Raw genomic sequence first — 115,343 nt, 5'->3', positions numbered from 1 at the left:
GCCCGGTGAGCTCAGCGCGCAACTCGGGGGCGTGTCCGGTGCGGCTGAGCAGCACGAGGTGGCGCACCCCGTGACGGGTGACGAGCCGCCGGGCGACGCGGGAGCCGAGGAGGCCGGTGCCGCCCGTGATCAGCACGGTGCCGTCGAGGGCGACGGGCCGGCTCTCGGACCTGACGCGCTCCAGGCGGGGGGCGAGGAGACGGGCACCGCGCACGGCGAGTTGGCCCTCGCCTTCGACGAGCGGCACCCGGCCGCCGTCGGTGTCGGTGTCGGTGTCGGTGTCGACGAGCACGAAGCGGCCGGGGTGCTCCGACTGGGCGGATCTGACCAGGCCCCAGACGGCGGCGCCGGCCAGGTCGGTGACGTCCTCCGACGGGGCGGCCGACACCGCCCCCGTGGTGACGAACGCCAGCTGTCCCGGCTGGTCGTCGGCGAGCCAGCGCCGCACCTCGCTGAGGGCGTGGTGCACCGCGCCCCGGACGTCGCCGCCGGGCTCGATGCGTACGGTCTCGGCGGGCGCCTCGGCGCCTGGTGTGGCGGGCACCGGCGTCCAGGCCAACCGGAGGACGGCGTCGGCGCCCGGGGCCCGTACCGCGTCGTCGGCTGGCGGGCGCAGCACGAGGGACTCCACCGAGGCGACGGGCCGCCCCTCGGGGTCGGCGACCCGCACGGAGACGGCGTCCTGCCCGGCGGGGGCGATGTGGACGCGGAGCGCGGTGGCGCCCTGGGCGTGCAGGGACACGCCGTTCCAGGAGAACGGCAGCCGGGCCTCGGCCGCGTCGGCGAGTCCGGTGAGGTGCAGCGCCGCGTCGAGCAGCGCGGGGTGCAGGCCGAAGAGCCGGGCCTGGCCGAGCTGTTCGTCGGAGAGGGCGACCTCGCCGAGGAGTTCGTCGCCCCGGCGCCACGCCGCGCGCAGGCCCTGGAACGCCGGGCCGTAGCCGAAGCCGGCGGCGGCGTAGCGGTCGTACATGCCGGCGGTGTCGAGGGGGACGGCGTCGCGCGGTGGCCAGGCGGTGAGGTCGGCGGTGGGGGTGACGGGCGCGGCGGAGAGGGTGCCGCTGGCGTGGCGGGTCCACTCGTCCGTGCCGTCGGGGGCGGCGTGCAGGGTGACCTGGCGGCGGCCGTCGTGGTCGGGGGCGCCGACGGCGAGTTGGATGGCGACGGCGCCGTTCTCCGGCAGGACGAGCGGGGTCTCCAGGAGCAGTTCGTCGACCCGCTCGCAGCCCACCTGGTCGCCGGCGCGGGCGGCGAGTTCCAGGAAGGCCGTACCGGGCAGCAGGATCGCGCCGCGCACGGTGTGGTCGGCGAGCCAGGGGTGGGTGCGGACGGAGAGGCGCCCGGTCAGCAGGGCGCCCTCGGTATCCGCGAGCGCGACGACCGCGCCCAACAGCGGGTGGTCGGCGGAGCCGAGGCCGGCCGCCGTCATGTCGCCCTGTTGGGCTGTGGGGTCCTCCAGCCAGTACGGGGCCCGTTGGAAGGGGTAGGTGGGGAGGTCGACGCGGGAGCCGCCGGGGAGCAGCGCGGTGAGGTCGACGGGGACGCCGGTGACATGGAGCTCGGCGAGGGAGAGCAGGAAACGATCCCAACCACCCGAATCACGCCGGAGCGTGCCCACCACCGTCCCCGACACCGTCTCCTCGATCGCCGAGGTCAACACCGGATGCGGACTGACCTCGACAAACACCCCACAACCCGCCTCACCCAACGCACGAACCGCCCGCTCCAACTCCACCGTCCCCCGCACATTCCGATACCAGTACCCCGCGTCCAACACCCCCCCGTCCAACACCCCACCCGTCACCGTCGAACAGAACGGAACACCCCCCGAACGCGGCACCACCCCCGCCAACACCCCCAACAACTCCGCCCGAATCCCCTCCACATGCACCGAATGAGACGCATAGTCCACCGGGACACGGCGGACACGCACCCCTTCCCAGGAGTCCAACTCGTCAAGGGCGTCCGAATCCCCGGCCACCACCACCGATGAGGGGCCGTTGACGGCGGCGATGGAAAGACCTGGCCCCAGCCGGCGCCGGACCTCCTCCACCGGAAGCGCCACCGACGCCATCCCCCCACGCCCCGCCAGCGCACGCAACGCCCGCGACCGCAACGCCACCACCCGCGCACCATCCGCCAACGAAAGCGCACCCGCCACCACAGCCGCCGCGATCTCCCCCTGCGAATGCCCCACCACCGCATCAGGAACCACCCCCACCGACTCCCACAACGCCGCAAGAGACACCATCACCGCCCACAACACCGGCTGCACCACATCCACCCGCTCAAACCCACCCGACCGCACCACCCCCTCCAACGACCACTCGACATGCGGAGCCAACGCCCCCTCACACTCCGCGAACCGCGCCGCGAACACCGGCGAGACATCGAGGAGTTCCACCGCCATCCCCACCCACTGCGAACCCTGCCCCGGGAACACGAAGACCAGGTCGCGGGAGGGGCGGACGGTGCCGCGCACCAGGGCGGGGTGTTCCCCGTCGTTCGCCAGGGCGGCGAGCGCGGCGTCGAAGTCGCCGCCGACCACCACGGCGCGGTGTTCCAGGGCGGCGCGGGTGGTGGCCAGGGAGTGGCCGACGTCGAGCGGGTCGAGGCCGGCCAGGGGGCGCAGCTGTGCCGCCCGGGCCGCCAGCGCCCGCGGGCCACGGGCGGAGATCGCCCAGGGCACGAAGGCCGGGGCGGTCACCGTGGCGGGTCCGGCGTGGGGGGCTGGCTCGGTCTCCGCCGGCTGCTCCGGCGGTGCCTGTTCCAGTACGACATGGGCGTTGGTGCCGCTGACGCCGAAGGAGGAGACGGCGGCGCGGCGGACCCGGTCCACCTCGGGCCAGGGCCGCAGCGCGGTGGCCAGGCGGACCGTGCCCGACGCCCAGTCGACCTGGGGTGTGGGCCGGTCGGCGTGGAGGGTGGGCGGCACCTGGCCGTGCCGCATGGCCTGCACCATCTTGATGACGCCGCCGACCCCGGCGGCGGCCTGGGTGTGGCCGATGTTCGACTTCAACGAGCCGAGCAGCAGCGGCTGTTCCCGGCTGTGGGCGCGGCCGTAGGTGGCCAGCAGCGCCTGCGCCTCGATCGGGTCGCCGAGGGGGGTGCCGGTGCCGTGGGCCTCGACGACGTCGATGTCGGCCGGTGTCAGCCGGGCGTTGGCCAGCGCCCGGCGGATGACCCGCTGCTGGGCGGGGCCGTTGGGCGCGGTGAGCCGGCTGCTGGCGCCGTCCTGGTTGACGGCGGTGCCACGGACCAGCGCGAGCACGGTGTGGCCGTTGCGCCTGGCGTCGGAGAGCCGCTCCAGCAGGAGCATGCCGACGCCCTCGCCCCAGCCGGTGCCGTCGGCGTCGGCGGCGAAGGACTTGCAGCGGCCGTCGGCGGCGAGGCCCCGCTGCCTGCTCATCTCGGTGAACGGGACGGGGGTCGCCATCACCATGGCGCCGCCCGCGAGGGCCAGCGCGCACTCCTCGGCGCGCAGTGCCTGTGCGGCCAAGTGCAGGGCGACCAGCGAGGACGAGCAGGCGGTGTCCACGCTGACCGCTGGGCCCTCGAAGCCGAACGCGTAGGAGACGCGGCCGGAGGCGACGCTGTCGGAGTTGCCCCCGGCCAGGAACCCCTGGACCTCCTCGGGCACCTGGCGCAGCCGGGTGCCGTAGTCCTGGTACTGCACGCCGGCGAAGACGCCGACCTGGGCGCCGCGTTGGGCCTGTGGGTCGATACCGGCCCGTTCGAACGCCTCCCAGGTGGTCTCCAGCAGCAGCCGCTGCTGCGGGTCCATGGCCAGCGCCTCGTTCGGCGAGATGCCGAAGAACTCCGGCTCGAAGCCGGCGATGTCGTCGAGGAAGCCGCCCTCGTTGGCGTAGCTGCTGCCCGGGCGGGTGCCCTCCGGGTCGTACAGCCGCTCCAGGTCCCAGCCCCGGTCCGCCGGGAACGGGGTGACGGCGTCCGTGCCGGCGGCGACCATGCGCCAGAGGTCGTCGGGGCTTTGCACGCCGCCCGGGTAGCGGCAGGCCAGCCCGATGATGGCGATGGGTTCGGAGTCCCTGGCCTCAAGCTCGGTCAGCCGTTGACGTGTGTGGTGCAGATCGGTGGTGACCCGCTTGAGGTAGGTACGGAGCTTGTCGTCGTTCACTGCGGTCCCTCTACCTTGTCGGGCGGTCACGACATGCCCAGTTCGTTGTCGATGAAGTCGAAGATCTCGTCGTCGTCGGCCGCGTCGATGCGTTCCCCGACCAGGTCGTCGCCGGCGGTCACGCGCGCCCCGGCGAGCAGGTCCCGCAACCGGTCGGTCAGCTCCTCGCGGTGGTGCTCGTCCTCCAGGAGGGCCGCGAGCCGTTCCAGTTCGGCGAGCCCGGGCGGCTGCCAGGACGCCGGTTCGGGGACGAGTTCGACGGCGAGGTGCCCGGCGATGGCGCGGCACGACGGGTAGTCGAAGAGCAGGGTGGCGGGCAGCCGCAGTCCGGTGGCCGAACCGAGCCGGTTGCGCAGTTCGACGGCGGTCAGCGAGTCGAAGCCCATCTCCAACAGGCCCCGGTCGAGGTCCATCGAGGTGGCGTCGGCGAAGCCGAGCACGGTGGCCGCGTGGTCGCGGACCAGGTGGACCAGGGCGCGGTCGCGCTGGCTGTCCGTCATGCCGTCGAGCCGCTGGGCCAGGCCCGCCGCCCCGGCGGCGCCGGTCGCCTGGTCGGCGGCGGCGCGCCGGGCGACCGGGCGCACCAGGCCCCGCAACAGCGCGGGCACCTCGCCCTGCGCCTGGACCGCCTTGGTGTCGAGGCGCAGCGGCAGCAGGACCGGGGGCCCCTCGGCCAGCGCCGTGTCGAACAGCTCCAGGCCCTCAGCGGGCGGGAAGGCGACGATGCCGCCGCGCGCGATGCGCCTGAAGTCGTTCTCGTCGAGGTGGCCGCTCATTCCGGCGTCGTTGGCCCACAGGCCCCAGGCCAGCGAGGTGGCCGCCAGGCCCCTGGCCCTGCGGTGGTGGGCCAGGCCGTCGAGGAAGGCGTTGGCCGCCGCGTAGTTGGCCTGTCCCATGCCGCCGAAGACGCCGGCGATGGAGGAGAAGACCACGAAGGCCGACAGGTCCAGGCCCTCGGTCAGCTCCTGGAGGTTGAGGACGGCGTCGACCTTGGGGCGCAGCACGAGGTCCAGTTGCTCGTCGGTGATGGAGGCGACGGTGCCGTCCCGCACCACCCCCGCGGTGTGGACGACGGCGGTGACGGGGTGTCCGGACGGAACCGAGGCGAGCAGGGCGGCGAGCGCGTCGCGGTCGGCGACGTCGCAGGACGCCACCTCGACCTCGGCGCCCAACGCGGTCAGCTCCTCGTGCAGGCGTGCCGCGCCCGCGCCGGCGGGGCCGCCGCGGCTGGTCAACAGCAGCCGTTTGACGCCGTGTTCGGCGACCAGGTGCCGGGAGACATGGGCGCCGATCGCACCGGTGCCGCCGGTCACCAGGACGGTGCCGCCGCGTTCCCACTGCGGCGCGGTGTCGGCGGCGCCCACCGGGACGCGCGCGATGCGGTAGGCGTGGGCCCGGCCGCGCCGGAGGGCGAGCTGCGGCTCGCCGGCGGCGACGGCGCGTGCCAGCGACGCCTCCCCCTGGACCGGGTCGTCGTGGTCGTGGTCGACCAGCACGAACCGGTCCGGGTGCTCGGTCTGGGCGGAGCGGACCAGGCCCCAGACGGCGGCGCCGGCGAGGTCGGGCACGTCGTCCTCGGCGGTCAGGGGCACCGCGCCCCGGGTGCTGAAGACGAGCTTCGCGCCGTCCCGGTCCCTGGCGAGCCAGTCGCGGATGTCGGCCAGTGCCCGCCGGGTGGCGTCGCGCACCGCCTCGGCGTCCCGCCCCGGCTGGTAGCCGCGCACCTCGAACGGGGGAGCTTCGCCCAGCGCGGGGAGCGGCACCTCGGTGAACTCCGGGCGGAACAGCGTCCGGTGGGTCCGCCCGCGGCCGGTGGCCGACCTGGCGGGGGCCGCCGGCCGCAGGACGAGGGACTCGAACGTGGCGACCGGCGCCCCGGTGCCGTCGGCGAGGGCCACCGACACCGAGCTGTCGCCGGTGGGCGCCATCCGCAGCCGGACGGCGCCAGCGCCGCCGGCGTGCAGGGTGACACCGTTCCAGGCGAACGGCAGCCACGCCTGGTCGCTGCCGTTCAGCACGCCGAAGGCGAGGGAGTGCAGCACGCTGTCCAGGAGGGCCGGGTGGAGTCCGAAGCGGCCGGCCGATGACCGCTCGGACGCGGGCAGCGCGGCCTCGGCGAAGACCTCGTCGCCTCGGCGCCACACCGCCGTCAGCCCCTGGAAGGCCGGCCCGTAGGCGAAGCCGCTCTCGGCGAACCGGTCGTACAGGCCGGTCACGTCGACGGGCTCGGCACCGGGCGGCGGCCACTCGGCGAGCGATCCGGCGGCCGGCGCGACGGGGGTGGCGTCCGGCGAGAGACCGCCGGTGGCGTGCCGGGTCCATGGCTCGTCGGCCGCCGCCTCCGGTGGCCGGGAGAACACCTCCACCGGGCGGACGCCGTCCGCGCCCCGGGGGCCGACCCGCATCTGGAGGACGACGGCGCCGTCCGCCGGCAGGACCAGCGGGGCCACCAGGGACAGTTCGTCGACCCGGGCGTCGCCGACCTCGTCGGCCGCCCTGACCGCCAGTTCGAGGAAGGCCGTCGCCGGGAAGATCGCCTCGCCGAAGACACCGTGGTCGGCCAGCCAGGGGGTGCTGTGGGGCGACAGCCTGCTGGTGAAGACGTGGGTGTCGGCGTCGGCCAGTTCGACGGCGGCGCCGATCAGCGGGTGCCCTGGGGCGACCAGGCCGGCCGATGTCACGTCGCCGGCGCCGGAGGTGTCGTCGAGCCAGTAGCGCTCGCGCTGGAACGGATAGGTGGGCAGCGGGACGCGGCGCACGTCGCGGCCGGCGAAGGCCGGCTCCCAGTCGGGGGTGGCCACCAGGGCGTGGACCCGGCCCAGGGCGGCGGTGAGGGAGTGGATCTCGTCGCGGTCCCGGTGCAGCAGCGGGATCAGCTCGGCGTGGCCCGCCAGGCAGTCCTGGGCGAGCGCGGTGAGCGAGCCGTCGGGCCCGATCTCGACGAACGCGGTCACTCCGGCCCGCTCCAGGGTCCGCACGCCGTCGAGGAACCTGACGCTGGCACGGACATGGCGCACCCAGTAGTCCGGGGTGGACAGCTCGTCGGCGCCGGCGAGGGCGCCGGTGACGTTGGAGACGACGGGGACGCGCGGCGGGTGGAACTCCACCCGGGCCGCGACCCGGCGGAACTCCTCCAGCATCCCGTCCATGTGCGGGGAGTGGAAGGCGTGGCCGACCCGCAGCCGCTTGCTCTCGCGGCCGTCGGCGGCGAGTCGGGCGGCGACGTCCAGCACGGCGTCCTCGTCGCCGGCGAGCACGGTGGCCACCGTGCTGTTGACGGCGGCCACCGTGACCAGGTCGCCGTGCTCACCGAGGTAGGGCAGCACCACCTCCTCCGGCGCCCGGACCGACACCATGGCGCCGGCGGGCATGGCCTGCATCAGCCGGGCGCGCTCGGCGACCAGCAGGGCGGCGTCGGGGAGCGACAGCACTCCCGCGACATGGGCTGCCGCCAACTCGCCGACGGAGTGGCCGATGAGGTAGTCGGGCCGCAGCCCCAGGTGGTCGGCGAGCCGGAACAGGGCGACCTCGACGGCGAACAGCGCCGGCTGGGTGAAGGCCGTACGGTCGAGCAGGTCGGCGTCCCCGGAGCCGGCGGCGGCCCCGATCACCTCGCGCAGCGGCCGTTCGAGCAGCGGGTCGAGAGCGGCGCTGACGGCGTCGAACGCCTCGGCGAAGACCGGGAGTTCCTGGTGGAGCCGCAGTCCCATGCCCAGCCGCTGACTGCCCTGGCCGGAGAAGAGGAACGCGAGGCGCGGCTCGGCCGGGGGCACGGTGCCGGTCACCGACCGCAGGGCGGCCCGGACCGCGTCGCGGTCGCCGAGGGGCACGACGGCCCGGTGCTCCAGGTGGGCGCGGGCGGTGGCCAGGGTGTAGGCGACGTCGGCCGGCCGCACGTCCGGGTGGTCGGCCAGGTGTTGGTCGAGCAGCGCGGCCTGCGCCCGCAGCGCCTCGGCGCTGCGGGCGGAGAGCACCAGCGGCAGCGGCAGCGGCTCCCGGGTGCCGTCGGCGGTGGCCGGCTCGTCGTCGGGCGCCTGCTCCAGGATGGTGTGGGCGTTGGTGCCGCTGACGCCGAAGGAGGAGACGGCGGCCCGGCGCGGACGGCCGGTGTCCGGCCACGGGGTGTTCTCGGTGACCAGGTCGACGCTGCCCGCGCTCCAGTCGATGAACGGGGACGGTTCGTCCACGTGGAGGGTGCCCGGCACCGTGCCGTGCCGCATGGCCAGCACGGTCTTGATGACGCCCGCCATGCCGGCGGCGGCCTGGGTGTGGCCGATGTTGGACTTGACCGAGCCCAGCAGCAACGGCCGCGCGCGGTCCTGGCCGTAGGTGGCGAGCAGCGCCTGGGCCTCGATGGGGTCGCCGAGCCTGGTGCCGGTGCCGTGCGCCTCGACCACGTCGAGATCGGCGGGCGACAGTCCCGCACTGGCCAGGGCCGCGCGGATGACGCGCTGCTGGGAGGGGCCGTTGGGGGCGGTCAGGCCGTTGGACGCGCCGTCCTGGTTGACGGCCGAGCCGCGCACCAGGGCCAGCACCTGGTGGCCGTTGCGCCGGGCGTCGGAGAGCCGCTCCAGCAGGACGACTCCGACGCCCTCGGCCCAGGCGGTGCCGTCGGCGGCTGCGGCGAACGGCTTGCAGCGGCCGTTCGCGGCGAGCCCGCGCTGCCGGCTGAACTCGACGAACGACGTCGGGGTGGCCATCGCGGCGGCACCGCCGGCCAGCGCCATCGTGCACTCGCCGGCGCGCAGCGACTGCGCCGCGAGGTGGATGGCGACCAGCGAGGAGGAGCACGCGGTGTCCACGGTGACGGCCGGGCCCTCAAGGCCGAAGGTGTAGGAGACGCGGCCGGAGGCGACGCTGCCCGCGCTGCCGATGCCGAGGTAGCCCTCCATCTCCTCGGGCGCGTTCCGCGCCCGCAGGCCGTAGTCGTGGTAGCTGGAGCCGACGAACACGCCGGCGCGGCTGCCCTTGACCGACCGCGGGTCGATGCCGGCCCGTTCGAACGCCTCCCAGCTGGTCTCCAGCAGCAGCCGCTGCTGCGGGTCGATGGTGGTCGCCTCGCGCGGGGAGATACCGAAGAAGGCGGGGTCGAAGTCGGCCAGGTCGTGCAGGAAGCCGCCCTCGCGGACATAGGTGGTGCCGTGGTGGTCGGGGTCGGGGTCGTAGAGGGCGGCCAGGTCCCAGCCACGGTCGGCGGGGAACGGTGTGATGGCGTCGCCGCCCTCGCTGATGAGCCGCCAGAAGTCCTCCGGGGTGCGCACCCCGCCGGGGAAGCGGCAGGCGAGAGCCACGATGGCGACGGGGTCTTCGCCGGCCCCGGCGCCGGCCGCCGGCGGCGCCTCGGTCCTGTCGGGAGCCGCCGGCTCGCCCAGCTCCGCCATCAGGTGGTCGACGACGGCGTCCGGGGTCGGGTGGTCGAAGACGAGGGTGACCGGGAGCCGCAGCCCGGTGGCCGCGGACAGCCGGTTGCGCAGCTCCACCGCCGTCAGTGAGTCGCAGCCGAGGTCCTTGAAGACCCGGTCGCGGCCGATCGCCTCGGCGCCGGCGTAGCCGAGGGCCTCGGCGGCCACCGTGCGCACCAGATCGAGGAGCGCTGCCTGGTCGAGGGCGGTCGGCGGCGCCGGCGTGGCCGTCCGCTCGGCGCGCGCGACCACCTCCGGCAGGTCGGCGATGAGCGGGCTGGGCCGCAGGGCGGTGAAGGCCGGGACGAAGCGGTCCCAGGCGAAGTCGGAGACGATCACGTGGGGTTCGCCCGAGTCGACCGCGCGCCGCAGCGCTTCGACGGCGCGTTCGGGGTCCATGGCGGGCACGCCGTCGCGCACCAGCCGGGCGGCCACCGCCTCGTCGGTGAGGCTTCGGCCGCCCCACAGCCCCCAGGACACGGAGGTGGCGGGCAGGCCGAGGTCGCGGCGGTGCAGGGCGAGTGCGTCGAGGTAGGCGTTGGCCGCCGCGTAGCCGCCCTGGCCGGTGCCGGCGAGGGTGGAGGCCAGCGAGGAGAACAGCACGAACGCCGACAGGTCGAGATCGCGGGTCAGCTCGTGCAGCACCAGCGCGGCGTCGGCCTTGGGCCGGGCCACGCCGGCCGCGCGTTCGGCCGTGAGGGAGTCGACCACGCCGTCGTCGAGCACGCCCGCCGTGTGTACCACGGCGGTCAGCGGCGCCGGGTCCCGGAGGCCGGCCAGCAGCTCGGCGACGGCGTCCCGGTCGGCCATGTCACAGGCGGCGACGGTGACCCGGGCACCCAACGCCTCCAGTTCGGCGACGAGTTCGGCCGCCCCTGGGGTGCCGGCGCCGCGCCGTCCGGTCAGCAGCAGGTGTTCGGCGCCGGCGGTGGCCAGCCAGCGGGCCACATGCCCGCCGAGGGCGCCGAGCCCGCCCGTGATCAGGATGGTTCCAGCGGGCCGCCACGGCCGTCGGGGGGCGGGGCCCGGCAGGTCCGCGTGGGCGACGCGCCGGCCGTGGACACCGGAGGGGCGGATCGCCACCTGGTCCTCGCCCGACTCCCCGGCGAGGACCGTCAGCAGGCGCCGCGCCGCCCGGTCGTCGAGGACCGCCGGCAGGTCGACCAGACCGGCCCAGCGTCCCGGGTACTCGACCCCGGCCACGCCTCCCAGGCCCCAGAGGGCGGCCTGCGCGGGGGCGGTCAGGGGGTCGGCGGGGCTGACGGAGACGGCGCCACGGGTGGCCGCCCACAGCGGCGCCTCGACGCCGGCGTCGCCCAGGGCGTGGAGCAGGGAGACGGTCAGCGGTACGGCGGCGGGCAGCGCCGTGTCACGGGACCAGGGGCGGTCGGCGAGCCCGAGCAGGGAGAGCACGCCGGCGAGTTGGTGCCCCTCCACCGCCGCGCGCAGTCGTTCGGCCCCGGCGGCCCGATCCCCGGGCTCCTCCCACGGCACCACGAGGGGCGTGAGGCCCTGCCGGCGCAGGGCGTCGAGTTGCTCGGAGCCGTCCGGGCCGTCGGCGCCGGCCGGGGTGAGCACCAGCCACTGCCCCCTCGCGCGGCGGGTCGGCGGCTCGTGCAGGACGTGCCAGACGACCCGGTAACGCCAGGCGTCGGTGCCCTCCATCGCGACGGGCAGGGCGCGCGGTTCGGCGGGGCGGGGCACGAGCCAGTAGTGCTGCCGTTGGAACGCGTAGGTCGGCAGGTCGACGCGCCGGCCGCCCCGGTGCGCGGCGGCCCAGTCGACCGAGGCGCCGCGCGCGTGGAGTTCGCCCAGCGAGGTCAGGAAGCGGTCCAGGCCGCCGGCGTCGCGGTGCAGCGTGCCGACGACGACCCCGCCGCTCTCGGCGGCCTCCAGGGCCTGCTGTACCCAGATCGCCAGCACCGGGTGCGGGCTGACCTCCACGAAGGTGTCGTATCCGGCGGCGATCAGCTCGTTGACCGCCCGGTCGAACTCCACGGCCGTGCGCAGGTTGCGGTACCAGTACGCGGTGTCAAGCGCTGATCCGTCCAGCCAGGCGCTGTCCGCCGTGGACCAGAACCGGACGGTGCCCGAACGGGGGGTCACCCCGCCCAGCAGGCGCATGAGGTCGTCGTGGATGCGTTCCACCTGGCGGGAGTGGGCGGCGAAGTCGGCGCCGGGGACGGGCCAGCGCAGGACGGACTCCTCCGCCAGCGCGGCGCTCAGCTCCTCCAGTGCCTCGGGGTCGCCGGAGAGCGTGACGGCGGTGGGTCCGTTGACGGCGGCCACCGCGATCCGGCCGTCCCAGGCGGCGACGCGCGCACGCAGCGGGTCGGCCGCCATGGCCACGAACAGCATGGCGCCCTGGCCGGCGAGCGGGAGGAGGGCCTTGCTGCGCAGTGCGACGACCATCGCCGCGTCCTCCAGGGAGAGCGCGCCGGCCACGCAGGCGGCGGCGATCTCGCCCTGGCTGTGGCCGACCACCGCGTCGGGCTCGACGCCGTAGGACCGCCACAGCGCGGCCAGCGAGACCATCACGGAGAACAGCACCGGCTGGACGCGGTCCACCTGCTCGTAGGCGCCGCCGCGCAGTGCCTCGGTCGGCGACCAGTCGAGGTGCGGGGCCAGGGCGCGCTCGCACTCGGCGAAGCGCTCGGCGAACACCGGGGCGCACGCCAGCAGTTCTAGGGCCATACCGGCCCACTGCGTGCCCTGCCCCGGGAAGACGAACACGGTGCGACGGCCCGCGTCGGCGGTGCCCACGGCGGCCTCGCCGTCCCGCACGGCCCGCAGGCCGGCGGCCAGCGCCTCCCGGTCCGCGCCCACGACGACGGCGCGGCGCTCGAAGGCGGTCCTGGTGGCCGCCAGCGAATGGCCGACATCGAGCGGATCGACCCGTGGATCGGCCTCGATCCGCTCCAGCAGGGCGCGCGCCTGCTCGCGCACGGCCTCCTCGGACCGGCCGGACAGCGTCCAGGCCACGGCGGTCGGCGCGGGAGGGGAGTCGTCCGGCGCGGGCGGTGCCTCGGCGGGGTCGGGCTGCTCGACGATGACGTGCGCGTTGGTGCCGCTCATACCGAACGAGGACACGCCGGCCCGTCGCGGCCCTTCCCAGGGCCGCGCCTCGGTCAGCAGCTCGATGCTGCCCGAGGACCAGTCGATGAACGGCGAGGGCACATCCGCGTGCAGCGTCCGGGGCAGCACGCCGTGTTCCATGGCCTGGAGCATCTTGATGATCCCGGCGACGCCCGAGGCCGCCTGGGTGTGGCCGATGTTGGACTTGACCGAGCCCAGCCACAGGGGCGCGGCGCGGCCCTGGCCGTAGGTGGCGAGCAGTGCCTGCGCCTCGATCGGGTCGCCGAGACTGGTGCCGGTGCCGTGCGCCTCGACCACTCCGACGTCGGTGGCTTCGAGCCCGGCGTTGGCCAGGGCCTGTTGGATGACCCGCTGCTGGGCGAGCCCGTTCGGCGCGGTCAGTCCGTTGGAGGCGCCGTCCTGGTTGACGGCCGAGCCGCGCACGGTGGCCAGCACCGGGTGCCCGTTGCGCCGGGCGTCGGACAACCGCTCCAGGAGGAGCGTGCCGACGCCCTCGGCGATGCCGAACCCGTCGGCCTCGGCGCCGAACGGCTTGCACCGGCCGTCGGCCGCCAGGCCGCGCTGGCGGCTGAAGCCGGTGAACGACAGAGTGGAGCCGAGGATGGTGGCCCCCGAGGCCAGCGCCAGCGAGCACTCGCCGGAACGCAGCGCCTGCGCCGCGAGGTGCACGGCGACGAGGGAGGACGAGCAGGCGGTGTCGATGGTCAGCGCCGGCCCCTCCAGGCCGAGCGCGTAGGAGACGCGGCCGGAGAGCACGCTGCTGGAGATGCCGGCGATGAGATGGCCCTCGGCCTCCTCCGGCACCCGCTCGCCGTCGCCGCCGTACCCCTGGTAGCCGGCGCCGACGAAGACGCCGGTGGGGGTTCCGCGCAGCGTGGTGGGGTCGATGCCGGCGCGCTCCAGCGCCTCCCACGAGGTCTCCAGGAGCAGCCGCTGCTGCGGGTCCATGGCGAGGGCCTCGCGCGGGGAGATCCCGAAGAACGCCGGGTCGAACAGGCCGGCGTCGTAGACGAATCCGCCCGCCCGGGAGTAGGTGGTGCCGGGCCGGTCGGGGTCGGTGTCATAGACGTCGCCGAGGTCCCAGCCCCGGTCGGCCGGCAGCTCGGATATCGCGTCGCGCTCGTCGGTGAGCAGCTGCCACAGGTCCTCCGGGGTGCGGACGTCGCCCGGGTAGCGGCAGCTCGCCGCGACGATGACGATCGGATCGTCCCCGGCGGGCACGGCGGCCGGCACCGGGGCGGCCGATGTCGTCGCCGTGCCGAGCAGTTCGTCGCGCAGGTGGTCCGCGAGCGCGGTGGCCGACGGGTAGTCGAAGACGACGGTGGCCGGCAGGCGCAGGCCCGTCACGGCGTTCAGCCGGCCGCGCAGGTCGACGGCGGTCAGCGAGTCGAAGCCCAGCTCGCGGAAGGCACGCCCCGACTCGATGTCGGCGGCGGACTCGTGGCCGAGGACGGCCGCCGCCTGGGTACGCACCAGATCGGCCAGCAGCTCGCGCCGTTCGGTGGCGGGCAGGGCGCGCAGCCGCTCCAGCAGGGGCGAGGTGGCCTCGTCCTCCGTGGCGCCGGCCGTGTTCTGGTCGGTCAGCGCGGCGCGGACTTCGGGGAGTTCGGAGATCAGCGCGCTGGGCCTGGCCGAGGTGAACACCGGGGCGAAGCGGTCCCAGTCGACGGCGGCCACCACGACGACCGTCTCGTCCCGGTCCAGCACCTGTTGGAAGCCCTCGATGGCGAGGGCGGGACGCATGAAGGGGATGCCCCGTCCGCGCAGTTGCTCCTCGGCGAGGTTGGCCGCCATGCCCTTGCCGTCCTGCGGGGCCCAGATGCCCCAGACCACGGAGGTGGCGCGGAGCCCGCGAGCGCGCCGGTGCTCGGCGAGGCCGTCGAGGTAGGCGTTGGCGGCGGCGTAGGCGCCGTGGTCGGCGCTGCCCCAGATCGCGGAGATGGAGGAGAAGAGGACGAACGCGTCGACCTCGCCGATCAGTTCGTCGAGGTGGGCGGCGCCGAGCACCTTGGCGTGCAGGGTGTCGCCGAACTCGGCGAGGTCGGTGTCCGGCAGCGGCACGAGGCTGCCGCCAGCGGCGGCGTGCATGACGGCCCTGATGTGCTCGCCGCTGGCCTCCAGTTCGGCGACGAGGGCGGCCAGCTGGGCCCGGTCGGTCACGTCGCACGCGGCGGTGGTGACCCGGGCGCCCAGGGATTCGAGTTCGGCGGCCAGTTCGGCGGCGCCCGGCGCTTCGCCGCCCCGCCGGCTGAGCAGCACCAGATGCTCGGCTCCATTGCGGGCCAGCCAGGCGGCGATCTGCCCGCCGACGGCGCCCGTGCCGCCGGTGATGAGGACCGTGCCTCGGGGCCGCCAGGGCTCGGGCGCGGGCCCGTCGGGCAGCGGGGCGCGGACGAGCCGGCGCCCGAACGCGCCGCCCGGGCGCAGCGCCAGCTGGTCCTCGTCGCCTTCGCCGGCGAGGGCGGTCACCAGGGCGGCGGGGTCGAACCCGGGGGCCAGGTCGCACAGCCCGCCCCAGCGTCTCGGGTACTCAAGTGCGGCGACGCGTCCCAGGCCCCACAGCAGGTTCTGTGCGCCGCCGGTCAACGGGGAGTCGTCAGCACCGACGCGGACCGCACCGCTGGTCAGGCACCACAGGGGGGCGTCGATGCCCGCGTCGTCGAGCGCCTGGACGAGGGCGAGGGTGAGGGCCGTGCCGACGGGCACGACGGGATGGTCCGGATGTGGCCGTTCGTCCAGGCCGACCAGTGACACGACCCGGTCCAGGGGGCGGGCCATGTCGGCCAGCCGCAGCGCGAGTGTCTCCCGGTCGCTGTCGGCAGCGGTCAACTCCGCGCGAGTCACGGTGGCGCCGGCGGCCTCCAGTGCCTGGCAGACCTCGTCCACCAGGGGGTGTCCGGTCTCCGGCACGAGGATCAGGCAACGCCCTGGCCGCTCGCCCGGCGCGCCGCCGGGCAGCGGATGCCAGGTGACGCGGTAGCGCCAGGAGTCGACCGTGGCGCGACCGCTGTGGCGGTTGCGCCAGTCGGACAGGGCGGGCAGTACCTCGCTGAGCGGGGTCGCCGGGTCCAGGCCGAGCAACTCCCCCAGGCCACCGTCCTCGACGGTCTCCCAGAAGCGGTTCTGCTCGGACTCGGCGATGCCGACGCTGTCCTCCAGCCAGTACCACTTGCGCTGGAAGGGATACGTCGGCAGATCCCGACAGGGCGCGGCACCGCCGAAGAACGGAGTGAAGTCCACCCCCACACCCCGAACGAACAACTCCCCCGCCGACAGGAGGAACCGACGCACACCCCCCTCATTCCGCCGCAACGTGCCCGCCACCACCGCCTCATCACCGACGGCCTCACCCACACCCACCGTGAGAACCGGATGCGCGCTCACCTCGACAAACACTCCGAACCCCGCACCCGCCAAACCCCGCACCGCACCCTCGAACTCCACCGTCTCCCGCAAATTCCGATACCAATACCCGGCATCGAGAAACTCCGTGTCCAACCAACCACCCGTCACCGTCGAAAAGAACGGAACATTCCCCGCACGCGGCACCACGCCCGCCAACGCATCCAACAACTCCGCCCGAATCCCCGCCACCTGAACCGAATGCGACGCATAGTCCACCGGCACCCGCTTCGCACCCTCCACCAACCCCAACACCACATCCAAACCCGCCGGATCACCCGACACCACAACCGACGACGGACCATTCACCGCAGCGACAGACACCCCCTCAGGCACCAACCCACGCACCACATCCACCGACAACGGCACCGACACCATCCCCCCACCACCCGCCAACCGCTCACCAATCACCCGCGACCGCAACACCACCACCCGCGCACCATCCACCAACGACAAACCACCCGCCACCACAGCCGCCGCAATCTCCCCCTGCGAATGCCCCACCACCGCATCAGGAACCACCCCCACCGACTCCCACAACGCCGCAAGAGACACCATCACCGCCCACAACACCGGCTGCACCACATCCACCCGCTCAAACCCACCCGACCGCACCACCCCCACCAACGACCAATCGACATGCGGAGCCAACGCCCCCTCACACTCCGCGAACCGCGCCGCGAACACCGGCGAAGAATCCAACAACTCCACCGCCATCCCCACCCACTGCGAACCCTGACCCGGAAAGACAAACACCGTCCTCCCCACCACCGACGCCACACCCGACACCACACCCGACGCCGGCTCACCCCCCACCAACGCACCCAACCCCGACCGCAACTCATCCGCCGAACCACCCACCACCACCGCACGATGCTCAAACACCGACCTCCCGGCCAGAGCCGCGCCCACCGACCCCCGCTCCTCCCCCACCAACGACACCAACCCACCCGCCACCCCACGCACCCCACCCACCGAACGCCCCGACACCACCCACGGCACCACCCCGGAACCCAACTCCCCGGACACCACAACCGACTCCACCACCGGAGCCTGTTCCAAGACGGTGTGGACGTTGGTGCCGCTGACGCCGAAGGCGGAGACGCCGGCCCGGCGCGGGCCGCCCTCGTCGTCCCACGCGCGCGCCTCCGTCAACAGGCGCACGTTCCCCGCCGACCAGTCGACGGCGCGGCTCGGGGTGTCGACATGCAGCGTCTTCGGCATCGTGCCGTCGCGCATGGCCATCACCATCTTGATGACGCCGCCGACGCCGGCGGCAGCCGACGCGTGGCCGATGTTGGACTTGAGCGAGCCCAGCCACAGCGGCCGGTCGCGGTGGCGGCCATAGGTGGCCAGCAGCGCCTGCGCCTCGATCGGGTCCCCCAGCCTGGTGCCGGTGCCATGGGCCTCGACCACGTCGATGTCGCCCGCGGAGAGCTGGGCGTTGGCGAGCGCCGCCCTGATGACGCTCTGCTGCGAGGGGCCGTTGGGGGCGGACAGACCGTTGGAGGCACCGTCCTGGTTGATCGCGCTGCCCCGGATCACCGCGAGCACCTGGCGCCCGTCGCGCCGCGCGTCGGAGAGGCGTTCCAGGACCAGGACGCCGGCGCCCTCGGACCAGCCGGTGCCGTCGGCGGTGTCGGCGAACGCCTTGCAGCGCCCGTCGGCGGCGAGGCCGCGCTGCCGGCTGAAGGCGACGAAGGCGTCCTGGGTGGCCATCACGGTGACACCGCCGGCCAGCGCCATGGTGGCCTCGCCGGTGCGCAGCGCCTGGACGGCCAGATGGATGGCGACCAACGACGAGGAGCAGGCCGTGTCGACGCTGACCGCGGGACCTTCGAGGCCGAGGGTGTAGGAGACGCGCCCCGACGCGACGCTGTCGGCGGTGCCGGTGTCCAACAGACCCTGGAGTTCGGGGACTTCCCTGGAACGGTCGCCGTAGCCGTTGCCGATGACGCCGACGTACACGCCTGTTCTGGTGCCGCGCAGCGCGTGCGGATCGAGGCCGGCGCGTTCGATGGCCGTCCAGGTGGTCTCCAACAGCAGCCGCTGCTGCGGGTCCATCGCCAGGGCCTCACGCGGCGATATGCCGAAGAAGCCCGCGTCGAACAGGCCCGCGTCGTGCAGGAAGCCGCCGTTGCGGGTGTAGGAGGTGCCGGACCGCTCCGGGTCCGGGTCGTAGCGACCCTCCAGGTCCCAACCCCGGTTGACGGGCCATTCGGTGATGGCGTCGGTGCCGTCGGCGACCAACCGCCACAGGTCCTCGGGGGACTCGACCCCACCGGGGTAGCGGCAGTCCATCCCGACGATGGCGATCGGCTCGTGCGCGGCCTCATGCGCCTCGCGCAGCTCCGCCTTGGTCTGGCCGAGCTCCGCCGTGGCACGCCTGAGGTAGTCCAGCAGCTTCTTGTCGTCTGTCATGGTGTGACCGATCTCCTCAGGCGGTGCCGAAGTTGTTGTCGAGCAGGTCGAACAGTTCGTCGGCGGTGGCCGAGCCGAGTTCACCGGCCCCGGCCGGTGCCGAGCGCTCGTCCCAGCGGCGCAGCAGGGTGTGCAGTCGGGCGCTGACCTCGTCCACGACCGGCAGTCGGGCCAGCGCGCGCTCCAGGCGGTCGATCTCGGCCAGCATCGGGGCGACGGGATCGGGCTCGGCGAGCAGTTCGCCGTGCAGGTGGTCAGCGAGGACGGTCGGCGTGGGGTGGTCGAACACCACCGTCGGGGAGATGGCCAGTCCGGTGGCCGCGCACAGCCGGTTGCGGAACTGGACGGCGAGCAACGAGTCGAAGCCCAGGTCGGCGAAGGAGGAGTCGGGCCGCACGGCTTCCGGCGTCTCATGGCCGAGGGCGGCTGCGACCTGCTCGGTGACCAGGTCGAGCAGGGCCAGGCGCCGGTCGGCCTCCGGCAGTGCGGACAGCCGCTCAGCGAGGTCGTCGCCGGGCTCCTCCCGCGCGGCCTCGGGGAGTTCCTCGATCAGGCTGAGCTGACGCGGGGTGGAGACAGCCGAGACGATCAGGCTCCAGTCGATGTCGGCGACGATCAGCGCCGGCTCGTCGCGTTCGACGGCCCGGCGGACCGCCGCCATCACCGTGTCGACCGGCAGCGGCGTCTCGGCTGGGGCCTGCGGCTCCCAGCCGCCGACGGCGATGGAGACGGCGCGGACGCCCAGGTCCCGCAGCCGGCGGGCGTGGGCGGCCAGGCTCGCGTACCCGGCGGTGCCGGCGCCCTGCCGTGCCGCGCCCCAGACGCCGCTGAGCGGATGGAGCAGAACGAAGGTGTCCACGGCGCCCTCCGGCACCGTCGGCTCGTCGGTCACCGGCAGCACGGCCTCGGCGACCGGTCCGGCCTGCGGCTCGGCGGGCGCGATCTGGAGCACGGTGCGCTCGTCGGGCTCGGGCCGCGCGGCCGGGTCGGCGCTGACCCGGACGCGCTCGGCGCCGTGCCGCTCCAACCAGTCCGCGATCCCGGCCGTCAGGGGCCCGTCCGCGCCCCGGACGAGGACGCGGCCCGGTGCCCAGCGTTCGGCGGGCGGCGCGACCTGCGGGGCGTGGACCAGGCGCCGGGCGTAGCTGCCGTCGGCGCGTACCAGGACCTGGTTCTCGGTGCCGGCCAGGGCGGTGCGCAGGCGGCGCACCACCGTGGCGTCGAGGTCGCCGGGCAGGTCGACCAGGCCGCCCCAGCGCTGCGGCTGCTCCAGGCCGATGACCTGGCCGAGCCCCCACAGCGCTGCCTGCTCGGGATCCCGTTCGGCCCCGGTGGTGAGGCACCACAGGGGTGCCTGGACGCCGGCGGTGTCCAGGGCGCGCACCAGGGCCGGGGTTTCGGCGGCCGGCAGCAGGGAGAGCACGCCGGCGACGGGGCCGGTGACGCCCTTGAGCGTCACATCGGTGGTGACACAGCGGGGCAGGGCGGCCACGAGGGGGTGTCCGCCGGCTGGCACCACGACCGCCCAGTCGTCCAGTGCCACGGGCGTGCCCTGGTCCGGCAGGGCACGCCATGCGACGCGGTAGAGCGGAACGGGCGCCGGCCGCTGGGCGCCGGCCGCCGACCTGCCGGGCGAGGGCAGCCAGTAGTGCGCACGCTGGAAGGGGTAGGTCGGCAACTCGACGTGGGCCCCCGGGCCGGTCAGGGCGGCTCTGTCGACGTCGGCGCCGGCCGTCCATGCCTCGGCGAGGGCCGCGCGCATCCGGTCCCGGCCGCCCTGTCCGCGCTGGAGGGTGCCGACGGTGGTGACGGGGAGAGCGGCGTCGGCGGCCGTGCCCTCGATGCCGGCGATCAGCACCGGGTGCGGCCCGACCTCGACGAAGAGGGTGTGTCCCGTGCGGAGCAGGCGTTCGGTGGCCGCGTGGAAGGCGACGGGCTCGCGCAGGTTCCGGTACCAGTACTCGGCGTCCATCGTGGTGCCGTCGGCGAACTCGGCGGTGACCGTGGAGAGCAGGGGCAGGTCACCGGGGGCGGGCCGCACGCCGGCCAGCCCGGCGAGGAGTTCGTCCCGCACGTCCGCCACCTGGGCGGAGTGCGAGGCGTAGTCGACGGGGACGCGCCTGGCCCGCAGGCCACGGGCCTCGCAGTCGGCGACCAGGGCGTCGAGCGCCTGCGGGTCGCCGGAGACGACGGTCGCGGCGGGGCCGTTGAGCGCGGCGATCCCGACGCGGCCGGCGTGGCCGGCCAGCAGCGCCAGGACGGTGGGCTCGTCCGCCGCCACGGACAGCATGCCGCCCTTGCCCGCCAGGGAGCGGAGGACGGCCCGGCTGCGCAGCGCGACGGTCCGCGCGCCGTCGTCCAGGCTGAGCACGCCGGCCACCACGGCCGCCGCGATCTCGCCCTGCGAGTGGCCGACGACGGCGTCCGGGTGGACGCCGTGGGAGCGCCACAGCTCGGCGAGCGCGACCATGACGGCGAAGAGGGCGGGCTGGAGCACATCGACCCGGCCCAGGGCCGCCTCGTCCGCGAGGACCTCGCGCAGGGACCAGTCCACATGGGGTGCCAGGGCCTCGGCGCAGGCGTCCAGGCGGGCGGCGAACGAAGGCTCGGCGGTGGCGAGTTCGAGCGCCATGCCGGTCCACTGCGTGCCCTGTCCGGGGAAGACGAAGACCGTGCGCCCCGAGCGGGCCTCGCCCGTCACGGCGTGCGGCGCGGTCTCGGGCGCGGCGAGCGCGGCCAGCAGGGCGTCCCGGTCGGCGCCCAGCACCGCCAGGCGCCGTTCGAAGCGGGGCCTGCCGGCCAGGGTGTGGGCCACGTCGGCGATGCCGGCGTCGGTGTCGCGCAGCAGTCGGTGCAGGCCGGCGGCCTGCTCCCGCAGGGCTCCCGAGGTGCGGGCGGACAGCAGCAGGGGCGCGGCGCGGTCCGGTTGGCCGGCTGCCGGCGCCGGGTCGGGATCCGGCTGTTCCAGGACGACATGGGCGTTGGTGCCGCTCATGCCGAACGCCGACACACCGGCCCGGCGCGGTCCCGTCCAGGGGCGGGCCTCGGTGAGCAGCCGGATGTTCCCCGTGCTCCAGTCGACCCTGGTGCTCGGCCGCTCGGCGTGCAGGGTTCCCGGGAGGGTGCCGTGCCGCATCGCCAGCACCGTCTTGATGACCGCGGCGACTCCGGCTGCGGCCTGGGTGTGGCCGATGTTCGACTTCAACGAGCCCAGCCACAGGGGCTGTTCGCGGTCCTGGCCGTAGGTGGCCAACAGCGCCTGTGCCTCGATCGGGTCGCCGAGGGTGGTGCCGGTGCCATGTGCCTCGACCAGCTGGACATCCGCCGGTTCGAGCCTGGCGTTGGCCAACGCCTGGCGGATGACCCGCTGCTGGGCGAGGCCGTTGGGCGCGGTCAGTCCGTTGGACGAGCCGTCCTGGTTGACGGCCGAGCCCCGCACCAGGGCCAGCACCGGGTGCCCGTTGCGCCGGGCGTCCGACAGCCGCTCGACGACGAGCATGCCGACGCCCTCGGACCAGCCGGTGCCGTCGGCGTCCTCGGCGAACGAACGGCACCGGCCGTCGGGGGACAGCCCGCGCTGCCGGCTGAACTCGACGAAGACATCGGGGGACGCCATCACCGCGGCGCCGCCGACCAGCGCGTAGGCGCACTCGCCCGAGCGCAGGGACTGGCCGGCCAGGTGGAGCGCCACCAGGGACGACGAGCAGGCCGTCTCCACGGTGATCGCCGGGCCCTCGATGCCGAACGTGTAGGCGATGCGTCCGGAGGCCACGCTGGTGACGGTGCCGCTGAGCAGATGCCCCTCGACCCCGTCGGCCGGCCCGTTGCCGTAGCCCTGGGCGGCGACGCCGACGAAGACACCGCCCTGGGCGCCGCGTTGGGCGGTCGGGTCCATGCCCGCGCGCTCCAGTGCCTCCCAGGAGGTTTCCAGGAGCAGCCGCTGCTGCGGGTCCATCGCGAGCGCCTCGCGGGGGGCGATGCCGAAGAACTCCGCGTCGAACCGGCCGGCGTCGTGGAGGAAGCCGCCGCCACGGGCGTAGAAGGTGCCCTCGTGGTCGGGGTCGGGGTGGTAGAGGCGCTCCAGGTCCCAGCCGCGCTCCGGGGGGAGCGCGCCGATGGCGTCCCCGCCGTCGGCGACCAGCCGCCACAGGTCGTCGGGCGAGGTCACGCCGCCGGGGAACCGGCAGGCCATGGAGACGATCGCCAGCGGTTCGTCGGCGTCCGCGTGCGGGGCGCCGGCGGCCCGGCGTGGTGCGCGGTCCTCCGTTGCCGCGCCGGTGCCGCCGAGCCCGGTGTGCAGGCGGCGGGCCAGGTCGGCGACGGTGGGGTGGTCGAACACCTCGGTGACGGGCAGCCGCACCCCGGTGGCCTCGACCAGCCGGTCGCGCAGTTCCACGGCCGTCAGGGAGTCGAAGCCGAGGTCCCGGAAGACCCGGTCGGGGGCGACGCCATCGGCCGAGTCGTGGCCGAGGACGGCCGCGACATGGTCGCGGACCAGATCGCGCACCGCCTCCTCGCGGCGGGCCGCCGGCAGCCCGGCGAGACGCGCGGCAAACCCCGGCGCCGACGCCGGCTCCTGGTCCTGGGGGCGGCCGGCCAGGACCGCCCGCACCTCGGGCAGGTCCTCGACGAGCGGGCGCGAACGCGCCACCGTGAAGGCGGGGGCGAAGTCCGCCCAGCGGACGTCAGCGACGACGGCCGTGGCGTCGGGCCCGGCCGCCAGGGCGGGCAGGACGGCGACGGCGGCGGCGGGCGCCAGCGCGGCCAGCCCACGGCGGCGCAGCCGGTCCAGCGTCTCGGCGTCGGCCATGCCGCCGCCGGCCCAGGGGCCCCAGGCGATGGAGACGGCGGGCAGTCCGCTGGCCCTGCGCCGGGCGGCCAGCGCGTCCAGATGGGCGTTGGCCGCGGCGTAGGCGCCCTGTCCCCCGCTGCCCCAGACGCCGGCGACGGAGGAGAAGAGCACAAAGGCGTCCAGTGGGGCGTCGGCGAGCAGTTCGTCCAGGTGGCCGGCGCCCAGCACCTTGGCAGCGGCGACCTCGTCGAGCGCGGCCACGCCGTCCTCGGCGACGGCGCCGAAGCCGAGCGCGCCGGCGGCGTGCACGACGGCGGTGGGCGGGTGTGCCGCCAGCAGCGCGGCGACCGCCTCGCGGTCCGTCAGATCGCAGGGTTCGAAGGTGACGCGCGCGCCGAGGGCGGCCAGCTGGTCGCGGAGCGCGTCGGCGCCTGGCGCGGCCGGGCCGCGCCGGCTGGTGAGCACCAGATGCTCGGCGCCCTCCCTGGCCAGGGCGAGCGCGACATGGCCGCCGAGCGCGCCGGTGCCGCCGGTGATCAGGACCGTGCCGCGCGGCTGCCAGAGCGGACCGTCCTTCGCCGCGGGGGCGTGTTCCAGGCGGCGTGCGCTGACGCCGTGGGCGCGGATGGCGAGTTGGTCCTCGCCGCCGCCGGTGACGGCGGCGCCAAGACGGGTGAGGGCGGGTCCGTCCACGTCGGCCGGCAGGTCGACAAGTCCGCCCCACAGCTCGGGCTGTTCCAGGCCGAGGACCTGGCCGAGGCCCCAGGTGCGCGCCTGTTCGGGCCGCGCCGTTTCCCGGTCCACGGCGACCGCGCCCCGCGTCACCAGCCACAGCGGGGCGCCGAGCGCCGCGTCGGTCAGCGCCTGGGCGGCGATCAGGTTGCCGGCGAGGCCGGTGGGCACCGCCGGGTGGCCGGGGTGTGGCCGCTCGTCGAGCGCGAGCAGCGACAGCACGCCCGCCACCCCGTCGGGGCCGGCGGTGTCCCGCAGCAGCCGGGCGAGCGCGTCCCGCCCGGTGCCGGCCGCGACGGGGAGGACGGGGGTGCCGAGCCCGTGGAGCCAGGCGCGGCAGGCGTCCAGCGCGGGAGTCCCCTCGTTCCCCTCCTCGGTGGCGGGCACCAGGGCGAGCCAGCCGCCGTCCGGCGCTCCGGTGCCGGCCGGCTCCACGGGTGCCCTCCAGCCGATCCGGTAGCGCCACCGGTCGGCGTCCCGCCCCGCGGCGTCGGACGCGGTCAGGACGCGCGGCCAGAACCGCCGGTGCTGGAAGGGGTAGGTGGGCAGCGGGCGTCGGGTCGCGCCCGTGGCGGCGAACAGCGCCTCCCAGTCGGGGCCGGCGCCCACGGTGTGCAGGCGGGCCAGAGCGGCGAGCAGGGTCCGTTCCTCGGGCCGGCCCTCGCGCAGCAGGGAGACCGCCGGCGGGTTCTCATCGGGCAGGCAGTCCGCCACCATGCCGGAGAGCACGGCGTCGGGCCCGATCTCCACAAAGGTGGTGGCGCCGGCGGCCCACAGCGCGCCCACGGCGTCGGCGAACCGGACGGTCGCCCGGGCCTGCCGCGCCCAGTAGCCGGGCGAGGCCGCCTCCTCGGCGGTGAGTTCGGCGCCCGTCACGGTGGAGACGACGGGGATGCGCGGCGCGGCGTAGGCGAGGCCGGCGGCGATCCGCTCGTAGTCGGCGAGCATGCCGTCCAGATGCGGGGAGTGGAAGGCGTGCGAGGTGCGCAGCGGCTTGGTCCTGCGGCCCCGGCCCCGCCAGAGCCGCCTCAGGGCGGCGACCGCGTCGGCGTCGCCGGAGAGCACCACGGAGCCCGGGGCGTTGACGGCGGCGACGGCGACCCGGCCCCCCAGGTCGGCGAGTTCGCCGGCCACCTCGTCGGGGGACGCCTGGACGGCGAGCATCGCGCCGTCGGCGCGCTGGGCCTGCATCAGCCGGCCGCGCGCGGTGACCAGGACGGCGGCGTCCGCGAGCGTGAGGACGCCGGCGGCGTGCGCGGCGGCCAGTTCGCCGACGGAGTGGCCGACGAGCCACTGCGGACGCACCCCCCACGCGCGCAGCGTTCGGAAGAGGGCGACCTCGACGGCGAACAGCGCGGGCTGGGCGTACTCGGTGCGTGCCAGGGCCTCGGCGTCCTCGTCGACGACCTGGCGCAGCGGCCGGTCCAGATGCCGCTCCAGCTCCGCGACGACCTCGTCGTAGGCGGCGGCGAACACCGGGAGGCGGGCGTGGAGTTCGGCGCCCATGCCCAGGCGCTGGCTGCCCTGGCCGGTGAAGAGGAAGGCCACCGGGCGGGCGGCGGCGTCGCGTGCCGTGCCCTCGAAGACCCCGGAGGAGGGCCGGCCATCGGCGAGCGCGCCGAGCGCGCGCGCCAGGGAGCCGAGGTCGTCGGCGAGCACGACGGCCCGGTCGGGCAGCGCGGCGCGGGTGGTGGCCAGCGAGTACGCCACATCCGTCAGCCCGCCGTCCGTGACGGGGTCGCGCTCCAACTGCGCCAGCAGGCTCGCGGCCTGGGCGCGCAGCGCCGGGCGGCCCTTGGCCGCGAGCGGGAAGAGCCGCGCCCCGCCGGCCCGCGCCCCGGCGTTGTCGGGCTCCGGCTGCTGGGGCTCCTCCAGGAGGGCGTGCGCGTTGGTGCCGCTGATGCCGAACGCGGACACCCCGAACCTGCGCGGCGCTCCGGCCGCCGGCCGCCAGGGCCGCGCCCCGGCCAGCGGCCGGACGACCCCCTCCGTCCAGTCCACGACCTCGGACGGGGCGTCCAGGTGCAGGGACTCGGGGAGGACACCGTGCCGCATCGCCATGATCATCTTGATGACGCCGGCGACGCCCGCCGCTGCCTGGGTGTGGCCGATGTTCGACTTCACCGAGCCGAGCCACAGCGGTCGTTCCGGGTCGCGATCCCGCCCGTAGGCGGCGATCAGCGCCTGGGCCTCGATGGGGTCGCCCAGCCGGGTTCCGGTGCCGTGGCCCTCGACCGCGTCCACCTCGTCGGCCCGCAGCCCCGCGTCGGCCAGGGCCGCCGCGACGACCCGCTGTTGGGAGGGACCGTTCGGCGCGGAAAGACCGTTGCTTGCGCCGTCCTGGTTGACCGCGCTGCCGCGCACCAGCGCGAGCACCTGGTGCCCGTTGCGCCGGGCGTCCGACAGCCGCTCCAGCAGGAGCAGCCCCGCGCCCTCGCCCCAGGCGGTGCCGTCGGCGCCGGCGGCGTACGCCTTGGCGCGCCCGTCGGCGGCCAGGCCCCGCTGTCGGCTGAACGAGACGAAGAGTCCTGGCGTGGCCATCACGGTGACGCCGCCGGCCAGGGCCAGGTCGCACTCGCCGTGCCGCAGCGCCTGGCAGGCCAGGTGCAGGGCCACCAGCGCGGAGGAGCACGCGGTGTCGACCGTGACGGCGGGCCCCTCAAGACCGAGGGCGTAGGAGACCCGGCCCGAGACGACGCTGGCCGTGGTGCCGGTGCTGCCGTACCCCTCGCTGTCGGTGTGCTCGGCGGAAGCGGCGGCGAGCAGCGCCAGGTAGTCCTGCCCGTTGGTGCCGGCGAAGACGGCGGTGCGGCTGCCCCGGAGCGAGGTGGGGTCGAGCCCCGCGCGCTCCAGCAGCTCCCAGGACGTCTCCAGCAGCACCCGCTGCTGCGGGTCCATGGCGAGCGCCTCGCGCGGCGAGATGCCGAAGAAGTCCGCGTCGAAGCCGGCGACGTCGTCCAGGAAGGCGCCCTCCCGCACGTAGGTGGTGCCCGGGTGCGCGGGGTCGGGGTGGTACAGGGCGTCCAGGTCCCAGCCCCGGTCGCCGGGGAAGGCGCCGATGGCGTCGGTGCCGCCGTCGACGAGCCGCCACAGATCCTCCGGGGTGCGGACCCCGCCGGGGAAACGGCAGCTCATCGCGACGACGGCGATCGGGTCGTCGGCGGCGGGGTCGGCCGGCGCGGGGTCCCGTTCGGGTGCGACGCCCGTCGGGCCGGCGAGTTCGGTACGCAGGTGGCGCACCAGCGCCGCCGGGGTCGGGTGGTCGTAGACGGCCGTTGCCGGCAGTCGCAGTCCGGTCGCGGCGCCCAGCCGGTTGCGGACCTCCACGCCGGTCAGCGAGTCAAGGCCGAGCTCCTTGAAGGTGCGGTCCACCCGAACCGTCTCGGCGCCCGCGTGGCCGAGTACGGCGGCGACATGGCCGCGCACCAGGTCGAGCAGGATCCGGCCGCGCTCCTCGTCGCCGGCGGCGGCGAGCCGCCCGGCGAGCGTGGGCCCGGCCGCTCCGGGGTCCCCGGTGCCGGTCGCGGCCTCGCGCAGCCGCCGCACCTCGGGCATCGCGTGGAGCAGCGGCCGGACGCGGGAGGCGGTGAACACCCGGTAGAAGGGGTCCCAGTCGATGTCGGCGAGCGTCAGGCAGGTCTCTCCCTCGGCGACGGCCCGCTCCATCGCGGTCAGCACGTCCTGCGGGTCCATGGCCAGCAGGCCGTGGCGGGTCAGCAGCTCGCTGACGCCCTCGCGGCCCGCCAGGCCCGCGCCCGCCCAGCGGCCGAAGGCCAGGGACGTGGCGACGAGTCCCTCGGCGCGGCGCGCCTCGGCGAGGGCGTCGAGGAACGCGTTGCCCGGGGCGTAGTTGCCCTGTCCCGGCAGGCCGAGGGTGGCGGCCACGGAGGAGAACAGCACGAACGCGTCGAGGTCGAGCTCCCGCGTCAGCTCGTGCAGGTGGAGCGCCCCGGCCAGCTTGGGGCGCAGCACCCGTTCGATCTTCTCCGGGCGCACCACCGCCACCAGGTCGTCGTCCAGGACGGCGGCGGTGTGCACGACCGCGGTGAGCGGGTGTTCCGGCGGGACCGTCGCGAGCAGCGCCGCCAGGGCGTCCCGGTCGGCCACGTCGCAGGCGGCGACCGTGACGCGGGAGCCGAGCTCCGCCAGCTCGGCGCGGAGCGCGTCGGCGCCGGGCGCCCGCGGTCCGTCCCGGCCGACGAGGAGCAGATGGGGGGCGCCCCGGCTGGCGAGCCGGCGGGCGACGTGTGCGCCCAGGGCGCCGGTGCCGCCGGTGATGAGCGTCGTGCCACGGGGCTCCAGGGCGCGGGCTCCGGGCCGGGGGCCTCCGGCCGCGCGGATCAGGCGGCGCACCGACACGCCCGCGCCGCGCACGGCCGCCTGGTCCTCGGTGTCGCGGGCGTCGTGGGCGTCGTCGCCCTGGTGCGCCGCGCCGTCCACGGGCAGGCCGGCCAGGACGGCCGCCAGTCCGTTCCCGCTGGCCGCGTCCAGGGTCGGCGGGAGGTCGACCAGGCCACCCCAGCGGTCGGCGTGTTCCAGGCCGACGACCCGGCCCAGGCCCCACACCGGGGCCTGGGCGGGGGCGGTGAGCCGGTCGTCGGCGTCGACCGCGACGGCGCCCCGGGTGGCCAGCCACAGCGGGGCGGGCAGGTCGCTGTCGCCGAGTGCCTGGACGAGCGCCACGGTGGACACCAGCCCGCCGGGCGCCGCCTGGTGTCCCGGGCAGGGCCGCTCGTCCAGGGCGAGCAGGGACAGCACACCGGTGACGGGGCCTTCCGAGGCCACGGCGCGCAGCCGGGTGGCGAGGGCCGCCCGGTCGTCGGTGGCCGCCACGGCCAGGGTGCGGACGTCCGCGCCGTGGGCGGCGGGCACGGCCGCGACGTCGGCGGTGAACGGGTCGTCGGCGAGGTGCGCCGGCACCGCCACCAGCCAGCGCCCGCGCAGGGCGTCCGGGGTCGGGGGGCGGTCGGCGTCGGGGCGCGGGGTCCAGGTGACGCGGTAGCGCCAGCTGTCGGGTCCCGGGCGGATGGGCGCGGCGGCGCGCGAGGTGTCGAGCCAGTACCGCCTGCGTTCGAACGGGTAGGTCGGCAGCTCGGTGCGGCGGGCGCCGCTGCCCTCGTAGAGCGCCGCCCAGTCCACCGGCGCGCCGTGCACATACGCCTCGGCCAGGGAGGTGCGGAACCGCTCGGGGCCTCCGTCGCCGCGCCGCAGCGTGCCCAGCACGGCCGCCTGGCGGTCGCCGGCGCGGTCGAGCGCCTCGTCGAGGCAGTCGGTGACGCCCTGCACCAGCACCGGGTGCGGGCTGACCTCGATGAGGAGCGCCGCGCCGTGGGCGAGGACGTCGGCGACGGCCGGGCCGAAGCGGACCGTTCCGCGCAGGTTGCGGTACCAGTAGCCGGCGTCGAGTTCCGGCCCTTCGAGCAGCTCGCCGGTGACCGTGGAGAGGAACGGCACCGAGGCCCGGCCGGGCTCGATCCCCGCGAGGGCCTCGATCACCTCCTCGCGGATCTCCTCGACCTGCGCCGAGTGGGAGGCGTAGTCGACCGGGACCCGGCGGGCGCGGTGGCCCTCCGTGGCGCACCGGGCGAGGAACGCGTCCAGCGCCTCGGGGTCGCCGGAGACGACGACGGCTCCTGGCCCGTTGACCGCGGCGACGGCCAGCCGGTCGCCCCAGTCGGCCAGGTGAAGTCGGACCTCCTCCGCTCCCAGGGCGACCGAGGCCATGCCGCCGCGACCAGCGAGCGCGCGCAGCGCCCTGCTGCGCAGCGCGACCACCCGCGCGCCGTCCTCCAGGGTCAGCGCGCCGGCCACCACGGCCGCGGCGATCTCGCCCTGTGAGTGGCCGACGACCAGGTCGGGCCGCACGCCGTGGGAGTCCCAGAGGGCGGCCAGGGAGACCATGACGGCGAACAGCGCGGGCTGCACGATGTCGACCTGCCGCAGCCCCGGTGCTCCTGGCTCGGCCAGGATCTGGGCGAGCGGCCGGTCGAGGTAGGGCGCGAGGGCGTCGTCGCAGGCCCGCAGCCGCTCGGCGAAGGCGGGCGCCGACCGCGCGAGTTCGAGGGCCATGCCGGCCCACTGCGAGCCCTGGCCGGGGAAGACGAAGACCGTTCTGGCGCCGGGCAGCGCGGTGCCCAGGACCACGCCGGGCAGCGGCGGTCCGCCGCCCGGCGTCGCCTCGGCGAGCGGGCGCAGCCCGGCGGGCCCCGCGAGCAGCACCGCGCGCTCCTCGAACGCGGTCCGCTCGGTCGCCAGCGAGTAGCCGACGTCCAGGGGGCGCACGTGTGGGGCGGCGGCCAGGTGTCGGGCCAGCCCGGCGGCCTGCCGGTGCAGGGCGCCGGCGTCCCGCGCGGTCAGGATCCAGGGCGGGGAGGCCGGTGGGGCGTCGGCGACCCTTTCCGCCGGGGCGGGTGTGGCGCGCGGGGCCTCTTCGAGGTCGCGCGGGGCCTCTTCGAGGATCACGTGGGCGTTGGTGCCGCTCACGCCGAAGGACGAGACACCGGCCCGGCGCGGACGGCCCCCGGCCGGCCACTCGGCCTGCTCGGTGAGCAGCCGCACCGACCCGGCCGACCAGTCCACGCGGGACGAGGGGGTGCGGACATGCAGCGTCGCCGGCAGCATCCCGTGCCGCATGGCCTGCACCGTCTTGATGACGCCGGCGATGCCGGCCGCCGCCTGGGTGTGGCCGATGTTCGACTTCAACGAGCCAAGCCACAGGGGCTGTTGGCGGTCCTGGCCGTAGGTGGCCAGCAGGGCGTCGGCCTCGATCGGGTCGCCGAGGACCGTTCCGGTGCCATGTGCCTCGACGGCGTCCACGTCGGCGGCGGTCAGCCGCGCGCCGGCCAGGGCGGAGCGGATGACGCTCTCCTGGGAGGGGCCGTGCGGCGCGGTCAGCCCGTTGGACGCCCCGTCCTGGTTGACGGCCGAGCCGCGCACCAGCGCGAGCACCTGGTGCCCGTTGCGCCGGGCGTCCGACAGCCGCTCCAGCAGCAGGACGGCGACGCCCTCGCTCCAGCCGGTGCCGGCGGCGTCGTCGCTGAAGGCCCGGCAACGGCCGTCGTCGGCCAGGCCGTTCTGTCGGCTGAACTCCATCAGCATGCCGGGGCCCGCCATCACGGTGGCGCCCGCGGCCAGGGCCAGGGAGCACTCGCCGGCGGCCAGCGCGCGTGCCGCCAGGTGCAGGGCGACCAGCGACGACGAGCAGGCCGTGTCGATGGTCACGGCGGGTCCGTGCAGTCCGAAGGTGTAGGAGACGCGGCCCGAGGCGACGCTGCCGGCGCCGCCGACCAGGCCGTAGCCCTCCGCCTCGGCCGGTATCTCGTGCAGCCGGGGCAGGTAGTCCTGGTTCATGGCGCCGACGAACACGCCGGTGGCGCTGCCCCGCAGGGCGGCCGGCACGATGCCGGCCCGCTCGAACGCCTCCCAGCTGGTCTCCAGCAGCAGGCGCTGCTGCGGGTCCATGGCGAGCGCCTCGCGCGGTGAGATGCCGAAGAACTCGGCGTCGAAGTCGCCCACGCCGTCGAGGAATCCGCCGTGCCCGGTGTGGGAGGCACCGCCGTCCCCCGCGCCGCCGAGCAGGGCCGCCAGGTCCCAGCCACGGTCGGTGGGCAGCGGTCCGACGGCGTCGGTCCCGGAGGCCACCAACCGCCAGAGGTCCTCCGGGGAGCGCACCCCGCCGGGCAGCCGGCAGCTCATCGCGACGATCGCGACGGGCTCGTCCGCCGGTGCCGTGGGCGGCCCGGCGGCGGGTGCGGCCGGGTCGGCGCCGTGCAGGGCGCGGTGCAGGAAGGAGGCGACCCGCTCGACGGTGGGGTGGTGGTAGACCAGTGCGGCCGGCAGCCGCAGGCCCGTCGCCGCGGCCAGCCGGGCGCGCAGCTCCAGCGACGAGGTGGAGTCGAGTCCCAGGCTCCTGAAGGCCAGCCGGATGTCGACCTCGCCCGCGCCCGCGTGCCCGAGGACGGCGGCGGCGTGCGCCCTGACCAGGTCGGTCAGGGCGGGCAGCGTGGTGTCGACGACCGCCTCGGCGGCCTGGGCCGGCTCGGCGACCCGGTCGAACCAGTGGGGCTGCCGCTGGAACGCGTAGGTGGGCAGGGCGAGTTGAGCGGCGCCGGTGAACAGGGGCGAGAGGTCGACGCCGACGCCCCGCACGAGCAGTTCGGCCGCCGAGCGCGTCAGCCGGTCCCACCCCCCGTCGTCCCGGTGCAGGGTGCCGCCGACGATCACGTCGCCGGCGGTCTCCGCCACGGCGGAGGTCAGCGTCGGATGGGCACTGACCTCGACGAACACGCCGTGCCCGGACTCCGCCAACCGCCGTACGGCGGACTCGAACTCGACGGTGCCGCGCAGGTTGCGGTACCAGTAGTCGGCATCGAGCCCCGTGCCGTCCACCCAGTCCACGTCCACGGTGGAGAACAGCGGGACGCCGGCGGCGCGGGGCGTCACATCGCGCAGGACGTCCCGCAGCCGCTCCTCGATCTCGGCCACCTGTGCGGAGTGGGAGGCGTACTCCACGGGCAGCCGGCGGGCGCGGACATCCCGCGCCTCGGCCCTGGCCTCCAGCTCCGCCAGCGCCTCCGGGGCGCCGGCGACGACGACCGACCCCGGGCTGTTGACGGTGGCGATCGACAGCTCGAGACCGACGAACGCGCGGGCCTGGCCGGCCGGCAGCGCCAGCGAGGTCATGCCGCCGCGGCCGGCCAGGGCACGCAGCGCCCTGGCGCGCAGCGCCACCACGCGCGCGCCGTCCTCCAGGGACAGGGCGCCCGCCACCACGGCGGCGGCGACCTCGCCCTGGGAGTGGCCGAGCACCGCGTCGGGGACGACACCGAGCGACCGCCACAGCGCGGCGAGGGACACCATGACCGCCCACAGCGCCGGCTGCACGACCTCGGTGCGCTCCAGCGCGTCCCCGTCGCCCAGCACATCGGCGAGGCGCCAGTCGGTGAACGGCGCCAGGGCCAGGTCGCACTCGGCCATCCGGGCGGCGAACTCCGCCGACTCGTCCAGGAGTTGACGGGCCATGCCCACCCACTGCGCGCCCTGCCCGGGGAAGACGAACACCGTCTTGCCGACGGCGCCGCCGGCGCGGCCGACGACGACGTCCTCGCGGGGCCCGCCCGTGGCCAGCGCCCGCAGCCCGGCGGTGCCCAGGACCACCGCACGGTGGTCGAAGAGCGTACGGGAGGCCAGCAGCGAGGCGCCGAGGTCGACGGGGTCGGTGTCCGGGCGGTCCTCGATCCAGTCGGCGAGCCGTGCGGCCTGCGCGCGGAGCGCGCCCTGGCCGCGCGCCGACACCACCAGGGGCACCGCACCGACCGTCGGGGGCCGCCTGGCGCCCGGCGCCGCCGGCGCCTCGGCGGGCCGGTGGGCGGACACCACCACATGGCAGTTGGCCCCGCCCAGGCCGAAGGAGCTGACCCCGGCGACGCGGTGCTCCCCCGGCCAGGGGCCGCGCTCGGTGAGCACCCGGAGGTTCAGCTCGTCGAGGGGGATCGAGGGCGGCGGCGCCTGGAAGTTGAGGCTGGCCGGCAGCTCCCCCCGGCCGACCGCCAGCACGGCCTTCAGCAGGCCGACGATTCCGGCGGCGCTCTCCAGATGACCGACGTTGGTCTTGGCCGAGCCGACGAGCAGCGGCGAGCCGGCCGGCCGCGCGGCGCCGACGGAGGCGCCCAGCGCCGCCGCCTCGACGGGGTCGCCGACCGTGGTGCCCGTGCCGTGCAGTTCGACGTAGTCGACGTCGGTGGGCGCCACCCCGGCGGCCCGCTGGGCGAGCACCACCACCTCGCGCTGCGCCTCGGCGTCGGGCACGGTGAGGGCGCTGCCGTCGCCGTCGTGGTTGACCGCGCTGCCCAGCAGCACCGCGTGCACGGTGTCGCCCTCGGCGACGGCCAGGTCCAGCGGCTTGAGCAGCACCAGGCCGCCGCCCTCGCCACGCACATAGCCGTCGGCACGGGCGTCGAAGGTGTGGCATCTCCCCCGTGGGGAGAGCGCGCCGACACCGGCGGCGACCAGCGCGGTGTCCAACGCCAGGTTGAGGTTGACCCCGCCGGCCAGCGCGGCGGTCGACTCCCCCGAGCGCAGGGACTGGCAGGCGAGGTGCACGGCGACCAGGGACGAGGACTGCCCGGTGTCGACGAGTTGGCTCGGGCCGCGCAGGCCGAGGGTGTGCGAGAGCCGGTTGGCGATGAGGGCGCGCTGCGTGCCCGGCAGCGTGTGGTGGGTGATCTCGGCGGCCGACCGGCGGCGCAGCGTTCCGTAGTCGTCCCAGCCGGCGCCGACGAAGACGCCCGTGCGGGTGGCGGCGAGGGTGGCCGGCGGCAGCCTCGCGTGCTCGACCGCCTCCCAGCCCAGCTCCAGGACGAGCCGCTGCTGGGGGTCCATCGCGGCGGCCTCGCGGGGCGAGACGCCGAAGAAGGCCGCGTCGAAGTCCTCGGGGTGCTCGATGAAGGCGCCCCAGCGCGCGTGGGCGGCGTGCGGTGTGCCGGTGGCGTCGAGTTGGGCGGTGGTCCACCGGTCGGCTGGCGCCTCGGTGATGGCGTGCCGACCGTCGAGCAGCAGTCGCCAAAAGGCTTCCGGGTCGGGCGCCTTGGGCAGTCGGCACGAGTAGCCGATGACCGCGATGGCAGCCTGCGGCGGGCCTGTCCTGGTCAACGCTTCCTCCTCGACGTGCTGCGAACGCCCCTGGGCCTTCCAGGGATTCGGCGCGTGGAACTCATGGCGATGCCCGCTCGCTGAACGTCGTCGACCGGTGGGACGACGGCGTTGCTTCGCGAACAGTGCGGGTGGGGGTGGTGGTCCGACGGGACGAGAGGCCGGACGGTCAACGGGGGACGAGCGGAACCGTGGCCTGCGGAGCGACCATACTGCGGAGCTACCGAACGCTCTGTATGGCGAGCGTCACAATTCGCAACTGTCCGCGATCATGCTCCGCGGCGCCGACGGGCAGCGTGACAGGCATCGCACTCGACTGATCATCCTTAGTCACCATTAGCGATTGTCTGATCATCTTCAGTTGTCGACCAGGCGTAGCGGCGTGTACACCTCATCCGCGCGTGACCGTTATCACACTGCTCGCCACCTGCGGCGGGAACTTCTCGGGAACGCGTCCGGAGCAGCTCCTACACTGGCTCGCGGTGCGGCCGGGGAACGACGCCCACCCGTCACAGCGGGTCGCGGACCGGCCCGGCCACCCCCTGCGACACCGCGCCTTGACCAGTCAGAACGACCGAGCGTCCGGACGGATCGACGCACCCTGATGGGAAGAGACGATGGCTCAACAGATCGCTGTCTCCGACTCCTTACACACCTACGTGCGTGAGGTCTCGCTGCGGGAGGATCCGGTCCTCGCCCGCCTGCGGGAGTTCACCGCCCAGCTCCCCGCCGGCGCCGCGATGCAGGTGTCGCCCGAGGAAGGGCAGTTGCTCGCCCTCCTGGTGCGCCTGACGGGCGCCGTGAACGTCCTGGAGATCGGCACCTTCACCGGCTACAGCACGCTGTGCATGGCGCGCGCCCTTCCCCCGGGTGGCCGCCTGACGACCTGTGACATCACCGACCGGTGGGCCTCCATCGCGGTCCGGCACTGGCGGGAGGCGGCCGTCGAGGAACGCGTCGAGACACGGATCGGCGACGCCGCGGAGACCCTGGACGCGCTGTACCAGGAGCACGGTGCGGGCCACTTCGACCTGGTCTTCGTCGACGCGGACAAGAGCGGCTATCCGCGCTACTACGAGAGGTCACTCGACCTGCTGCGGCCCGGCGGCCTCGTGGTGGTGGACAACACCCTGTTCTTCGGGCGGGTGGTTGATCCGGAGGACCACGCGGCGGACACCGTCGCGATCCGCGCGTTCAACACCTTCCTGCACGGGGACGAGCGGGTCGACGTCTCCCTGCTGCCGATGGCCGACGGCATCACCCTCGCCCGCAAGCGAACCGGCTGAGCGGCCGTCCGCCGCCACGACCATCTGTCCACACCCTCCACTGCCGAGGTAGCAGCATGCCCAGAGAGCGGGAACCACGGATGACAGAGCCGATCGCGGTCCTCGGCGCCGGTGTGATGGGCGTGGGGATCAGCACGCTGCTCGCCGGCCACGGCCTGCCGGTGCGGCTGGTGGACCACGACCCGGAGAAGCTGACGCTGGCGCCCGAACGAATCCGGCGGGAACTCCGCATGGCCCAACTGGTGGGGGCCCTGCCGCCCGGACGCGAGCAGGGCCGGGTGACCGGGCACAGCGACGTGTCGGCGGCCGGCGGCGCACGGCTGGTGATCGAGGCCGTCACCGAGGACGCCGACCTGAAGAGCGCGGTACTGGCCGAGGTGTCGGCGGGTACGGCGCCCGGCACCCCGCTGGTCTCCAACACGTCCTCGATCCCCATCGACGAGCTGGCCGACTCCCTGCCGCGCCCCGGCGACCTGATCGGCACCCACTTCATGAACCCGCCGGCACTGATCGGCACCACCGAGGTCATCCGGGGCGCGCGCACCGCCGAGGCGACCCTGGCGGCGGTGCGCGGCCTGCTCCAGGAGGTCGGTCGCAGGCCCGTGGTGGTCAGCGACGCGCCCGGCTTCGTCACCAGCCGGCTGCTGCACCCGATGATCAACGACGCGGCGCGGCTGGTCCAGCGGGGCACGGCCTCCGTCGAGGACGTCGACGCCCTGATGCAGGGCTGTCTGGGCCACCGCACCGGACCGCTGCGCACGGCGGACCTCATCGGCATCGACAACCTGGTCGACTCCCTCTGGGTGCTGCTGAAGCGCACCGGCGACGAGGGCTGCCGCCCCTGCGGTCTCCTGCTGCGGAAAGTCGCCGAGGGCCACCACGGCCGGAAGACCGGCCGTGGTTTCTACGAGTACGAGGAGAGCACCCGATGACCGTCCCCACCGACCGGCCCACGGACGTCCAGGCGGCCATCCTGGCCTTCGTCGAGGCGAAGACCAGGACGAGCTGGGACCCGGAAACCGACCTCTTCGCCACCGGAGGGCTCTCCTCGCTGTTCGCCATGGAACTGGTGGTCCATCTGGAGAAGACCTTCGGTATCGCCATCGGCGGCGCCGACATGCGCCTGGACAACTTCCGCACCGTCGCCTCGATGGTCCGACTCGTGCGGCGGCTGGACGGGAGCGCCGGTGCCTGACCAGCTCGCCGCCGAGGTCACCGCGCTGGTCGGTGACCAGGCGGACCACTGGGACCGCCTCGGACTGCTCCCGCACGAACTGCTGCGGAAGATGTCGGCGCGCGGCCTGCTCTGCGCCCAGGTGGCCACGGAGCACGGGGGGCTCGGCCTGAGCAGCGCGCGGAGCGGCGAGTTCACCGCGCACGTCGGCGGCCTGGACAGCTCGCTGCGGAGCGTGATGACCTCGCAGGGCATGGCCGCCTGGGCCATCCAGCGACTCGGCGACGCCGAACAACGGGCCGGGCTGCTGCGCGGGTTGGTCCAGGGCCGGCTCGCCGCCGTCGGCTTCAGCGAGGCGGCGGCCGGCAGCGATGTCGCCGCCATGGACACCACCGTCAGGACCGAGGGCGACGAGGTGGTGGTGAACGGCACCAAGGTGTGGATCACCGCGGCCCACTACGCCGACGAGCTCGTGGTCTTCGGACGCTACGGGGAGGGCGGCGCTGCCGTGGTGATCCCCAGGGACGCCCCGGGGGTCGCCGTCGAGCGGGTTCCCGACCCGCTGGGCTGCCGGGCCGCCGGACACTCCACCGTCTCGCTTGACGAGGTCAGGACACCGGCGCACCGGCTGCTTGGCGGCGCGGGGATGCCGCTCCCGATGCTGGTCACCCTCGTCCTGGCGTACGGCCGGATGTCCGTGGCCTGGGGCTGCGTCGGCATTCTCCGGGGCTGTCTGACCGCGGCCGGCGCGCATGCCCGCTCCCGCCGCCAGTTCGGCAGGCCCATCGGCGAACACCAGCTGGTCGGCCGGCATCTCGCGGAGCTGCTGGTCTCCGAGCAGATCGCCACCCGGGCCTGTGAGCACGCGAGCGCCCTCTGGGACGCGAACGCCCCGGACGCGGTCACCGCCACGGTCCTGGCCAAGCATGTCGGCGCCACCCAGGCCGCACGGGGTGCCGCCTCGGCACTCCAGGTCCTGGCGTCGGCCGGCGCGGACAACAGCGGCCTGGTCGCCCGCGCCTACCGGGACGCCAAGTTGATGGAAATCATCGAGGGCAGCAACGAGCTGTGCCAGGTCATGCTGGCCGAGCACGTGCTGTCGGACTCGTAGAGGAGACGAGCCCATGGCCGAGCGGCCGAAGACGGTGAAGTGCCTTGTCTGGGATCTCGACAACACGCTGTGGCGGGGCATCCTCTCGGACGGCGACGACGTCCGGGTCACGGAGGATGTCAGGAAGGTGATCGCCGAGCTGGACCGGCGCGGCGTTCTCCAGGCGGTGTGCAGCAAGAACGACCACGACCTCGCGTGGGAGCGGCTGGAGCGACTGGGGGTGGCCGAGTACCTCGTTCTCCCCCACATCGGCTGGGGACCGAAGTCCGACTCGGTCAGGTCCATCGCCGAACGGCTGAACTTCGCCCACGCCACCATGGCGTTCGTCGACGACACACCGGCCGAGCGCGCCGAGGTGTCCTACCACCTGCCGGAGGTCCGCTGTTACGACGCGGAGCAGGTGCTGGACCTCCTGAACCTGCCCGAGTTCAGCCCTGACACCATCACGGTGGACTCGGAGCGGCGCCGCGCGATGTACCAGGCCGGCTTCCGCAGGGACGCCGAGCGCGAGCGGTACCGGGGAGCGGACGAGGACTTCCTGCGGTCGCTCGACCTGTGGATGGCGATCGACGGCGCGACCGAGGACGAGCTGAGCCGCGTCGAGGAACTGACCCTGCGCACAAGCCAGATGAACGCGACGGGGGTGCACTACGGCGACGCCGAGCTCCGCCGGTTGACGGCCGACCCCGAGCACGAGGTGCTGGTCGTCACCATGGGCGACCGGTTCGGCCCGCATGGCGCGGTGGGCCTGGTCCTGCTGCGCCGGACGGCCCCCGCCTGGCATCTCAGGCTGCTGGCGACCTCGTGCCGGGTGGTCTCCTTCGGCGCCGGCTCGGTCATCCTCAACTGGCTCGTCGACCGGGCGGCCACGGCCGGGGTGCATCTGACCGCCGACTTCCGGCGCACCGACCGCAACCGCATGATGGAGGTCGCCTACCGTTTCGCCGGCTTCGACGACCGGCCCTGCGCCTGTCACGACGGGCCGGACGTGGCGTCAGGGGACGCCGCGGGGGTGGAGCGTCTGCATCTGGTCCCCGACCCGCGGCCGGGACCGACCACGATGTCCCTGGCGGCGGTCGACCTCGTCGACGGAACACGGCGCTAGTGCCGCGTCGGTCGGGGTGCCCCCCCCCACCCCCGGGGCCTACTTGACGCCGAGGAGTTGCTCGACGGGGTCGATGGCGAAGTAGACGAGGAAGAGCGCGGCGGTGCCCCACAGCAGCCAGTGGACCTCGCGGGCCTTGCCCAGGCACGCCTTGATGATCACGTAGGAGACGAAGCCGGCGCCGATGCCGTTGGTGATGGAGTAGGTGAAGGGCATGACGACGATGGTCACAAAGGCCGGGATGGCGAGGTCGTAGCGCTCCCAGTCGATGTGCCTGACCTGGGTCATCATCAGGAAGCCGACCGCGACCAGGGCCGGGGAGGCGGCCTGGAGGGGCACGATGGTCAGCAGGGGGGTGAGGAAGAGGGCGACGGCGAACATGCCGCCGGTGACGAGGTTGGCGAAACCGGTGCGGGCGCCTTCGCCGACGCCGGCCGCGGACTCGATGTAGGTGGTGGCGGACGAGGACGAGGACGCGCCGCCGGCGACCGCCGCCGCACCGTCGATGAGCAGGACGCGGCCGAGCCCGGGGACCTGCCCGCGCTCGTCGAGGAGTCCGGCCTCCGAGGTGACGCCGACGACGGTGCCCATGGTGTCGAAGAAGTCGGACAGGATCAGGGTGAAGACGAGCAGGACGACGGTCAGGACGCTGATCTGCCCGAACGAGCCGAAGAGGTCGAACTGGCCCAGCAGGCCGAAGTCGGGAGCGGCGACGATCTCGTCGGGCAGCGAGGGGGAGGTCAGGCCCCAGGACTCGATGTCGGCGATCTCGTTGACGACGACGGCGAGGAGGGTCATCAGGGCGATGCTGATGAGGATGGCGCCCTTGATCTTGCGGGCGAGGAGGACCAACGTCAGGAGCAGGCCGAGGCAGAAGATGGCTATGGGCCAGCCGGTGAGGGTGCCGGTGCCCAGTTGGACGGGCACGGTGGTGTTCGCGACGTCGGGGATGCGGGTGACGAAGCCCGCGTCCACGAAGCCGATGAAGGCGATGAACAGGCCGATGCCGACGCTGATGGCCTGTTTGAGCGGCTGTGGAATGGCGTGCATGACGGCCTCGCGCAGACCGGTCATGACCAGCAGGGAGATCAGCAGCCCCTCAAGCACGATGAGGCCCATCGCGTCTTCCCAGCTCATCAGCGGGGCGATCTGCACGGCCACGATCACGTTGATGCCGAGGCCAGCGGCCAGGGCGAGTGGCAGGTTGCCCCCCACGCCCATGATCAACGTCATGACCGCCGCCACCAGGGCGGTGGCGGTCGCCAGTTGAGGAATACTCAGTTGCTCGCCGAACTTGTCCTCGGCGCTCCCCAGGATGATCGGGTTGAGCACGAGAATATAGGCCATGGTGAAGAACGTGGCGAACCCACCGCGTATCTCCCGGGCATAGGTGGAGCCTCGTTCGCTAATGCGAAAGAAGCGGTCCAGCGGACCGCCTGTTCCTGTGCGTGAAGCGTGGACAGGACGGCTTGGCCGGGCCGGGCTGGTGTGCATGACTGAGTCTCCTGGGCCTACAAATGTGAACGAGACTGGTGCGGCGTGATCCGTCGCGTGTGACGGTCGTTACGCGAGTGGCTGGGCACCATGCGAGCGGATCATACGCGGCCCGGCTGAATTGCCAATTACTTTGCGTTGTCAGGTAGTTGCCAACCTCACCCGCCCCCCGCCGCTTTATGAAGAATCAGCATCGACATAACTCGCCAAAGGTGACGCACGCGACAACGGGTATGGAGTTGCGCCGGGTAAGCCCCCTACTCTCTGCGCGTGCAGCCACCGCACCCCTTCAACGCACGTGCCGCCCGCAGGCTGCGCGAAGCGCTCGGACAGACTCCGGACCACATCGCGTACAGCATGCGCGCCTCCCACGGCGTACCCCACATAACCCCCCACCACATCGCCGCCTGGGAACGCGGCACCGCCTGGCCCACCGCCAACGAACTCATCGCCCTGGCAGCAGCCCTGTGGTGCGCTCCCAGCAACCTCATGGGCCACCCCCGGACCCTGCTCGAACACCGCCTGTCCCGCGGCATCGCCGCCGAGGACCTCGCCCGCCTCGTCGGCCTCAAACTCGACGACTACCGCTCCATGGAGGAGACCGGTCGATGGGCCGGCGACAAGACACAGACCGCGAACCTCGGCAGGGTCCTCAACCTCCCGCCGAGCGACCTCATCGCCGTCACCGGCCTTGAGGACGAACTCGCCCACCTGCTCACCGAGGCCGTGTCCAGCCGCTGGCAGGCGCATATCCGCCCCATCGCCAAGCTCATCGCCATGGACCGGCGGGAGTTGCAGGACCCCCTGCGCACCATGCACCAGGAGTACCAGAACCTCGCGGCGGCCACGCTAAGCCGAGCCGGCCCGACGGCTGGCGAAGCAGGAGCGCGCTATCTCGACAACATCGTCAAACACTTCTGGGCCCGGCTAGCCGACAGGCCCAACTAGGGCACGCCGTTCGGATCTTCGCGGGCTCGCGACGACAGCGGATGGGGGCACCTCCCAGGCCCTCAAGGGCCTGGGGGAACCTCGCTGCGTTACCGAATCGCGCAAGTACGACCAAGTACGAGCTGCGATCCGGCGCCTTGCGATGCACCGCATCATGGGGGCACCTCCCAGCCGCCAGGCTGGGGGAGCCGCTCGCTATCCACGAAGATCCAAACGACGCACCCTAACGGAAACCAGGGCCTGTCTCCCAGGCCGTCGCGGGCTCGCGACGGCCCAGGAGACAGGCCCCAGCCGGGTCAGACACCCCGTCGTCGGCCACTTGGGCCAGCGGGCGCCGCCGTTCCGGCGGCTATCGCCCGCCGCCCGAATGTCCCGTGCGGCGATTCCTCTCCGTCTCCGACGTCTGGCTATCCGTGGTCGAAACGGAAGGCGGCTCGGCCGAAGGGGAGGACTTCGACGACCGCACGCCAAAGACCTTCACGCACCGCCCTGGAATCTCCATCACCATGGAGGCGGTGGCGCGGTCGCACCGGAATTCCGCGCACGCGCAAGAGGAATGGGCGACCCACCTGGCACGGGCCCGGCCCAAGATCACTTTATCGGTGATCCACATCGCCACCGTTCGCGGACATAGCACTCGCAAGGCCGCCCGACTTCGACGGCCCGGACGCACCCATTGACGGCCCGTTACGGCGGCGCTAATTTGCAGTCGATATAACGAACTTGGTTCGACATATCGAACCACAGAAGAGACTCCCCACCCTCCGAGCCGAATTCCGAGCCGAGATCCGAGCTGAAACCCGCGCTGAAATCCGAGCCGAAAAGAGTGCAGAGATGTCCTTCTCCCCGAGTCGGCGACGGCTGTTGCAGGCCGCCGCCGTCGCCGCCGCAGGACCGGTCGTCGGGAGCTCGGCGGCCCGCGCCGCGCCCCCGGGGGCGACCGCCGTCGTCGAAGCCGCGGCCTCGGCGTTCCACCCCGGCCGGGTGCGGCTGACCGAGAGCCGATGGCTGGACAACCAGAACCGCACCGCGGCGTATCTGCGGTTCGTCGACGTCCAGCGGCTCCTGTACAACTTCCGCGCCAACCACGGCCTGTCCACCGGCGGCGCCTCCCCCACCGGAGGCTGGGAGGCGCCCGACTTCCCGTTCCGCACCCACAGCCAGGGCCACTTCCTCAGCGCGTGGTCCTGGGCGCACGCCGTGACGGGCGACGACGTCTTCCGGCAGCGCGCCGAGACGATGGTGGCCGGGCTCGCCGCGTGCCAGGCCAACAACGGGAGCGTCGGCTACCACGAGGGGTATCTGAGCGGCTATCCGGAGTCCGAGTTCGACGCGTTGGAGGACCGTTCGCTCGCCAATGGCAACGTGCCGTACTACACCGTCCACAAGACCCTGGCCGGTCTGCTGGACGTGTGGCGCCTGCTCGGCGGCGCCGAGGCTCGGGAGGTGGCCCTGGCCCTCGCCGGGTGGGTGGACCTCCGCACGGGCCGGCTCTCCGAGCAGCAGCGACAGGCCATGCTGGCCACCGAGTTCGGCGGGATGAACGACGTGCTGGCCGACCTGCACCAGGAGACGGGGGACGGCCGCTGGCTGACCGTCGCCCAACGCTTCGACCACGCCGCCGTCTTCGACCCGCTGGCCGCGGGACAGGACCGGTTGAGCGGGCTGCACGCCAACACCCAGGTGCCCAAGTGGATCGGCGCCGTCAAGGAGTACCGGGCCACCGGGGACACCCGCTATCTCGACATCGCCACCCACGCCTGGGACTTCACCGTGGGCGCGCACACCTACGCGATCGGCGGCAACAGCCAGGCCGAGCACTTCCGACCGCCGCACGCCATCGCCTCCCACCTCCACGAGGACACCTGCGAGAGCTGCAACACCTTCAACATGCTCAAGCTGACCAGGGACCTGTTCGCGCTGGCCCCGGAGCGGGCGGACCTGTTCGACTTCTACGAGCGCGCGTGGCTCAACCACATGATCGGCCAGCAGGACCCGGCCAGCGCCCACGGTCACATCACCTACTTCACCCCGCTCAACCCCGGGGGCCGGCGCGGTGTCGGCCCGGCCTGGGGCGGCGGCACCTGGAGCACCGACTACGACAGCTTCTGGTGCTGCCAGGGCACCGGCGTCGAGACGCACACCCGGCTGATGGACTCGGTGTACTTCCACACCGAAGACGCCCTGACCGTCAACCTGTTCGTGCCGTCGGTCCTCGACTGGTCCGAACGCGGCGTCACCGTCACCCAGCGCACGTCCTTCCCGGTCGGCGACACCACCACGCTGGAGATCACCGGCGGCGGGGAGTGGTCGCTCCGGGTGCGCGTTCCCGGTTGGACGACGGATGCCACCATCAGCGTCAACGGTGCGGCGCAGGACGTCGCCACCACACCGGGCAGCTACGCCACCGTCACCCGCGCCTGGTCGACGGGTGACACGGTCACCGTGCGGCTCCCCATGGGGACCACCCTGTGGCCGGCCCAGGACGACCCGAACGTGGCCGCCGTCGCCTACGGCCCCGTGGTGCTCTGCGGCGACTACGGCGACAGAACGCCGGACTCGCTGCCGGCCCTGGACGTCCCCTCGGTCACCAGGACCGACGAGGAGACGCTCACCTTCGCCGCCACGGCGGACGGCTCACCCGTCACCCTGGGCCCCTTCCACGACGCCCACGGCCACAACTACACCGTCTACTGGCGCACCGATGGCCGCGGCGGCGGGAATCCGGCCGTCCGGCTGGTGAACGCGGCCAGCGGCCTGGTCCTCGGCATCGAGAACATGTCGACGGCGGACGGGGGGCGGGCCCTCCAGTGGCACGACACCGGCACCGCCGACCACCGCTGGGAGCCGCTCCAGCGCGGCGGCGAGACCACCTTCCGCAACGTGCACAGCGGCAAGGTCCTTGGCGTGCAGGACATGTCGACCGCCGACGACGCGCCGGTGCTCCAGTGGTCGGACACCGGCACCGCCGACCACCGCTGGACCGTCCTGGACGAGGGCGACGGCACGCACCGGATCCGCAACGCCCACAGCGGCAAGCTGCTGGGCGTCCTCGGCGGTTCGACCGAGGCCGGCGCCTATGTCGTCCAGACTCCGGACGACGGCTCGGCCGACAACCTGTGGCACATCGTGAGCGAGGCCCCCTGAGCCGGGAGGACCCGCGCGGCCGAGGAGCCCGGGCGCGGGCTCCTCGGGCCCTACGGGGGCGGCGGGATCAGGGAGTCGAGGCGGGTCAGGCCGTCCGAACCGGCCGGTGAGCCGGGGGCCGACTCCGGGGGAAGCGCGCGGAAGGCGCGTGGCGCCATGCCGTACGCGGCGCTGAACCTGCGGGAGAAGTGGTACGCGTCGGCGAAGCCGCCGCGGGCGGCGATCGCCCGCAGCGGCAGGTTGCTGCGCCACAGCAGCGGCTCGGCCCGCGCCAGCCGCAGCCGTTCGAGCGCGGCCGTCGGCCCGAGTCCGACGTGCGCGCGGAAGAGGCGGCACAACGTGCTGACCGAGACACCCGCCGCTTCGGCGAGGCGCTCCAGCGGGATCGGCCGCGCGATGCCGTCCGCCCAGTCCTCCCGTACGACGCGTGCCATCGCGACGATCGGCTCCGGCAGCGCCGCCGGTCGTTCGGCCGCCGGTTCGGGGCCGGAGACAAACGTCATCAGCAACAGCCGCAGTGTCTCCCGCGCGTGCTCACGCCAGCCGGGCGGGCAGGCGCCGCCGAGCCACAGCAGGTAGCGGCAGAGCGCGTCGAGCGGTCCGGGACGCCCGCCCAACGGCCGGACGAGCGGCCACCCCGCGTCGTCCGGCCGGCCGGCGACCGGCCGGAAGTGGACATAGGCGTGCCGGGTCGTGCGGTCGGGGTCCCAGTGGAAGACGTCCCGCATCCCAGGCCGTACGAGCAGGAGGGTCCCCGGCGTGAGCCGCAGGGTGTCACCGCCGTCCGCCGTCCAGGTCGCGCGCCCGCGCAGCAGCCAGACGAACTCGTAGCTCCGCGCGTCACGCGGCCCGAAGGACGAGCCGGGCGGATAGTCGACCGCCGTGGGCCCGAGCCGGGGAAGCAGTTCGACGGCGTACGGGTCGGCCGCCGCCCCTCGCTCCGCCGTCATCGCCTCACCTGTCGCAGCCACCCGCCCGATCGGGCCGGACGCGCGGGCGGCGGATCTCGTCCGTGCCCTTCCAGGCATACGGGTCGTGTCCGGCGACCAGGACGATATCGCGGAAGTCGGCGCGTGCCATCCCCACGTCAGCGGGCGGCGGCGCCCAGGGCAGCAGCGACTCGGCGCTCATGTAGTGGCCGACGAGGGCGCGGCGGCAGCCGTGGCGTCCCGAGTTGGGCAGCGACTTGTGCAACAGGTAGCCGTTGAAGAGCAGCACGGAACCGGCCTTCAACTCCACCGGCACCGCGTCCTCCTCCGTGTGGGGGAAGCCGAACGACTCGACGGTGCAGTCGTAGCGCGGGTCGTCGTGCTCGCGGTCGGGGTAGATGACGCCCGCCCGGTGGGAGCCGGGGACGACCCACAGGCAGCCGTTCTCGGTCGTCGCGTCGTCCAACGCGATCCATGCGGCGGTCAGGGAGCGGTCGCGCGTCGGGATGAAGCCCTCGTCCTGGTGCCACGCCTGCCCCGGGCGCCCCTCGGACTTGATGAAGAGCATCGACTGCATCGCCTTGACATTGGGACCGACGACGCGGGTCAGCGGTCCGACGACGCCGGGATGGCGGATGGTGTCACGCATCAGCCGCGAGAGCTTGTGCGGATAGTGCACGCACAGGAAGCGGCGCAGCACTTCGTCGTCGGTGGCGTCGGTGGCGCCGGGGGCGACGGCGGCGCTGGTGACGGGTTCGGCGCCCTCGATGGGGCCGCGTTCGCCGCGGCAGATGGCGACGGCCTCCGCGAGCAGGCCGTCGATCTCGGCGCGGTCCAGCACACCTTCGAGGACGACGAACCCGTCGCTGGCGTAGCGGTGTTCGACGGACCCGGTCGCGGGTGCCGGTGCCTGAGCGCGCGTCATAGGAGGTCTCCCGAGGTCTTGGGTGCGGACGTCCGGTCGGTACGGCTCGTCCCGTGTCCCGATCGTCGGCCGTACTGACGCCGGGTGGCCATGGCTTGTCGGAGCACCAAGATGGCGAATCAGGTCATTCCGTTCTGACCCTTGACGCTGTTCGAAACACGCGAGTAGCGTCAACGCCATTCCTCTAATACGTATTAGAGATATGAGCGAAGCAACAGGAAGGGGGGCGCAGTGGCCCAGGCTCCGAGGTCTCCACGCCGTCGCCGGCCGACCCAGGTCGATATCGCCCGGCGCGCCGGGGTGTCCCAGGCGACGGTGTCCCTGGTCATCAGCGGTGGAGCGGCCAGCGACCAGATACCGGAGCCGACGCGCCGTGCCGTCCTCGCGGCGGCCGACGATCTCGGCTACTCGGCGAACGTCGCGGCCCGCAGCCTCAAGGGCGGACGCAACAGGCTGCTGGGGTTGTATACGTTCGAGCCGGTCTTCCCGACCGACCAGCGCGATTTCTACTACCCGTTCCTCCTCGGCGTCGAGGAGGAGACCGCCGCCCAGGGCTATGACCTGCTGCTGTTCAGCTCGGTGACCTCGGGCGTCGACCGGTCGATCTACGCCGGCGGCGCCAACCGGCTGAAGATCGCCGACGGTTGCGTCCTCCTCGGCCGCCACGTCCGGCGGGCCGAGCTGGCGGCCCTGATCCGCGAGGACTTCCCCTTCGTCTTCATCGGCCGCCGCGAGGTGGACGACGGCGAGGTGTCGTATGTCGCCGCCGACTACGTGACGGCCACCAGCGCCCTGGTCGCCGAACTCGTCGCGCTCGGCCACCGCCGGATCCTCCACCTCCGCGCCCCCGACGACTCCGAGCCCACCAGGGACCGGGAGACCGGCTACCGGCACGGCATCGCCGAGGCCCGACTCCCCGCCGACCACGTCCTGATCGAGACCCTGGACGATCCGGCCGATCTGTCGGCCGATCGCATCAGGACCCTGGTGGAGCGGCACGGCGCGACGGCCCTGCTCGTCGAGCCCACCGAGGACACCCGCCTCGTCGAGGCCCTGGAGGAGGCGGCGCACGCCGGCGGGCTCCGCTTCCCCGACGATCTCTCGCTCGCCCTCCTCGGCGACGCGCCCTCCTGGACACCGGGGTTGCGCGACTGGACCCGCTACTCGCTGCCCCGCGCCCGCATGGCGAGCGAGGCCGTCGGCCAGCTCATCGAGCTGCTGGCCGACCCGGCGTCCGCGCCGAGGCAGCTCTCCGTGCCCTGCGCGTTCGTCCCCGGCGACTCCATAGGCCCCGCGCCCGCCGCACCCGCCCGCGGGGCGCGGCCATGATCCGCATGATCGTCAAACGGCTGCTCGTCGGGCTGTTCGTGATGTGGGGCGCCGCCTCGCTGATCTTCCTCATCGTCCGTGCCGCGCCCGGTGATCCGGCCTCCGTCCTCCTCGGCCCCGACGCCGACCGGGAGCAGATCCGGCAGCTCCACGAGACCCTCGGCCTCGACCGGCCGATGTACGAGCAGTACGCCGCCTACCTCGGCGATGTGCTCCGTCTCGACTTCGGCGAGTCCCACCGGCTCGGCCGCCCCGCCATGGACGCGGTGTTCGAACGGCTGCCCGCCACCGTCGAACTCACCCTGACCGCCACCACCATCGCCGTCGTCGCCGGTCTGCTCCTCGGCCTCGTCGCCGGGGCGCGCCCCGGCGGCAGGACGGACCGCGCGGTGTCGGCCGTGACCATCGCCCTCCAGTCGTTCCCCACCTTCTGGGTCGGCATCATGGGCGTCCTCCTCTTCGCCCTCACCCTGGGCGTCCTGCCCAGCTCGGGGGTCGGCACCCCGCAGCACATGGTGCTGCCGGCCGTGACGATGGCGCTGCCGTTCATCGCGATCGTCGCGCGCCTCGCCCGCAGCAGTGTCACGGAGACGATGCGCGAGCCCTATGTGGTCACCGCCAGGTCCAAGGGCCTGACGGAACCGCAGATCCTCGTCGGCCACGCCCTGCGCAACTCGCTGGTGCCCGTCGTCACCATCGTCGGCCTCCAGATGGGCGCGCTGCTCGGCGGCGCGGTGATCGTGGAGAACGTCTTCGCCTGGCCGGGGCTCGGCTCCCTGGTCGTGGACGCCGTGGCCAACCGCGACTACGCCGTCGTACAGGGCGTCACCCTGCTCATCGCCGGAGCCGTCACCGTGCTCAACCTCGCGGCCGACCTGCTGTGCGCCCAACTCGACCCGCGCATACGGATGGAGGCGGCGGCATGACCGCACCCCCTGGAGCGACCGAGACGGCGGCGACGGCGACCACGGTGGTGTCGGGTCCCGACGCCACCACCGCCAGGCGGCCGGGACGCCGCGCGATGACGCTCGTCCCCCTCGGCGTCGTCGCGCTGTATCTGCTGGTCGCGCTGCTCGGCCCGCTCTTCCTCTCCTACGACCCGGTCCACACCCCGCTGGAGGACCGGCTGTTGTCGCCCGGCTCCACCACGGGCGACGGCTCGACCGCCTGGCTCGGCACGGACGGCCTCGGCCGCGACGTGCTGGCGCAGATCGTCTACGGCGCCAGGACGTCCGTCCTCATCGGCGCCGCCACGGTCGGCCTGTCGTGCCTGGTCGGCGTCGCGCTGGGGGCGATCGCCGGATACGCGCGGGGCTGGGTGGACGCCGTGCTCGCCCGCGTCTTCGACGTCCTGCTGGCCTTCCCCGCGATCCTGCTGGCGATCGTCATCGCCGGCGCCTTCCAACGCAGCCTGCTGCTGGTGGTGCTCGCGCTGTCGGCGACCGGCTGGATCTCCTTCGCCCGGGTCACCCGTGGTGTCGCCCTGTCCCTGCGGGAACGTCCCTGGGTGGACGCCGCCCGGGTGCTGGGGGTCCCCGGGCGGGAGATCCTGCGGCGGCACGTCCTGCCGTTCACGGCCGGGCCCGTCGTCGCCCTGGCGACGCTGGAGTTCGCCCTCGTCGTGCTGGCCGAGGCCGGCCTCAGCTTCCTCGGCATCGGCCTGCCGACCGACACGCCGTCCTGGGGCCAGACGATCGCGAGCGGCAAGGAGTACCTGGAGACCGCCTGGTGGATCTCCACGCTTCCCGGCATCGCGCTCTCCCTGCTCATCATCAGCGTCGGCATCCTCGGCGACCAGCTCACCGCCCGGCACCGGCACGGCCGGTCGGCATGACCCCCCTTCCGCACCACCCGACGGGAGAAACACCGATGAACGACAGCAGCGCACGGAGAACCGGGCGGTTCGCCAGGCTGGCCGCCACGCTGGCCGGCGCCGCCGTGCTCGCCGCCTGCTCCACCACGACCAGCGGCGGCGAGGGCGGGGAGGGCGGCGGCACGGACGAGCTGACCGCCGCCGGCACCTACCCCGTGGAGAGCCTCGACCCGCACGGCGCCCAAGGCGCTTCCACCGGCACCCAGTTCGCCGGGCAGGCGCTCTTCAGCCGGCTGGTGAAGCCGAACCCGGACGGCACGCTGACCGGCGACCTCGCCGAGTCGTGGGAGCCCAACGAGGATGTCACCGCCTGGACCTTCACCCTGCGCGCCGGGGTCACCTTCAGCGACGGCTCCCCGCTGACCGCCGAGGACGTCGTCGCCTCCTTCGAGCGGATGCTGGAGCTGGCCGGCCCCAACGCCGGGAACTTCCCCGGCGCCACGGTGGCCGCCACCTCGGACACCGAGGTCGTCCTCACCACCCCGGAGCCCGACGCCGCCATCCCCGGCAAGCTCGTCCTCTTCTACGTGCTGCCGGCCGGCGTCGCCGCCGACGACACCGCCTTCTTCAACTCCCCTGTCGGCTCTGGCCCCTTCACCGTGGACCGCTTCACCCCGGGGGAGACCCTCTCGCTCGTCCCCAACGAGGACCACTGGGGTGAGGTACCCCGGCTCGACCGCGTCACCGTCCGCAACATCCCCGAGCTCTCCGCGCGCCTCACCGCGCTGCGCACCGGCGAGGTGGACGTCGTCTGGGGCATCCCGGACGACCAGTTGCCCGTCCTGGAGGGAGAGGACGCGCTCACCGTCGAGACCGTGCCGAGCACCGCCGAGTTCACCATGTGGTTCAACTCCTCGGTGCCCGCGCTTGAGGACGCCGCCGTGCGGCGCGCGCTGTGGCAGGCCGTGGACTTCGAGACGATCATCGAGCAGCTCTACCCGGAGACCGGCGAGTTGGCCCTCGCCCCCGTCACGCCCGTCGTCCTCGGCCACGCGCCGCAGGAGCCCGTCGCCTTCGCCCCGGAGGCGGCCCTGGCGGCGCTGGAGGACGCCGGGTTCGACTTCTCGCAGAAGCTCCGGCTCCAGTTCGCCAACGCCGAGTTCCGCCCGTTCCTCCAGGCGGTCGCCTCCGACCTGGCGGAGATCGGGGTGCGGGTCGAACCGCTGGAGAAGGAGCAGGCCGTCTTCACCGACGACCTGCTCGCCCTCAACTGGGACATCAACTTCCAGCAGCTCGCGACGCCGACGTTCGACGCGGCGAGCAACCTCGGCCGCCTCTACACCTGCGAGGCGGCGCGCAACGGCTACTGCGACCCGGAGCTGGACGAACTCCTCGCCCGCGCCGGCGGCAGCGCCGACGAGGCGGAGCGCACCGACCTGTACGACCAGGCGAGCGCGATCATCTGGAACGAGGCCGTCGGCATGTACCCCATGACCGTCAGCATCGCCTACGCCTGGAACTCGGATCTTGAGGGCTTCGTCCCCGACCCCAGCGGCCTCCCCGACTTCTCCGTCGTCCGGGGCGCCGGCTCGTGACCCGCGCACCCGCCACGGCGGAGGCCGCCGCCACCGCGCTGACCGTCACCGATCTGACCGTCTCCCTGCCAGGCGCCGACGGCGGCACGGTGCGCGTCCTCGACGGCGTCTCGTTCGAGGTGCCGCCGGCGACCACGGTCGGCCTGATCGGCGAGTCGGGCTCGGGCAAGACCATGACGGCGAACGCGCTGATGGGCCTGCTGCCCCCGGGCGCGACCACGGGCGGCGAGGTCAGCTGGCGCGGCGGTGACCTGCTCGGCGCCGACGCGGCGCGGCTGCGGCGGGTACGCGGCCGGGAGATCGCCATGGTGTTCCAGGATCCGCTGGCCGCCCTCAACCCGACGCAGCGCATCGGCCGCCAGGTCGGCGAGATCCCGCGCCGCGACGGCCTGCCGCGTGCCGAGGTGCGCCGCCGCGTCATCGATCTGCTCGATCGCGCCGGGGTCCCCGAGCCCGAGCGCCGGATGCGCGCCTACCCGCACGAGTTCTCCGGTGGGCTGCGGCAGCGCGCCGTCATCGCCATGGCCCTTTCGGGGAACCCGTCGCTGCTGCTGGCCGACGAGCCGACGACGGCGCTCGATGTCACCGTCCAGGCCCGCATCCTCGCGCTGCTGCGCTCCGTGCAGCAGGCGGAGGGCCTGTCGATGCTGCTGGTCAGCCACGATCTGCGGGTGGTCTCGCATGTCGCCGAACGGGTCGTCGTCATGTACGCGGGCCGGATCGCCGAGCAGGGCCCGGCGGGGGACGTGCTGCGCCGCCCGGCGCACCCCTACACGCGGGCGCTCGTCGCCAGCGTGCCGGCCGTCCGCACCCGCACGGCGCTCGCCGACCCGTTGCCCGGCACCCCGGCGGGCCCGGCCTCGCGCCCGTCCGGCTGCCCGTTCCACCCGCGCTGCCCGCTCGCCCGGGCGCGCTGCCGCACGGAGGTCCCCGCCGTGCGGACCGTCGCCGAGGGGCGGCGCGGCGCGTGCCACTTCGCCGAGGAGGTGCTCGGATCGTGAACGCCCTGCTCGATGTGCGGGACCTGCGTGTCACCTACGGCGGCGGCCGGCGCGGACGCCGCCGGGGCGCCTTCCGCGCGGTGGACGGCGTCAGCCTCTCCGTCGCCCCCGAGGAGACGCTCGGCCTGGTCGGCGAGTCGGGCTCGGGCAAGACCACGGTGGCCCGCTGCGTGGCCGGGCTGATCAGTCCCGGCTCCGGCTCGCTCGCCTTCGACGGGCAGCCGCTCGGCCCGGTCGGGCGCCGCCCCGCCGCGTTGCAGCGGGCGGTCCAGATGGTCTTCCAGGACCCGAGATCGTCGCTGAACCCTCGGATGACGGTCGCCGCCGTCATCGGCGAGGCGTGGCGCACCCATCCGTCCGCCGCGCCGGATGGCGACCGCACGGAGGCGCTGCACCGGCTGCTCGACGATGTCGGGCTCGACTCCTCCACCGCTTCCCGGCGGGCGGGCGACCTCTCGGGGGGACAGTGCCAGCGGGTCAGCATCGCGCGGGCCCTCGCCGTCTCACCCCGGCTGCTGGTGTGCGACGAGGCGGTCTCCGCGCTCGACGTGTCGGTGCAGGCGCAGATCCTGCGGCTGCTCGACGACCTGCGGCGCGAGCACCGGCTGGCGCTGCTGTTCATCTCGCACGACCTCGGCGTGGTCCACCAGATCGCCGACCGGGTCGCGGTGATGCGACGCGGCGAGGTGGTCGAGGAGGGCCTGGCGGCCGACGTGCTGGGCGCGCCACGGCACGAGTACACCCGGGCGCTGCTGGACGCGGCCCTCGATCTGGACGACGGCGCCTCGGAACGGACAGGCGCGACAGGGGAGATGCCCGCATGAGCCACGACGACGACCTCCCGTACGCCCCGGCACCGACCGGCTGGAACACCTGGGACGTCCGCTTCCACACGGGGATGAGCCATCTGCCGTCGGGACTGCGCGTGCGCTTCGGTGTCATGGGCGCCACCGGTCCGGTGGCGGACGGGTTCACCTGGCGGGACGGACTGGTCCGCCTGGGGCCGCACAGCCTGGACGGCTCCTACGCCGAGGCGCTGGTCGGCGTCGGGGACACCACGCTGCGGCTGCTGCTCGCCGGGGGCCGGGGGGACACCCTGCACGCGCGGCTGGCCTGCACGGGCGAGGCGGTGATCGTCGTCGAAGGCACCGACGGCACGGACGGGGCGGACGGCGCGAACGGCACCGAAGGGGCCGTGACGGTGCGGGCCGGGGGCGCCCGTTGGCGGATCGACCTGCCGCCCGACGCGCGGCCCGTGCCCCTTCCCGGCGCGCTGGCCTGGCGCTGCGCCGCCGGCGCGGCCGAGCTGCGCGTCGCCCCCGACGGCACCCCGGGCGGCGCCGCCGACACGGCCGGCGTCCTCGGGGACCGCCGCGCCGCCACGGAGGCCGCCCTACCGCGCACCGGCGGCTGGCTCGACGACGCGGCGGACGCCCTCACCCGCGCCCTGATCTGGAACGTCATCCACGTCCCCGCGCTCGGCCGGGTCATCACGCCCACCTCCCGCGACTTCGTCGCCACCGAACGGCGCGGCTTCTACGGCAGTTGGGCCCTGCACGCCTGGGACACGTTCTTCACCGGTCTGGTCGCGTCCACCGTGGACCGCGATTACGCCAGGGGCGTCCTCACCCAGATCCTGCCGCACGCCACCGGCACCGGGATGATCCCCAACCGCGTCTCCGACGACCGGGGCCGCACCGACGACCGGTCCCAGCCGCCCGTCGGCGCCCTCACCGTCCTCAAGGCGTATCTCGCCGGTGGGCTGTCGGACGCCACCCGCGACCACCGCCTCGTCCGCGAGACGTTCCCCGCCCTGCTCGCCTGGCACGACTGGTGGCCGACGGCCAGGCGCGGCCCCCGGGGCCTGCTGGCCTGGGGCTCCGACCCGATCGCCGGCGATCCGGGGTCGGCCACCCTCGACCGCGCCAAACGCGAGTCGGGCCTGGACGACTCGCCGATGTACGACGAGGCGGCCTACGATCCCGCGACCCACTGCATGGACCTCGCCGACGCCGGACTCAACGCCCTGCACATCGCCGATGCCGACGCCCTCGCCCATCTCGCCGACATCATCGGCGAGCACACCACCGCCACCAGGCTGCGCGACGAGGCCACCGAGGCCCGCGCCCGCGCCGACGCCCTGCTGTGGTCAGCGGAGCAGGGCGGCTACCGCAACCTGACGGCATCGGGGAAGCACGACCCCCATGTCTCGCCGACCCTGCTCTATCCGCTGCTCGCCGGACTGCCCGACCCCGAACGCGCCGGCGCGCTGGCGGACGCGCTGCTGCGGCCCGAGGTCCTCGGCGGCGAACGCCCGTTGCCCAGCACGGCGCGCGACGACCCCGCGTTCGCCGCCACCTACTGGCGCGGCCGGATCTGGGCACCGATGGCCTACCTCGCCGTCGAGGGCCTGCGCCGCAACGGGCTCACCGACCACAGCGCCTCCGTCGTCCGCGCCCTGCTCCGCCTCTTCCTGACGGAGTGGCACCGGCACAGCCATGTGCGGGAGAACTACCCGGCGCACGCGGGCGAGGACCTGACGGGCCTGCCGGCGCGCTCGGACGGGCTGATGGCCTGGGGCGGCCTCCTCGCGCTTCTCGCGTTCGGCGAACTGGCCGACGCCCGCGAGGACGGCTGGCGCTTCGCCCACCCAGGCGAGGGAGCCACGCTCGCCGGACTGCCCCTGGGCGAAGGACGGCTCGCCGTCCACGCCGAGGCCGACGCCCTCACCGTCTCCCTGGAAGGTCTGACGCTGCTGCGCGCCGATCCCGGCGTCACCGTCACCGGCTACACCAGGACGGCGGACCGCGCCGCCGGCACCGCCCACGGCCACGGCGAGCTCACCGTCAGCCCGCCGGACGGCGGCCCGCCGCTGCGGCTGACCGTGCGCGGCGCGCCACTTCCCTTCGAGGCCGGGCGAGCCTGACCTCCCACTCCCCCGCACCGGCGTCCCGCCGGGACGAGGCATGAGCCAGAGAACCAGAGAACCAGAGAAGAGGACCCGTACGTGAGCACGAAGACGGCGCCGACCGCCGACATCCTGATCGTCGGAGGGGGGCTCGGCGGTGTGGCCGCCGCACTCGCCGCGTTGCGCAGAGGCAGGACCGTGCTGCTCACCGAGGAGACCGACTGGCTCGGCGGCCAACTCACCACGCAGGGCGTGCCGCCCGACGAGCACGCCTGGATCGAGCAGTTCGGCGCCACCCGCAGCTACCGCGAGCTGCGCGAGGCGATCCGCGACCACTACCGCACCTGGTATCCGCTGACCGACGAGGCCAGACGACGCCGCGACCTCAACCCGGGCGAGGGCCGCGTCTCCCGGCTCTGCCACGAGCCCCGGGTCGCCGCCGCCGTGGTGCACGCGCTGGTGGCGCCCTGGACGGCGGCCGGCCGGCTGCGCGTCCTGTACGGGCACCGGCCCGTCGCCGCCGAGACGGACGGGGACCGGGTGCGCGCCGTCGAGGTCGAGGGCCAGGGCGGCGACCGGCTGACGCTCACCGCCCCCTATGTCCTGGACGCGACCGAGTTGGGTGACCTGCTGCCGCTGACCGGCACCGAGCATGTCACCGGCTTCGAGTCGCGGCACGACACGGGCGAGCCGAGCGCGCCCGAGACGGCTCAGCCGGCCAACATGCAGGCGTTCTCCTGGGTGTTCGCCGTGGACCACATCGCGGGCGAGGACCACACCGTCGACCGCCCGGCCGGTTACGCGGACTGGGCCGGCTACCAGCCGCCGCGCTGGCCCAACCCCCTGCTCAGCCTGCACGCCCCCGACCCGCGCACCCTGGAGACCGTCCGCCGCGACTTCGTCCCCAACGCCGACGCGGGGCCCGTCGTCGCCGACCAGAGCAAGGACCCGGGCGACAAGGAGCTGTGGGCCTTCCGCCGCGTCCTCTCCCGCTCGGTGCTGCGCCCCGGCTTCGCCCACAGCGATGTGACGATCGTCAACTGGCCCATGATCGACTACCTTCCCGGGCCGCTGATAGGCGTCGACGAGGCGGAGCGCGAGCGGCATCTCGCCGGGGCCAGGGAGCTGAGCATGAGCATGCTCTACTGGCTCCAGACCGAGGCGCCCAGGCCCGACGGCGGCACCGGCTGGCCGGGCCTGCGGCTGCGCGGCGATGTGCTCGGCACCACGGACGGCCTGGCCAAGGCGCCCTATATCCGCGAATCGCGCCGCGTCCTGGCGCGGCGGCGCGTCGTGGAGCAGGACCTGTCGCTGGACATCAGGGGCTCGGCGGGCGCGGTGGCGTACCCCGACAGCGTCGGGGTCGGCATGTACCGCATCGACCTGCACCCGTCGACGGGCGGCGACACCTATATCGACGTCGCCAGCTGCCCGTTCCGCATCCCGCTCGGCGCGCTGCTGCCCGTGCGGCTGCGCAACCTGCTGCCCGCCGGCAAGAACATCGGCACCACCCACATCACCAACGGCTGCTACCGCCTCCACCCCGTCGAGTGGAACGTCGGCGAGGTCGCGGGGGCGCTCGCCGCGCACTGCCTGGAGCGCGGGCTCGAACCCGGCCAGGTGCACGAGTCGGCCGGTCTGCTGCGCGACTTCCAGGACGAACTGGTCCTGGACGGCGTGGAGTTGGACTGGCCCCAGATCAAGGGCTACTGATGCGCACCTCTGTACCCACAGACGGCCGGCAGCTTCTCGACGGCGTCATGGTCCCCCTCGTCACCCCGATGTCCCGCCCCGGCGTCCCCTCGGCGCCGGCCGCCGCCGAGCTGCTCGGCGCGCTGGCCGCCGCCGGGGCGCGGGCCCTGATGCTGCTGGGCAGCAACGGCGAGGGCCCGCTGCTCCCGCCGGGCCCCGAGCTCACCGACTTCGTCGCGGGGGTGAGCGCCCGCTGGCGCGAACTGACCGACGGCGGGCCGGTCCTCGTCAACGTGACATCGGCCGGCACCGCCGATGTGCTGGCGCGCGCCGAGGCGGTCCTGCCCGCCCGGCCCGACGCCCTCGTCCTCAGCCCGCCGATCTACTTCCACCACCGCCAGGACGAGATCCTGGCGCACTACGCGGCCCTCGCCGAGGTCGGCGTCCCCGTCGTCGCCTACAACGCGCCGCGCTACAGCGACCCGCTGACCCCGGAGCTCATCGACCGCCTCACCGAACTCCCGCACGTCGTCGGCGCCAAGGACAGCTCGGGCGACCTCGACCTCCTCACCCACCTGATCGCCGCGGCGCGGCGGCGGCCGGAATTCGGCGTCAGCCAGGGCGCCGAACACCAGGCCCTCGCCGCACTGCGGCTGGGCGCCGACGGCATCGTGCCCGGCATCGCCAACCTCGCGCCAGGGCCCGCCGTCGCGCTCCTGCGCGCCCACCGGGAAGGGCGCGCCGAGGACGCCGAGCGGGCCCAGCGCTCCCTCGACGTCCTCCTCGCCCTGCACACCGTCCGCCCCGGCGTCCCGGCCGTGAAGACGGTCCTCGCGGCGCGCGGCCTGTGCACCCCGCATGTGGCGAACCCGTTCACGCCGTGCACCCCCGACGAACGCGACCGGCTCCTCGCGCTGCTGGCACCGCACGAGGAGCACCTGATCACTCCCTGATCCCAACCACGCCTCCACCAGCACACCAGGGGAGAACCATGCCGACAACAGAGCCGACCCCGCCCGTCCGCCCCAGCCGCAGAACGTTCGCCCTCGGCCTCGCCGGCGCCTCCCTGGGCGTCGCCATCGGCCCGCACACCCGGGCGCTCGCCGCGCCGGCGGCCGGGCCCGCCCTCTCCTTCGACGAGACCACCCTGTGGGACTCGGCGACCGACCCGCTGGAGAACTACCACGTCCACGCCCTGACCGTCCTCCCGGACGACACGATCCTCGCCGTCACCGAAGGACGGTACGAGGTGTGTGACGCGGGCCCGCGCGATCTCCTGCTGCGCCGCAGCACGGACGGCGGTGACACCTGGGGGCCGACCAGGACCATCGTGGTCTCCGAGGACGGCGCCTCCTGGGGCAACCCGGCGCTCCTCGCCGATCGGGAGACCGGCACCGTCTTCTGCTTCTACATGCTCTCGCTCCGGCTGCCGGAGAACACCTCCTGCTCGGGCGACATCGGCGACCTGTGGATGATCTCCAGCGACGACGCCGGCGCCACCTGGAGCGCGCCGACGGCGATGTCCGGCATGTTCGACCACTTCCCCTACGACTGGGCGCTGCACGGCCCAGGGCCCGGGCACGGCATCCAACTCGACACCGGCCGCCTGCTGCTCAACTGCGCCCACCGCCGCGTCATCGTGGGCAACACCGTCGAAGAGCGGCTCTACGGGGTGTCCACCCTCTACAGCGACGACCACGGCGCCAGCTGGCACGCGGCGGGCGAGGTGCCGGTCTCCGTGGACTACCCGATCAACGAGGCGCGGCTCTTCCAACGCTCCGACGGGACCGTGGTCGTCAACGGCCGTTCGGCCGCCGGCGGCAACCGGCAGCGCATCGTCGCCGTCAGCGACGACCGCGGCCTGACCTGGGCGCGGCCCGCGCTCGACGGCGCGACCGGCATGTTCAACGCGGTGGACGCCTCCCTCGTCCGCTACACCGGCGGCCCCGGCGGCGAGGAGCCCAGCCGGCTCCTCTTCAGCCGCCCCGACTCCCCGGTGCGCACCAACATGACGGTCTCCGTCAGCTACGACGAGGGCCACTCGTTCCCCTACAGCCGCGTCGTCAACGCCCAGCGTTCCTACTACTCCGACCTCGCCCGGCTGTCGGACGGCACGATCGTCCTGCTCTACGGCTGCGAGGGCGAGATCGCCAGTGCACCCCGCAAGGTGAACGTCGCCCGCTTCTCCCTCGACTGGCTCACCGAGGGACGCGACAGCCTCGGCCGAGGGCCCGCCCGCACCGAGCGGTTGATCCCGCTCGCCACCGGCGGCCAGGCGACGGGCGGTACGTTCACCACCGTCGCCGACCCGCTCGCGCGCGGCGGGGAGTTGGCCGTCCTGACGGCGTCGGCCCCCGGCGCCCGGCTGCGCCACCGCCTCACGCCCGACCGGTCGGGCGAGCACCAGCTCTGGCTGCGCTACCACCGGAGCGCGGCCGGGGCGCTGATCGAGGTCACCGTGGACGGTGAGCGGCCCCGCACGGCGGTGCTCGACACGACCAGGGAGAACGCCGACGGCTATGACATCGCCTACCTCGGCACCCTCCCCCTGACCGGCGGGCACACCCTCGATCTGACGGTCGCCGGCGCGGGGCGGGGCGGTGGCCTGGTCCTCGCGGTGGACGCCCTCAGCCTGGTGCGCGTGCCGCACGCGCCCGACGTCCGCGAGGAGGTGGTCGTGGACAACGACGCCCTCGGCTACCAGGCCGTCAGCGGCACCTGGTCCCCCGCCACCGGTACACCGGGCTTCTGGGGCGGCAACTACCGTACGGCGCCCGCCGGTTCGGGAGGCAGCTCGGTCCGCTGGCGCCCGGTGGTGCCGGGCGAGGGCGACTATCTGATCGAGGTGTCCTACGCCCCGCACGCCAACCGCGCCTCCGACGCGCCCTACCGGGTGACCCACGCGGACGGAGTGAGCGTCGTCCGCGTGGACCAGCGCGCCGCCGGCACCCCCGACCCGCGCGGCGGCACCTGGGCACCGCTCGGCACGTTCCCCCTCACCGCCGGGCTCGACACGACGATCGAGCTGAGCGACGACGCGGACGGCTTCGTCATCGCCGACGCCATCCGTCTCCGCCGCCGCCCCTGACACCCGCCCCGTGGCGGGGCCCGCCGATGGCGGGCCCCGTCACCAGCGGTGGGCCCGTTGGGCTGCCGCTCACGAAGCCGTCGGGCCGGGCTCCTTGTCGATCGGCCGGATACGACCGGAACGCACCTCAAGCACCCGGTCCACCGACCGCAGGGTGGCCGGCCGGTGGCTCACCACCAGGGTGATCCGGTCCTCGGACCGCGCGCGCAGCGCCGCCGTGAGCGCGGCCTCGGCGTGCGCGTCCAGATGGGCCAGGGTCTCGTCCAGGATCAGCACCCTCGGCTCCGGCAGGAGGGCGCGGGCCAGGGCGACCCTGGCCCGCTGGCCGCCGGAGAGCCCGCCGCCCCGCTCGCCCACCGGGGTGTCGAGCCCGAGAGGCAGCCCCGCCGCCCGGTCGAGCAGCCCGGCGGCCCGCGCGGCGGCGCGCAGCCGGTCGGGGCCGGCGTCCGGCGCCGCGAGCGCGATGTTCTCGCCGACCGTGCCGGTCAGCAGGTCGATGCGCTGCGGCACGGCGGTCACGACCGCGCGCAGATCGCGGTCCGCCAGATCCCGCAGATCGACCCCGCCGAGGGTGACGCGCCCGCCGTCCGGGTCCCACAGCCGCAGCGCGAGGCCGACGCAGGTGGACTTGCCGCCGCCCGAAGGCCCCGTCAGCGCGACCGTCTCCCCCGGGTGCACGACACAGCGGGCGTCCCTCAGCACCTCGGGGCCATCGGGCCTGTAACGGAAGCTCACCCGGTCGAGAACCAGCGGCCCGAAGGCCGGCTCCACCGGCGCGGCGGGCGGCGTGGTGGCCGGCGGTGCGGCGAGCACCGCGTCGATCCGCGCGGCCGAGGCGAGGAGCGTGCCCAGGTTCCGCAGCAGCTGGGAGAGTTGGCCGATGGGGCCGAGGGCCACGGTGGCCAGGGCCAGGGTGACGGGGGCCAGCGTGGGGTCGCCCGCCGTGCCCGTCGCCGCCGTCCAGAGCGCGGCGGCGCCGGCGACCGCGACGGCCAGGTCGGCGACGGCCGTCTCGACGCCGTTGACGGCGGCGACCCGGCGCTGGGCGCGGCTGAGCGCCCTGGTGCCGTCGGCCAGTGCGACGCGGCGGCGCTCCAGCGCGCCGGCCTCCGTCAACTCCCGCAGTCCGGAGACGGTCTCCACCACCTGGGTGTGCAACCGGGCGTTGGCAGCGGTGAGTTCGGCGCCGCGTCGGGCGGCGGCCCGGCCGGTGCACCAGGGCAGGGCCACGATCACCAGCAGGGCGGGCCCCCAGGCCAGCAGCAGCCAGGGGGTGAGGGCGAGGGAGACCCAGGTGGTGACGGACAGCAGGACGAGGCTGACCAACGCCTGGGCGGCGGTGTGGGCGTAGAGCCACTCCAGGGTCTCCACATCGGCCAGGGCCACCGTGCCCAGATCGCCGCTGTGCCGGGGCCGCCGCCGGGACGGCCACGCGCGGCGCAGCGCGCCGAAGACCAGGGCCCGCAGGTCGGCCAGCACCCGGTAGGCCAGATCGTGGGCGACATAGGACTCCCGCCAGCTGGTCAGGGCGCAGAGCGCGGCGGTCAGCAGCAGGGCGGCGGCCAGCGGCACGAAGGCCGCCCGGTCGCCGCGCAGGGCCAGCGTCAGCAGCCACGCGCCCAGCAGGCCCAGGGCCAACACGCCGAGTTGGGTGAGCAGTCCGGCGAGCAGCGTCCACCAGAAGGGGCCACGGTGGCGGGCGACCAGGGGCAGCAGCCGCAGCAGCGGGCCCGCGCCGGCGGCGGTCACCCGCGCGGCTCCGCACCGGTGACATCCGTCGCGGCCAGGCCGCGTTGGCGGCGGACCAGGGCGCGGTAGGCGCCACCGGGACGGCCGATCAGCTCGTCGTGGGGGCCGCACTCCACCACCCGGCCCCGCTCCAGCACGGCGATGACGTCGGCGTGCCGGACGGTGGCCAGCCGGTGGGCGATGACGACGCGGGTCCTGCCCGCCAGCTCGGGCGCCGTGGCCAGGGCCAGGAGCACGGCCGACTCGGTCTCGGGGTCCAGATGCGAGGTCGCCTCGTCCAGGACCAGGACGGGCGCGGTGGACAGGAACGCGCGGGCCAGCGCGACCCGTTGGCGCTGCCCGCCGGAGAGGGTGCCGCCGCGCTCGCCGAGCACCGTGGCGTAGCCGGCGGGCAGCGCGGAGACAAAGGCGTGCGCGCCGGCCTGCCGGGAGGCCGCGCAGACCTGGGCGTCGCTGGCCTCCGGCCGCGCCAGCCGGATGTTGTCGGCGACGCTGGCGTGGAAGAGCCAGGGCTCCTGGTGGACCAGCGTCACCGTGGCCCGCAGGTCGGCCAGCCGGTACTCGGGCAGCGGGTGGCCGCCGAGCAGCACGCTGCCGGCGTCCGGGTCGTGATGGCGCGCCAACAGGGCGGCCAGCGTGCTCTTTCCCGCGCCCGACGCGCCGACGACTCCGACCAGCGCGCCGGCGGGGCAGCACAGGGTGGCTCCGGCCAGGGCCGGGTGCCGGGAGCCGTCCGGATGGGCGAAGTGGACGTCCTCGAAGCGGATCTCGGGCACCCCATCGGGCGCCGGGCGGGTGCCGGTGTCCGCCACGGTCGGCGTGGCGTCGAGGAGTTCCTCGATCCCGTCCACGGCGGTCAGCCCCTGGTAGCCGGCGTGCCACGCGGCGGAGAGGTCGCCGAGCGGACGGAAGCACTCGCGTCCGCAGAGCAGGAAGAGGAACGCGCCGGTGGCCGGGAGGTCGCCGGCCAGCGCGGCGCCGGCGACCAGCGTCAGGGTGACGGCGGTGCCGCCGTGCAGGGCCAGGGCGCTGATCCCGTGCTCGACGAGGGAGACGCGCAGCTGCGCCATGGTGGTGCGGTAGAGGTGGTCGCCCCTGGCGGCGAGCCGGGCGCCGACCCGCTCCCCCGCGCCGAGCACGCGCAGCGTGGGGAGCGCCTGGGTCGCCTCCAGGTAGTCGGCGCCCAACCGGCCCCAGCCGGCCCAGCGTTCCCTCCCGCGCCGCAGCAGCGTCGCGTCCCAGAAGCGGGGCAGCACCACGGCCAGGGCCAGGGCGCCGCCGAGCGCCAGCGCGCCGGGGAGATGGACGGTCGCCAGCCAGCCGACGATCGCGGCCGGCACCACGGCGACCACCAGCAGTTGGGGGAGGTAGCGGGTGTAGTAGGCGTCGAGCCCCTCGACGCCGGTGACCAGGGTGTGTTGGACCTCGCCCGCGCGGGCGCCGGCGGCGTGCGCCGGGCCCAACTCGCCGAGTCGGGCGACCAGTCGGTCGCGCAGCCGGGCGCGGATCTCCGCGCCGCACCTCGCGCGCAGCGGCGCGTCCAGGCGCAGCAGCGCGGCCCGCACCACCATGCAGCCGACGGCGGTGACGAGCGCGGCACCGGCCTCCCCCGCGCCGCCGCCCCCGGGGAAGAGGTGCGCCAACGCCCGTGCCAGGGCGACGGCCTGGGCGAGGGAGGCGGCGCTGACCAGCAGGCCGAGCAGGGCGCAGAGCGCCACGGGACGGACGGCGGAACCGGCGAGGACGAGGAGACGACGGTGCAGCATCGGTGGATCAGAAGGCCGCGGGGTGGAGGCCCTGGGCGATGGCGGCGACCGCGCGGACGTTGCCGATGGTGCCGGGGAAGACGTCGGCGCTTGAGACGGCGACCAGCCGGTCGTTCGCCACCGCGGCCAGATCGGGGAAGGTCCGCTCCAGGTAGGCGCGGGTGGCCTGTTCGTGTTCCTCGTCGTGGACGCCGAAGACGAGCACCTCGGGGTCGCGGTGGGCCAGTTCCTCGGGGTTGATCTCCGCCGCGAAGAAGTCGGCGAAGGCCGCGTCGTCGGGCCCGAACGCGTTGTCGCCGCCGGCCCGGCGGACGATGTCGTACTCGATGCCGGCGCCGATGGCGGAGAGGCGGTCGCCCTCCACATAGATCTGTGCCACGGTCACGGGCGAGCGCTCGCCGACGCGGGCGTCGATGTCGTCGAGGACGGCCCGCTGGGACGCGGCGAGTTCGGCGGCGGCGTCCTCGACGTCCAGGACGCGGCCGAGCGTCTCCAGGTCGGTGAAGAGATCGTCCACGGTGGCGGTCATCCGCCGTTCGGCGCAGCCGCCGGTGGCGATGTAGGCGGCCGAGCCGGCGTCGGCCAGCTGGTTGAGGCCCGCGAAGCCCTGCTCGGCGGAGAACTCGTAGGCGGTGGGCGCGGTCACCAGGTCGGGGCCGGCCTCCAGCAGCACCTCGCGGCTGGGCGGGGCGTCCTCGCTGAGGACGGGGATGTCGGCGGCCAGCTCCCTGAGGTCCTCGGGCAGCGGCGCGGTGGCGGTCTGCGCCTGGCCCACCATCCGGTCGTCGACGCCCAGCCGCAGCAGCAGTTCGGTCTGGGCGGGGCTCAGGCCCACCACGGCCCGCGGCGTGGCGTCGAGAGTGACCTCGCGCCCGCAGTTGGTGTAGCCGATGCCGCCGCCCTCGGCCGCCGGCGCCTCGTCGGGGTCGGTGACGCCCGAGCCACAGGCGCTGACGGCGAGCAGGACGGGCACGGCGGCGAGCGCGGCGCGGAAGCGGAGTCTCCTGGCGGCGGGGGTGGAACGGGGAGGTGTCATGGGGTGTGCTCCTGGTGCGGGTGGTCGGCGGCCCGCCGGTGCGGGACGTCGGCCACGGAGGGGGCGGCGGGTGTCGCGCCCGAGAACGCGATCAGCGGGCGACCGTTGGCCGGGTGGCTGAGCCGGTGGGCACGGACGTGGAAGACGTCCTCGATCGCCTCGGGGGTGAGCACGTCGTCGGGCGGACCGAACGCGCTGATCCGGCCGCCGCGCAGCACGGCGACGAGGTCGCAGTGCTGCGCGGCGAGGTTGAGGTCGTGCAGGGCGGCGACGGTGGTGATGCCCAGGTCACCGACGAGCCGCATCAGTTCGAGCTGGAAGGAGATGTCCAGGTGGTTGGTGGGCTCGTCCAGGACCAGCACCTGGCTCTCCTGGACGAGGGCGCGCGCCAGCAGCACGCGCTGTCGTTCGCCGCCGGAGAGCGCGGCGAACGGCCGGTCGGCGAGGCCGGTGGCGCCGACCTGGTCGAGGGCCCCGGCCACCAGGTCGAGATCGCGGGGTGAGTCGCCGCCGAACCCCGCGTGGTGCGGCAGCCGGCCCAACAGCACGACGTCGACCACGTCCAGGTCGAAGTCGCTGGTGCTCTCCTGGGTCAGCACGGCGACCCTGCGGGCCACCTCGCGCGGGGGCAGCCGCCAGACGTCGTCGCCGGCCAGCCGCACGGTGCCGCCGGCCGGCCGCAGCACCCGGTAGAGGGTGCGCAGCAGCGTGGACTTGCCGCTGCCGTTGGGGCCGACGAGGCCGAGGAACTGGCCGCTGCCCACCCGGAGGGTGGCTCCGTGGACGATCGTCCGGCCGCCGGCCGCGACGGACACCCGGTCGAAGTCGACGTTCATCGCAGCATCCCCGCCCTGGCGGCGCGCCCCCGGCGGATCAGCCACAGGAAGCAGGGCGCGCCCACGACGGCGGTGACGATGCCGAGCGGGATCTCGGTCGGCGCTGCGACCGTGCGGGCCAGCAGGTCGGCGGTCATCAGGAAGAGGGCGCCGGCCAGCACGGTGACGGGCAGCATCCTGCGGTGGTCGGCGCCGACCAGGATGCGCGCGCTGTGCGGCACGACCAGGCCGACGAAGCCGATGCCGCCGCTGACCGCCACCACCGCGCCGGTCAACAGGGATGCGGCGACGATGAGTTGGCCGCGCAGCCGGTGCACCCGGACGCCCAGCGCGGTGGCGCTCTCGTCGCCGGCGAGGAGCGCGTTCAGGGCCCGGGCGTTGGCCAGGGCGAAGAGCATGACCACGAGCAACGCCACGGCGGGGACGACGAGTTGGTCCATGGCGGCGGCGGAGACGCTGCCGAGCAGGAAGAACAGGACGCTGAAGACGTTCTGCGCCTCGGTGGTGAGGGTGAGATAGCTGGTCAGGGCGGAGAGCAGGGAGCCGAGCGCGACGCCGGTGAGGATCATGCGGGTCGGCGCGAGCGTCCCGTGGTGGCGGGAGAGCAGCGCGACGGCGGCCGTGGCGCCCAGCGCCCCGAGGAACGCGGCGCCGCTCACCGGAAGTCCGGCGAGGGTGGCGGAGCCCAGCGTGATGACGGCGACCGCGCCGAGCCCGGCGCCGGCCGAGACCCCCAACACATAGGGCTCGGCGAGCGGGTTGCGGACGGCGGCCTGCATCAGGGCGCCGGCCAGGGCGAGCCCGGCGCCGGCCAGCCCGGCCAGCAGCGTGCGCGGCAGGCGGAACTGCCAGACGGCCTGGTCCTGGAGCCGGGTCAGCGAGCCGTCGCTCATCCAGGACGCGTCGGGCAGCAGATGCCCCAGGATGACCCGGCCCGCGTCCTGCGGCGTGACATCGGCGGGACCCGTCGCCCCCGAGACCACGATGACGGTCAGGATGCCCAGGGCGAGGACGACTTGGGCGAGCAGCGGCGCGCGGCGGGAGCGGCCGACCCCTCGGGGAAGGGCGGACACGGGACGGCCTCCTTCGACGGCCTGGACACGGTCCCGCCGGTTTCTGAAAATAACAACGGTTTTCATGACCATATGAGGCCGCGGCTCCACGCCGCAACGTTCGACGGTGTGACTGTGGCGCTGATCACGCGCGCCGGCCTCCCGGGCACCCCCGATGGGGCGATGAGGGAACCTCCGACGGAGTCCCCGGCGTCGTGTGGGGTGACAGAAGCGCGAATCGACGTGGGATCGAGGCCGGATGGACGGGTTACGACCGGAGGATCCGGCGCGGGTAGGCGACTACCGGCTGGTGGGGCGGCTCGGCTCCGGCGGCATGGGGCAGGTCTTCCTGGGCCGTTCGGCCGGCGGGCGACCGGTGGCGGTGAAGGTGATCCGTCCCGAGTACGGCGCGGACCCCGGGTTCCGGAAGAGCTTCGCGCGCGAGGTGGAGGCGGCGCGACGGGTCGGCGGGTTCTTCACCGCGCAGGTCGTGGACGCCGATCCGGACGCGGATCTGCCGTGGCTGGTCAGCGCGTATGTCGCGGGCCCCTCCCTGGAGACCGCGGTCACCGAGCACGGGCCGCTGCCACCGGCGACGGTACGCGTGCTGGGCGCCGGGCTCGCCGAGGGGCTGGTGGCCATCCACCGCTGCGACCTGGTGCACCGGGATCTGAAGCCGGGAAACGTCGTCCTCGCCGCGGACGGCCCACGCGTCATCGACTTCGGCATCGCGCGGGCGCTGGAGGCGACCACGCGGACGGCGAGCGGGGTGATCGTGGGCACGCCCGCCTACATGTCGCCCGAGCAGGCGCGCGGCACCGCCGACATCGGCCCGGCCTCGGACGTGTTCGCGCTGGGCTCCGTGCTGGCCTTCGCCGCGACGGGGGCACCCCCCTTCGCGGGCGGCCACCCGGCGGCGGTGCTCTACCAGGTGGTCCAGGAGGAGCCCGAACTGACCGCGCTCGACGCCGGGTTGCGGAGCGTCGTGCGGGCCTGCCTGGCGAAGGACCCGGCCGACCGGCCGACCCCCGCCGAGCTGATCGACTCGCTCACCACGCCGGAGGACGGCGCAACCGAACCGGAGCACTGGGCGGGACGGACCTGGCTGCCGACCGACATCGTGGACCTGGTGGGCGCCGCCCAGGAGGCGGCCTCGGTGACGGAGACGGAACAGCTCCCACGGCGGCGGGCCGACACCGGCACCAGGCGCGGGGGGCCCGCCGACGAGCCGACCCCGGCCGATCGGCCCCGGCCATCGCGTCGATCACGTGGCTGGTTCTCCCTGTTCCGGAGCGACCGCCGGACGCCGGCCGCCCCAGAAGGCGAGGGATCGTCGCTCGCGACGGGGTGGAACGGGCTGCCGTGGGGCGCGACGGCGGACGAGTTCCTGGCCCGCTTCCCCGACGGCCGGCAGAAGAGCGCCGACTGGTGGGTCACCGGCGAGGGACCCGAGCGGTTCTGCGGGGTGTCCATGCCCACCCAGTACGCCTTCGGCCCCCGCGGCGGACTCGGCCTGGTCGTCTTCTACCCGGAGGTCGAGGACCGCGAGCGGCTCCCGGTCGCCGTGCTGGAGACCCTGGGCGCCCCGGACGGCCACACCACCCGCTGGACCCGGGGCGAGGTGGTGGTGGAGGTCAAGGTGGCCGGCGTGGCGGCGAGCATCTCCCATCGGCGACACGGGGGTTGAGGACTCCCCCACCCCATCCACCGGCGGGCCGCGCGGCCGGGGCGAGTGCCGAGACCTCGGCACGCATATTGTCCTGCCCATGACCGGACTGGTACGTTCCCCTTCCCATGGGAGCGCTCCCGCGACCATTCCGGGCACCGTGCATGAATCGATTCACCCCCCTCAGGTGCGAGGCGCTCCCGACCCCCCATCCAGTGGTGAAGGAGCCGCCATGTTCCTCCGAAGTCTGCGCAGTCTGCGGGGCCCTTGCGCCGCCGCGCTGGTCGCGGTGCTGGCCGCGATCTCCCTGGTCGCTCTGCCGGCGCCCCGCGCGAACGCGGCCGGCGTCGACCCGGACTCCTGGTACGTCCTGGTCAACCGGCACAGCGGCAAGGCACTCGACGTCCACGATCTGGCGACCGCCGACGGGGCACCCCTCGTGCACTGGTCACGCAACGACGGTGGCTGGCAGCAGTGGCAGTTCGTCGACTCGGGCGACGGCAGCTACCGCCTGCGGTCGCGGCACAGCGGCAAGGTGATCGACATCGCCGGCTCGTCCACATCGGACGGAGCGAACGTGCAGCAGTGGGCCGACAACAACGGCGCCAACCAGCGCTTCACGGTGGTCGACGCCGGCAACGGCTACGTCCGGCTGATCAACCGCAACAGCGGGAAGGCGCTGGAGGTGTGGGAGTGGTCCACCGAGAACGGCGGGCGGATCTCCCAGTTCAGTGATCTCGGCGGAGCCAACCAGCAGTGGTCGCTGGTGCCGGTGCGGGACGCCGACTGCGGCTCGGGGACCTACCACGCGGAGGCCGTGCTCAACGGCGGCACCTGGACCGCGCACCGAAACGGCGGCACCGTCTACACCGGCAGCAGCATGCGGGACGCGACACAGGCGGCGGTCAACAGCCTCACGCCCAACCGCTCGACCAAGGAGCGGGTGGTGGTGCGCGGTTCCGGCACCTTCAACGCCAACACCCGGGTGTCGCTGCCCAGTCACACCGCGATCGACGTGTGCGGCACCATCAACGTCACCGGGCCGACGGCCAGCGACCACGCGCCGATCTACTCCCGTGGCACCACCGACATCGAGGTCGGTCACCTCACCCTCACCGGTGCCCCGCTCTACGGCATCTTCCTGCGCAGCGTCAGCGACATCGCCCTGGGGCAGATCGACATGCGGCTGTCCGGCGGGCTCGGCGTGCGCATCGACAACCACGGGGACCGCGCGGTGCGCTCCACCAACATCCGGATCAACAACCTCCTCGTCTCCGGTTCCGGCAGTCACGCCCTGGAGACCTACGGCGTCGACGGGCTGAGCGTCGGCACGGTCACGGCGCGGAACGTCGGGGAGTCCGGCGTGCTGCTCAACGACACGATCAACGGCTCCCTCACCCGGGTGGACGCCGAGAACGCCGGGACCGGCACCGGCTACGCGGCGTTCCGGATGGCCAACCGCAACGGACGGATCGGGGACGGCTACCCCACGAACATCCGCGTGGGCGAGGTGATCGCGCGCGGTGGCGGACGCGGGGTGTTCTGTGTCTCGGAGAGCGGCGGCGCCGTCATCGACTCGATCACGCTCAGCAACACGGGCAACAACGCGATTCTGATCGAGAACTGCTACAACGTGAACATCGCCGCCCAGTCGGGAACGGTCAACGGGGGCGGTGAGGTTCGGCTGGCGGCCCGGACGGAGTTCCCCAACAACCGCGACATCACGCTGGGGAACCTGACACTGACCAACACCTCGCTGCGCGAGAGCCCCTGCGGCGAGAACATCAACTACCACAATCTGACCCTCAACAACACCAGCCGCAACACCTGCTGAGACGCCCCACCCCGGTGTCCGGGCCAGCCCCACACGGGGCCCGGACACCGGTGACCACTCGTGCGCGACCGGCCGTCGCAGGCTCCTCCGCGGACCGGCCCCCTCAGGCCGCCGGGGTGGCGTTTCTTCAGGTGGTGGTGGGGTCGTGGACGGCGACAGCGAGGGGGATGTCGCTCTGGCCGTAACGGTAGTCGACGTCGACCCCGCCGTCGTGCACATGGCGCACCGCGCCGTTGGTGGGTATGAGCAGGAGACCGTTGTCGGTGAGCACCGGGTAGGTGCCGATCTCCACCAGGTCCCGGTCGAAGGAACCGGCGGTCGGCTCGTACATCGGCTCGGTGTCGAGGGCGCCTGGGGCCCAGCTGATCAGATCGTCGCTGGTGGCCCAGTAGATCGCGCCCTCACCGAAGCACATCCACCACGTTCCCCGGATGCGGAAGGGGATCACGCCCGCCTTTCTCCAGGTCCGGCCCTGGGGATCGGTAGTGGAACTCGGCGCCCAGTCCAGTCGGCCGCCGTCCGAAGGACCTGGGCCGTGGTCCGCTTGCCGCTGTAGGCGAGGGGCGCCGTCCCCTTGCTCACCCCGGCACGACAAGCGACGTCGTTGATCGTGATCTCCTCGTCGCTCATCACCACCTCTTGGTCACCACATCCGTCAACCGGCCGATGGGTGGGGTAAACCGGCTTTCTTCAGGGGTGTCAATCATTCGCACCCGACGCGGCGTTGAGAGTCGGGCACCTGGAGGGCGCCTCCCCCATCCGGGGCACCAGGAAGACCTCGTAGCCCAAACTCCTCGGCTCCTCGGACCGGTGCGGTAGCGTCCGCGCACATACGCGGCTGTCGAGGTCGCCCGGGAGATAGCAGGGGGCAGAGTGGTACCGCGGCCAGGAGGAGAGGCGGACAAGTTCGGCAACCGCTACGATGGGGCCTGGACGATCAGGCATGCCCTGTACGTCCTTCTGGGCACGGGAGCATCGATCACCCTGGAGCCGGGCGCCCCCTTGGGCGATGGCATCGAGTTCGTCTACCGCCATGACGGTGAGACGGAGGTGCACCAGGTCAAGAGACAGAATCGCACCGCGAACAGCTGGAATGTGGCTTCCCTCCACAGCAAGGAGGTTTGGCAGAACCTGCGTTCCCACGTCGACGCGGGCCGCACCTTCCACTTCGTCTCCACGGTGCCCGCCCGTGCCCTCGACGAACTCGCCGACCGCGCCCGCCGTTCCGACGACTTCGCCTCCTTCAAGGCCGAGTGGTTGTCGGATGAGCTTCAAGGCCCCTTCGACGCCCTCGCGGCGGCCAACATCTATGGTTCAGCCACAACAGCCTGGCGCATGCTCAGAGGGCTCCGGGTGGACTGGCCCAACGAACGAGAACTCGTCAACGTCAACGCGGTCCTGGCCGAACAGGTCCTTGCCGGGGCCCCAGGCCCACTCGCTGCCCTCGGCCTCGGCGACCTCCTGTTGACCAACATGGGAACCACTCTCGACGCCTCGGCCATCAGCGCCCGGTTGGCACCGTACGGGCTGCGACGGATCAGTCGGGGAGACAGGGACGTGGTGACCCACGCCGTGAGCAAGGCGACGAGGGGGTGGGCGGCAAGCGTGCGACGTGGGCTGCTGCAACCCGCTATATCCCGAGCGGAAGTCGACCGGTTGCTGGAACAGATCACGAGAGGCTCCGAACAGCTCATCCTCCTGACAGGCACAGCGGGCAGTGGAAAGAGCGCGGTGCTGCACCAGGCCTTCACCGCACTCGACGCACGAGCAACTCCGGTACTCGCATTCCGACTCGACCGGCTGGCTCCCTTCGCCTCGACCAACGAGCTGGGGCGGCGTATCGACCTGGCCGTGTCCCCGGTCAGTGCCCTCGGAGCCGTGGCGGACGGTCGGCCCAGTGTCCTGATCGTGGACCAGCTCGACGCGGTCGGCCTCGCGTCCGGACGTATCCCGGACACGTTCGACGCGGTGGCCGATCTGGTAGCCGAGGCGAAGGCAGATCCTGCCATGCGCGTTGTTCTCGTGTGCCGCGAATTCGATGCCCAAGCCGATCACCGCATCCGCCAGCTCACGATATCGAACAACTGCGCGAGCATCGAGGTCCGGTCACTTTCCGACGCCCAGGTAAACGTCGCGGTCACGAATATGGGGCTGAACGCATCCCATGTGACCCCGCCGCAGCGAGCATTGCTGCGATCACCGCTGCATCTGCTCCTCCTGAGCCAGATCGCCGACCAGGAGGCAGCCCTCACCTTCCGTACCATCACGCAGCTTTTCGACGCCTTCTGGGACAACAAACGGCGGGACTGCCTGCGTCGCAACCCCTCCATCCGCTTTCACGATGCGGTGTCGGCCGTCACGGCGACCATGAGCGCTCGGCAACGGCTGTCCGTACCGGACAGTGTGCTCGACGCCGACGACCTCGCCACGACGCGGGACGTATTGATCTCGGAGCACGTCTGCGTGCGCGACGGTCGGCAACTGGCCTTCTTCCACGAGAGTTTCTTCGACTACGCCTTCGCGCGCGACTGGCTCAGGCGAGGGGAGAGCCTGGTCACCTTTCTCACCGGTGGGGAGCAGGAACTCTTCCGCCGCGGACAGTTGAGGCAGGTCCTCGACCACCTGCGAGAGCTGGACCGGGAGCGATTCGCCGAGGAGGTCGAGGCACTGCTGACCAGTCCGGAGATCCGTTACCACCTCAAGGACGTGACCTTGGCCGTCCTACGCGGGCTGGCGGCTCCTACCGCCAGTGAATGGGGCGCCGTCGCACGGGTGCTGGACACCCGCCCTCCCTTCCAGGCCCTTCTTGTGCACGCAGTGAGCAATGCGGCGTGGTTCCGACGCGCGGACGATGAGGCAGTGATCGAGAGCTGGCTGACCAGTCCCGATGCCAGGGAACGCGACTGGGGGCTACGGATGATGTTTGCAGCTGCCCGCGCCTATCCAGACCGGGTGGCCGGCCTCCTGAAGCCGCACACGGCAGATCCCCAGTACCCCTCATGGATGTTCCGGGTCGTTCTGTCTGCCCGCACCACCGACAGCCGGGCGCTCTTCGACCTCTTGCTCCAAGGCGCGCGGGCCGGTCTCTTCTCGGGTCACGAGCACGACCTTTGGATCTCGGTGGATGACCTCGCAGCTGGAAAACCCGCGTGGGCCGTCGAGTTGCTCAATGCACTGCTTGCGGACCGTCCGAACTCCCTGCAACTTGATGATCAGGGCAGGGTCGCCGTACTTCTGACCCGAGAGCGCTCGGCACTCCGCCTGATAGCGGCCGCCGCTCTGGGCGCTCCCGAGGAGTACTGTGCGCAGCTTCTGCCCGTGCTGCTGAACGTCATGGCTACAACAGGCAATCCTGCTCGGGCAGGTTGGCCGGTCTTCGACAAGCACTTTTCGTTCCGCACTGCCGATAACGAGCCCACCACACTCGGCGACGCCTTGTTCCAGGGCGCGGCCAAGGCTCTGCGGATCGTGGCGGGCCGAGATGTCGCCCGCGTGCGAGAGCTCGTGGAAGGGCTCACTGACGTGGTGTACGAGGGGGCGCAGTGGCTCCTCTACCAGGCGCTGATCGAGGCGGGGCCGGCCGTCGCTCCCTGGACAGCCGAACTTCTCCTCCAGGGCAGACACCGCCTCCTGTCCGGCTATGCGGCGAACGCCGTATGGGGGGCACGCGAGGTCCTCCGCGCGGTCGGTGAGGCGCTGCCCGACGGCACCCTCCGTCGCTTGGAGAACGCACTGCTCCACCTGCGGCTCCCCCCGGACGAGCAGCACTCTCCCTGGCACGAGTTCACACTGCTGACAGCGCTGCCCGAAGGGCGACTCTCCGAACGGGCGGCCCGGAGGCTCGGAGAACTCCGCAGACTGCACGGCGACATGCGGGAGCCGAACGAGCTACAGGGGATGACGGTCGGATTCATCGGGCCGCCCATCCCACGGAAAGCGGCCCAGCACATGAGCGACGACCAGTGGCTGGGCGCCATGAGAAAGCACAGCCAGGATCGCACCGACTGGGCGACCTTCACGGGCGGGGCTCAAGAGCTGGGGCGTGTGCTGCAGAGCATGACGGCCACCGCCCCCGACCGGTTCGCGCGGCTCGCTTTGCGGATGGACGCCGGGATGCACCCGGCCTACGGGGCCTCCTTACTCCTCGGCCTCGGTGACGCGGAGCCACACAGCGACCCGGGCACCGTTTTCGAGGCAGTTCGACATTTCGCGGACCAACGCAGGCTGGCATGTGACCGCTGGCTGGGGTGGGCGGTGCAGAAGTACCTCACCTGCACGCCTCTCGATCTAGTGGAGACGCTACTGAACCGCGCCCTCGACTCCGACGACCCTAGTGACATCCTCACTGAGGACGAGGGAGAGACGGAGCGCGACCTGTTCACCGCGGGGATCAACACGGTGCGGGGCAGCAACGCCAGGAGCCTGGGAGACCTGCTCCTCCACGACACGAACGGGGCGCGGGCCGCCCTGGTCGTACCCCACCTTCGTTCGCTGGCCATCGACCCTTCCCTCGCCGTCCGGGCATGCGTGGCCCACGTTCTGCATGCCGCGATGCGCCACGACCGTCCTGCGGTGGCCGAGGCCTTCACGGTGCTCACGGAGGCCCCCGACCAGCTTCTGGTCTCCCCCTGTGTAACTCGCCTTTTTCTCGCCCTGTGTTATGGGGACCCGGTGGCTGGGAGACCGATGATGGAACGGATGTTGCACTCCCCGGTGCCAGCGGTTCGCGAGCAGGGTGGACGGGTCGCGGCAGTGGCGGCCATGGAGTGGGGGATGACCGATCTGCTTGCGCACGTGCTTGCTGGAAATGACCGAGCACACCGGCAAGGAGCCGCGGAGGTGTGCGCCCAACGCCTCGTGAACACCGGGGACGCCGCCCTGGCCCACCGCGCACTGCTCCAGTTCTTCCATGCCCCGGAAACGGACGTCCGCGAAGCCGCTGCCACGGTCGCCCTCGCGTTGAGGGGCCAGCGTCTGGCGCCCTTCCGCCGGACCCTGACTGCCCTGATTGACTCTCGTACCTTCCAGTCCGCGCTACCCCAGTTGCTGATCACTCTTGAGCACGCCCCTGACCGGGTCGACGACCTGGTATTGACCTGTGTGAGGCGCTTCCTCAAGGCAGTCAGTCCTGCTTCCCCCAGGTTGGCGGGCGGTACGACAGCCGACGCCCATCACGTCGGTGAGCTGCTGGTGCGCGCACATGCCCAGGCCACCCCGGCCGAACGCCGGTCAGAGATCCTCGACCTGTTGGACCAACTGCTGCTCCTGGGGTCCTATGGCGTCGCCGAGGCGATCAACAACGCCGATCGAGGCTGAGACGCCAGCGCGGCCCGCGGACTTGGCCTGCGCAGGACTGTGTCCCGGGGGCCCGGATGCGAGACCATGCGCCGGTGGCTGATCGGGTGAGACCCGCGGCGCCGCGACAGGCGGCCGTACCGGGCGGGTGGGTGTCCCTGTCGACCGACGGCCTGCCCGCCGGGGACCGGTTCGACTGGTGGGAGCAGCTCATGCGCGCGGAGGTCATGGCGCTGTCGATGGCCAGCGAGCGCCCCGAGCGCTTTCGCGGGAGAGTCGACAGCGTCGGCGCCCCGGACACGACGGTCTCCTCGTGGTGGCTCTCGTCGGCGACGGGGGTCAGGACGCGCACGCACATCCGGCGGCATGACCCGGAGGACTACTACCTCTTCGCGGTCCGTGGCGGCCGGATCGGGCTGGAGCAGAACCGCGGCAACTCCTGGCTCGGCGTGGGCGACCTGGGCCTCTACTCCACCTCCCGGCCGTTGCGGGCCGAGTTCCGAGGCAGTGGCCGCCCGGCCCGGGTGGAGATGGTCCGCCTGCCCCGGGCGCTGCTCCCGCTGCCCTTCGCCCAGGTGGACCGGCTGCTGGCCGCGCGCCTGCCCGCGCGGACCGGATCGGGCGCGCTGCTGGCCCAGCACCTGACCGGGTTCCTGAGGCACGCGCCGGAGTGCGGCCCGGCCGAGCTGGCCGGGCTCGGTTCCGTCGCGGTCGACCTGGCGGTGACGCTCCTCGCCGGCCGGCTGGACATCGCCCGTGCCGTCCCGCCGGAGAGCCGCAGGCAGGCGCTGCTGGCCAGGATCGACGCCTTCATCGAGCGCGACCTGCACGACGCCGACCTGCGGCCGATCGATATCGCCGCACACCACCACATCTCCCTGCGGACGCTGCACGAACTGTTTCGGGAACGGCCGGACACCGTCAGCGCGACGATCCGCCGTCGCCGACTGGAACGCTCCCGGGCCGACCTCGGAGATCCACGGCTGCGGCACAAGACCGTCGGGGAGATCGCGCTGGCGTGGGGATTCCGTCATCCGGCGGACTTCAGCCGGGCCTTCCGCGCGGCCTACGGCATACCGCCCGGGGAGTTCCGGCAGGCGGCGCCGAGCGATGCGCCGGAGGCTCGGCGGTTGCGCTGAGCGACAACCAACGCCGCACGCACGGCTAATTCGCTGCCGCCGGCGCGGTGCCACGATGCGAGTGGCCGGGAACATGGGCCTGGCATCGTGGCCGGTTGGGGGCTGCCGTGAATGACTGGGACGCGTACGAACGGGGGCGAAGGGATGAGCGCGAGCGGATCCGCAGGGCGGTCGATGGCGACGAGCCGGGCTGTTTCAGCTATCTCCTCCTCGCTCTGATCATCTACGTGACCGTCAGGGCCTGCTCGGGCTAGGGGGATGACTCATGTGGTGCGGCTGTGGGCTGCGGCATGGTCGCTCTTCGGTATCGAGTTCTTCGAACGGCTCGGACGGCACCGATGGAAGGTCGAGCGCTCCGACCGTGCGCCGCCGTGCGCCCCGGAGTGCGTTCGGCGCGCCGGGAGCAACGAGCGGAAACGCGAACTGCCGAGCCGGGGAACTGCTCTGCTGTGCACATGATTCATGCATCGAACATGGTTGATCGCCGGCCGTTTCTCGACACCCTGTCGCCCGGGGCACGCACAGCTTTGACACAGCTCGGCAGTAGGCACCGCTTCACCAGGGACGACGTACTGATCAGTGAGGGCGACCACGAGCAGGATCTGGTGTTGCTTCATCAGGGACTGGTGAAGGTGACCGTCCAGCTGGGACGTGACCGGCCACAGCTCGTGGACATCAAGATCGCCGGGGATGTCGTGGGTGAGCTGGCGGCCCTGGACCGTCGCCCCAGGTCGGCCACGGTAACCGCATGTGGGGAGGTCGTTGCCACAGTTATCCCCTCACACGAACTGCAGACTTTCCTCCTGGCCAACTCCGAGGTGTTACTGGCCCTCACCCGAGTGCTCTCCGGCGGGTTGCGACGGTCCGACCGCTGGCGTCTGGAGTTCGGCTGTTACCCGGTCCTGGTGCGGCTGGCACGCGTGCTCGTCGAACTGGCGGCGTCGTATGGGCGACAGGAACGCAACGCGGTGCGCATCGACGTGAATCTGTCTCAGCCCGAGTTCGCCGCCCTCATCGGGTGCAGAGCGGGCACCGCACACAACGCGCTCATCCAGTTGGGCAGGCAGAACCTCATCACCACTGGCCTCAAGCAGACCTACGTGCGGGATATCGCCCGATTGCGGAAAGTCGCCAAGCTGGGCATGCCGGTTACCCAAAGACACGATCACAATTCGCATTAATGCGAATTCTTCGACGGCTCGTCTCCCTTCCCCACACAGTTGGCGTGCACCGCACCCAACGACACGTGGAAGGAAACGCGTTGCCGTGAACGAATCCCTCTCCCGCTGGACGCGGGAGATCACTCCGCACCGCAGGCTGTGCCTGGCGGCGGACATGGAGGAGTACAGCCGCCTCGACACCCGGAGCCAGTCAACCGTCCAATCCGACCTGGTCCGGCTATTGGACGAGGCGGCGGCACTGACCGGACTGAACCGAGACGCCTGGGCTCGCCAGCCTCAGGGCGACCAGGAGTTCGCCGTACTCCCCGAGGCCACACGCGAAGTCGCCGTGTTGGGCCCTTTCGTGCGCCACCTGGTGGCCCGCCTCGGCGCCCTCAACGCCCGCCCGGCCACCCCTCGCGTCAGACTGCGGCTCGCCGTCGACACCGGCATCGTCGCCGACGCGGCTCTCGGTCATGCCGGACCCGCGCCAGTCGCCGTGGCACGCTATGTGAACGCGCCCCAACTGAAGGCCGTACTCGCTGCCCTTCCCCCGGCTGATCTCGCAGTCATCGTGTCCGACCGGCTGTACCAGGACGTCGTACGGTTGGGGCACCCCGACCTCGACCAGACCCAGTACGCCCAAGTCCATGTCCGGGTGAAGGACTTCGGCGGTTACGGCTGGATCCACGTGCCGGGCCACGCCCCGGACGAAGTACACCGGTCCTTAGCCGACACGAGTGGGCCGATGCCGTCGCCCGATGGTCCCGCCCCTACCCGAACGGCGCCCTCTCAGTACGCCCCCCATGGCGTCAATGTCGGACACGACCTCAGTGGGAGTCTCACCATCGGCCTGCCCGTGGCCCCTCCGGCGGCCGGCCACGGGCGCGCCCTGTGACGGCACCGAACGAGGCCCCGCTCCGACTCGAAGGGGACGGCATCCAGCGGGCGGACTACGGGGTGAACGTCGGCCACGACGTGTACGGCGACGTTCATATTCACACGTCCGCCTCGGTGGACGGATCCTCCCGGCCGCGTCGCGAGACGGCGAGTCCGGTCTCAGGGACACGTCACGCAGATGTGCGGTCGGCGTTGACCGCCCTTGCCCACGCCTGCGGGCGAGCTGTCGCGGCGCTGTCGTCAGTCGGCCTGACGAGGCAGCAAAGGAGAAGTAATGACATCGACTGATCCCAGGAGCTTATTCGCCCTGATCGAAAGTGAGCTTCTCGGAGCACCCGGTGCTGTGCGGCCAACCCTCACCGTGAATGTGGGTGATCGCACGATCCGGCTCTCTCCGGAGGAATGCAGGAAGGCACTGTACGGAGCGGAGCGCGATGCGGATCTGTGGCCCGTGATCTGGCGACAGGCCGTCACCGAGGCTCAGCGAGAGACCGGCAGGAACGGCACGAAGCGGTTGTTCATCGTCTGGTTGGCGCTACCCGGGCTGTACCGGAGCCTTCACAAGATCCTCCGCCGGCTGAGGGTCGAGCGAGCCGACCTTGAGGCGGAGGCCGTCCTGGCCGTGCTCACCGCCCTCGACTCGGCAGATCCGGCCAGCTCGGACACGGGCAACCACATGATCAAGGAAGGGGTGAACCGGATGTGGGCCTACGTGGATCGGATCAGGCGCGAGGTTCCCTTCGTGGACATCGCAGCCTTCGCCGACGCCCGCAACGCCACACCTCCACCGGAGGAACAGCTACGGCCGGCCGGCAGGTGGGAGCTGCACCTTACGCCCAGGCCACGCCCCGAGGGTTTGGCCACGACAATCCGCTTCGCCGAATCGCGCACCCGGCGGGAGGGAGAGCGGCTCAGGGCGCTCGCCCACAGCGCCGGCTTGTCCGACCTGGTGTTCCGGGCCCGCCGCCACGAGGAGGCCGACCTCATCGGCACGCTGACCCTCCGCCCCGCGGAGGCCCGCCGATGAGCGCACGATCCGGCCCGCCCCTGGGCTTCGCAGAGGCCTTCGACCTACCCCTGAGCGTCGACCTGCGCACGGCAGCCCGTGCCTTCGATATCTGCCCCGGTACGGCGTACAAGCTGATCCGCCTCGACGCCTTCCCCTGCCCCGTGCTGCGCCTCGGCTGGCGCTACCGCATTCCGACCGCACACCTGTTGCGCTCCCTCGGCATTGAGGAGCGGCCGGTGTACGCCGCCGATCTGGAAGCCGCTGCCACGCACGCCGCCCAGCTCGACGAAGCCCATCCACATAGAACGGAGGACCTCGCATGATCGCGTCACTGGCTCCTGCGAAGACGCCTGACCAGCCCCGCAGGTGCTTTGTCATCGGCCCCATCGGCGACCCGTATGCCTCGAACGGCAGCCCCGAGCGAGAGGCGTACGAGCACCACCTCGAAATTTTCGAGCAGGTGATCGTTCCTGCCTGCGAGAAGCACGGGATCATCGCGGTGCGCGCCGACGGCATCGCCCACGCCGGCGACATCAACGACCAGATCTGTCGGCACGTCATCGACTCGGACCTGGTCATCGCAGACGTCAGCGGCGGCAACCCCAACGTGATGTACGAGCTGGGGCTGCGTCACATCACCGGCAAGCCGACCGTCCACATCGGGGAGGCAGGGAAGCTGCCGTTCGACATCGCGTCGATCAGGACGATCCGGTATCAACGGGCGCGCAGCCACCTGGCCGGCGCGCGCAAGGAAATCGAGAGCGCCCTGGAAGTCGGACTTCGGGACGGCTTCGAACTCCTCACCCCGGCGCGGGTGCTGCGCGGACTGCTCCAGAACGTTGAGGGGCTGTCGTCCTCGGCGGAGGGCGGGAAGACGGAGGACGAGGACTCACCCGGTCTGCTCGACGACTTCGCCGCGATCGAGGACGGGCTGGAGGAGATGACCGCGGATGTGGGGACGATCGTCAAGATGATCGAAACGATCGGGGCGCTGACCGAACAGACCAACACCGAGATGCTCGACCTCAGCCAGGCGAACGCGCCCGCGAGCGCACGGCTCGCCGCCGTCGCTCGGTACGCAAAGTCGATCAGCTCACCAGCCCAGGAAATGAACCTTGTCGCAGGGACGTTCGCGGAACGAATGGTGACCCTGGACAGCGGGGTGCGGGCTGCGCTGGGGCTCATCGAGGTAACTCCGACCGACGAGCGCGACGAGGGAACAGAGGAGTTCCTGGGACAGCTCATGGCCCTGGACGAAACCGCTCAGGAGAGCCTGGGTCAGCTCGGCTCGTTCGCTACGTCGGCGGGTGGCCTGGTGCGTCTGAGTCGACACCTCCACAAACCGGCGAAGGACATCTCCGCAGCGGTGAAGGTGATGACCTCCGCCATCACATCCATGGGGGACTGGGCGAGCAGGGCCCGCGCTCTGGCGCAGCGCCCCACCACCTGACGCTCCCCTGCTGGGACCCGGGCCGCTGAGGCCCGGGTCCTGTGGCGCCGCAATGGCTCGATGGGTGGATCACGCACCGCGGCCCCGACAGGCTCCGCTTCCTGCCAACGGCAGGATTCGCTTGTTATGCGCAGGCCTGCTCGGGCTAGGTCTGGGTGCCGTCGGTGTTGCGGGTGAGCTGTTGGAGCACTCTGACCGTGGTCGCGTAGTCGGCGTCGTCGATGCCCCGGTGGATGCGGGCTCGGATGGCGGGGGCGTGCCGCTTGAGGTCGAGGCGGGCCTCCTCGCCCGACTCGGTGATCCACAGTCGTCCCTCGGCGTCGCGGGTGAGCCAACCGCGCTCCAGCAGGGTTCCCGCCTCCGCCTTCAGATCGTCCCCGGGTCTGAGGTAGGAGCTCATGGCCCGCTGGAGTTCGGGGACGGTCATACCTCGGCCGTCGGGTGAGATGTCGTTCTTCGACAGATTGCGCAGCAGCCAGAACTGGGGCTGGGTGAAGCCCAGTTCGGCTTGTCGGGCTCGGGTGAAGGAGATGACCGCCTCATGGGCCACCCCGGTCCAGTAGGCGGCCGGCTGTGCGGCGAGTTCGGCGTCGGAGGCGTGCTGGGTCGTCATGGGTGGGCTCCTCAGAAACGATCGCTGTCGCGAGCAGCGTAGAACCTCAAGTTAAGTTGAGGTCAAGACGGAGCGGCGGCGGCCCGGCACGCGCCGCCCTTTCCGTTTCAGAGGCTCGCCGGCCCGGGTTCACTTGCTGGTGACGCTCCATGTGCCGTCGCCGGCCGCCGCGGCGTTGTTGAGTGCGACCCACGCGGCGTCCCCGAGCTTGAAGGCGTCGCGGAGGTAGGCCGAGATCGCGTCGGCGACGAGGGCGACGCGGGCCGGGTCCTCGTCGGTGGTCTCGGCGACCATCTCGCCGGCGAGGCCGCCGAGGGTGTGTTCGCCCTCGGCGATGGCGAGGAGACTCTTCGGGGACGGGCTCAGGTGGTAGGCGTCGGTGAACCACTCCGGCCCCCGGGTGGAGAGCTGGGACTGGTCCTTGCCGCCCGCGACGACCAAGGCCGGGGCGGCCATGGTGGAGTAGTCCGGCCGCATGAACGGCAGGTGTTCGACGGCGAACGGGGTGAGCGTTTCGCCGGTTCCGGTCGCCGCGATCAGCGCGCCGGCCGAGACCGCGGGGTGGGAGAGGTCCTCTCCGGGAACGCCGTCGGCGTCGAGTACGCGCGCGCCGAGGACCACGCCGGCGCTCTGGGCACCCCAGGAGTGGCCGACGACCGCGACCCGCTCACGGTCGACGCGGGACTCCAGGTCACCAGCTTGGAGAAGGATGTCGCCGAGGCCGTCCAGGACCGCGTGGAGGTCGGCGACGCGGACGCGCCAGATGGTGGCGAAGCGCGGGTCGTCCCACCCGATGCCGTTGCGGCGGGAGTCCAGGTGGGTGGGCCGCACGACGACGAATCCGGCGGCTGCCCACCGGTCGACGAGAGGTTCGTATCCGTCCATGGACCACGCGTTGCCGTGGGAGAACACGATGACGGGGAGGTTGTGACCTGCCAGCGGGGCGGTGACCTTCACCTGGAGCTCGACGCCGCGCCCCGGCGCGGGAACGGTGATGGGCTTGACCGAGAGGATCCGCTGGTCGAGGGGGCGGGAAGACATGGGGGACCTGCGCTTTCTCCCTGGGGTCGCTCTGCCATACTTTGGCGGAGCGTCGTTCCGCCAACTTAGCGGAACATTGTTCCGCGAGCAAAGGGAGGGTCTCGTGCCGGAAGCAGTCGGGGTACGCCAGGCGCAGGCGCAACGCACCCGCGGCGCCGTGCTGGCGGCTGCGGCGGCGGTCTTCGTGGACCAGGGCGTCCAGGCCCCCATCCGCGACATCGCCGAACGTGCCGGCGTCGGCATCGGCACGATCTACCGGAACTTCCCGAGCCGGGCCGACCTCGTCACGGCCGTCTACCGGCACCAGATCGACACCTGTGCCGCGCTCGCGCCCCAGCTCCTGGCGGAATCGGCCTCTCCCTTCACCGCCCTGACCCGCTGGGTCGACGCGTTCGTGGACTTCCTGGTGACCAAGCACGGCCTCGGTGCCGCCCTGGGGTCCGGTGATCCGGGGCTGGAGAACCTCCACACCCTCATGCTCGACACCCTGCTCCCGGCCTGCGCGACGCTGCTCGACGCCTGCGCCGCCGCCGACGAGATCAACCCCGGCATCACCGCCTACCCGCTCATGCGCGCCATCGGAAACCTCTGCATCACCGGCCCCGACTACGACCAGGCCGACGCCCAGCACATGGTCGCGACCCTCCTCGCCGGATGCCGTCACCAGGCATAGCGGCAGGAGCCGCCCGCTTCGGATCTCTGTGACCCGAGCGGGCCGCCCGCGTTCCGCCAGGGGGGCGGTCAGGGCAGGAGTTCGACGTATCCGTCGGTTCCGTGCACGCGGATCCGCTGACCGTCCGGGATCAGCCGGGTGGCCTCCGCCACGCCCACGACGGCGGGCAGGCCGTACTCCCTGGCGACCACCGCGCCGTGGGTCATCACGCCGCCGACCTCCGTCACCAGGCCCGCGATGCCGAGGAACAGCGGCGACCAGCTCGGGTCGGTGAAGGTCGTGACCAGGATGTCGCCCGCTTCGAGATCGGCCTGAGCCATGTCGAGGACGACGCGGGCCCTGCCCTCGACGGTCCCGGCGGAGACCGGCAGGCCGCTCAGCGCGCCGGCCGGCACGTCGTCGCGCCGGTAGGCCCCGGTGAGGGCCTCACCGTCCGAGGTGAGCACCCGGGGGGTCGTGAGCGCCTGGTAGGACCGGAACGCCTCCTTGCGCCGCTGGACGAGCCGGTCATCCGCCCGGTTCGTGCGCACCACATCGTGGAGTTCCTGGAAGGTGAGGTAGAAGATGTCCTCCCGCTCGGGCAGCACACCGGCCCGCACGAGGCGTTCGGCCTCCGCCAACAGGGCCCGCTTGTAGACGAGGTAGCGGCTGACGATGCCGTACTTCGGGTACTCCCGGTAGCCGATGAAGGTTCTGACCCGGTCGATCATCCGCTTGGTCTCCGCGGCCTTGCGCTCGCCGTCCGGCAGGGCCCGCAGGCGGGCCAGGACGTCCTGTTCCTTCGCCCACGCCTTCCGCCGCCCCTCCTCGAAGCGCCGCTCGGCGGCGCCGGGTTCGAAGTTCCTGACGTTGTCGAGGATCGCGGGCACCAGCGCGGTGGGGCGCTCGCACCACCGCGGCCTCGTGATGTCGATCTCGCCGACGCAGCGCATGCCGTACCGGTCGAGGTAGGCCGCCAGGGCGTCGCGCGCCTCGGCCCCGCCGGCGGGCTTCGCCAGCTCGTCCAGGAAGCCCTGGTCCGGGGAGCCCTCGTCGACGGCCCCCCTCCCTACGGCGGTTCGCAGGAACGCCACCACCTCCGGATGCGGGCGGATCACGTCGGCGAGGTCGAGCAGCGCCAGTCCCATCCGGGAGGTGACGTTGTCGGGCGCGGACAGCGTCAGCGTGTCGGCCGCGTTCTTCTCGCCCAGCCACTCCCCCAGCCGGTCGTTGAGCCACCAGCTGGCGTCCATCCCCGCCATGATCGCCCGCAGGCTCAGCGGATCGCTGAGGACGCTTCGGTGCTCCTCGAAGGCCGCCAGCAGGAAGTCGAAGAGCGCCGGCCCGGTCTTCGTCCGGATATCGCGTTCCAGGGCCGCGATGGACGCCCGGCTGCGTTCGACCAGCTCGGTGACGACGGCCGGATCGGTCTCGATCGGCGCCGGCGCACCGCCGGCGGGCGGCCCGCCGGGATCCGTGTCCGGGCGCGACGGGACGAAGTCGTCCTGGTCGAGGACGGTCTCCAGAGCGTCCCTGATCAGCGGATCGCCCCGCCCCATCACCTCCAGCAGCCCGGCGCGGCTCGCGGGCGAGGTCAGGCGCGAGGTGACGTCGACGAACAGCCTGCCGCCCGCCTCGTGCATCGGCACCATCGCCGTCAGCCGCCACACGGAGAGCCCCAGGGGCTTCATGGCGTCGGTCATCATCTGCCCGTGGCCGACGGAGACATAGACGCGGTTCTCCTGGTCGCCGGCCTCGGGGACGGGGAACAGGGTGGTGATCGGCCGGCTCTGCGTGATCTGGAAGTCATCGTCGGCCAGACACCACTCGATGTCCTGCGGGCGGCCGAAGTGCGCCTCGATCCGCCGCCCCAGCCGGACGAGCCGCACCACCTGCGCGTCCGTCAGCGCCGGCTGTTCCCGCCGCAGCGGGTCGACCGCCACCTCCCGGGTGCCGCCGGCCGGCAGGGCATGCACGGCACGCTCCTTGGCGGCGATCGTCCTGGCAACGACCTCGCCGTCGCGCACCGTGAAGACGTCCGGGTTCACCAGGCCGGAGACCAGGGCCTCGCCGAGGCCGAGGCCGGCGTCCACGGTGGCGACCTTCCGGTTGCCCGTGACGGGGTCGGCCGTGAACAGGACGCCGGCCGCCCGGGGAAGGACCATCCGCTGCACCACCACGGCCATCAGGACCGCGCGGTGGTCGATGCCGTTGCGCTGGCGGTAGACCACCGCCCGTTCGGTGAACAGCGAGGCCCAGCAGCGGCTGACGTGTCGGAGGATCGCCGCCGGCCCCACCACGTTGAGGTAGGTGTCCTGCTGGCCGGCGAAGGAGGCCGTCGGCAGGTCCTCCGCCGTCGCGCTGGATCGGACGGCGTAGGCGTCCCGCTCGCCGAACCGGGCGAGCGCTCGGGTGATCGCCGCCGCGAGATCGCCCGGGACGGCGGTTCCCTCGATGGACCGACGAATCCGCGCGCTGAGCTCGCGGACCGCCTCCCGGTCGTCCGGGTCCAGGCGCGACAGCTGATCGAGCGGGTCGTCGATCGACGGCGCCTGTGCCACGATCCGCCGGAAGGCGTCCGTCGTCACGCAGAAGCCGTCCGGCACGCGGACGCCGTCGATCCGCGACAGCCCGCCCAGGTGCGCTCCCTTGCCGCCGACGAGCGCGATCCGCGTCTCGTCGACCTCGCGGAGATCCCGCACATACCGCTCGGTCATCGCGCCACCTCCGAGGCAGCGGTGTTCCCTCGCCTCACCGGCGCCGGCGCGCACCCCGGCACCGGCGCCGATCCCCTCGCCGGTCCGACGTCACCGCGTCCCCCACACGTCGACAACACACGCACGTCGTGCCCTCATTTCCGCTGGTTGTGGCCTTGGCCGACGATTTTGCGGCACCCCCCGGGTCTTGCCGCAAGCCCCCCGGTGCGCTATACGTTGAGAGTGGCAAGGAGCGCGGTCTCCTTGCCCTTTGTGTTTGTGCCGTCGATGCCGTCGGCCCTCGGGCGCGGCCAGGCGGCCCCGATCGTGGCCCGGCCCTCCCGCCCGGGTCGGCGGGGTCGACGCGGGCGGGGTTGGGCATAGTGCGCACCCCGCGGGGCCCAAGCGGTGGGTGGTTGGGCGATCTGCGCGACTTCCTCGCCGGATCTTGTGCGACCTCCCGGACCGGTGATCTCCTCGTCCGCAACGATCACGCCCCGACATCGCGCGGCCGACCGTGACCCGGTCCTGAGCCGGCCCGACCGGTGCCGGGGCCAGCCCGGCGCGCTCCGTCCGCCGCCGTGGTCCGTCCCGTCCCACAGCCGGTCGCGCGTGTCGCGTCGGCCGGATGTGCCCAGCACGAGGAGACCGTTCCGCCATGACCACCGCACCCGCCGCCCGGCGGACCACGGCTGCCACCCTCGACGCGCTGCGCGAGATCGAGGACCGTGTGCTGTGGCTGTCCAGCGCGATCACGCACCACGCCAACCGGGTGCGCCCCAACCCCTCGGGGCTCAAGGTCGGCGGCCACCAGGCCTCGTGCGCCTCGATGGTGTCGATCATGACGGCCCTGTGGTTCCGTCATCTGCGCCCGGAGGACCGGGTCTCGGTCAAGCCGCACGCCTCGCCGGTCCTGCACGCGATCAACCACCTGCTCGGCGAGCTCGACGCCTCGCACCTGTCGACGTTGCGTGCCTTCGGCGGCCTCCAGAGCTACCCGAGCCGCACCAAGGACCCGGACCCCGTCGACTACTCCACCGGGTCGGTCGGCATCGGCGCCACCGCGACGATCTGGGGCGCCCTGGCCCGGCGCTACGCGGACGGGACCCCGGGGGCCGGCTTCGCGGGGCGGCAGTACGCGCTGGTCGGCGACGCGGAGTTGGACGAGGGCGCGGTGTGGGAGGCGGTGCTCGACCCGGGCGTCGCCGAACTCGGCGAGCTGGTGTGGATCGTCGACCTGAACCGGCAGTCCCTGGACCGCGTCGTGCCGCACATGGCCGCCGGCCGCCTGCACGGCATGTTCGCCGCGGCCGGCTGGCAGGTGCTCACCCTCAAGTACGGGACGCGACTTGAGGAGCTCTTCGCGCGCGCGGGCGGAGACGCGCTGCGGGCCCGCATCGACGAGATGTCCAACCCCGAGTACCAGCGCCTGTTGCGCTGCCCGGCCGACGAGCTGCGCGAGCGGCTGCCGGGCGCGGGACCGGGAGCCCGGGCCGTCGCCGGCCTGCTGGCCGGGATCGACGACGCGACGCTGATGGCGGCTCTCCGCAACCTGGGCGGCCACGACCTGGCCGCCCTCGACACCGCGCTGTCCGAGGTGGACGACGAACGGCCGACCGTGATCTTCGCGTACACCGTCAAGGGCCACGGCCTGCCCACCGAGGGGCACCCGCAGAACCACTCGTCCCTGCTGACGGAACAGCAGATGCGGGAACTCGCCGCCCGGTTGGGCACCGATCTCGACCGGCCCTGGGAGGGCTTCGCCGCGACGTCCGCCGCTGCCGGCCTGTGCGCGGAGACGGCGGCGCGGCTGCGTCGCGACCCCGTGCCCACGGCCGTGCCGCCCGCGCTGCCCGCCGATATCGGGCGCACCCCGAGCGGGGTGGCGACCACCCAGGCGGCCCTGGGCCGGGTGCTGCTCGACCTGACCCGCACCGCGCCGGAGGCGGCGCGCCGGGTGGTGACGGTCAGCCCCGACGTCAGCTCGACCACCAACCTGGGCGGCTGGGTCAACAAGGTCGGCGTCTGGTCTCCGACGGAGCGGGTGAACTGGTTCGCCGACGACGCCGAGACGATCCTGCACTGGCGGGAGCGGCCGACCGGCCAGCACATCGAGTTGGGCATCGCCGAGACCAATCTGGTCGGCCTGCTGGGAGAGCTGGGCGCGACCTGGAGCCGCTGGGGCGAACCGCTGCTGCCCATCGGGGTGTTGTACGACCCCTTTGTGCAACGAGCCCTGGAGCCCTGGTCGTTCGGCATCTACGCCGGCGGCCAGTCGATACTGGTCGGCACCCCGTCCGGGGTCACCCTCGCGCCCGAGGGCGGTGCCCACCAGTCCGTCACCACCCCTTCCCTCGGCATCGAGCAGCCGGGCTGCACCGCCTGGGAGCCGGCGTTCGCCCTGGACACCGAGTGGACCCTGCTGGCCGCCCTCGCCCGCCTGGGCCGGCCCGACGGTGGCTCCGCCTATCTGCGACTGTCCACCCGCCCCGTCGACCAGACCCTCGCCCGCGTCCCCGCCGACCCGGCGGCCCGCGAACGGCGCCGCCGCCAGGTCGTCGCCGGCGCCTATCCGCTGCGCCGACGGGACGGCGCCCGGGTGACCGTCGCCGCCATGGGGGCCATGGTGACCGAGGCCCTGGAGGCCGCCGACCGGCTCCAGGGAATCGGCGTCCCGGCCGACGTGGTGTGCGTGACCAGCCCGGGGCTGCTCTACCGCGCCCTCGACGCCAGGGCCGGGCACGGGGAGGCCGCCGACTGGATCCTGGACCAGGTCTTCCCCGCGGAGCGCGCCACCCCGCTGGTCACCGTCCTGGACGGGCATCCGCACACCCTGGCCTTCCTGGCCAGCATCCACCACGTTCCGATCCGACGGCTCGGCGTCACCCGCTTCGGCCAGTCCGGCTCCCTCGCTGACGTCTACCGCCACCACCGGATCGACGCCGACAGCATCGTCCGCGCCGCGCTCGACCTCACCGAGTGAACGGCCTTACGGGCGCGGCGAGATGACGGCGGGCGGGGGCGCGTCGGGTCAGCTCGTCTCCCAGAGGAGCCAGCCGTTCGCCATGGGGTCCCAGTCGGGTTGCCAGTAGACCAGGGAGGGTTCGTCGTCCTCGGGGATCGCGGCGACGACCCAGGAGTCCGCCGACTGGCCGACCGGGAGGTGCCGGTCGTCCGGCCGGGCGGTGGACTCGCCGGGTTCGCCCTCGATCGCGAAGGCGTACACGTTGTTCGCGATGGGGATGGTGTCCTCGTCGAAGACGCCGAAGGTGCCAAGGTTGCCGACCCACATGCTGGATGTCAGCGTCATGGTCTCGCCGCCGAGGTTGGTGAGGGTCACCCGCAGATAGACCGGCTTCAGGCCCTCGGACTGGATGGGGTCCATCAGGCCGTCGAGGTCCGCGTGCCGGCCCGTCTCGATCTGGTCGACGGTGACGGAGAGCGCGGTCCGCCCGCCGGCGGAGGGCTCGTAGGGGACGGGCTCGCTGGTCTCGCCGAGACCGTGGCGGTAGACGTCGGGCGCGAGGGTCCTGACCCCGTCGATGACCAGGGCGTCCGCCTCGTCATCTGGCGGGGGGTCCGTGGCCCCCGCCGAGGGGGCCGTGTCGTTCCCTGACGGCGTCGAACGGGCCCGGTCGTCACCGCCGTCGGCGTCGTCGTCGTCGGACGACCGGAGCAGGGCGTAGGCCGAGAAGGCGACGACCACCGCCACGACGGCGGTCACCGCCACGGCCACCGGCCCGAACGGGCGGCGGGGGGCGGGGGGTGGCGGAGCGAAGGGCGGTGGGGGTGGTGGGAGCGGCAGGGGCGGGCCGGCCGTCGTCGCGGTGGCCAGCAGGGCGTCCAGCCGCTCGCCCGATGGCCTGGCGGCCGGGTCCTGGACGAGGAGGGCCCGCAGCGCCGGCCCCAGCGCGCCGGCCCGGGCCGGGGGTGGCGGAGCTCCGTCGAGGACGGCGGCCAGGGTGGCCATCGGGGTGGCCCGGCGCAGTGGGTGGTGTCCCTCGACGCAGACATACAGGAGCACGCCCAGCGACCAGAGGTCGGCCGCCGGCCCTGGCTCGCCGCCTCGGATGCGCTCGGGGGCGAGGTACTCGGGTGCCCGGGGGCCGGTCGGGGAGTCGGCGTCGTCGGCGCCCGAGCCCAGGAAGCCGGTGAGGACCACGCTGCCGTCCGGGTGCGGGACCACCCGGGCGGGCCGGATGTCCCCGTGGGTGAGCCCGGCGGCGTGCGCGGCACGCAGGGCGGAGAGCAGCTGGCGGCCGAGGGCGGCGGTCTCCGACGCGGTCAGCGGCCCGTCGGCCAGGCGATCGGCGAGGGTGCGCCCCGCCACCAGCTCCGTGACGACCCACAGGACGGGGTCGCCCGGCTCCTGGACGATGTGCAGGACCGTCTCCACATGCGGATGGCTGAGCCCGGCCAACGCGCGGGCCTCCCGCAGCGCGCGTGGCTCGGAGCCCTGGGCGGCGTCGGAACCGTCGAGCCGGATCCGTCGGATCGTCACCTCCCGCCGCAGGGCGATGTCCCGCCCCCGCCAGCGTCCGCCCTCGTCCTCGCCGCCCAACGGCTCGACCAACTCGAAGCGCCCGTCCAGGACTTGGCCGCGCTCCCCCTCGTTCACCATGCCGCCGAGCCTATCCAGAAGCGCGCACCGGCCCCGAGGCGCGTACGGCTAGCGGATACCGTCCGGTCCCGCGAGGGCGGCGGTGAGGAGGCGGTGGGCGGTGATCCGGTCGGGGAGGCCCTCGGTGTCGCCGGGGTGTGCGACGACCCCGGCGGCGGTCCGGGCGCCCAGGTCGGCGGCGGCGAGGGGGCGGGCGCCGGCCAGCCGCGCCGCGAGGTACGCGCCCAGGAAGGCGTCGCCCGCGCCCACGGTGTCGAGGACCCGGGTGGGGTGGGCCGGGACGTGCCGCGGGCCCTCGTCCCACAGCCAGCAGCCGCGTTCACCGCCCTTGAGCACCGTCTCGCCGACGCCGGCGGCCGTGGCCGTGGCCAGCACGTCCGCCGGATCCGTGGTGCCGAACAGCGGCCCCGACTCGTCGTCGCCCAGCAGCAGGAGGTCGACGTGCGGGAGCATGCGCCGCATCGTGGCCAGCGCCTCGTCGACGCCGAGGGCGGGGCGCAGGTTGACGTCCAGCACCAGAGCGGTGCCGGTGCCGGCCGTCTGCCGGGCCAGCCGTTCCAGCAGCCGTCGCGGGCCGGGGCCGAGGGACGCGGTCAGGCCCGAAACCACCACGGAGCGTGGGGCGTTGCCCCCGTCGATGAGATCGGCGGCGGACTCGTCGAGGGCGGAGGCGGCCGAACCGGCCCGGTAGTAGGTCACCCGGCGGTGCCCGTCGGCCGGTGTCTCCCGCAGGAAGAGGCCGGTCGGGCGGGCCTGGTCCTCGCGGACCAGCGGGTCGGCGACGCCGAGGTCCCGCACGGCGCGCCGTACCCGGCGCCCGGGGGCGTCCGCCCCCACCGCGGACAGGAACGCGGCCCGGCCGCCGAACCGGGCGACGGCGGCGCACACGTTCAGCTCGGCCCCCGCGACCGAGACCGACAGCGCCTGGGCGTCCTCGATCGGCGACGGGGGCGGCGCCTGGAGGAGCAGCATGGCCTCGCCGACGCCGACGACATCGAGTCGGGCGCCGAGCGGTTCGGGCCGGGGCGGCCAGGTCACGGGGTCTCCCCCGCGTACTCGGCGCGGCCGGCGTGCCAGGCGGCGGTCAGCTCGGCGGCGCGCGCGTGCAGCCCGTCGAAGTCCCCGTTCGCCGCGAGGCGTTCGGAGACGAGGAAGCCGCCCACGCCGACCGCGCGGCAGCCCAGCGCGGCGTACGCGCGTGCGGCTGCGGCGTCGACGCCGCCGGTCGGCACCAGCGGGATGTCCGGGAGCGGGGCCAGGACGGCCCTGACGTAGGCCGCTCCACCGACCGTGTCGACGGGGAACACCTTGACGGCCGAGGCACCGAGCTGCCAGGCCGTGTCGATCTCGGTCGGGGTCAGGGCGCCGCAGAGCACGGGCACGCCGGCCTCGCCCGCGGTGTCGAGCACGGCGGCCGAGGTGGTCGGGGTGACCAGGAACTGCGCGCCGGCCCGCACCGCGCGGCGCGCCTCGTCGGGAGTGCGCACGGTGCCGGCGCCGACCGAGGCGGCGGTGCCCGACTCCCGCCACCGGGCGATGGCCGCCTCGGCCCCCGGGGTGGTGAGGGTGACTTCCAGCGCCTCGACGCCGGCGGCCACGAGGGCGGCGCGGATCCCGTCCGGCGGGGCGGTGTTCAGCCGCACGATGGCGACGACGCCCGCCGGCCCTGGGGCGGTGTGGTGCCGGGTGCTCATCCCTTCACCGATCCCGTCGTCATTCCCTTGGTCAGGAACGGTTCGAGGAGCAGGAAGAGAACGACCATCGGCAGCATCGAGATCAGGCCGACGGCCATCAGTCCCGACCAGTCGACGCTGAACTCGCCGATGAAGGAGGCGATGCCGACGGTGACGGTCCAGCCGTCCGGGTTGCCCATGAGGGTGCGGGCGAAGAGGAAGTCGCCCCAGGTGAGGATGGACGCGTAGGTGAACGTCGCGGCGATGCCCGGTTTGAGCAGCGGGACGATCACGCGCCACAGCGCGCCGAGCCGTCCGCATCCGTCGATCATCGCGGCCTGTTCGATCTCGACCGGGACGGCGTCGACGAAGCCCTTCATCAGCCAGGTCGTGAACGGGACGGTGGCCGCGGTGTTGACCAGGGTGACCGCCCAGAGGTTGTTGACCATGCCGAAGTTGGCGAAGAGCACAAAGGTCGGGATGATCAGCAGCGTGCCCGGCAGCATCCGGCTGAACAGCAGGGTGAAGCCCATCGCCTGCTGCCCCTTGGTGCGGAAGCGGGAGAGGCTGTAGCCGCCCAACGTGCTGACGACCGTGGAGATGACGGCGGCGCCCACGGTGGTGACCGTGGAGTTCCACAACCACTTCAGCACGGGCACATCGCTGAGCACGGAGGTGTAGGCGCTGATCGAGGTGGCGTCGGCTGGTGGGACCAGCGGTGGTTCGGAGACCAGCAGCCGTTCGGAGGGGACGATCGAGGTCATGATCATCCAGTAGATGGGGAACATCAGCACGGAGGTGACCGCGATCGCCAGCGCGAGCAGGGACCACCGGCGTGGGCGGGAGAGTGTGGTGGACATGGGTGCTCCTGTGGTGACGGGCCGGTTCAGCCGAACTCGCGGCGCACGGCCCGGCCGGCGGCTGCCAGCAGGGCGCCGCAGATCGCCATGGTCACGATGCCGAGCGCGGCGGCGACGCCCATCTCGAAGAACTGGAAGGCCTCGTTGTAGATCCGGATGGCGAGCGTCTGGGTGGCTTCGTTGGGGCCGCCGCCGGTGAGCGGGAAGATGAAGTCGAACTCGCGGAAGACACCGATGCCGGTGATCACGATGGCCAGGGCGGAGGCCGTGCGGACCGCCGGCCAGGTGACATGGGCGAACTGCCGCAGCGGCGAGGCGCCGTCCATCCGCGCGGCCTCGTAGAGCTCGCCAGGCACCGACTGGAGCTGGGCCAGCAGGATCAGGACGAAGAACGGGTAGTACTTCCAGATCGTCGGCAGGATCACGGCGAACATGGCGGTGTTGGAGTCGACGAGCCAGGCGACGTTGCTGTCGATGATGCCGACCGTGCGCAGCAGGTAGTTCACGACGCCGTAGGAGGCGTCGAGCATCCAGCTGAACGCCGCGCTCACCACCACTCCTGGGACCGCCCACGGCAGCAGGACCAGGGGCCGGATGATCCGGCGTCCGGGGAACGCCTTGTTGAGCAGGACGGCGAGGCCCAGGCCGATGGCGAAGGCGGGGAGCACGACGCCGAGGGTGTAGACCATCGACCGCACGATGTCGCTGACCAGGCCGGGGTCGGTGAGGACATCGCCGTAGTTGTCGAAGGTGAGCGGGTTCTGCTCCAGGTTGAGCAGATCGGAGATCTGGCCACCACGGAGGCTGAGGTCGATCGCCACATAGAGCGGGTAGGCCATCAGCAGACCGACGATGGCGAGGGTGGGCGAGAGCGTCAGATACGCGAAGACGCTGCGGCGTCGGTGCTCGCGCCGCAGCGCGGGCGAGGACTGGGTCGGCGGCGGGGTGGCGGACTTCGGCCGCGGTTTCGTGGTCATCGGGACTCCATGGCCTGCTCGAGTTCGCCCTGGAGGTGGGCGGCGATCGACGCGGTCGCATCGTTGGTGGTGATCAGGGCCGTGGCGGCGGCCGACACGATGTCGCTGATCCGGCCGAACCGTTCGCGGTGTTCCTGGTGGCCAGGGAAGATCGACTCGGCCTCGTCCGCGAGTTGCTGGAAGAGTTCGAGCTGTGGCGTCTCGGCGACGGCCTCGGCGGTGACCGAGTCGGCCCGGGGCGCCGGGTTGGTGGTCACCTCGGTGTAGCGGCGCTGCCACTCCGGTGAGCAGGCCAGCGCGATGAGGTCCCAGACGGCCGCCGCCTTGTCGGGGTCGATGCCGGCCGGCATGTGGATGCTGTTCGAGACGCCGCCGGGGACCTGCGGGAACGGTGCGCGGGCGACGTCGAGATGGGGGCGCACGGCGTCGCCTGCGCCGCCCAGCTCGTTGAGGAAGAACGGGCCCTCCAGGAGCATCGCGACCTTCCCCGTGAGGTAGAGCTCATTGCGCTGCTGGGACTGGATGCCCTGCGGCGCTTGGGCGAGGGCGCGGCGGTAGAGGTCGAGGCCGGCGATCGTCGCGTCGCTGTCGGCGGTGAACGCGCCGTCGTCGGTGGAGAGTGCGGCGCCGCTGCCGACGACGAAGGCGGCGAGTTCGGTGTAGTTGTCGGGGTTGGCGGCCGTCGTGGCGCCGAACCCGTAGATCCCGTCGCCCGTGATCGCCTCGGCGGCGGCGATCATCTCCTCCGGGGTGGTCGGGACCCCGGCCCCGACGGATTCGAGCAACCGCCGGTTGTAGTAGAGGTTGTAGCCGTAGCCGAGCAGCAGGACGCCGTGGTCCTCGCCGTCCAGTTCCATCTCCTCCTGCAACGGCGTCCAGGTGTCCTGGATGTCGGTGGACCGCAGGCGGTCCTCCAGCGACGCCAGCCAGCCACGGCCGGCGAACTCCGCGGCGTTGCGCGCCGGCAGGTGCACGATCTCCGGGCGGTCGTTGGCGGCGAACCTGATGGTGAGCTGGTCGACATAGCTGTCGAACGGCAGCGAGTAGAAGTCCACCCGCACCTCGGGGTGGGTCCGTTCGAACTCGGCGATCAACTCTCGCCACCACACGGCGAACGTTCCCTCGGCGGCCTGCCAGGAGGGGAACTCCAGCACGGTCCTCCCGTCGCCGGACCCGCCGCGCGAGCCACAGGCGGAGAGCGCGGCGCCGGCGGTGGCCGCGAGGCCGAGCGAGAGGACGCGCCGCCGGGAAGGTCCCGTGGGGCGGTTGCGCGCCGCGCTCATCGGGCGACACCGCCCGAGGTGCGGGAGGGGGCGGTGTCCTGGCCGGCGTGGTGGGGGTGCACGGTGGGGCCGGCGTAGCCCAGTGCCGTGCTCACCTCGTCGGCCGTCTCGATCACACGCCCCGCCAGCTCGCCCTCGCGGTTGTCGAGGTCGATGGCCGACAGCGCGCCCGAGATCGAGATGGCCGCGACGACCTCCCCTGCGGCGTCACGGATCGGCGCCGCCACGCAGGCGCGGCCCAGGGCGAGCTCCTCGACCTCGGTGGCGTACCCGCGTTCGACGACCAGCTCGATCTGCGCGTCGAGCCCCTCGTGGCTGCCGACGGTCCTGCCGGTGAACCTCGGCAGCTCGGGGAGCATCGCGCGCCGCTGGTCCCGGGTGGTGCCCACCAGCAGGCACTTGCCCATGCCGGTGGCGTGCAGGGCGTTGCGCTGTCCGGCCAGCGTCATCGACTTCGGGGCGAGCGCCCCCTCGTAGTTGGCGAGGTAGAAGACGGTGCCGCGGTGCAGGACGGACACGTTGACGCCGAGCCCGAGCTGCGCGGCGGCCTCCTGGGCGTGTCGCCGGGAGGCACGGTAGACCGGATGCTGGTTGAGCGCCGACCCGGCCAGGGTGATCAGTCCGGTGCCGAGCCGGTAGAGACCGGAGTCGGCGTCGCGCTCCACGTATTCGAGGGATTCGAGCGTCGCCAGCATGCGGGACGTCGTGGACTGGCCGAGCCCCGCCCGGGAGGAGACGTCGGCGACCCGGAGCGGGCGCCCGTCGTGGAACGCCGCGAGGACGGCCGCCGCGCGCTCCACGCTCTGGTTTGTGCTCGTGCCCTGCTCAGCACCCATGACCAGCTCTCCTACATCCGAAACACTTGCGATACGCGATGGATACTGCATTAAGCTATCCGCTCAATGCAAGAGTTCAACCGAAGAATGGATGCGGGCATGCAGATCGCCTCGGTCGAGACGTTCGTCCTCAAGGTCTTCCATCACGAGCCCTACCTCGGCGCCCTGCCGGACGGCAGCGAGGTGCCGGCGGGCTACCAGGTGCGCGCGCCCTGGCGGAGCCTGTACTCGCGCCGGTTCGAGACCCTGCTGGTGAAGGTGACAGCCGAGGACGGCACCGCGGGGTGGGGCGAGGCGCTGGCGCCGGTCGCGCCCGAGGTGCCGGCGGACATCGTCGACCTGCTGCTCGCTCCCGTCCTGCTGGGCCGGGACGCGCTCGCGCCGCGTCCGGCCTGGGCCCTGCTGCGGAACCTGATGCGCGAGCGCGGGCACCTGGTGGGCCATCAGGCCGACGCGCTGGCGGCCGTGGACATCGCGCTGTGGGACCTGGCCGGACGGCTGCGCGGCGCGCCCGTCGCCGCCCTGCTCGGCGGGGCGTTCCGGGAGCGGCTGCCGACCTATGTCTCGGGGCTGCCGCGGGCCACCGACGAGGAGCGGGCCCACCTCGCCGCCGACTGGGCGGGCCGGGGCGCCGGCGCCGTCAAGCTCCACCTCGGCCACGGCGTCGAGGCCGACCTGGCCACGGTGGACGCCGTCCGGGCCGCCGCGCCCGCGCTGCGGGTCGCCGTGGACGCGCACTGGGCCTACGGCCAGGCCGAGGCCCGGCGGCTCGCCGCCGGGCTGGCCGACCGTGGCTGCTGGTTCCTTGAGGCGCCGCTGGCCCCCGAGGACGAGGAGGGCCACCGCCACCTCGGCGAGCGCTCAGCGCTGCCCCTGGCGGTGGGCGAGACCCTGCGCAACCGCTACGAGTTCGCCCGCTGGCTGCGGGGTCGCGCGCTGGAGATCGCCCAGCCGGACGTGGCCCGCACCGGCATCACCGAGGCGATGGCGATCGCCGAGCTGTGCGCGGCGTCCCATGTCCCGGTGGCGCCGCACCACTCCGTCGGGCTCGGCGTCTCGGTGGCCGCCGGGCTGCATGTGGCGGCGGCCGTCGAGGACCTGCTGGTCTTCGAGTACCAGCCGACCTCGACCGAGGTGGGCCAGCGCGTGCTGCGCACCCCGCTCGCGGTCCACCCCGACCACTTCCCCCTCCCCGCCGGGCCGGGCCTCGGCATCGACGTAGACGAGCAGGTCGTCCGCGACCTCGCCGGAAAGGACTGATCTCCCCATGCCCCTCGTCCACGGGCTCGCACCGATCCTGGCCACCCCCTTCGCCTCGGACGGATCCCTCGACCTCCCCTCGTTGCGCCGCGTGGTGGAGTTCAACCTCAGCAGCGGCGTCGACGGTCTCGCGGTCTCCGGTATGGCGAGCGAGACCTTCGCGCTCACCGCCGAGGAACGGGCCCGCGTGCTGCGCGAGGTCGTCGACGTCGCGGCGGGCGCGGTCCCCGTGGTGGCCGGGGTCAACGCGACCTCCACGGTCACGGCGGTGGAACAGGCCAGGGCGGCGGCCGACGACGGCGCCGCCGCGCTGATGGTGCTGCCGCCGTACATGGTCAAGCCGACCCCCGCGCAGCTCCTCGACTTCTACGCGGAGGTCGCGGTCGCCACGGAGTGCGAGGTGATGGTGCAGGACGCCCCCGGGGTCACCGGCGTGACCATGGCTCCCGCGACGCTGGCCGAGTTGAGCACGCTGCCGAACGTGACCTCGGTCAAGGTCGAGGCGCCGCCGACGCCGGCCAAGGTGACCGCCGTGGTCGACACGGCGGCCGGCGCCGACTTCGCGGTGCTGGGCGGCCTGAACGCCCAGTTCTGCCTCGACGAGTACGCGCGCGGCGCCATCGGCACCATGCCCGCCTGCGAGTTCCCCGACCTGCTGCGTCCGGTGCTCGACGACTGGGCCGCCGGGCAGCGCGGGGCGGCCAGGGAGGGCTTCGCCCGGCTGCTGCCCCTGATCCTGCACGGGCTCCAGCAGGGCTGGGCCTGGGCGATACACAAGGAGGTCCTGCTCGCCCGGAAGCTCATCGCCGACGCCACCGTCCGCTCCCCCGCCCGCCCGCTCGACTCCCCGACCCGAGCCGCGCTGCACGAGGTGCTCGTGCCCCTGGGGGTCACGGCCGGCTGACCGCCGTCCTGCGGGGTGCGGCCGGCGCGCCGTCGGGCCCCGCGGGGAACGGGAGAGGGCCACCGGACAACCGCCGTGGGCCCTCCCCCGCCTCCCCGGGTCAGCGGTGCCGGAACTCGGGTGGCCGCTTGTCGACGAAGGCCGCCATGCCCTCCTTCTGGTCGGCGGTGGCGAACACCGCGTGGAAGAGCCGGCGTTCGAAGCGGACCCCCTCGGCGAGGGTGGTCTCGAAGGCCCGGCCGACGGCCTCCTTGGCCATCATGGCCACGGGCAGCGACATGCCGGCGACGGTTTCGGCGACGGCGAGGGCCTCGTCGAGCAGTTCGTCGGCGGGCACGACGCGGGAGACCAGGCCGGCGCGCTCGGCCTCGGCGGCGTCCATGGTGCGCCCGGTCAGGCACAGCTCCATGGCCTTGGCCTTGCCGACCGCTCTGGTGAGGCGCTGGGAGCCGCCGATGCCGGGGATCACCCCGAGCTTGATCTCCGGCTGGCCGAAGACGGCCGTGTCGGCGGCGAGCAGGATGTCGCAGAGCATGGCGAGTTCACAGCCGCCGCCGAGCGCGTACCCGGCGACGGCGGCGACGGTCGGGGTGCGCAGCGCCCCGAGCCGGTCCCAGGCCGTGAACCAGTCGGCGAGGTACATGTCCGGGTAGTCGTGGGGCCGCATCTCCTTGATGTCGGCGCCGGCGGCGAACGCCTTCGCCGAGCCGGTGATCACCACGCAGCCGCAGTCCTGGTCGCGGTCCAGGGCCTCCACCGCGGCCACCACCTCGTTCATGACCCGCAGGTTCAGCGCGTTGAGCGCCTGGGGGCGGTCGAGGGTGAGCAGGGCGGTGCGGCCCTGGCGTTCGACCCGGATCGTCTCGTACTCCGCCGCCGGATGTGTGGTCACGGCTGTTCCCCTTCCTGGCCCCTGATCGTCCGGACGATGCCCGAGAAGTCCTCGGCGGCACCGGCGCTCTCGGCATAGGCCGCGTACAACTCGGCGGCCCGCAGGCCGAGTTCCGCCCGCACACCGCCGGCGTTGGCGGCGTTGGCGGCCAGGCCGAGGTCCTTGGCCATCAGGGCGGCGGCGAAGCCGGCGCGGTAGTCCCGGTTGGCGGGGCTCGTCGGCACGGGCCCGGGCACCGGGCAGTTGACGCTCAGCGCCCAGCACTGCCCGGACGCCGTGGAGGCCACGTCGTAGAGCGCCTGATGGGAGAGGCCGAGGCTCTCGCCGAGGACGAACGCCTCGCTGACGGCGATCATCGAGACGCCGAGGATCATGTTGTTGCAGATCTTCGCGGCCTGCCCGGCGCCCGCCTCGCCGCAGTGGACGGCCCGTCGGCCCATGGCCTCCAGCAGGGGGCGCGCCTCGTCGAACTCCCCCTCCCCGCCGCCGACCATGAAGGTCAGCGTGCCGGCCTCGGCCCCGACCACCCCACCGGAGACGGGGGCGTCCAGGGCGCGCATGCCGGCGTCCCCGGCCAGTCGGTGCGCCTGGCGGGCGTCGGCGACATCGATGGTCGAGCAGTCGACGAACAGGGAGCCGGGACGGGCGGCGGCGAGGATGTCCCCGTAGAGATCCAGGACATGGCGCCCGGCGGGCAGCATGGTGACGACGACGTCCGCGTCGGCGACGGCCTCGGCCGCCGTCCCCACGGGCACCACGCCCGCGCCCGCGGCGGCGTCCAGGGCGGCGGTGACCAGGTCGTGGCCGCGCACCCGGAAGCCCGACGCCACCAGGTTGGCGGCCATCGGGCCGCCCATGTGCCCGAGTCCGATGAATGCGACGGTCCGGCTCATCCGGCCACCTCCACGGCGGTGTCGGTTCCGGCGAGCCCGAGTTCGTGCGCGCCGACGGGGGCGAAGAAGCGGGCGACCTCGGCCTCGGTGACCTCGCCGAGGCGGGCCGGCGACCAGCGCGGCCCGCGGTCCTTGTCGATGACCTGGGCGCGGATGCCCTCCACCAGATCGGGCGTGGCCAGGGCCGCGAGGGAGACCCGGTACTCCTGGTCGAGGACCCGCTCCAGCGAGCCGAGCCGACGGGCCCGGCGCAGCGATGCCAGCGTGACCTTCAGCGCCGTGGGCGACTTGGTGAGCAGGGTCTCGGCGGCCTCCTTCGCGTGCGGGTCCCCGTGGGCGCGCAGCCGCGACACGATCTCCTCGACGGTGTCGGCGGCGTAGCAGGCGTCGATCCACTCCCGCCTGGCGGCCAACTCCCCGACCGGTGCGGCCCGCACATGCCGGGCGATGGCGTCCGACACCGGGCGGGTCGTCAACTCCTCGACGAGGGCCCCGATCGAGGCGGACGGGAGGTAGTGGTCGGCGAGCCCGCACAGCAGGGCGTCCCCGGCGCCGATCCGCGCGCCCGTCAGGCCCAGATGGGTGCCCAGCTCGCCCGGGGCGTGGGCGAGCAGATGGGTGCCGCCGACGTCGGGGACGAAGCCGATGCCGGTCTCCGGCATCGCGAGGGTGGAGCGTTCCGTGACGAGACGGACGCCGCCGTGCGCCGAGATCCCGACGCCGCCGCCCATCACGATGCCGTCCATGACGGCGACATAGGGCTTGGGGTAGCGGGCGACGCGCGCGTTGAGGCGGTACTCGTCGCGCCAGAACGCGGCGGCGACGGTGCCGTCGCCCTCCCTGGCGTCGTCGTGGATGGCGCGGATGTCGCCGCCCGCGCACAGCCCGCGCTCGCCGGCGCCCGTGATGACCACGGTCTCGACGCCGGGCTCGTGCTCCCAGGCGGTGAGCGCCTCGGCGATCCGCCGCACCATGGCGTGGTTGAGGGCGTTGAGCACGTGGGGACGGTTGAGGGTGATACGGGCGGCCCGTCCGGTGGTGCGCAGCAGGACGGCGTCCTCGTCGCCGGTCATCGGAACGCCTCCGTCAGGCCGCGGGCCACGATGACACGCATGATCTCGTTGGTTCCTTCCAGGATCTGATGGACCCGCAGGTCGCGGACGATCTTCTCGATGCCGTACTCGCTGAGGTAGCCGTAGCCGCCGTGCAGTTGGAGCGCCCGGTCGGCCACCGCGTAGCCGGTGTCGGTGGCGAACCGCTTCGCCATCGCGCACAGGTAGGGGGCTTCGGGGTCCCCCCGGTCGAGGGCCCCGGCCGCCTGCCCGAGCAGCGCGCGGGCGGCGGCGAGCTCGGTCGCCATGTCGGCGAGGCGGAAGCGCAACGCCTGGGCGTCGAGCAGCCGTTGGCCGAACGCCTCCCGGTCGGCGAGGTGCCTGAGGCTCCGGTTGAGGGCGCTGCGGGCGCCGCCGAGGGAGCAGGCGGCGATGCCCAGGCGACCGCCGTTCAGACCGCTCATGGCGATGCGGAAGCCCTGGCCCTCGCGCCCCAGGAGCCGGTCGGCCGGCAGCCGGACGGCGTCCAGGATCACCTGGCGGGTCGGCTGGGCGTTCCAGCCCATCTTCCGCTCGTCGGGGCCGAAGGAGACGCCGGGGTCGTCCCGCTCGACCACGAACGCGGAGACGCCGTCGGCGCCCGCGCCACCGGTGCGGGCCATCACCACGTACACCCGGGCGGCGCCCGCGCCTGAGATGAACTGCTTGACGCCGGTGAGCAGCCAGTCGTCCCCGTCGCGGACGGCCCGGCTGGTGAGGGCGGCGGCGTCGGAGCCGGCGCCGGGCTCCGTCAGGCAGTAGCTGGCCAGATCGTCCATGGCGCAGAGGGCGGGGAGCCAGCGCCCGCGCTGTGCGGCGTCGCCGTGGTGGTCGATCATCCAGGCGACCATGTTGTGAATGGACAGGTAGCCGGCGATGGAGGGGCAGCCGGAGGCGAGGGTCTCGAAGACGAGGACCCCGTCGGCGCGGGTGAGGCCCGAGCCGCCGGACTCCTCGCTGACATAGACGCCGCCGAGCCCCAGCGCGGCGGCCTCGCGCAGCACGTCGACGGGGAAGTGCCTGTCGCGGTCCCAGTCGAGGGCGTGCGGCGCGAGGTGGTCCTGGGCGAAGTCGAGGGTCGTCTCGACGAGGGCCTGCTGGTCCTCCGTGAGGTGGGTGTGGGTCATCGCGGCTCAACCCGTCGTGGGGATGGTGAAGTCGGCGCCCGCACGGAGACCGGCCGGCCAGCGCGAGGTCACCGTCTTCGTGCGGGTGTAGAAGCGGACGGCGTCCGGGCCGTGCTGGTTGAGATCGCCGAATCCGGACTGCTTCCAGCCGCCGAAGGTGTGATAGGCGACCGGCACCGGGATCGGCACGTTCACCCCGACCATGCCGGTGTCGACCCGCCGGGTGAAGTCCCGCGCGGTGTCGCCGTCGCGGGTGAAGATGGCGACGCCGTTGCCGTAGCGGTGTTCGCTGGGCAGCCGCAGCGCCTCCTCGTAGTCCCCGGCGCGGACCACGGAGAGGACCGGGCCGAAGATCTCCTCCTGGTACACCCGCATCGCGGGGGTGACGCGGTCGAAGAGCGAGGCTCCGGCGAAGAAGCCGTTCTCGTGGCCCGGCAGGACGAACTCCCTGCCGTCGACGACCAGTTCGGCGCCCTCCTCGACCCCGAGGTCGACATAGGAGCGGACCCGGTCGACGGCGTCCGGGCCGACCAGCGGCCCGAAGTCGGCGCCGGGATCGTCGCTGCGGCCGATGCGCAGCCGGCCGACGCGCTCCTTGAGCCTGGCCACCAGGGCGTCGGCGGTCTCCTCCCCCACCGGGACGGCGACGGAGATCGCCATGCAGCGCTCGCCCGCCGAGCCGTAACCGGCTCCGATCAGGGCGTCCACGGCCTGGTCGAGGTCGGCGTCCGGCATCACGATCAGGTGGTTCTTGGCGCCGCCGAAGCACTGGGCGCGCTTTCCGTGGGCGGCGGCGGTGGCGTAGACGCTGGCGGCGACGGGCGTGGAGCCGACGAAGCCGAGGGCGGCGACGCGGGGGTCGGCCAGCAGGGTGTCCACCGCTTCCCGGTCGCCGTTGACGACATTGAGGACGCCGGGCGGCAGGCCCGCCTCCAGGAACAGTTCGGCCAGCCGCAGCGGAACGGAGGGCGCGCGCTCCGACGGCTTGAGGAGGAAGGCGTTGCCGCAGGCCAGGGCGGGGGCCGCCTTCCAGAGCGGAATCATCGCGGGGAAGTTGAACGGGGTGATGCCGGCTACCACCCCGACGGGCGCGCGCAGCGAGTGCACATCGATGCCGCCACCGGCGTTGTCGGTGAACTCGCCCTTGAGCAGATGGGGGATGCCGGCGGCGAACTCCACGACGTCCAGGCCGCGTTGGATGTCGCCCAGCGCGTCGGGGACCGTCTTGCCGTGTTCGGCGGACAGCAGCCGCGCCAGGGTGTCCTTCTCCCGCTCGACCAGGTGCAGGAAGCGGAGCAGGACTCGGGCGCGACGCTGGGGGTTCCAGTCGCCCCACGCGCGTTGTGCCCGCTCGGCGTCGGCGATGGCCGCCTCGGTCTCGGTGCGGCTCGCGAGGGGCACGCGGGCCTGGACCTCGCCGGTGTTGGGGTCGTACACGTCGCCGTAGGACCCCGAGGTTCCCGGGGTGTGTTCGCCGGCGACGAAGTGGGTCAACTCGCGCACGGTTGCGCGGTCGGTGACACGGACCATGGGTGCCTGCTCTCGTCAGGTGATCCGGGGATGGCGCGTCGGCCCGCCGGCGCGTGACGCGGTGGCGTACGCGGACGGGGGCGGCGCGAGATCGCTGATGGCGGAGGAGCCCTCAGACCGCGCCGGTTCGGCGCGGGTGAACTCCTCGATGACGCGCGGCCGTTCGCGTGGGCGGGCCGGGATCGTACGTGCGCACCGGTGCCATGCGTGTCAGCTCCATCCTCGTGGACAACACGGAAGATCCCGCGGCCGGTATCTGACTCCCGGATCAGCGCGCGCCGTCCGCCCTCCCGACAGCTGGCTCGTCGGTGGCGTCCTGCTCGACGACATGCGCCCCGGTCACAGTGGCGGGACCGTGCCGGAATCACACCGGCTTCCCTGCACCGCGGGCCTCTGCCCCGACTATATAGTTGGACGTCCTAGTAAAACCACCCCACGAACCCACCAACACGGCGCGCACGGGCGACAGTTGCCGACGGAGGCGCCCCCCGCGAGGCACCGCGCCGACCGCCGCGGTTCATCCGGCGTCTGCACGACCCTTGACGCCACCCCGTAAAGGTAGAACCTTTTAACCACGTGGCAACCTCCAGACCCGCCACGGAAACGCGGCTCCTGTGTGCTGTGTCGCGTTCGACGGTCGACCGGCCGAAGAGGTCCTTGTCCAGGAAGCAGTGAGACGTGACGTTGGATGATGAGCACACCAGGACCGCGAAGGGTTTCCGGCAGGTGCGTTCCGAACGCGTCTCACAGCGCGTCGTCCAGCAGTTCCAACAGATGATGCGGGAGGGCCAACTCCGGTACGGCGACAAGCTGCCGGCGGAGCGCGAACTCGCCGAGCAGTTCCAGGTCAGCCGGAACTCGGTGCGTGAGGCGCTGCGTCAGCTCGACCTCCTGGGGCTGGTGGTCAGCCGACACGGGGAGGGGACGTTCGTCGGACGGCCGAGCGCGTCGCAGCTGATGGCGCCGTTCCAGGCGGTGATCGAGCTGTCGTCGCCAGCGGTGCACTCGGTGATGGAGTTCCGCATGGTCTTCGAGCCGGGCGTAGCCGCCCTCGCGGCGGCCAACTTCACCCCCGAGCGGGAGGCCGATCTGACCGCCGCCCTGCTGGCGTTCGAACGCGCCGTCAGCGAGGGCGGGCCCGTGGAGACCGTGGACACGGACTTCCATCTGGCGGTGGCCAGGGCGACGGGCAACACGACGGTGCTCGCCGTGCACACCGCCGTCTACCAACTGCTGCGGGACATGCGCAGCAGGCTGGACCGGTCGAGCTACCACCCCCACGACAAGGCCGTCGCCGGGCATCGGGCCGTCTTCGACGCGGTCCTCGCGCGCGACCCGGACGAGGCGGGACGCGTCATGCGGGAGCACCTCGTCGACGTGGCGGGCGACCTGCGCGGCCCCGACAAGCCAGAAGTCACGACGGACTAGGGGGCGCGGCACCCATCGCGGTGCCCCGTCCGCACCCCGATAGGTAGTACCACTGAACCAACCACTCCCGGTGGGCGGTTCGCCGGCTACGAGGAGCGAGAGAATGCCGTACGAGATCACCACCCGCGTCGTGATCCTGGGCGCGGGACCGGCGGGGCTGACCCTCGGGAATCTGCTGCACGCCCGCCAGGTGCCCTGCGTGGTCGTCGACAAGTTCGAGCGGGAGGAGTTGGTGAGCCGGACCCGGGCGGGTCTGCTGGAGTACCGGACGGTGGAGACGGTGCGGCGGATGGGTCTTGCCGACCGCCTCCTGAAGGAGGGGCACCGGCACACCGGCTGCGAGTTCCGGTTCACCGGCCAGCGCTCCTACACCGACTTCTCCGAGCTGTACGACGGCCGTTCCCACCACGTCTACCCGCAACAGGAGGTGGTGGCCGACCTGCTCGACGGGCTCGTCGCCGCCGGCGGCGACGTGCGGCTCGGCGTCGCGGCCGAGCGCCTGGAACAGACCGACGACGGGGTGACGGTGCACCTCGCCGACGGCTCCGTCGTCCACGCCGAGTTCGCGGCCGGGGCCGACGGCCAACACGGCGTCGCCCGGGCGAGCACCCCGCCGGGGGCCACCACCGAGTACGAGATGGTCCACGAGTTCCAGTGGCTGACCCTGATCGCCGCCGCCGCGCCGTCCGCCGAGTGGACCATCTACGCCCAGCACGAGCGGGGCTTCGCCGGCCACCTGCTCCGCAGCGACACGTTCACCCGCTTCCATCTCCAGGTCCCCGTCGGGGACACGGTGGAGGACTGGCCGGACGAGCGGATCTGGGACGAGCTGCGGGCGCGGCTGGCCCACCCGGGCTGGACCCTCCACGAGGGGCCTGTCACCAGCAAGAACATGCTGGACATGCGCAGTCGGGTGGCCGAACCCATGCAGTACGGGCGGGTCTTCCTGCTCGGCGACGCCGCGCACATCATCAGCCCGTCCGGCGGCAAGGGCCTGAACCTCGCCGTGGCCGACGCGGTGGAGCTGGACCGCGTGCTGGCCGAACACGACGCCGGCACCGCCACGCTGGGCGCCTACAGCACGCGCCGGGTGCCCGACGTCTGGAAGGCGCAGGAGTTCAGCCACGCCCTGCTGCACATGATGCACACCTACCCGGACGAGGCCCCGTCCGCCGCCTTCCGGCAGCGGCTTCAGCAGTCACGGCTGTGGCAGTTGGCCAACTCCCCCGCCTACGCGCGGAACTTCGCGGCCAGCTATATCGGCCCTTCGCCCGTCGGCGGCTGACCGGGCTCGCGCCCGTCCCCGTTCCCGTTCCCGTCCCCATCCCCGAGCCGCACCCGCACCCGCACCCGCACCCGCACCCGTGATGAAGGCCCTGCCTACCCCGAAATGCCGACCCCTCGTCCCCCGCCCCCGAAGGACCCCGCCATGGCATCGACCCCCCGCGGCGCCCGTCTGGCCGCCGCCACCCTCCTATCCGCCCTCGCCGTGTCCGCCTGCGGAGACATCGGCTCGCAGAGCGGCGGTTCGGACGGCGATGTGCCGACCGTCCGCTTCTCCGCCCTTCCCGACCCCGCGCCGCTGCCCGTCCTGGTCATGCAGGAGCTGGGCATCGACGAGAGGCACGGCTTCCAGGCCGAGTTCGTCGAGGTGGATCCCGACGCGGCCACCAGCACCTTCCTGCTGGGCGAGAGCGACATCGGCGTCGACCAGGACGCCACCAACTCCGCCATCGCCAACAACGAGGGCAACGACGTCGTCTCCTTCTACCCGGCGCTGACCAACACCGCGGCCATCGTCGTCCCCGAAGACAGCCCCTACCGCTCCCCCGAGGACCTCGTCGGCGCCAGGGTCGGGCACTTCGGCACCGACTCCGGCACCACCCAGGCGATCTCCGTCTCGCTCCAACAGGGCTGGGGGATCAACCCCGTCGAGGACTACGAGCTGGTGCAGTCCTCCCCGGCGGCCCTCCCCGAGCTGCTGGCCAGCGGTGAGGTCGACGCCATCTTCGACTACGAGCCCTACGGGCTGCGCGCCGTCGAACGGACGCCGGGACGCTACCTGTTCAAGGTCGCCGACTACTGGCAGGAGAACACCGACTGGGCGCCGCCGCTGGCCATGCTGACGGCGCGGCGTGACTGGCTGACGGAGAACGGCGAGCTCGCGCACGCCGTCCAGAACGCCTGGCGGGAAGCCGTCCAGGAGATCGTGGACACCGACTACCAGCTGTTCCTCGAAGAGCCGTACGCGACGTTCCTGGACCGGGAGAGCCCCGAGGAGCTCCAGGCACTGGCCGACTACTGCGCCGGCCTGCCCTGTTACACGGACACCTGGACCCAGGAGGACACCGCCCAACAGCTGGTCTTCCTCGAACTGCTCGTGGAACAGGGCGGGTTGGACGGGCTGCCGGACAACGTCCCGGTCGCTGTCCTCGACGAGGTCGTCCAGGCCGACTGAGGAGAGCTGAGATGACCAGTGTGACCACGCCGGGCACCCGCCCGGCGCCCGGCCCACGGTGGCGGGCGGCGAGCCACCGATGGGGGCTGCCGGCCGCCGGGGTGGCCAGCGTGCTCGTCCTGTGGTGGTTCGGCGGTTCGGCCACCCGCTATGTGCCGCCCATCGGTGAGGTGGCCGCCGAACTGCCCGCCTTCCTGGGCGAGTCGGACACCTGGCTGGCGGTGGCGGCCACCACCCAACGGGTGGTCTGGTCCCTGGCGGTGGCCCTCGTCCTGGGCACGGCGGCGGCGTACGTGATGCGCCGCGACGGCTTCTGGAGCCGGGTGATCGCCTCCCTGACCTCGTTCGCGATCGCCGTCCCGAGCACGGTGGCCGCGCTGCTGGCCCTCTACCTCTTCCGTCGCGACCCGCTCGGGGTGTACGCGGTGGTGACGTTCATCTGCGCCCCCTTCGTGGCCACCATGCTGCGCCAGGGAATGCGCGAACTCGACGGGCGCGTCGGCGAGATGAGCGACGTGTACGGGGTGACCGGCCTGGCCAGAGCCCGGCATGTGGTGCTGCCGCAGCTGGTGCCCTATCTGCTGTCGGCCACGCGCAACGAGTACGCGCACGCCTGGAAGGTGGTCGTGCTGGCCGAGCTGTTCATCGTCAACAGCGGGATGGGCTACGAGTTCTCCCAGGCGTTCGACCGCTTCCAGCTGACCGAGGTGCTGCTCTGGCTCCTGGTCTTCGTCGCGATCCTCCTGGTCGGCGAGTACCTCGTCTTCCGGACCATCGAACGGTATGTCCTCTCCTGGCGGGTGTTGTGAACTTGACTTCCTCCCCCTCGTGAACAAGGGGGATTCCTACGGCTCGCGCCGTGAGGGTTTCTGCTTCGTCGCCGACTGCCCGCCCGGAGGACTCCGTTGAGGTCTTACACCAGCTCCACAGACAGACACCGTCAGCCCGACGGCCAGCAGGTTGCGCGCCGCGTTCACGTCACGATCATGGGTCGCCCCGCAACCGCCGCACGTCCAGACCCGGACGTGCAGCGGCATCCCACTCCGCACGGCGCCGCAGACGGAGCACAGCTTGGAGGAGGGGAAGAAGCGGTCGACCGCGATCACTTCCCGCCCGTACCAGGCCGCCTTGTACTCCAGCATGCTCCGGAACTCCGACCACGCCGCGTCCGAGATGGCGCGGGCCAGAGAGCGGTTTCGCACCATGTTCCGCACCGCGAGGTCCTCGATCACGAGCGTTTGGTGTTCACGCACGAGTCGAGTGGTCAGCTGGTGCAGGTGGTCCCGCCTACGGTCAGCGATCCGGGCATACACCCGGGCGACCTTCCGGCGGGCCTTGGCGCGGTTGGCCCCATCCCCCGCGGCCTTACGGGCCAGCCGCCGCTGGGCCTTCGCGAGACGGGCACGATCCGCACGCTCGTGCCTCGGGTTGGTGATCTTCTCGCCGGTGGAGAGGGTCAGCAGGTGGTCGAGCCCGACATCGATACCGACGGCCGTATCGGCGGCCGGGAGCCGCTGAATGGTCGGGTCCTGGACCAGCAGGGACACGTACCAGCGTCCGGCGGCGTCCTGGGAGACGGTCACCGTGGACGGCGACGCACCCTCGGGCAGCGGGCGGGACCACACGATGCCCAGCGGCTCCGCCATCTTCGCCAAGGTCAGCCGGCCGTCCCGGAGCCGGAACGCGGAGGTGGTGTACTCCGCCGACTTCCGCGATCGCTTCCGCGACTTGAAACGCGGGTACTTGGCTCGCTTGTCGAAGAAGTTGGTGAACGCTCCCTGGAGGTGCCGCAGCGCCTGCTGGAGCGGGACGGAGGAGACGTCGTTGAGGTAGGCGAACTCCTCGGTCTTCTTCCAGGCCGTCAGCATGGCCGAGGTCTGGTGGTAGTTCACCCGCTCCTGCCGCGTCCACGCTTCCGTACGCGCGGCAAGGGCCAGGTTGTAGACCTTCCGCACGCACCCGAAGGTGCGCGACAGCTCCGCCGCCTGCGCATCCGTCGGATAGCAGCGGTACTTGACGCCCGCTTCACGTGCGTGGTCTTCACAGTTCACATGATAAGGGCTCAATTAGTGGTGAACTGCCGGTCGTTGCTGGTAGACGCCGGTCCGCCCTGACGGCGAACCGGCTTCCCCTGCCCTGCTCCGCAGGAGCTTCGTTTCCTCCCCCGGCTGAAGCCGGGGGTATCCACGAAGGAGTCCCGATGAACGAAACCATGCGTGGCCCGGCCGTCCCCGACGGGCTGGCCAAGACGGACGACCCCTATCTCGAACTGCGGGGGGTCACCGTCAGACACGCGGACAAGACCGTGGTCTCCGGGATCGATCTGACCCTGCGCGCCGGGGAGTTCGTGGCGCTGCTCGGGCCGAGCGGGTGTGGCAAGTCCAGCCTGCTGCATGTGCTCTCCGGGCTGGCTCCCGTCGCCGGGGGCGAGCTGCGGCTGCGCGGCGCCGACGCCACCGACGGGCTGCGGGGGCGGGTCCGGGTGGGATACGTCTTCCAGGACCACCGGCTGCTGCCCTGGCGCACCGTGCGCCAGAACGTCGAGATCGCGATGAAGGCGGCCGGCGTGCCGAAGGAGGAGTGGGACGAGCGCCTTGACCGCTTCCTCGACATGCTGCGGGTGGGCGAGCACCGCGACGCCTGGCCGATGCGGCTCTCCGGCGGTCAGCGGCAGCGGGTCTCGATCGCTCGCGCGCTGGCCGTGAACCCCGACATCGTCCTGATGGACGAGCCGTTCAGCGGTCTGGACGAGGTCACCGGGCGGGCGATGCGCCAGGAGCTGACGCGGCTGCACGAGGTCACCTCGGTGCCCACCCTGTTCGTCACGCACTCCATCAGGGAGGCGCTGTTCCTCGCCGACCGGGTGGTCATCCTCAGCCACGGCCCGGCCCGCGTGCTGAAGACCCTGGACGTTCCGCTGGAGCGCCCGAGGCGGTACGAGGACCCGCGGCTCGCCCGGCTGGAGGACGAGGTCGTCGCCGACGTGCTGCGCGAGTGGGATCTGGTGGACGGGGCGGCCTCGTGACGGCGCCGGCCACGGTCCGCCCCGTCCCCTCGGCGCGGCCCGCGTCCGCCGCCCCGGCCGACGGGGAGCGGGTGGGCTGGCGCGCTCGGCTGGCTTCCGGGTTGACCGCGGTGCTGTTGGGCGTCGCCTGCTGGCAGTTGGGCAGTCTGCTCTCCGACGGCTGGATGCCGGGGGTCGGCGAGGTCCTGGCGGCCACCGGCGACGCGCTCACCGACTCCGGGTTCTACGGGGACGCGTTCCTCTCGCTGCGCCGGGTGCTGACCGTGCTGGTGGCCTCGATGCTGCTGGGGCTGCTGATCGGGCTGGCCTGCGGGCTGAGCCGCGGTGCCGAGGCGTTCTGCCGCCCGATCCTGGTGATCGGTCTCGCGATCCCCGACCCGGTCTACATCATCCTGGTCATCCTCGTCATGGGGATCTCCGAGACCTCGGGCGTGGTCGCGCTCGTCATCGCCATCACCCCGCTGGTGGCCAACGTGGTCGCCGGATCGGTCGGTGCCCGCGACCACTCCCTGGACGAGATGGCCCGCACCTACCGGCTGGGCTGGCGCGACTACACCAGGCATGTGCTGGCCGCGCAGGTCAGGCCCGCCGTGGTGGGCGCGCTGAAGACGTCGTTCGCCTTCTCCTGGAAGCTCGTCGTCCTGATGGAGACCATGACCCAACCGGACGGCGTGGGGGCCCGGATCTACGAGGCGTTCCGGTTCCTGCGGCCCGAGGACATGGTCGCCTACGCCCTGATCTTCACCGTCCTGATGCGGGTCATCGAGACCCTGGCGCTGCGCCGGCTGGAGAGACCCCTCCCCCACTGACCCGGCTCCTCGACGACCCGGGCCCCCGTTGCCCCGTGCCTCTCGACATGCCTTTCGACATGCCTCTCGAAGGAGGAACTCCCCATGGACCAGAACCTGTTCAACGACATCTGCCTACGGCAGCTGACCCTCTCCGCCGTGCACGAAGGTGAGACCGTGGCCGTGCTGACCCGGGGTGCCGAACGCGGCGAGTACGCCGACGCGTTCCTCTGGGCCGCGCAACAGCTCGGCGCCCGGACGTTCCACCTGCGGCTGCCGTCCCCGGCCAGCGCCTCCGGCGGCTGGGCGGTCGGCGACTCCGGGCTCGCCGGCAACCGGCACGCCGTGGAGGCGCTCAAGAGCGTGGACATGGTGGTGGACTGCACCTTCCTGCTGTTCTCCGCCGAGCAGTTCGAGATCCAGGCGGCCGGCACCCGGATCCTCACCGCCGTCGAGCCGGCGCCGCTGCTGGCCCGGCTGCTGCCGACCACGGAGCTGCGGGAGCGGGTTACGATCGGCGCGGAGCTGCTGGCCAAGGCGGGGACCATGCGGATCACCAGCCCGCACGGCACCGATGTCACCTACCGGTTGGGGGTCTACCCGACGCTGAGCGAGTACGGCTACACGGACACGCCGGGACGCTGGGACCACTGGCCCGCCGCGTTCGTGTTCACCGGTGGCGCCGACGACGGGGTGGACGGCCGGATCGTGCTGGCCCCCGGCGATGTGCTGCTGCCGTTCAACACCTATGTGACGACACCCGTCGAGCTGACCGTCGAGGCCGGCTTCATCCGCGACATCCGGGGGCTCGACGGGCAGCCGAGCCTGGACGCCGACCTGCTCAGCTCCTATATCCGGAGCTTCGACGACCCACGTGGCTACGGCATGAGCCATGTCGGCTGGGGGCTCGACGAACGGGCGCACTGGCACGGGCTGACCCAGTTCGGCGGCGGCATGGGCATGGAGCTGCGCAGCTTCTACGGCAATGTGATGTTCTCCATCGGCCCGAACAACGAGTTGGGCGGTCCGAACGACACCGCCTGCCACTTCGACATCCCGATGCGCGGCAACAGCCTCTATCTCGACGACGAACTGATCGTGGACGCCGGCGAGTTGACCGTTCCCGAGATGCGTCCGGCGGCCCGGCGATGACGGACTACCGCATCGGCATGATCGTGCCGAGTTCGAACCTGACCATGGAGACGGAGCTGCCCCGGATGCTGCGGGCGCGCGAGGAGGTCGTGCCGGACGAGCGTTTCGTCCACCACGCCGCCCGGGCCCGGATGCGGCAGGTGACGCCCGAGCAGCTGGCCGCGATGAACGAGCAGTCCCGGCGCGCGGCGGCCGAACTGGCGGACGCCAGGCCGGACATCGTCACCACGGCCTGTCTGGTCGCCATCATGGCGCAGGGGCCCGGGTACCACTGCGTGGCGGAGGACGCGATATCCGAGGTGCTGAGGGACGAGGGCGCGTCGGCCCCCGTGGTCTCCAGTGCCGGTGCGCTCCTGTCGGGCATCGAGGCCCTCGGGGCGCGGCGGGTCGCGATCATCACGCCCTATCTCAAGCCGCTGACCCAGGCCGTCATCACCTACCTGGAGGACGCGGGGGTCGAGGTGGTCGACTCGCTGTCGCTTGAGGTGCCGGACAATCTGGCCGTGGCGCGCCTGGATCCGACGCGGCTGCGCGACCACGCGCGGACACTCGATCTGACGCGGGCCGACGCCCTGGTGCTCTCGGCGTGCGTGCAGATGCCGTCGCTCCCGTCGATCCAGCCCGTCGAGGACGAACTCGGCCTTCCGGTCCTGTCGGCGGCCACCGCGACCACCCACCGTGTGCTGACCGGGCTCGGTCTTGAGCCGGTGGTGCCGGGCGCCGGACGACTGCTGGCCGGGAGCCCTCCGGTCCGCTCCGGGGAGCGGCCGTGAGCGGGCTGCACGGGGAGGCGGTGGACCGGCTCTACGACACGGCTGGCTTCGGCGCCCGGGTACCGCGGGGGCGGCGCCCCGCGCTGGTGGTCGTGGACCTCACCCGGGGCTTCACCGAGCCGGGGTTCCCCACCGGCAGCGATCTCACCGGCGTCGTCGAGGCCAGCGCGCGGCTCGTCGAGGCGGGCCGCGCGGCGGGGCTGACCACGGTGTTCACGGCGATCGCCTACACCGCCGCCGAGGCCGACGGCGACGCCGTCGCCTGGCTGCGGAAGGCTCCCGGGATGCGGACCCTGGTCGAGGGCGGCGAGGCGGTGGCCCTCGACCCCCGGCTACCGGTCGGGGACGGCGACCACCTGATCGTCAAGAAGGGGGCCTCGGCCTTCGCCGGTACCTCCCTGGCGGCGCTGCTCGCGGGCGCCGGCTGCGACTCCGTCATCGTCTGCGGCGCCACGACCAGCGGCTGTGTCCGGGCCACGGCCGTGGACGCGGTGCAGGCGGGATTCGACACCCTGGTCGTCCGCGAGGCCGTCGGCGACCGGGCCCGGGGGCCGCACGACGCCGCCCTGTTCGATCTCCAGGCGAAGTACGCGGATGTGGTGCCCCTGCGGGAGGCGCTGGCGCAGGTCGCCGCGCTCGGTGAGCGGAAGGAGCCGTCGTGACGGATGAACGGAGGCTGGGCCAGCGGGCCCTGGCCGACCTCGCCGATGTGCCGGCCACCAGCCGCTGGGTGTCCGCCGGATCGCTGCGGCTGCACGTGCTCGACTACGGCGGCGCGAACCTGCCGCCGCTGCTGGTGATCCCCGGTATCACGACCCCGGCCGTCGGCATGGACTTCGTCGCCCGCGAACTGACCGACCTGGCGCGGCCGGTGGTGCTGGACGTCCGGGGGCGCGGCCTGTCGGACGACGGGCCCGCCACCCTCGACGCGTTCGCGGACGATGTGGCGGCCGTGGTGGCCGGGCTCGGCCTTGAGCGCCCGGTGCTTCTCGGGCACTCCATGGGGGCGCGGATCGCGGCGGTGGCGGCGGCCCGGGGCGCGGTGCGCGGCAGCGTGCTCGTCGACCCCCCGATGAGCGGCCCGGGTCGGGGCCCCTACCCCACGACGCTGCCGGCGTTCCTGGAGCAGCTGGCGGAGGCTCGGCGCGGCACCACGGCGGCCGAGGTCGCCAGGTTCTGGCCGCGCTGGCCGGAGCGGGAGTTGGGGCTGCGCGCCCGGTGGCTGGCGAGCTGCGCTGAGGCGGCGGTGGCCGGGACGCACGCGGGGTTCGAGGGCGAGGACTTCTTCGCCGTCTGGCCGTCCGTGCCCGCGCCGAGCGTGCTGATCCACGGCGCGGAGAGCCCCGTGGTGACCGCAGAGGGCGCGGCGGAGGCGGCCGAGGCCAACCCGGCGGCCTCGGTGGTGAGCGTGGCGGGCGCGGGACACATGGTCTTCTGGGACGAGCCGGCCACCGCGCTGGCCACCACCCGCGCGGCCCTGACCTCGGTGCTGAACGCCTGAGGAGAGCCCCGGCGCCGCCGGCGGGGCGGACCCCCCGCCTCGCCGGCGGCGCCGTAGCCGCTTGCCAAGTTGCAGATTTCTGCAATTTCATTGACGATGAGCGGGCCGCGCCGACGGTTGTCGCGTGGCTGGCGTGGGCGGGGTCCGCCTCAGGCGCGAGAGTCAGGAGGGAGCCGCGTGTCGGTTCCGCTGTATCAGGCCA

Annotated in this window: 70 protein-coding genes, 1 pseudogene and 1 riboswitch (2 of these 72 only partly in view); of the genes and pseudogenes, 43 read left to right on the top strand and 28 right to left on the bottom strand. The window is 73.1% G+C overall.

From position 1 onward, the window contains the following. The 3 genes in view from K4G22_RS30545 to K4G22_RS30535 are tightly spaced (at most 26 nt apart) and all read right to left on the bottom strand, a layout consistent with a single transcriptional unit that may run on beyond the window. Positions 1–4,135, bottom strand: the beginning of a protein-coding gene (locus tag K4G22_RS30545) for a type I polyketide synthase (RefSeq protein WP_228083713.1). Its footprint begins 16,448 nt before the window's first position; 4,135 of the gene's 20,583 nt are visible here — the first part of the coding sequence; it begins with the start codon at positions 4,133–4,135; its stop codon lies beyond the left edge, outside the window. Positions 4,136–4,161: 26 nt separating this feature from the next. Continuing rightward, positions 4,162–18,456, bottom strand: a complete 14,295-nt coding sequence (locus tag K4G22_RS30540) for a type I polyketide synthase (protein ID WP_228083712.1) — start codon at positions 18,454–18,456, stop codon at positions 4,162–4,164. A 16-nt stretch (positions 18,457–18,472) separates the two neighbouring features. Then, positions 18,473–34,630, bottom strand: a complete 16,158-nt coding sequence (locus K4G22_RS30535; RefSeq protein ID WP_228083711.1) for a type I polyketide synthase — start codon at positions 34,628–34,630, stop codon at positions 18,473–18,475. Between the two features lie 617 nt (positions 34,631–35,247). Here K4G22_RS30535 and K4G22_RS30530 point away from each other — a divergent pair. The 5 genes from K4G22_RS30530 (at position 35,248) to K4G22_RS30510 (ending at position 39,306) form a co-directional block, all read left to right on the top strand. Continuing rightward, positions 35,248–35,916 (top strand): O-methyltransferase, encoded by a 669-nt coding sequence (locus K4G22_RS30530; RefSeq protein WP_228083710.1) that lies wholly within the window; start codon positions 35,248–35,250, stop codon positions 35,914–35,916. A gap of 80 nt (positions 35,917–35,996) precedes the next feature. Continuing rightward, the gene (locus tag K4G22_RS30525) at positions 35,997–36,848 is read left to right on the top strand and encodes a 3-hydroxyacyl-CoA dehydrogenase family protein (RefSeq protein WP_228083709.1); all 852 of its coding nucleotides are present in this window, start codon (positions 35,997–35,999) and stop codon (positions 36,846–36,848) included. Next, positions 36,845–37,111: an acyl carrier protein gene (locus K4G22_RS30520; protein WP_228083708.1), complete on the top strand. Its 267-nt coding sequence runs from the start codon at positions 36,845–36,847 to the stop codon at positions 37,109–37,111. Before K4G22_RS30525 ends, K4G22_RS30520 begins: the two co-directional genes overlap by 4 nt. Next, positions 37,104–38,201, top strand: a complete 1,098-nt coding sequence (locus K4G22_RS30515; RefSeq protein WP_228083707.1) for an acyl-CoA dehydrogenase family protein — start codon at positions 37,104–37,106, stop codon at positions 38,199–38,201. Before K4G22_RS30520 ends, K4G22_RS30515 begins: the two co-directional genes overlap by 8 nt. Positions 38,202–38,214: 13 nt before the next feature. Continuing rightward, the gene (locus K4G22_RS30510) at positions 38,215–39,306 is read left to right on the top strand and encodes an HAD-IIIC family phosphatase (protein WP_228083706.1); all 1,092 of its coding nucleotides are present in this window, start codon (positions 38,215–38,217) and stop codon (positions 39,304–39,306) included. A gap of 39 nt (positions 39,307–39,345) precedes the next feature. On the opposite strand, the gene K4G22_RS30505 is transcribed toward K4G22_RS30510, so the two are convergent. Then, on the bottom strand, positions 39,346–40,800 hold the full coding sequence (locus tag K4G22_RS30505; protein WP_228083705.1) for an NCS2 family permease: 1,455 nt from the start codon (positions 40,798–40,800) through the stop codon (positions 39,346–39,348). 270 nt (positions 40,801–41,070) lie between these two features. Here K4G22_RS30505 and K4G22_RS30500 point away from each other — a divergent pair, with 270 nt between their 5' ends. The 3 genes from K4G22_RS30500 (at position 41,071) to K4G22_RS30490 (ending at position 44,895) form a co-directional block, all read left to right on the top strand. Beyond that, complete coding sequence (locus K4G22_RS30500; protein ID WP_228083704.1) at positions 41,071–41,748, top strand: XRE family transcriptional regulator; 678 nt, start codon at positions 41,071–41,073, stop codon at positions 41,746–41,748. A 374-nt stretch (positions 41,749–42,122) separates the two neighbouring features. Then, positions 42,123–42,428: a hypothetical protein gene (locus tag K4G22_RS30495; RefSeq protein ID WP_228083703.1), complete on the top strand. Its 306-nt coding sequence runs from the start codon at positions 42,123–42,125 to the stop codon at positions 42,426–42,428. Positions 42,429–42,582: 154 nt separating this feature from the next. Beyond that, positions 42,583–44,895, top strand: coding sequence for a beta-L-arabinofuranosidase domain-containing protein (locus K4G22_RS30490; RefSeq protein ID WP_228083702.1), 2,313 nt, complete (start codon positions 42,583–42,585; stop codon positions 44,893–44,895). Between the two features lie 50 nt (positions 44,896–44,945). Here K4G22_RS30490 and K4G22_RS30485 read toward each other — a convergent pair whose 3' ends face one another. Further along, on the bottom strand, positions 44,946–45,845 hold the full coding sequence (locus K4G22_RS30485) for an AraC family transcriptional regulator (protein ID WP_228083701.1): 900 nt from the start codon (positions 45,843–45,845) through the stop codon (positions 44,946–44,948). 4 nt (positions 45,846–45,849) lie between these two features. After that, complete coding sequence (locus tag K4G22_RS30480; RefSeq protein WP_228083700.1) at positions 45,850–46,749, bottom strand: phytanoyl-CoA dioxygenase family protein; 900 nt, start codon at positions 46,747–46,749, stop codon at positions 45,850–45,852. A gap of 231 nt (positions 46,750–46,980) precedes the next feature. On the opposite strand from K4G22_RS30480, the gene K4G22_RS30475 reads away from it, so the two are divergent. The 10 genes from K4G22_RS30475 (at position 46,981) to K4G22_RS30430 (ending at position 60,175) form a co-directional block, all read left to right on the top strand. Then, entirely contained in the window at positions 46,981–48,078 is a 1,098-nt protein-coding gene (locus K4G22_RS30475; protein ID WP_228083699.1) for a LacI family DNA-binding transcriptional regulator, read from the top strand. Beyond that, positions 48,075–49,004, top strand: a complete 930-nt coding sequence (locus K4G22_RS30470; RefSeq protein ID WP_228083698.1) for an ABC transporter permease — start codon at positions 48,075–48,077, stop codon at positions 49,002–49,004. Before K4G22_RS30475 ends, K4G22_RS30470 begins: the two co-directional genes overlap by 4 nt. Further along, on the top strand, positions 49,001–49,912 hold the full coding sequence (locus K4G22_RS30465; protein ID WP_228083697.1) for an ABC transporter permease: 912 nt from the start codon (positions 49,001–49,003) through the stop codon (positions 49,910–49,912). Before K4G22_RS30470 ends, K4G22_RS30465 begins: the two co-directional genes overlap by 4 nt. A gap of 35 nt (positions 49,913–49,947) precedes the next feature. Further along, positions 49,948–51,486, top strand: a complete 1,539-nt coding sequence (locus K4G22_RS30460) for an ABC transporter substrate-binding protein (RefSeq protein ID WP_228083696.1) — start codon at positions 49,948–49,950, stop codon at positions 51,484–51,486. Then, positions 51,483–52,487: an ABC transporter ATP-binding protein gene (locus K4G22_RS30455; protein ID WP_228083695.1), complete on the top strand. Its 1,005-nt coding sequence runs from the start codon at positions 51,483–51,485 to the stop codon at positions 52,485–52,487. Before K4G22_RS30460 ends, K4G22_RS30455 begins: the two co-directional genes overlap by 4 nt. Next, complete coding sequence (locus K4G22_RS30450; RefSeq protein ID WP_228083694.1) at positions 52,484–53,311, top strand: ATP-binding cassette domain-containing protein; 828 nt, start codon at positions 52,484–52,486, stop codon at positions 53,309–53,311. Before K4G22_RS30455 ends, K4G22_RS30450 begins: the two co-directional genes overlap by 4 nt. Then, entirely contained in the window at positions 53,308–55,413 is a 2,106-nt protein-coding gene (locus tag K4G22_RS30445) for an MGH1-like glycoside hydrolase domain-containing protein (protein ID WP_228083693.1), read from the top strand. Before K4G22_RS30450 ends, K4G22_RS30445 begins: the two co-directional genes overlap by 4 nt. Positions 55,414–55,494: 81 nt before the next feature. Next, the gene (locus K4G22_RS30440; RefSeq protein WP_228083692.1) at positions 55,495–57,108 is read left to right on the top strand and encodes an FAD-dependent oxidoreductase; all 1,614 of its coding nucleotides are present in this window, start codon (positions 55,495–55,497) and stop codon (positions 57,106–57,108) included. Next, a complete protein-coding gene (locus K4G22_RS30435; RefSeq protein ID WP_228083691.1) occupies positions 57,108–58,040 on the top strand; it encodes a dihydrodipicolinate synthase family protein in 933 nt (310 codons plus the stop codon). The genes K4G22_RS30440 and K4G22_RS30435 overlap by 1 nt, the downstream gene beginning before the upstream one ends. A gap of 38 nt (positions 58,041–58,078) precedes the next feature. Further along, on the top strand, positions 58,079–60,175 hold the full coding sequence (locus K4G22_RS30430; RefSeq protein WP_228083690.1) for a golvesin C-terminal-like domain-containing protein: 2,097 nt from the start codon (positions 58,079–58,081) through the stop codon (positions 60,173–60,175). 69 nt (positions 60,176–60,244) lie between these two features. Here the strand turns inward: K4G22_RS30430 and K4G22_RS30425 are convergent, their stop codons facing one another. The 5 genes from K4G22_RS30425 to K4G22_RS30405 are packed head-to-tail and all read right to left on the bottom strand — an operon-like array spanning position 60,245 to position 66,635. After that, positions 60,245–61,924, bottom strand: a complete 1,680-nt coding sequence (locus K4G22_RS30425; RefSeq protein WP_228083689.1) for an ATP-binding cassette domain-containing protein — start codon at positions 61,922–61,924, stop codon at positions 60,245–60,247. Further along, a complete protein-coding gene (locus K4G22_RS30420) occupies positions 61,921–63,690 on the bottom strand; it encodes an ABC transporter ATP-binding protein/permease (protein ID WP_228083688.1) in 1,770 nt (589 codons plus the stop codon). Before K4G22_RS30420 ends, K4G22_RS30425 begins: the two co-directional genes overlap by 4 nt. A gap of 7 nt (positions 63,691–63,697) precedes the next feature. Beyond that, positions 63,698–64,726, bottom strand: a complete 1,029-nt coding sequence (locus K4G22_RS30415; RefSeq protein ID WP_228083687.1) for an ABC transporter substrate-binding protein — start codon at positions 64,724–64,726, stop codon at positions 63,698–63,700. Further along, the gene (locus K4G22_RS30410; protein WP_228083686.1) at positions 64,723–65,562 is read right to left on the bottom strand and encodes an ABC transporter ATP-binding protein; all 840 of its coding nucleotides are present in this window, start codon (positions 65,560–65,562) and stop codon (positions 64,723–64,725) included. The genes K4G22_RS30415 and K4G22_RS30410 overlap by 4 nt, the downstream gene beginning before the upstream one ends. Next, positions 65,559–66,635 (bottom strand): FecCD family ABC transporter permease, encoded by a 1,077-nt coding sequence (locus tag K4G22_RS30405; protein WP_228083685.1) that lies wholly within the window; start codon positions 66,633–66,635, stop codon positions 65,559–65,561. The genes K4G22_RS30410 and K4G22_RS30405 overlap by 4 nt, the downstream gene beginning before the upstream one ends. Before the next feature lie 238 nt (positions 66,636–66,873). Between K4G22_RS30405 and K4G22_RS30400 the strand changes: the two genes are divergently transcribed. Next, positions 66,874–68,301: a serine/threonine-protein kinase gene (locus K4G22_RS30400; protein ID WP_228083684.1), complete on the top strand. Its 1,428-nt coding sequence runs from the start codon at positions 66,874–66,876 to the stop codon at positions 68,299–68,301. 211 nt (positions 68,302–68,512) lie between these two features. Next, the gene (locus K4G22_RS30395) at positions 68,513–70,114 is read left to right on the top strand and encodes an RICIN domain-containing protein (protein ID WP_228083683.1); all 1,602 of its coding nucleotides are present in this window, start codon (positions 68,513–68,515) and stop codon (positions 70,112–70,114) included. A 127-nt stretch (positions 70,115–70,241) separates the two neighbouring features. Here the strand turns inward: K4G22_RS30395 and K4G22_RS30390 are convergent, their stop codons facing one another. Then, positions 70,242–70,529 (bottom strand): glycoside hydrolase family protein, encoded by a 288-nt coding sequence (locus tag K4G22_RS30390; RefSeq protein ID WP_228083682.1) that lies wholly within the window; start codon positions 70,527–70,529, stop codon positions 70,242–70,244. Between the two features lie 587 nt (positions 70,530–71,116). On the opposite strand from K4G22_RS30390, the gene K4G22_RS30385 reads away from it, so the two are divergent. The 8 genes from K4G22_RS30385 to K4G22_RS30350 all read left to right on the top strand — a co-directional run bounded on the left by K4G22_RS30385 (position 71,117) and on the right by K4G22_RS30350 (position 81,067). Next, a complete protein-coding gene (locus K4G22_RS30385) occupies positions 71,117–75,430 on the top strand; it encodes an ATP-binding protein (RefSeq protein ID WP_228083681.1) in 4,314 nt (1,437 codons plus the stop codon). Between the two features lie 131 nt (positions 75,431–75,561). After that, entirely contained in the window at positions 75,562–76,548 is a 987-nt protein-coding gene (locus K4G22_RS30380; protein ID WP_228083680.1) for an AraC-like ligand-binding domain-containing protein, read from the top strand. Positions 76,549–76,655: 107 nt separating this feature from the next. Beyond that, positions 76,656–76,802, top strand: coding sequence for a hypothetical protein (locus K4G22_RS30375; RefSeq protein ID WP_228083679.1), 147 nt, complete (start codon positions 76,656–76,658; stop codon positions 76,800–76,802). A 201-nt stretch (positions 76,803–77,003) separates the two neighbouring features. Continuing rightward, the gene (locus tag K4G22_RS30370; RefSeq protein ID WP_228083678.1) at positions 77,004–77,729 is read left to right on the top strand and encodes a Crp/Fnr family transcriptional regulator; all 726 of its coding nucleotides are present in this window, start codon (positions 77,004–77,006) and stop codon (positions 77,727–77,729) included. An 85-nt stretch (positions 77,730–77,814) separates the two neighbouring features. Continuing rightward, positions 77,815–78,606 (top strand): hypothetical protein, encoded by a 792-nt coding sequence (locus K4G22_RS30365; RefSeq protein ID WP_228083677.1) that lies wholly within the window; start codon positions 77,815–77,817, stop codon positions 78,604–78,606. A 276-nt stretch (positions 78,607–78,882) separates the two neighbouring features. After that, positions 78,883–79,635, top strand: a complete 753-nt coding sequence (locus K4G22_RS30360) for a hypothetical protein (RefSeq protein ID WP_228083676.1) — start codon at positions 78,883–78,885, stop codon at positions 79,633–79,635. Further along, the gene (locus tag K4G22_RS30355) at positions 79,632–79,940 is read left to right on the top strand and encodes a DNA-binding protein (RefSeq protein WP_228083675.1); all 309 of its coding nucleotides are present in this window, start codon (positions 79,632–79,634) and stop codon (positions 79,938–79,940) included. Before K4G22_RS30360 ends, K4G22_RS30355 begins: the two co-directional genes overlap by 4 nt. Further along, complete coding sequence (locus K4G22_RS30350) at positions 79,937–81,067, top strand: hypothetical protein (protein ID WP_228083674.1); 1,131 nt, start codon at positions 79,937–79,939, stop codon at positions 81,065–81,067. The genes K4G22_RS30355 and K4G22_RS30350 overlap by 4 nt, the downstream gene beginning before the upstream one ends. 145 nt (positions 81,068–81,212) lie before the next feature. Here K4G22_RS30350 and K4G22_RS30345 read toward each other — a convergent pair whose 3' ends face one another. Together K4G22_RS30345 and K4G22_RS30340 are read right to left on the bottom strand one after the other, a co-directional pair. Continuing rightward, complete coding sequence (locus K4G22_RS30345) at positions 81,213–81,680, bottom strand: MarR family winged helix-turn-helix transcriptional regulator (protein WP_228083673.1); 468 nt, start codon at positions 81,678–81,680, stop codon at positions 81,213–81,215. Between the two features lie 129 nt (positions 81,681–81,809). Further along, positions 81,810–82,721, bottom strand: coding sequence for an alpha/beta hydrolase family protein (locus K4G22_RS30340; RefSeq protein ID WP_228083672.1), 912 nt, complete (start codon positions 82,719–82,721; stop codon positions 81,810–81,812). A gap of 103 nt (positions 82,722–82,824) precedes the next feature. Here K4G22_RS30340 and K4G22_RS30335 point away from each other — a divergent pair, with 103 nt between their 5' ends. Further along, complete coding sequence (locus K4G22_RS30335) at positions 82,825–83,394, top strand: TetR/AcrR family transcriptional regulator (RefSeq protein WP_228083671.1); 570 nt, start codon at positions 82,825–82,827, stop codon at positions 83,392–83,394. A 68-nt stretch (positions 83,395–83,462) separates the two neighbouring features. Here K4G22_RS30335 and rph read toward each other — a convergent pair whose 3' ends face one another. Further along, positions 83,463–86,090 carry a rifamycin-inactivating phosphotransferase gene (gene rph, locus K4G22_RS30330; RefSeq protein WP_228083670.1) on the bottom strand — a complete coding sequence of 876 codons (2,628 nt, stop codon included), beginning with the start codon at positions 86,088–86,090 and terminating at the stop codon, positions 83,463–83,465. A 637-nt stretch (positions 86,091–86,727) separates the two neighbouring features. Between rph and K4G22_RS30325 the strand changes: the two genes are divergently transcribed. Continuing rightward, positions 86,728–89,052 (top strand): transketolase-like TK C-terminal-containing protein, encoded by a 2,325-nt coding sequence (locus K4G22_RS30325; RefSeq protein ID WP_228083669.1) that lies wholly within the window; start codon positions 86,728–86,730, stop codon positions 89,050–89,052. 48 nt (positions 89,053–89,100) lie between these two features. Here K4G22_RS30325 and K4G22_RS30320 read toward each other — a convergent pair whose 3' ends face one another. From K4G22_RS30320 to K4G22_RS30290, 7 genes are read right to left on the bottom strand one after another with little or no spacing between them, the layout of a single operon-like run. Continuing rightward, a complete protein-coding gene (locus K4G22_RS30320; RefSeq protein ID WP_228083668.1) occupies positions 89,101–90,690 on the bottom strand; it encodes a serine/threonine-protein kinase in 1,590 nt (529 codons plus the stop codon). Positions 90,691–90,738: 48 nt separating this feature from the next. After that, a complete protein-coding gene (locus tag K4G22_RS30315) occupies positions 90,739–91,728 on the bottom strand; it encodes a sugar kinase (protein WP_228083667.1) in 990 nt (329 codons plus the stop codon). Beyond that, positions 91,725–92,384, bottom strand: a complete 660-nt coding sequence (locus tag K4G22_RS30310; RefSeq protein WP_228083666.1) for a bifunctional 4-hydroxy-2-oxoglutarate aldolase/2-dehydro-3-deoxy-phosphogluconate aldolase — start codon at positions 92,382–92,384, stop codon at positions 91,725–91,727. Before K4G22_RS30310 ends, K4G22_RS30315 begins: the two co-directional genes overlap by 4 nt. Continuing rightward, positions 92,381–93,223, bottom strand: a complete 843-nt coding sequence (locus K4G22_RS30305; RefSeq protein ID WP_228083665.1) for a carbohydrate ABC transporter permease — start codon at positions 93,221–93,223, stop codon at positions 92,381–92,383. Before K4G22_RS30305 ends, K4G22_RS30310 begins: the two co-directional genes overlap by 4 nt. Before the next feature lie 26 nt (positions 93,224–93,249). Next, complete coding sequence (locus K4G22_RS30300; RefSeq protein ID WP_228083664.1) at positions 93,250–94,200, bottom strand: carbohydrate ABC transporter permease; 951 nt, start codon at positions 94,198–94,200, stop codon at positions 93,250–93,252. Next, a complete protein-coding gene (locus tag K4G22_RS30295; RefSeq protein ID WP_228083663.1) occupies positions 94,197–95,483 on the bottom strand; it encodes an ABC transporter substrate-binding protein in 1,287 nt (428 codons plus the stop codon). The genes K4G22_RS30300 and K4G22_RS30295 overlap by 4 nt, the downstream gene beginning before the upstream one ends. Beyond that, entirely contained in the window at positions 95,480–96,319 is an 840-nt protein-coding gene (locus K4G22_RS30290; RefSeq protein ID WP_228083662.1) for an IclR family transcriptional regulator, read from the bottom strand. The genes K4G22_RS30295 and K4G22_RS30290 overlap by 4 nt, the downstream gene beginning before the upstream one ends. Positions 96,320–96,418: 99 nt before the next feature. Between K4G22_RS30290 and K4G22_RS30285 the strand changes: the two genes are divergently transcribed. Then, positions 96,419–97,579, top strand: a complete 1,161-nt coding sequence (locus tag K4G22_RS30285) for a mandelate racemase/muconate lactonizing enzyme family protein (RefSeq protein ID WP_228083661.1) — start codon at positions 96,419–96,421, stop codon at positions 97,577–97,579. Positions 97,580–97,586: 7 nt separating this feature from the next. Further along, a complete protein-coding gene (locus K4G22_RS30280; RefSeq protein ID WP_228083660.1) occupies positions 97,587–98,483 on the top strand; it encodes a dihydrodipicolinate synthase family protein in 897 nt (298 codons plus the stop codon). 100 nt (positions 98,484–98,583) lie between these two features. Here K4G22_RS30280 and K4G22_RS30275 read toward each other — a convergent pair whose 3' ends face one another. From K4G22_RS30275 to K4G22_RS30255, 5 genes are read right to left on the bottom strand one after another with little or no spacing between them, the layout of a single operon-like run. Continuing rightward, positions 98,584–99,375: an enoyl-CoA hydratase gene (locus tag K4G22_RS30275; RefSeq protein WP_228083659.1), complete on the bottom strand. Its 792-nt coding sequence runs from the start codon at positions 99,373–99,375 to the stop codon at positions 98,584–98,586. After that, entirely contained in the window at positions 99,372–100,268 is an 897-nt protein-coding gene (gene mmsB, locus K4G22_RS30270) for a 3-hydroxyisobutyrate dehydrogenase (RefSeq protein ID WP_228083658.1), read from the bottom strand. Before mmsB ends, K4G22_RS30275 begins: the two co-directional genes overlap by 4 nt. Further along, positions 100,265–101,341 (bottom strand): enoyl-CoA hydratase/isomerase family protein, encoded by a 1,077-nt coding sequence (locus tag K4G22_RS30265; protein ID WP_228083657.1) that lies wholly within the window; start codon positions 101,339–101,341, stop codon positions 100,265–100,267. Before K4G22_RS30265 ends, mmsB begins: the two co-directional genes overlap by 4 nt. Then, positions 101,338–102,486 carry an acyl-CoA dehydrogenase family protein gene (locus tag K4G22_RS30260; RefSeq protein WP_228083656.1) on the bottom strand — a complete coding sequence of 383 codons (1,149 nt, stop codon included), beginning with the start codon at positions 102,484–102,486 and terminating at the stop codon, positions 101,338–101,340. The genes K4G22_RS30265 and K4G22_RS30260 overlap by 4 nt, the downstream gene beginning before the upstream one ends. A 6-nt stretch (positions 102,487–102,492) precedes the next feature. After that, on the bottom strand, positions 102,493–104,016 hold the full coding sequence (locus tag K4G22_RS30255) for a CoA-acylating methylmalonate-semialdehyde dehydrogenase (RefSeq protein ID WP_228083655.1): 1,524 nt from the start codon (positions 104,014–104,016) through the stop codon (positions 102,493–102,495). A 230-nt stretch (positions 104,017–104,246) separates the two neighbouring features. Next, positions 104,247–104,419, bottom strand: a riboswitch (cobalamin riboswitch). Between the two features lie 275 nt (positions 104,420–104,694). Between K4G22_RS30255 and K4G22_RS30245 the strand changes: the two genes are divergently transcribed. From K4G22_RS30245 to K4G22_RS30230, 4 genes are all read left to right on the top strand, one after another. Continuing rightward, complete coding sequence (locus K4G22_RS30245) at positions 104,695–105,444, top strand: FadR/GntR family transcriptional regulator (RefSeq protein ID WP_322785150.1); 750 nt, start codon at positions 104,695–104,697, stop codon at positions 105,442–105,444. Between the two features lie 103 nt (positions 105,445–105,547). Continuing rightward, on the top strand, positions 105,548–106,729 hold the full coding sequence (locus K4G22_RS30240; protein ID WP_228083654.1) for a 4-hydroxybenzoate 3-monooxygenase: 1,182 nt from the start codon (positions 105,548–105,550) through the stop codon (positions 106,727–106,729). Positions 106,730–106,873: 144 nt separating this feature from the next. Continuing rightward, entirely contained in the window at positions 106,874–107,902 is a 1,029-nt protein-coding gene (locus K4G22_RS30235; protein WP_228083653.1) for an ABC transporter substrate-binding protein, read from the top strand. Between the two features lie 11 nt (positions 107,903–107,913). Beyond that, a complete protein-coding gene (locus K4G22_RS30230) occupies positions 107,914–108,711 on the top strand; it encodes an ABC transporter permease (RefSeq protein ID WP_228083652.1) in 798 nt (265 codons plus the stop codon). Between the two features lie 36 nt (positions 108,712–108,747). Here K4G22_RS30230 and K4G22_RS30225 read toward each other — a convergent pair. Next, positions 108,748–109,946, bottom strand: a pseudogene (locus K4G22_RS30225) (RNA-guided endonuclease InsQ/TnpB family protein). A gap of 156 nt (positions 109,947–110,102) precedes the next feature. On the opposite strand from K4G22_RS30225, the gene K4G22_RS30220 reads away from it, so the two are divergent. The 7 genes from K4G22_RS30220 to K4G22_RS30190 form a co-directional block, all read left to right on the top strand. Continuing rightward, positions 110,103–110,927 (top strand): ABC transporter ATP-binding protein, encoded by an 825-nt coding sequence (locus K4G22_RS30220; RefSeq protein ID WP_228083651.1) that lies wholly within the window; start codon positions 110,103–110,105, stop codon positions 110,925–110,927. Further along, positions 110,924–111,736: an ABC transporter permease gene (locus K4G22_RS30215; protein ID WP_228083650.1), complete on the top strand. Its 813-nt coding sequence runs from the start codon at positions 110,924–110,926 to the stop codon at positions 111,734–111,736. The genes K4G22_RS30220 and K4G22_RS30215 overlap by 4 nt, the downstream gene beginning before the upstream one ends. A gap of 84 nt (positions 111,737–111,820) precedes the next feature. Next, the gene (locus K4G22_RS30210; RefSeq protein WP_228083649.1) at positions 111,821–112,867 is read left to right on the top strand and encodes a 2,5-dihydroxypyridine 5,6-dioxygenase NicX family protein; all 1,047 of its coding nucleotides are present in this window, start codon (positions 111,821–111,823) and stop codon (positions 112,865–112,867) included. Continuing rightward, positions 112,864–113,640, top strand: a complete 777-nt coding sequence (locus K4G22_RS30205; RefSeq protein WP_322785149.1) for a maleate cis-trans isomerase family protein — start codon at positions 112,864–112,866, stop codon at positions 113,638–113,640. The genes K4G22_RS30210 and K4G22_RS30205 overlap by 4 nt, the downstream gene beginning before the upstream one ends. Continuing rightward, the gene (locus K4G22_RS30200) at positions 113,637–114,302 is read left to right on the top strand and encodes an isochorismatase family protein (RefSeq protein WP_228083648.1); all 666 of its coding nucleotides are present in this window, start codon (positions 113,637–113,639) and stop codon (positions 114,300–114,302) included. The genes K4G22_RS30205 and K4G22_RS30200 overlap by 4 nt, the downstream gene beginning before the upstream one ends. After that, positions 114,299–115,141, top strand: coding sequence for an alpha/beta fold hydrolase (locus K4G22_RS30195; RefSeq protein ID WP_228083647.1), 843 nt, complete (start codon positions 114,299–114,301; stop codon positions 115,139–115,141). Before K4G22_RS30200 ends, K4G22_RS30195 begins: the two co-directional genes overlap by 4 nt. A gap of 177 nt (positions 115,142–115,318) precedes the next feature. Next, a protein-coding gene (locus K4G22_RS30190) for an ArsR/SmtB family transcription factor (protein ID WP_228083646.1) crosses the window boundary here: on the top strand, positions 115,319–115,343 show its 5' end (the start). Its footprint extends 317 nt past the window's final position; 25 of the gene's 342 nt are visible here — the first part of the coding sequence; the start codon lies at positions 115,319–115,321; the stop codon falls past the right edge of the window.

It is taken from the genome of Streptomyces profundus, assembly GCF_020740535.1.
In the GTDB taxonomy this organism is placed as follows: domain Bacteria; phylum Actinomycetota; class Actinomycetes; order Streptomycetales; family Streptomycetaceae; genus Streptomyces; species Streptomyces profundus.
This window is presented reverse-complemented; position numbering and strand designations above follow the sequence as displayed.

Excerpts from the sequence above, each read along its gene's own strand:
- K4G22_RS30540 (WP_228083712.1), bottom strand. The coding sequence starts at position 18,456 with ATGACAGACGACAAGAAGCTGCTGGACTACCTCAGGCGTGCCACGGCG.
- K4G22_RS30530 (WP_228083710.1), top strand. The coding sequence starts at position 35,248 with ATGGCTCAACAGATCGCTGTCTCCGACTCCTTACACACCTACGTGCGT.
- K4G22_RS30525 (WP_228083709.1), top strand. The coding sequence starts at position 35,997 with ATGACAGAGCCGATCGCGGTCCTCGGCGCCGGTGTGATGGGCGTGGGG.
- K4G22_RS30520 (WP_228083708.1), top strand. The coding sequence starts at position 36,845 with ATGACCGTCCCCACCGACCGGCCCACGGACGTCCAGGCGGCCATCCTG.
- K4G22_RS30510 (WP_228083706.1), top strand. The coding sequence starts at position 38,215 with ATGGCCGAGCGGCCGAAGACGGTGAAGTGCCTTGTCTGGGATCTCGAC.
- K4G22_RS30505 (WP_228083705.1), bottom strand. The coding sequence starts at position 40,800 with ATGCACACCAGCCCGGCCCGGCCAAGCCGTCCTGTCCACGCTTCACGC.
- K4G22_RS30490 (WP_228083702.1), top strand. The coding sequence starts at position 42,583 with ATGTCCTTCTCCCCGAGTCGGCGACGGCTGTTGCAGGCCGCCGCCGTC.
- K4G22_RS30485 (WP_228083701.1), bottom strand. The coding sequence starts at position 45,845 with ATGACGGCGGAGCGAGGGGCGGCGGCCGACCCGTACGCCGTCGAACTG.
- K4G22_RS30480 (WP_228083700.1), bottom strand. The coding sequence starts at position 46,749 with ATGACGCGCGCTCAGGCACCGGCACCCGCGACCGGGTCCGTCGAACAC.
- K4G22_RS30470 (WP_228083698.1), top strand. The coding sequence starts at position 48,075 with ATGATCCGCATGATCGTCAAACGGCTGCTCGTCGGGCTGTTCGTGATG.
- K4G22_RS30465 (WP_228083697.1), top strand. The coding sequence starts at position 49,001 with ATGACCGCACCCCCTGGAGCGACCGAGACGGCGGCGACGGCGACCACG.
- K4G22_RS30460 (WP_228083696.1), top strand. The coding sequence starts at position 49,948 with ATGAACGACAGCAGCGCACGGAGAACCGGGCGGTTCGCCAGGCTGGCC.
- K4G22_RS30445 (WP_228083693.1), top strand. The coding sequence starts at position 53,308 with ATGAGCCACGACGACGACCTCCCGTACGCCCCGGCACCGACCGGCTGG.
- K4G22_RS30435 (WP_228083691.1), top strand. The coding sequence starts at position 57,108 with ATGCGCACCTCTGTACCCACAGACGGCCGGCAGCTTCTCGACGGCGTC.
- K4G22_RS30430 (WP_228083690.1), top strand. The coding sequence starts at position 58,079 with ATGCCGACAACAGAGCCGACCCCGCCCGTCCGCCCCAGCCGCAGAACG.
- K4G22_RS30420 (WP_228083688.1), bottom strand. The coding sequence starts at position 63,690 with ATGCTGCACCGTCGTCTCCTCGTCCTCGCCGGTTCCGCCGTCCGTCCC.
- K4G22_RS30415 (WP_228083687.1), bottom strand. The coding sequence starts at position 64,726 with ATGACACCTCCCCGTTCCACCCCCGCCGCCAGGAGACTCCGCTTCCGC.
- K4G22_RS30410 (WP_228083686.1), bottom strand. The coding sequence starts at position 65,562 with ATGAACGTCGACTTCGACCGGGTGTCCGTCGCGGCCGGCGGCCGGACG.
- K4G22_RS30400 (WP_228083684.1), top strand. The coding sequence starts at position 66,874 with ATGGACGGGTTACGACCGGAGGATCCGGCGCGGGTAGGCGACTACCGG.
- K4G22_RS30395 (WP_228083683.1), top strand. The coding sequence starts at position 68,513 with ATGTTCCTCCGAAGTCTGCGCAGTCTGCGGGGCCCTTGCGCCGCCGCG.
- K4G22_RS30390 (WP_228083682.1), bottom strand. The coding sequence starts at position 70,529 with ATGTGCTTCGGTGAGGGCGCGATCTACTGGGCCACCAGCGACGATCTG.
- K4G22_RS30370 (WP_228083678.1), top strand. The coding sequence starts at position 77,004 with ATGATTCATGCATCGAACATGGTTGATCGCCGGCCGTTTCTCGACACC.
- K4G22_RS30360 (WP_228083676.1), top strand. The coding sequence starts at position 78,883 with ATGACATCGACTGATCCCAGGAGCTTATTCGCCCTGATCGAAAGTGAG.
- K4G22_RS30355 (WP_228083675.1), top strand. The coding sequence starts at position 79,632 with ATGAGCGCACGATCCGGCCCGCCCCTGGGCTTCGCAGAGGCCTTCGAC.
- K4G22_RS30350 (WP_228083674.1), top strand. The coding sequence starts at position 79,937 with ATGATCGCGTCACTGGCTCCTGCGAAGACGCCTGACCAGCCCCGCAGG.
- K4G22_RS30345 (WP_228083673.1), bottom strand. The coding sequence starts at position 81,680 with ATGACGACCCAGCACGCCTCCGACGCCGAACTCGCCGCACAGCCGGCC.
- K4G22_RS30340 (WP_228083672.1), bottom strand. The coding sequence starts at position 82,721 with ATGTCTTCCCGCCCCCTCGACCAGCGGATCCTCTCGGTCAAGCCCATC.
- rph (WP_228083670.1), bottom strand. The coding sequence starts at position 86,090 with ATGACCGAGCGGTATGTGCGGGATCTCCGCGAGGTCGACGAGACGCGG.
- K4G22_RS30325 (WP_228083669.1), top strand. The coding sequence starts at position 86,728 with ATGACCACCGCACCCGCCGCCCGGCGGACCACGGCTGCCACCCTCGAC.
- K4G22_RS30320 (WP_228083668.1), bottom strand. The coding sequence starts at position 90,690 with ATGGTGAACGAGGGGGAGCGCGGCCAAGTCCTGGACGGGCGCTTCGAG.
- K4G22_RS30310 (WP_228083666.1), bottom strand. The coding sequence starts at position 92,384 with ATGAGCACCCGGCACCACACCGCCCCAGGGCCGGCGGGCGTCGTCGCC.
- K4G22_RS30305 (WP_228083665.1), bottom strand. The coding sequence starts at position 93,223 with ATGTCCACCACACTCTCCCGCCCACGCCGGTGGTCCCTGCTCGCGCTG.
- K4G22_RS30300 (WP_228083664.1), bottom strand. The coding sequence starts at position 94,200 with ATGACCACGAAACCGCGGCCGAAGTCCGCCACCCCGCCGCCGACCCAG.
- K4G22_RS30295 (WP_228083663.1), bottom strand. The coding sequence starts at position 95,483 with ATGAGCGCGGCGCGCAACCGCCCCACGGGACCTTCCCGGCGGCGCGTC.
- K4G22_RS30290 (WP_228083662.1), bottom strand. The coding sequence starts at position 96,319 with ATGGGTGCTGAGCAGGGCACGAGCACAAACCAGAGCGTGGAGCGCGCG.
- K4G22_RS30285 (WP_228083661.1), top strand. The coding sequence starts at position 96,419 with ATGCAGATCGCCTCGGTCGAGACGTTCGTCCTCAAGGTCTTCCATCAC.
- K4G22_RS30280 (WP_228083660.1), top strand. The coding sequence starts at position 97,587 with ATGCCCCTCGTCCACGGGCTCGCACCGATCCTGGCCACCCCCTTCGCC.
- mmsB (WP_228083658.1), bottom strand. The coding sequence starts at position 100,268 with ATGAGCCGGACCGTCGCATTCATCGGACTCGGGCACATGGGCGGCCCG.
- K4G22_RS30265 (WP_228083657.1), bottom strand. The coding sequence starts at position 101,341 with ATGACCGGCGACGAGGACGCCGTCCTGCTGCGCACCACCGGACGGGCC.
- K4G22_RS30260 (WP_228083656.1), bottom strand. The coding sequence starts at position 102,486 with ATGACCCACACCCACCTCACGGAGGACCAGCAGGCCCTCGTCGAGACG.
- K4G22_RS30255 (WP_228083655.1), bottom strand. The coding sequence starts at position 104,016 with ATGGTCCGTGTCACCGACCGCGCAACCGTGCGCGAGTTGACCCACTTC.
- K4G22_RS30240 (WP_228083654.1), top strand. The coding sequence starts at position 105,548 with ATGCCGTACGAGATCACCACCCGCGTCGTGATCCTGGGCGCGGGACCG.
- K4G22_RS30235 (WP_228083653.1), top strand. The coding sequence starts at position 106,874 with ATGGCATCGACCCCCCGCGGCGCCCGTCTGGCCGCCGCCACCCTCCTA.
- K4G22_RS30230 (WP_228083652.1), top strand. The coding sequence starts at position 107,914 with ATGACCAGTGTGACCACGCCGGGCACCCGCCCGGCGCCCGGCCCACGG.
- K4G22_RS30220 (WP_228083651.1), top strand. The coding sequence starts at position 110,103 with ATGAACGAAACCATGCGTGGCCCGGCCGTCCCCGACGGGCTGGCCAAG.
- K4G22_RS30210 (WP_228083649.1), top strand. The coding sequence starts at position 111,821 with ATGGACCAGAACCTGTTCAACGACATCTGCCTACGGCAGCTGACCCTC.
- K4G22_RS30205 (WP_322785149.1), top strand. The coding sequence starts at position 112,864 with ATGACGGACTACCGCATCGGCATGATCGTGCCGAGTTCGAACCTGACC.